The sequence below is a fragment of the Ruegeria sp. HKCCA4812 genome (assembly GCF_013034245.1).
Classification (GTDB): domain Bacteria; phylum Pseudomonadota; class Alphaproteobacteria; order Rhodobacterales; family Rhodobacteraceae; genus Ruegeria.
The window spans coordinates 115343-225267 of the sequence record NZ_WQFQ01000002.1 but is presented as its reverse complement, the minus strand read 5'-3'; the positions used below and the strand labels follow the sequence as shown (position 1 = coordinate 225267).

The 109925-nt window shown below is 56.4% G+C and carries 127 protein-coding genes and 1 tRNA gene (2 of these 128 running past the window's edge); 77 read left to right on the top strand and 51 right to left on the bottom strand.

The genetic code is table 11. From position 1 onward, the window contains the following. From GOW04_RS08520 to GOW04_RS08505, 4 genes are all read right to left on the bottom strand, one after another. Positions 1-214 carry the 5' portion of an alpha-glucosidase/alpha-galactosidase gene (locus GOW04_RS08520; RefSeq protein ID WP_171232226.1) on the bottom strand. 1127 nt of this gene lie to the left of the window's left edge, so only the first 214 of its 1341 coding nucleotides appear in the window; it begins with the start codon at positions 212-214; the stop codon falls past the left edge of the window. Continuing rightward, positions 211-1059 (bottom strand): carbohydrate ABC transporter permease, encoded by an 849-nt coding sequence (locus GOW04_RS08515; protein ID WP_170345350.1) that lies wholly within the window; start codon positions 1057-1059, stop codon positions 211-213. Before GOW04_RS08515 ends, GOW04_RS08520 begins: the two co-directional genes overlap by 4 nt. A gap of 1 nt (position 1060) precedes the next feature. After that, on the bottom strand, positions 1061-1987 hold the full coding sequence (locus GOW04_RS08510; protein WP_171119269.1) for a carbohydrate ABC transporter permease: 927 nt from the start codon (positions 1985-1987) through the stop codon (positions 1061-1063). 92 nt (positions 1988-2079) lie between these two features. Beyond that, positions 2080-3339, bottom strand: coding sequence for an ABC transporter substrate-binding protein (locus tag GOW04_RS08505; protein WP_152460266.1), 1260 nt, complete (start codon positions 3337-3339; stop codon positions 2080-2082). A 141-nt stretch (positions 3340-3480) separates the two neighbouring features. Here GOW04_RS08505 and GOW04_RS08500 point away from each other — a divergent pair, with 141 nt between their 5' ends. From GOW04_RS08500 to GOW04_RS08490, 3 genes are all read left to right on the top strand, one after another. Continuing rightward, positions 3481-4287: an IclR family transcriptional regulator gene (locus GOW04_RS08500; RefSeq protein WP_171232225.1), complete on the top strand. Its 807-nt coding sequence runs from the start codon at positions 3481-3483 to the stop codon at positions 4285-4287. After that, positions 4284-5342: an ABC transporter ATP-binding protein gene (locus GOW04_RS08495; RefSeq protein WP_171232224.1), complete on the top strand. Its 1059-nt coding sequence runs from the start codon at positions 4284-4286 to the stop codon at positions 5340-5342. The genes GOW04_RS08500 and GOW04_RS08495 overlap by 4 nt, the downstream gene beginning before the upstream one ends. A gap of 318 nt (positions 5343-5660) precedes the next feature. Beyond that, positions 5661-7874, top strand: a complete 2214-nt coding sequence (locus GOW04_RS08490; RefSeq protein WP_171232223.1) for an NADP-dependent isocitrate dehydrogenase — start codon at positions 5661-5663, stop codon at positions 7872-7874. A gap of 578 nt (positions 7875-8452) precedes the next feature. Here the strand turns inward: GOW04_RS08490 and GOW04_RS08485 are convergent. The 13 genes from GOW04_RS08485 to GOW04_RS08425 form a co-directional block, all read right to left on the bottom strand. Beyond that, positions 8453-9508, bottom strand: coding sequence for a glycosyltransferase family 2 protein (locus tag GOW04_RS08485; RefSeq protein ID WP_254430098.1), 1056 nt, complete (start codon positions 9506-9508; stop codon positions 8453-8455). Positions 9509-9681: 173 nt separating this feature from the next. Further along, positions 9682-10791, bottom strand: a complete 1110-nt coding sequence (locus tag GOW04_RS08480) for a LysM peptidoglycan-binding domain-containing protein (RefSeq protein WP_152460270.1) — start codon at positions 10789-10791, stop codon at positions 9682-9684. Positions 10792-10835: 44 nt separating this feature from the next. Then, on the bottom strand, positions 10836-12098 hold the full coding sequence (locus GOW04_RS08475; RefSeq protein WP_171232222.1) for a transporter substrate-binding domain-containing protein: 1263 nt from the start codon (positions 12096-12098) through the stop codon (positions 10836-10838). A gap of 21 nt (positions 12099-12119) precedes the next feature. Continuing rightward, positions 12120-12902 (bottom strand): PP2C family serine/threonine-protein phosphatase, encoded by a 783-nt coding sequence (locus tag GOW04_RS08470; protein WP_171232221.1) that lies wholly within the window; start codon positions 12900-12902, stop codon positions 12120-12122. 3 nt (positions 12903-12905) lie between these two features. Then, a complete protein-coding gene (locus GOW04_RS08465; protein WP_171232220.1) occupies positions 12906-13943 on the bottom strand; it encodes an FHA domain-containing protein in 1038 nt (345 codons plus the stop codon). Positions 13944-14144: 201 nt separating this feature from the next. After that, a complete protein-coding gene (locus tag GOW04_RS08460) occupies positions 14145-16331 on the bottom strand; it encodes a serine/threonine-protein kinase (protein ID WP_171232219.1) in 2187 nt (728 codons plus the stop codon). Between the two features lie 341 nt (positions 16332-16672). Beyond that, positions 16673-17959, bottom strand: coding sequence for a dynamin family protein (locus tag GOW04_RS08455; protein ID WP_171232218.1), 1287 nt, complete (start codon positions 17957-17959; stop codon positions 16673-16675). Further along, positions 17956-19998 (bottom strand): dynamin family protein, encoded by a 2043-nt coding sequence (locus tag GOW04_RS08450; protein ID WP_171232217.1) that lies wholly within the window; start codon positions 19996-19998, stop codon positions 17956-17958. Before GOW04_RS08450 ends, GOW04_RS08455 begins: the two co-directional genes overlap by 4 nt. Before the next feature lie 68 nt (positions 19999-20066). Next, on the bottom strand, positions 20067-20939 hold the full coding sequence (locus GOW04_RS08445; RefSeq protein ID WP_171232216.1) for a hypothetical protein: 873 nt from the start codon (positions 20937-20939) through the stop codon (positions 20067-20069). A gap of 23 nt (positions 20940-20962) precedes the next feature. Next, positions 20963-21364, bottom strand: a complete 402-nt coding sequence (locus GOW04_RS08440) for a hypothetical protein (RefSeq protein WP_152460278.1) — start codon at positions 21362-21364, stop codon at positions 20963-20965. A 52-nt stretch (positions 21365-21416) separates the two neighbouring features. Next, positions 21417-23168: a dynamin family protein gene (locus tag GOW04_RS08435; RefSeq protein WP_171232215.1), complete on the bottom strand. Its 1752-nt coding sequence runs from the start codon at positions 23166-23168 to the stop codon at positions 21417-21419. Between the two features lie 8 nt (positions 23169-23176). Beyond that, positions 23177-25189: a dynamin family protein gene (locus tag GOW04_RS08430; protein WP_171232214.1), complete on the bottom strand. Its 2013-nt coding sequence runs from the start codon at positions 25187-25189 to the stop codon at positions 23177-23179. 2 nt (positions 25190-25191) lie between these two features. Continuing rightward, entirely contained in the window at positions 25192-25785 is a 594-nt protein-coding gene (locus GOW04_RS08425; protein ID WP_253284262.1) for a hypothetical protein, read from the bottom strand. Between the two features lie 661 nt (positions 25786-26446). Here GOW04_RS08425 and GOW04_RS08420 point away from each other — a divergent pair. Further along, positions 26447-26531 (top strand) — tRNA-Leu (locus tag GOW04_RS08420). 107 nt (positions 26532-26638) lie between these two features. Here the strand turns inward: GOW04_RS08420 and xerC are convergent. From xerC to GOW04_RS08320, 20 genes are all read right to left on the bottom strand, one after another. Continuing rightward, positions 26639-27640 (bottom strand): tyrosine recombinase XerC, encoded by a 1002-nt coding sequence (gene xerC / locus GOW04_RS08415; protein WP_171232213.1) that lies wholly within the window; start codon positions 27638-27640, stop codon positions 26639-26641. Continuing rightward, positions 27634-27840, bottom strand: a complete 207-nt coding sequence (locus GOW04_RS08410; RefSeq protein WP_171232212.1) for a hypothetical protein — start codon at positions 27838-27840, stop codon at positions 27634-27636. Before GOW04_RS08410 ends, xerC begins: the two co-directional genes overlap by 7 nt. After that, positions 27837-28199, bottom strand: a complete 363-nt coding sequence (locus GOW04_RS08405) for a hypothetical protein (RefSeq protein WP_171232211.1) — start codon at positions 28197-28199, stop codon at positions 27837-27839. The genes GOW04_RS08410 and GOW04_RS08405 overlap by 4 nt, the downstream gene beginning before the upstream one ends. A gap of 139 nt (positions 28200-28338) precedes the next feature. Then, positions 28339-29070 (bottom strand): Lar family restriction alleviation protein, encoded by a 732-nt coding sequence (locus GOW04_RS08400; protein ID WP_171232210.1) that lies wholly within the window; start codon positions 29068-29070, stop codon positions 28339-28341. Next, the gene (locus GOW04_RS08395; RefSeq protein WP_171232209.1) at positions 29063-29386 is read right to left on the bottom strand and encodes a hypothetical protein; all 324 of its coding nucleotides are present in this window, start codon (positions 29384-29386) and stop codon (positions 29063-29065) included. The genes GOW04_RS08400 and GOW04_RS08395 overlap by 8 nt, the downstream gene beginning before the upstream one ends. Before the next feature lies 1 nt (position 29387). Further along, positions 29388-29849 (bottom strand): hypothetical protein, encoded by a 462-nt coding sequence (locus GOW04_RS08390; protein WP_171232208.1) that lies wholly within the window; start codon positions 29847-29849, stop codon positions 29388-29390. Between the two features lie 99 nt (positions 29850-29948). Continuing rightward, positions 29949-30266 (bottom strand): nuclease domain-containing protein, encoded by a 318-nt coding sequence (locus tag GOW04_RS08385; RefSeq protein ID WP_171232207.1) that lies wholly within the window; start codon positions 30264-30266, stop codon positions 29949-29951. Further along, entirely contained in the window at positions 30263-30619 is a 357-nt protein-coding gene (locus GOW04_RS08380; RefSeq protein ID WP_171232206.1) for a hypothetical protein, read from the bottom strand. The genes GOW04_RS08385 and GOW04_RS08380 overlap by 4 nt, the downstream gene beginning before the upstream one ends. Beyond that, a complete protein-coding gene (locus GOW04_RS08375) occupies positions 30616-30954 on the bottom strand; it encodes a hypothetical protein (protein WP_171232205.1) in 339 nt (112 codons plus the stop codon). The genes GOW04_RS08380 and GOW04_RS08375 overlap by 4 nt, the downstream gene beginning before the upstream one ends. Before the next feature lie 160 nt (positions 30955-31114). Next, positions 31115-31546: a single-stranded DNA-binding protein gene (gene ssb / locus GOW04_RS08370; protein ID WP_171232204.1), complete on the bottom strand. Its 432-nt coding sequence runs from the start codon at positions 31544-31546 to the stop codon at positions 31115-31117. 1 nt (position 31547) lies between these two features. Then, positions 31548-32162 carry a lambda exonuclease family protein gene (locus tag GOW04_RS08365; RefSeq protein ID WP_171232203.1) on the bottom strand — a complete coding sequence of 205 codons (615 nt, stop codon included), beginning with the start codon at positions 32160-32162 and terminating at the stop codon, positions 31548-31550. Continuing rightward, positions 32155-32769 (bottom strand): ERF family protein, encoded by a 615-nt coding sequence (locus GOW04_RS08360; RefSeq protein ID WP_171232202.1) that lies wholly within the window; start codon positions 32767-32769, stop codon positions 32155-32157. Before GOW04_RS08360 ends, GOW04_RS08365 begins: the two co-directional genes overlap by 8 nt. A gap of 156 nt (positions 32770-32925) precedes the next feature. Then, a complete protein-coding gene (locus GOW04_RS08355) occupies positions 32926-33243 on the bottom strand; it encodes a hypothetical protein (protein WP_171232201.1) in 318 nt (105 codons plus the stop codon). Further along, complete coding sequence (locus GOW04_RS08350; protein ID WP_171232200.1) at positions 33240-33662, bottom strand: hypothetical protein; 423 nt, start codon at positions 33660-33662, stop codon at positions 33240-33242. The genes GOW04_RS08355 and GOW04_RS08350 overlap by 4 nt, the downstream gene beginning before the upstream one ends. Next, positions 33655-33846 (bottom strand): hypothetical protein, encoded by a 192-nt coding sequence (locus GOW04_RS08345; protein ID WP_171232199.1) that lies wholly within the window; start codon positions 33844-33846, stop codon positions 33655-33657. Before GOW04_RS08345 ends, GOW04_RS08350 begins: the two co-directional genes overlap by 8 nt. After that, positions 33843-34922, bottom strand: coding sequence for a hypothetical protein (locus tag GOW04_RS08340; RefSeq protein ID WP_171232198.1), 1080 nt, complete (start codon positions 34920-34922; stop codon positions 33843-33845). The genes GOW04_RS08345 and GOW04_RS08340 overlap by 4 nt, the downstream gene beginning before the upstream one ends. Further along, entirely contained in the window at positions 34919-35074 is a 156-nt protein-coding gene (locus GOW04_RS08335) for a hypothetical protein (RefSeq protein ID WP_171232197.1), read from the bottom strand. Before GOW04_RS08335 ends, GOW04_RS08340 begins: the two co-directional genes overlap by 4 nt. After that, on the bottom strand, positions 35071-35208 hold the full coding sequence (locus GOW04_RS08330; protein WP_171232196.1) for a hypothetical protein: 138 nt from the start codon (positions 35206-35208) through the stop codon (positions 35071-35073). The genes GOW04_RS08335 and GOW04_RS08330 overlap by 4 nt, the downstream gene beginning before the upstream one ends. 2 nt (positions 35209-35210) lie before the next feature. Then, positions 35211-35492, bottom strand: a complete 282-nt coding sequence (locus GOW04_RS08325; RefSeq protein ID WP_171232195.1) for a hypothetical protein — start codon at positions 35490-35492, stop codon at positions 35211-35213. Further along, positions 35489-35833 carry a hypothetical protein gene (locus GOW04_RS08320; protein WP_171232194.1) on the bottom strand — a complete coding sequence of 115 codons (345 nt, stop codon included), beginning with the start codon at positions 35831-35833 and terminating at the stop codon, positions 35489-35491. The genes GOW04_RS08325 and GOW04_RS08320 overlap by 4 nt, the downstream gene beginning before the upstream one ends. 271 nt (positions 35834-36104) lie before the next feature. On the opposite strand from GOW04_RS08320, the gene GOW04_RS08315 reads away from it, so the two are divergent. After that, positions 36105-36599, top strand: a complete 495-nt coding sequence (locus tag GOW04_RS08315; RefSeq protein ID WP_171232193.1) for a hypothetical protein — start codon at positions 36105-36107, stop codon at positions 36597-36599. Positions 36600-36768: 169 nt separating this feature from the next. Here the strand turns inward: GOW04_RS08315 and GOW04_RS08310 are convergent, their stop codons facing one another. Beyond that, positions 36769-37182, bottom strand: coding sequence for a helix-turn-helix transcriptional regulator (locus GOW04_RS08310; protein ID WP_171232192.1), 414 nt, complete (start codon positions 37180-37182; stop codon positions 36769-36771). Between the two features lie 297 nt (positions 37183-37479). Between GOW04_RS08310 and GOW04_RS08305 the strand changes: the two genes are divergently transcribed. The 46 genes from GOW04_RS08305 to GOW04_RS08080 all read left to right on the top strand — a co-directional run bounded on the left by GOW04_RS08305 (position 37480) and on the right by GOW04_RS08080 (position 66965). Next, entirely contained in the window at positions 37480-38031 is a 552-nt protein-coding gene (locus GOW04_RS08305; protein ID WP_171232191.1) for a class I SAM-dependent methyltransferase, read from the top strand. Continuing rightward, complete coding sequence (locus GOW04_RS08300; protein ID WP_171232190.1) at positions 38031-38468, top strand: hypothetical protein; 438 nt, start codon at positions 38031-38033, stop codon at positions 38466-38468. Before GOW04_RS08305 ends, GOW04_RS08300 begins: the two co-directional genes overlap by 1 nt. A 41-nt stretch (positions 38469-38509) precedes the next feature. After that, on the top strand, positions 38510-38734 hold the full coding sequence (locus tag GOW04_RS22210; protein WP_171232189.1) for an HNH endonuclease: 225 nt from the start codon (positions 38510-38512) through the stop codon (positions 38732-38734). After that, the gene (locus tag GOW04_RS21765; RefSeq protein ID WP_174830312.1) at positions 38731-39492 is read left to right on the top strand and encodes a hypothetical protein; all 762 of its coding nucleotides are present in this window, start codon (positions 38731-38733) and stop codon (positions 39490-39492) included. Before GOW04_RS22210 ends, GOW04_RS21765 begins: the two co-directional genes overlap by 4 nt. Continuing rightward, positions 39410-39838, top strand: a complete 429-nt coding sequence (locus GOW04_RS08285; RefSeq protein WP_171232188.1) for a hypothetical protein — start codon at positions 39410-39412, stop codon at positions 39836-39838. Before GOW04_RS21765 ends, GOW04_RS08285 begins: the two co-directional genes overlap by 83 nt. Beyond that, on the top strand, positions 39835-40185 hold the full coding sequence (locus GOW04_RS08280; RefSeq protein ID WP_171232187.1) for a hypothetical protein: 351 nt from the start codon (positions 39835-39837) through the stop codon (positions 40183-40185). Before GOW04_RS08285 ends, GOW04_RS08280 begins: the two co-directional genes overlap by 4 nt. After that, a complete protein-coding gene (locus GOW04_RS08275) occupies positions 40185-40766 on the top strand; it encodes a helix-turn-helix domain-containing protein (RefSeq protein WP_171232186.1) in 582 nt (193 codons plus the stop codon). The genes GOW04_RS08280 and GOW04_RS08275 overlap by 1 nt, the downstream gene beginning before the upstream one ends. After that, the gene (locus tag GOW04_RS08270; protein WP_217356905.1) at positions 40763-41416 is read left to right on the top strand and encodes a hypothetical protein; all 654 of its coding nucleotides are present in this window, start codon (positions 40763-40765) and stop codon (positions 41414-41416) included. Before GOW04_RS08275 ends, GOW04_RS08270 begins: the two co-directional genes overlap by 4 nt. Before the next feature lies 1 nt (position 41417). After that, positions 41418-41621 carry a hypothetical protein gene (locus GOW04_RS08265; RefSeq protein ID WP_171232185.1) on the top strand — a complete coding sequence of 68 codons (204 nt, stop codon included), beginning with the start codon at positions 41418-41420 and terminating at the stop codon, positions 41619-41621. A gap of 202 nt (positions 41622-41823) precedes the next feature. Continuing rightward, positions 41824-42075, top strand: coding sequence for a hypothetical protein (locus GOW04_RS08260; protein WP_171232184.1), 252 nt, complete (start codon positions 41824-41826; stop codon positions 42073-42075). Position 42076: 1 nt separating this feature from the next. Beyond that, on the top strand, positions 42077-42919 hold the full coding sequence (locus GOW04_RS08255; RefSeq protein ID WP_171232183.1) for a phosphoadenosine phosphosulfate reductase family protein: 843 nt from the start codon (positions 42077-42079) through the stop codon (positions 42917-42919). Then, positions 42916-43230, top strand: a complete 315-nt coding sequence (locus GOW04_RS08250; protein ID WP_171232182.1) for a hypothetical protein — start codon at positions 42916-42918, stop codon at positions 43228-43230. Before GOW04_RS08255 ends, GOW04_RS08250 begins: the two co-directional genes overlap by 4 nt. Position 43231: 1 nt before the next feature. Then, positions 43232-43780: a hypothetical protein gene (locus GOW04_RS08245; RefSeq protein ID WP_171232181.1), complete on the top strand. Its 549-nt coding sequence runs from the start codon at positions 43232-43234 to the stop codon at positions 43778-43780. A gap of 411 nt (positions 43781-44191) precedes the next feature. Further along, a complete protein-coding gene (locus GOW04_RS08240; RefSeq protein WP_171232180.1) occupies positions 44192-44344 on the top strand; it encodes a hypothetical protein in 153 nt (50 codons plus the stop codon). After that, positions 44341-44550 carry a hypothetical protein gene (locus GOW04_RS08235; RefSeq protein WP_171232179.1) on the top strand — a complete coding sequence of 70 codons (210 nt, stop codon included), beginning with the start codon at positions 44341-44343 and terminating at the stop codon, positions 44548-44550. The genes GOW04_RS08240 and GOW04_RS08235 overlap by 4 nt, the downstream gene beginning before the upstream one ends. Positions 44551-44582: 32 nt before the next feature. Beyond that, positions 44583-44879 (top strand): hypothetical protein, encoded by a 297-nt coding sequence (locus GOW04_RS08230; protein ID WP_171232178.1) that lies wholly within the window; start codon positions 44583-44585, stop codon positions 44877-44879. A 190-nt stretch (positions 44880-45069) separates the two neighbouring features. Continuing rightward, on the top strand, positions 45070-46353 hold the full coding sequence (locus GOW04_RS08225) for a phage terminase large subunit (protein ID WP_171232177.1): 1284 nt from the start codon (positions 45070-45072) through the stop codon (positions 46351-46353). Between the two features lies 1 nt (position 46354). Further along, positions 46355-48451 (top strand): hypothetical protein, encoded by a 2097-nt coding sequence (locus GOW04_RS08220; RefSeq protein ID WP_171232176.1) that lies wholly within the window; start codon positions 46355-46357, stop codon positions 48449-48451. Beyond that, positions 48448-48663 (top strand): hypothetical protein, encoded by a 216-nt coding sequence (locus GOW04_RS08215; protein ID WP_171232175.1) that lies wholly within the window; start codon positions 48448-48450, stop codon positions 48661-48663. The genes GOW04_RS08220 and GOW04_RS08215 overlap by 4 nt, the downstream gene beginning before the upstream one ends. After that, positions 48650-49621: a hypothetical protein gene (locus GOW04_RS08210; RefSeq protein ID WP_171232174.1), complete on the top strand. Its 972-nt coding sequence runs from the start codon at positions 48650-48652 to the stop codon at positions 49619-49621. Before GOW04_RS08215 ends, GOW04_RS08210 begins: the two co-directional genes overlap by 14 nt. A 27-nt stretch (positions 49622-49648) precedes the next feature. Then, on the top strand, positions 49649-50593 hold the full coding sequence (locus GOW04_RS08205) for a DUF5309 family protein (protein WP_171232173.1): 945 nt from the start codon (positions 49649-49651) through the stop codon (positions 50591-50593). 223 nt (positions 50594-50816) lie between these two features. Next, on the top strand, positions 50817-51098 hold the full coding sequence (locus tag GOW04_RS08200; RefSeq protein WP_171232172.1) for a hypothetical protein: 282 nt from the start codon (positions 50817-50819) through the stop codon (positions 51096-51098). Further along, positions 51098-51685 carry a hypothetical protein gene (locus GOW04_RS08195; RefSeq protein ID WP_171232171.1) on the top strand — a complete coding sequence of 196 codons (588 nt, stop codon included), beginning with the start codon at positions 51098-51100 and terminating at the stop codon, positions 51683-51685. Before GOW04_RS08200 ends, GOW04_RS08195 begins: the two co-directional genes overlap by 1 nt. Beyond that, complete coding sequence (locus GOW04_RS08190) at positions 51682-53145, top strand: hypothetical protein (RefSeq protein ID WP_171232170.1); 1464 nt, start codon at positions 51682-51684, stop codon at positions 53143-53145. Before GOW04_RS08195 ends, GOW04_RS08190 begins: the two co-directional genes overlap by 4 nt. Continuing rightward, positions 53145-53534, top strand: a complete 390-nt coding sequence (locus GOW04_RS08185) for a hypothetical protein (RefSeq protein ID WP_171232169.1) — start codon at positions 53145-53147, stop codon at positions 53532-53534. The genes GOW04_RS08190 and GOW04_RS08185 overlap by 1 nt, the downstream gene beginning before the upstream one ends. Next, positions 53531-53926, top strand: coding sequence for a hypothetical protein (locus tag GOW04_RS08180; RefSeq protein WP_171232168.1), 396 nt, complete (start codon positions 53531-53533; stop codon positions 53924-53926). The genes GOW04_RS08185 and GOW04_RS08180 overlap by 4 nt, the downstream gene beginning before the upstream one ends. 137 nt (positions 53927-54063) lie before the next feature. Continuing rightward, positions 54064-54834, top strand: coding sequence for a tail fiber domain-containing protein (locus GOW04_RS08175; protein ID WP_171232167.1), 771 nt, complete (start codon positions 54064-54066; stop codon positions 54832-54834). Position 54835: 1 nt separating this feature from the next. Beyond that, positions 54836-56083 (top strand): hypothetical protein, encoded by a 1248-nt coding sequence (locus GOW04_RS08170; protein WP_171232166.1) that lies wholly within the window; start codon positions 54836-54838, stop codon positions 56081-56083. After that, positions 56073-57626, top strand: a complete 1554-nt coding sequence (locus tag GOW04_RS08165; protein ID WP_171232165.1) for a hypothetical protein — start codon at positions 56073-56075, stop codon at positions 57624-57626. Before GOW04_RS08170 ends, GOW04_RS08165 begins: the two co-directional genes overlap by 11 nt. 196 nt (positions 57627-57822) lie before the next feature. Then, positions 57823-58500: a D-alanyl-D-alanine carboxypeptidase family protein gene (locus GOW04_RS08160; protein ID WP_171232164.1), complete on the top strand. Its 678-nt coding sequence runs from the start codon at positions 57823-57825 to the stop codon at positions 58498-58500. Beyond that, complete coding sequence (locus GOW04_RS08155) at positions 58501-59121, top strand: hypothetical protein (protein ID WP_171232163.1); 621 nt, start codon at positions 58501-58503, stop codon at positions 59119-59121. Positions 59122-59155: 34 nt separating this feature from the next. After that, a complete protein-coding gene (locus GOW04_RS08150; RefSeq protein ID WP_171232162.1) occupies positions 59156-59476 on the top strand; it encodes a hypothetical protein in 321 nt (106 codons plus the stop codon). Continuing rightward, on the top strand, positions 59466-59894 hold the full coding sequence (locus GOW04_RS08145) for a hypothetical protein (protein WP_171232161.1): 429 nt from the start codon (positions 59466-59468) through the stop codon (positions 59892-59894). Before GOW04_RS08150 ends, GOW04_RS08145 begins: the two co-directional genes overlap by 11 nt. Then, positions 59891-60151, top strand: coding sequence for a hypothetical protein (locus GOW04_RS08140; RefSeq protein WP_171232160.1), 261 nt, complete (start codon positions 59891-59893; stop codon positions 60149-60151). The genes GOW04_RS08145 and GOW04_RS08140 overlap by 4 nt, the downstream gene beginning before the upstream one ends. Next, on the top strand, positions 60151-60552 hold the full coding sequence (locus GOW04_RS08135) for a hypothetical protein (RefSeq protein WP_171232159.1): 402 nt from the start codon (positions 60151-60153) through the stop codon (positions 60550-60552). Before GOW04_RS08140 ends, GOW04_RS08135 begins: the two co-directional genes overlap by 1 nt. A 2-nt stretch (positions 60553-60554) precedes the next feature. Next, positions 60555-61133, top strand: a complete 579-nt coding sequence (locus tag GOW04_RS08130; RefSeq protein WP_217356903.1) for a glycoside hydrolase family 19 protein — start codon at positions 60555-60557, stop codon at positions 61131-61133. Beyond that, positions 61130-61315 (top strand): hypothetical protein, encoded by a 186-nt coding sequence (locus tag GOW04_RS08125; RefSeq protein WP_171232157.1) that lies wholly within the window; start codon positions 61130-61132, stop codon positions 61313-61315. Before GOW04_RS08130 ends, GOW04_RS08125 begins: the two co-directional genes overlap by 4 nt. Beyond that, positions 61312-61539 (top strand): hypothetical protein, encoded by a 228-nt coding sequence (locus tag GOW04_RS08120; protein WP_171232156.1) that lies wholly within the window; start codon positions 61312-61314, stop codon positions 61537-61539. The genes GOW04_RS08125 and GOW04_RS08120 overlap by 4 nt, the downstream gene beginning before the upstream one ends. A 368-nt stretch (positions 61540-61907) precedes the next feature. Next, entirely contained in the window at positions 61908-62255 is a 348-nt protein-coding gene (locus GOW04_RS08115; protein WP_171232155.1) for a hypothetical protein, read from the top strand. A 3-nt stretch (positions 62256-62258) separates the two neighbouring features. Continuing rightward, positions 62259-63368, top strand: coding sequence for a hypothetical protein (locus GOW04_RS08110; RefSeq protein ID WP_171232154.1), 1110 nt, complete (start codon positions 62259-62261; stop codon positions 63366-63368). Continuing rightward, a complete protein-coding gene (locus tag GOW04_RS08105) occupies positions 63365-63535 on the top strand; it encodes a hypothetical protein (protein ID WP_171232153.1) in 171 nt (56 codons plus the stop codon). The genes GOW04_RS08110 and GOW04_RS08105 overlap by 4 nt, the downstream gene beginning before the upstream one ends. 14 nt (positions 63536-63549) lie before the next feature. Beyond that, a complete protein-coding gene (locus GOW04_RS08100) occupies positions 63550-63909 on the top strand; it encodes a hypothetical protein (protein WP_217356902.1) in 360 nt (119 codons plus the stop codon). 11 nt (positions 63910-63920) lie between these two features. Continuing rightward, positions 63921-64892 (top strand): hypothetical protein, encoded by a 972-nt coding sequence (locus tag GOW04_RS08095; RefSeq protein ID WP_171232151.1) that lies wholly within the window; start codon positions 63921-63923, stop codon positions 64890-64892. Beyond that, positions 64889-65365, top strand: a complete 477-nt coding sequence (locus GOW04_RS08090; RefSeq protein ID WP_171232150.1) for a hypothetical protein — start codon at positions 64889-64891, stop codon at positions 65363-65365. Before GOW04_RS08095 ends, GOW04_RS08090 begins: the two co-directional genes overlap by 4 nt. A gap of 13 nt (positions 65366-65378) precedes the next feature. Next, on the top strand, positions 65379-65651 hold the full coding sequence (locus GOW04_RS08085) for a hypothetical protein (RefSeq protein ID WP_171232149.1): 273 nt from the start codon (positions 65379-65381) through the stop codon (positions 65649-65651). A gap of 12 nt (positions 65652-65663) precedes the next feature. Continuing rightward, complete coding sequence (locus GOW04_RS08080) at positions 65664-66965, top strand: hypothetical protein (protein ID WP_171232148.1); 1302 nt, start codon at positions 65664-65666, stop codon at positions 66963-66965. A gap of 43 nt (positions 66966-67008) precedes the next feature. On the opposite strand, the gene GOW04_RS08075 is transcribed toward GOW04_RS08080, so the two are convergent. The 4 genes from GOW04_RS08075 to GOW04_RS08060 form a co-directional block, all read right to left on the bottom strand. Next, entirely contained in the window at positions 67009-67248 is a 240-nt protein-coding gene (locus tag GOW04_RS08075; protein ID WP_171232147.1) for a hypothetical protein, read from the bottom strand. Between the two features lie 618 nt (positions 67249-67866). Further along, entirely contained in the window at positions 67867-69045 is a 1179-nt protein-coding gene (locus GOW04_RS08070) for an acyl-CoA dehydrogenase family protein (protein WP_171232146.1), read from the bottom strand. A 193-nt stretch (positions 69046-69238) separates the two neighbouring features. Then, positions 69239-70258 carry an AraC family transcriptional regulator gene (locus GOW04_RS08065; RefSeq protein ID WP_171232464.1) on the bottom strand — a complete coding sequence of 340 codons (1020 nt, stop codon included), beginning with the start codon at positions 70256-70258 and terminating at the stop codon, positions 69239-69241. 16 nt (positions 70259-70274) lie between these two features. Then, the gene (locus tag GOW04_RS08060) at positions 70275-70631 is read right to left on the bottom strand and encodes a hypothetical protein (RefSeq protein WP_171232145.1); all 357 of its coding nucleotides are present in this window, start codon (positions 70629-70631) and stop codon (positions 70275-70277) included. Positions 70632-70655: 24 nt separating this feature from the next. Between GOW04_RS08060 and GOW04_RS08055 the strand changes: the two genes are divergently transcribed. From GOW04_RS08055 to GOW04_RS08030, 6 genes are read left to right on the top strand one after another with little or no spacing between them, the layout of a single operon-like run. Further along, a complete protein-coding gene (locus tag GOW04_RS08055; RefSeq protein WP_171232144.1) occupies positions 70656-71969 on the top strand; it encodes an amidohydrolase family protein in 1314 nt (437 codons plus the stop codon). A gap of 27 nt (positions 71970-71996) precedes the next feature. Then, entirely contained in the window at positions 71997-72980 is a 984-nt protein-coding gene (locus tag GOW04_RS08050; protein ID WP_171232143.1) for a BMP family protein, read from the top strand. A gap of 16 nt (positions 72981-72996) precedes the next feature. Further along, the gene (locus GOW04_RS08045) at positions 72997-74355 is read left to right on the top strand and encodes an amidase (protein ID WP_171232142.1); all 1359 of its coding nucleotides are present in this window, start codon (positions 72997-72999) and stop codon (positions 74353-74355) included. After that, positions 74352-75872, top strand: a complete 1521-nt coding sequence (locus GOW04_RS08040) for an ABC transporter ATP-binding protein (protein WP_171232141.1) — start codon at positions 74352-74354, stop codon at positions 75870-75872. The genes GOW04_RS08045 and GOW04_RS08040 overlap by 4 nt, the downstream gene beginning before the upstream one ends. Next, positions 75862-76905, top strand: a complete 1044-nt coding sequence (locus tag GOW04_RS08035; protein WP_171232140.1) for an ABC transporter permease — start codon at positions 75862-75864, stop codon at positions 76903-76905. Before GOW04_RS08040 ends, GOW04_RS08035 begins: the two co-directional genes overlap by 11 nt. Beyond that, positions 76902-77843, top strand: coding sequence for an ABC transporter permease (locus tag GOW04_RS08030; protein WP_171119292.1), 942 nt, complete (start codon positions 76902-76904; stop codon positions 77841-77843). The genes GOW04_RS08035 and GOW04_RS08030 overlap by 4 nt, the downstream gene beginning before the upstream one ends. A gap of 256 nt (positions 77844-78099) precedes the next feature. On the opposite strand, the gene GOW04_RS21760 is transcribed toward GOW04_RS08030, so the two are convergent. The 4 genes from GOW04_RS21760 to GOW04_RS08010 form a co-directional block, all read right to left on the bottom strand. Beyond that, on the bottom strand, positions 78100-78930 hold the full coding sequence (locus tag GOW04_RS21760; protein WP_174830310.1) for a hypothetical protein: 831 nt from the start codon (positions 78928-78930) through the stop codon (positions 78100-78102). 155 nt (positions 78931-79085) lie between these two features. Next, positions 79086-79976, bottom strand: coding sequence for a cation diffusion facilitator family transporter (locus tag GOW04_RS08020; RefSeq protein WP_174830308.1), 891 nt, complete (start codon positions 79974-79976; stop codon positions 79086-79088). A gap of 164 nt (positions 79977-80140) precedes the next feature. Further along, complete coding sequence (locus GOW04_RS08015) at positions 80141-81049, bottom strand: cytochrome c (protein WP_171232139.1); 909 nt, start codon at positions 81047-81049, stop codon at positions 80141-80143. 13 nt (positions 81050-81062) lie between these two features. After that, a complete protein-coding gene (locus GOW04_RS08010) occupies positions 81063-81530 on the bottom strand; it encodes a cytochrome c (RefSeq protein WP_171232138.1) in 468 nt (155 codons plus the stop codon). A gap of 86 nt (positions 81531-81616) precedes the next feature. On the opposite strand from GOW04_RS08010, the gene GOW04_RS08005 reads away from it, so the two are divergent. The 3 genes from GOW04_RS08005 (at position 81617) to GOW04_RS07995 (ending at position 84758) form a co-directional block, all read left to right on the top strand. Further along, positions 81617-82462, top strand: coding sequence for a LysR family transcriptional regulator (locus GOW04_RS08005; RefSeq protein ID WP_171232137.1), 846 nt, complete (start codon positions 81617-81619; stop codon positions 82460-82462). 188 nt (positions 82463-82650) lie between these two features. After that, the gene (locus GOW04_RS08000; protein WP_171232136.1) at positions 82651-84114 is read left to right on the top strand and encodes a sensor histidine kinase; all 1464 of its coding nucleotides are present in this window, start codon (positions 82651-82653) and stop codon (positions 84112-84114) included. After that, complete coding sequence (locus GOW04_RS07995; RefSeq protein WP_171232135.1) at positions 84111-84758, top strand: response regulator transcription factor; 648 nt, start codon at positions 84111-84113, stop codon at positions 84756-84758. The genes GOW04_RS08000 and GOW04_RS07995 overlap by 4 nt, the downstream gene beginning before the upstream one ends. 237 nt (positions 84759-84995) lie before the next feature. Here the strand turns inward: GOW04_RS07995 and GOW04_RS07990 are convergent, their stop codons facing one another. Continuing rightward, positions 84996-85919 (bottom strand): LysR family transcriptional regulator, encoded by a 924-nt coding sequence (locus GOW04_RS07990; protein ID WP_171232134.1) that lies wholly within the window; start codon positions 85917-85919, stop codon positions 84996-84998. A gap of 117 nt (positions 85920-86036) precedes the next feature. On the opposite strand from GOW04_RS07990, the gene GOW04_RS07985 reads away from it, so the two are divergent. From GOW04_RS07985 to GOW04_RS21780, 4 genes are read left to right on the top strand one after another with little or no spacing between them, the layout of a single operon-like run. Further along, positions 86037-86663 (top strand): pyridoxamine 5'-phosphate oxidase family protein, encoded by a 627-nt coding sequence (locus GOW04_RS07985; protein ID WP_171232133.1) that lies wholly within the window; start codon positions 86037-86039, stop codon positions 86661-86663. Between the two features lie 59 nt (positions 86664-86722). Further along, positions 86723-87703 (top strand): alpha/beta fold hydrolase, encoded by a 981-nt coding sequence (locus GOW04_RS07980; protein ID WP_171232132.1) that lies wholly within the window; start codon positions 86723-86725, stop codon positions 87701-87703. 55 nt (positions 87704-87758) lie between these two features. After that, positions 87759-88079, top strand: a complete 321-nt coding sequence (locus GOW04_RS21785) for a PhzF family phenazine biosynthesis protein (RefSeq protein ID WP_217356900.1) — start codon at positions 87759-87761, stop codon at positions 88077-88079. A 40-nt stretch (positions 88080-88119) separates the two neighbouring features. Next, on the top strand, positions 88120-88668 hold the full coding sequence (locus tag GOW04_RS21780) for a PhzF family phenazine biosynthesis protein (protein ID WP_217356898.1): 549 nt from the start codon (positions 88120-88122) through the stop codon (positions 88666-88668). 176 nt (positions 88669-88844) lie between these two features. On the opposite strand, the gene GOW04_RS07970 is transcribed toward GOW04_RS21780, so the two are convergent. Next, the gene (locus tag GOW04_RS07970; protein WP_171232131.1) at positions 88845-90065 is read right to left on the bottom strand and encodes an adenylate/guanylate cyclase domain-containing protein; all 1221 of its coding nucleotides are present in this window, start codon (positions 90063-90065) and stop codon (positions 88845-88847) included. Positions 90066-90414: 349 nt separating this feature from the next. On the opposite strand from GOW04_RS07970, the gene GOW04_RS07965 reads away from it, so the two are divergent. From GOW04_RS07965 to GOW04_RS07920, 10 genes are all read left to right on the top strand, one after another. Continuing rightward, positions 90415-91440: a LacI family DNA-binding transcriptional regulator gene (locus GOW04_RS07965; RefSeq protein WP_171232130.1), complete on the top strand. Its 1026-nt coding sequence runs from the start codon at positions 90415-90417 to the stop codon at positions 91438-91440. A 95-nt stretch (positions 91441-91535) separates the two neighbouring features. Further along, entirely contained in the window at positions 91536-92840 is a 1305-nt protein-coding gene (locus tag GOW04_RS07960) for a sugar ABC transporter substrate-binding protein (RefSeq protein WP_171232129.1), read from the top strand. 110 nt (positions 92841-92950) lie between these two features. Further along, positions 92951-93817, top strand: a complete 867-nt coding sequence (locus tag GOW04_RS07955) for a carbohydrate ABC transporter permease (RefSeq protein ID WP_152460300.1) — start codon at positions 92951-92953, stop codon at positions 93815-93817. A 12-nt stretch (positions 93818-93829) separates the two neighbouring features. Next, positions 93830-94660: a carbohydrate ABC transporter permease gene (locus tag GOW04_RS07950; protein WP_152460301.1), complete on the top strand. Its 831-nt coding sequence runs from the start codon at positions 93830-93832 to the stop codon at positions 94658-94660. A gap of 12 nt (positions 94661-94672) precedes the next feature. Further along, complete coding sequence (locus GOW04_RS07945; protein ID WP_152460302.1) at positions 94673-95677, top strand: ABC transporter ATP-binding protein; 1005 nt, start codon at positions 94673-94675, stop codon at positions 95675-95677. After that, positions 95674-96447, top strand: a complete 774-nt coding sequence (locus GOW04_RS07940) for an L-iditol 2-dehydrogenase (RefSeq protein WP_171232128.1) — start codon at positions 95674-95676, stop codon at positions 96445-96447. Before GOW04_RS07945 ends, GOW04_RS07940 begins: the two co-directional genes overlap by 4 nt. Continuing rightward, positions 96447-97952 (top strand): mannitol dehydrogenase family protein, encoded by a 1506-nt coding sequence (locus GOW04_RS07935; protein ID WP_171232127.1) that lies wholly within the window; start codon positions 96447-96449, stop codon positions 97950-97952. Before GOW04_RS07940 ends, GOW04_RS07935 begins: the two co-directional genes overlap by 1 nt. A gap of 472 nt (positions 97953-98424) precedes the next feature. Beyond that, entirely contained in the window at positions 98425-101025 is a 2601-nt protein-coding gene (locus tag GOW04_RS07930; protein WP_171232126.1) for a M10 family metallopeptidase C-terminal domain-containing protein, read from the top strand. Positions 101026-101770: 745 nt separating this feature from the next. Then, positions 101771-103510 carry a type I secretion system permease/ATPase gene (locus GOW04_RS07925; protein WP_371809250.1) on the top strand — a complete coding sequence of 580 codons (1740 nt, stop codon included), beginning with the start codon at positions 101771-101773 and terminating at the stop codon, positions 103508-103510. Further along, a complete protein-coding gene (locus tag GOW04_RS07920) occupies positions 103510-104826 on the top strand; it encodes an HlyD family type I secretion periplasmic adaptor subunit (RefSeq protein ID WP_152460306.1) in 1317 nt (438 codons plus the stop codon). Before GOW04_RS07925 ends, GOW04_RS07920 begins: the two co-directional genes overlap by 1 nt. An 11-nt stretch (positions 104827-104837) precedes the next feature. Here the strand turns inward: GOW04_RS07920 and GOW04_RS07915 are convergent, their stop codons facing one another. From GOW04_RS07915 to GOW04_RS07905, 3 genes are read right to left on the bottom strand one after another with little or no spacing between them, the layout of a single operon-like run. After that, a complete protein-coding gene (locus tag GOW04_RS07915; protein WP_171232125.1) occupies positions 104838-105845 on the bottom strand; it encodes an ABC transporter substrate-binding protein in 1008 nt (335 codons plus the stop codon). After that, a complete protein-coding gene (locus GOW04_RS07910; RefSeq protein WP_170345421.1) occupies positions 105824-107191 on the bottom strand; it encodes a sensor histidine kinase in 1368 nt (455 codons plus the stop codon). The genes GOW04_RS07915 and GOW04_RS07910 overlap by 22 nt, the downstream gene beginning before the upstream one ends. Further along, positions 107181-107849, bottom strand: a complete 669-nt coding sequence (locus GOW04_RS07905; protein ID WP_171232124.1) for a response regulator transcription factor — start codon at positions 107847-107849, stop codon at positions 107181-107183. Before GOW04_RS07905 ends, GOW04_RS07910 begins: the two co-directional genes overlap by 11 nt. Positions 107850-107956: 107 nt before the next feature. Here GOW04_RS07905 and GOW04_RS07900 point away from each other — a divergent pair, with 107 nt between their 5' ends. The 3 genes from GOW04_RS07900 to GOW04_RS07890 all read left to right on the top strand — a co-directional run. Continuing rightward, the gene (locus GOW04_RS07900) at positions 107957-108940 is read left to right on the top strand and encodes a tripartite tricarboxylate transporter substrate binding protein (protein WP_171232123.1); all 984 of its coding nucleotides are present in this window, start codon (positions 107957-107959) and stop codon (positions 108938-108940) included. 66 nt (positions 108941-109006) lie between these two features. Further along, positions 109007-109489: a tripartite tricarboxylate transporter TctB family protein gene (locus GOW04_RS07895; RefSeq protein ID WP_152460311.1), complete on the top strand. Its 483-nt coding sequence runs from the start codon at positions 109007-109009 to the stop codon at positions 109487-109489. 1 nt (position 109490) lies between these two features. Further along, on the top strand, positions 109491-109925 hold the beginning of the coding sequence (locus tag GOW04_RS07890; RefSeq protein WP_171232122.1) for a tripartite tricarboxylate transporter permease. Its footprint extends 1077 nt past the window's final position; only the first 435 of its 1512 coding nucleotides appear in the window; it begins with the start codon at positions 109491-109493; its stop codon lies off the right edge, out of view.

Genomic DNA, 109925 nt, shown 5'->3' with positions numbered 1-109925 from the left:
CCGCGCGGCGGTCGGTATGGGTCGAGACTGTCGCCCCGGCCCCGACCGAGCGGATCATGGAGCGCGCAACTGCTTCGCTTTCCGCAAGGCGCTGGGGGTCGATATCCATAAGCGCAAAGTGACTGTCGGCCAGCGCAGGGGTTAACAGAGCATCCCCAACGATGTTCTGCATGAAAATTGTGGACCCGGCACCGATAAAGGTAATTTTGGTCATTTCACAGCTCCGAGGGTCAAACCCGCAATGAAGTGTTTCTGCATCAGGAAGAACATGGCCACCGGTGGCAGAGCCGCCACGATGGAGCCCGCGCTCATCAATTGATAAGCGGCGCGGAATTGTGCGTTGAAACTGGTGATTCCGGCGGTTACAGGCTGGCTTTCCGCGCCTTGCGTCAGGACGACGGCCCAGAAATAGTCGTTCCAGATGAAGGTGAAGATCAGCACGCTGAGCGCGGCGATCGCGGGCTTCATCAGCGGCAGGACCACGTACCAGAAGATGCGCCATTCGCTGATACCCTCGACCCGTGCGGCCTCGATCAGTTCAAAGGGCAGGGCGCGGATGAAGTTGCGCATGAACAGGGTGCAGAACCCGGTCTGAAATGCGATGTGGAACAGGACCAGCCCGGTCTTGGTGTTGTAGAGCCCAAGTTGCAGGGTCAGGTCGCGCACCGGCACCATCAGGATCTGGAAGGGCACGAAATTCCCGGCCACGAACATGAAAAATATCCAGAGGTTCGACTTGAACTTGTAGATGCCAAGCGCGAAGCCGGTCATGCAACTGAGGGCCACCGCTCCGATCACGGTAGGGACGGTGATCATAAATGAATTCAGCAGGTATCGCGGCATGTCCGAATTGAAGAACACTTGACCATAGTTGAAGGCGCCTTCAAAGCTGGACGGCATCCCCCAGTAATTCGCGTTGGTGAAGTCAGCAGCAGGTTTTACCGAGAAAAGAGCAACCGCCAGCAGGGGACCCAGCCACAACAGAAGGGCCAATGGAAGCATGGCTTGATACGTGATCTGCGCCGCGCGGGGTTGTTTTTCGATGGGTTTGGGAAACATCTTAGCGCCCCTTCTCTTCACGGTACATCGACCACAGGAAGTAGGCGATGAAGCACAACATGATCAGGAATAGGATCACGGCGATGGCCGCGCCATAACCCATGCGGAAGCCATATTCGGACAGCGCGACCTCGAACATGTAATAGGCCAGCACGCGGGAGGATCCGAAAGGTCCGCCTTGTGTCATGATTGAGATCAGGTCGAAAGACCGTAATGCGCCGATGATGGTCACGACAAACGCGATAAAGGTTGCGGGCCGCAATTGTGGAATGATGATGTGCCAAAGCATCTTCCAACCCTTGGCCCCGTCCAGGCGTCCTGCTTCGATCTGTTCCGGGTCTACAGCGTTCAGGCCGGTCAGGTACAGGATCATGCAATAGGCGGTTTGTGGCCAGAGGCCGGCGAAGATGATGCCATAGGTCACGAAACGCTCATCGCCCAACACGTTTACCGGGCCGAGGCCGAAGAAGCCGAGGAATTCGTTCAGCAACCCGAAGGTCGGATCGTAGAACCAGGTGAACACCAGCCCCACCACGACCTGAGAAATCACGAAAGGAAAGAAAAACAGGGACTTATACAGGCGGATGCCCCAAACGGTCTGATTCAGGAACAGGGCGATGAACAAACCTGCCGGAATCGCAGCCAGGTAAAGGATCAGCCAGATCAAGTTGTTTTTCATCGAGATGTAGAAAGCATCCCGATCCACCCACTCCCAATAAAGGTCTTCGTAGTTACGAAAGCCAACGTATTCGGCAGCGCCCAGGCCGTCCCACTCGTAAAGAGACAGGTTGAAGGACTGGAATACCGGGATAATCACATAGACCAAAAAGAACAGCATCCCGGGGGCCAGAAACAGCCAGGGTGCGATGCGTTGTTGGTTGCGATGGAACCAGCTTTCCTGTTCTGAGGCGTCGGCAGCAACTGTCATGGGAAACTCGGGTCTGTTGGAGCAAGGCGGGTCGGAACCCGCCCTACGATTCAAAGGAGCGTGGGCCGGGCTTTGGCCCGACCCTTGCCTAGTCAGTTATCGTAAATACGCTCGCGCGCGCGTTCGAGCTTGGCCAGTATCCGGTCCAAGTTGTCGGGTTTGACCATGAATTCCTGGAAACCTTCCATGGACACTTTGGCCATTTCCGCAGGCGCGTCGCGGTCCCAGAACTGGGCTACCCCACCGGGGCTGTTGGACGAAAGCATTTCAAAGCCCTGTTGCAGGAACTTGTCGTCATCCACGGCGGATTGCGCGTTGACCGGCAATTGGCCGAGATTTGCGCCGTTGTTGATTTCGGTCTGTTCATCAGCAGAGACCACGAAACGCAGGAATTCGCGCGCAGCTTCCTTGTTCGAAGCATTGGCCGGGATGTGGAACGTGTCGGTCGGGGCGTCTTCGGCCAGCTCAACATCGGGATTGATCGCGACGAACTGGTAGAAATCCAGCTGGTCATCCGTCAGGCCCGCATCGCGCAACGGTGCCACTGCGAAGTTGCCCATCAGATAGGCTGCTGCCTCACCATTGACCATGAAGGGCAGGGCTTCCTGCCAGCTATACGTCTGGTGATTGTCGATGAAGGCGCCCATGTCGATCAACTGTTTCCAGTTGGCGAAAGTCTGTTTTACCCGGTCATCTTCCCAGCTGACTTCGCCGTTGGCGAGTTGCTGGTGGAAGTCGAAACCATTGGTCCGCATGTTCAGATAATCAAACCAGCCACCGGCGGTCCAAAGGAACTTGGTGCCAATAGTATAGCAGGCCCGTCCGGAATCGACGATTTTCTGGCAGTTGGACAGTTCTTCTTCCCAAGTGGTCGGCTCGCTCAGGCCTAGCTCGTCAAAGATGTCTTTGCGATAGTAGACACCCCACTGATAGTAGGTATAGGGCACGCCCCATTGCTTGCCGTCGATTGTCAACGCGCCCTTGGTCGAAGCGAGGTTGTCTGCGATCTCGGGCTCGGCCCATAAATCTGAAACATCCTCGAACAGACCCGCCTCGACATATGGCTTCATACGGTTGGCCGCGTACCACGTAGCCACATCCGGGGTGTCGGCCGTCAGGAAGTTCCGGATCTGTGTTTTATAGGCTTCGCGGTCGATGACGGTTGTTTCGATTTCCAACCCCGGATGCTGTGCCCCAAACCGTTCGATCATCGCCTCCATCGTCGCGCGTGGCGCCGGGTTCGATGTGTCCAGAAAAATCCGCAGATCTCCGGTGAGTTCCGCAGCAGCTGGCGCTGCCATCGCGACACCAAGCGCCAGCGCAGCCGTCGTGCGCTTGAAAGTTGAATACATGGTTTCCTCCCTGTTGGTCTCCTGCAAAGTTCCAAATAATGAAACTTTGTTTTATATATTGAAAACTACACATCGACTCGGTTACTGTTGTCAAGACCCTCGTGAGGATGGCGAGGGATAATCGGAGGAGAATGATGGCCCGTGTCAGGTGACGGAACTATAGGCAAAGCATGTGATGTGCTGGATCACGTGGCATCGTTCGAGCGCCCCGTGCGATTCGCTGAACTTTTGGAAAACAGCGATTTTCCAAAGGCTACCCTGTATCGATTTCTGCAATCCCTGACCAACCAAGGAATGCTGTCTTATGACCGCGACAGGCAGACCTATGCGCCCGGGATGCGGTTGGTTCGGTTGGCCCATGCGGCATGGACGCAAAGCTCACTGGCTCCGATAGCGCGGCCTTTTCTGGATGCCCTCAGCCGAGAAACCGGTGAAACGGTGCATCTGGCGCAACTTGATTCCAGTCAGGTTCTTTACGTCGACAAACGCAACGCCGCACAACCAATCGAGATGTACTCTCAGGCTGGAAAAGTTGGACCGGCCTACTGCACGGGGGTCGGCAAGGCGATGCTGGCATTCTTGGACGAAGATGCTTTGAACAAGGCGGTGTCGCAGCAAAGCTATCACCGATTTACCGACAAAACGCTGACATCCGAAAAGATGTTGCGGACTGATCTTGACAGAATTCGCAGCCGGGGATTTGCCATCGATGATGAAGAGCACGAGCCGGGCATCATTTGCATCGCCTGCCCAGTTCTGACGTCAAACGGTCGGATGCTTGGCGCGATTTCGATAACCGGGTCCACCGAACGTATGGATTTCGATCAACTCGAAGCCTGGGTGCCGCGCCTGCGGCGTGTGGCCGAACAAATTGGAGCCGAGGCACAAGCCTGGCGGTTTCCCGAAACAGGCCAAAGTTCCAAAAACGACAGGATGCTGATGACATGACAGGTGTAACTCTGAATCGGGCAATCAAACGGTATGGTCAGACACAGGTCATTCATGGGATCGATCTGCAAATCGAAGATGGAGAGTTCTGCGTTTTTGTAGGGCCTTCAGGGTGCGGAAAATCCACGTTATTGCGGATGATTGCAGGGCTGGAAGAAACCTCGGAAGGTGAGATTCACATTGGATCGCGCGAGGTGACACATATGGATCCAGCCAAGCGCGGCGTGGCGATGGTGTTTCAGACTTATGCGCTTTACCCGCACATGTCAGTGGCCGAAAACATGGGATTTGGCCTGCGCATGAATGGTGTCCCAAAAGCCGAGATCGACCAGAAGGTTCAGGAGGCTTCGAGCATTCTGAAACTTGATCCCTATCTCAAGCGCAAACCCAAGGCCCTGTCCGGGGGGCAACGGCAAAGGGTTGCGATCGGGCGGGCGATTGTACGCGGGCCCGAGGTTTTTCTGTTTGACGAACCCCTGTCCAACCTGGACGCTGAATTGCGTGTCGAGATGCGCGTCGAAATCGCGCGTCTGCATCAGGAAATCGGTGCAACGATGATCTATGTGACCCATGATCAGGTCGAAGCCATGACGATGGCCGACAAGATTGTGGTGCTGCGCGATGGCAGGATCGAACAGGTCGGCGCCCCGATGGATCTGTACCGTGATCCTGACAACCGGTTTGTTGCAGGTTTTATCGGTTCGCCCGCGATGAACTTTCTTGATTGCGATTATGCCGACGGCCATGTCACCCATCCCGCTTTGGGCCAGCCATTGCCGGTCTCGGCAACCGTTCCTGCCGTAACGGACAAGGTGACATTGGGGATGCGCCCTGAACATATTCATATCGACCGGTCTGCGGACACCTGCACCGTGGATCTGACCGAAGCGCTTGGGGGTGTCTCCTACTCGTATTTGCTGACGCCAAATGGCGACAAACTGATTGTCGAAGAGAGGGATGACCAGCGCAGCAAAACCGGCGACCGGATTGGCATATCCATTCAACCTGACCGTGCCATGGTATTTGATCCCGAGACAGGGCAGAGATTTCGGTAATCCTTGGCCGCAACCCGAAAAACTTTGTGGGACAAGCCGTACAGTTTCATGGAAAACACTTGGCGTGACCTGAAGGGGAACGCCAGAGACAGGTGGGTGAAACGTTGAGCTGATGACGTCAAAAGCCATCCACGCCCAGCCCGTGGCAAAACGCGCGGGCACAGATCATTGATTCCCAGCGCAACGTGATTTAAGGGAGGCCCTGTCAAAACAGAGTCACCCAGGGGCGGTATCGTGATCGCGCCCCTCCCGCGCCACGCTGAAGTGGCTTCAACTCTTGGATCGCACGCCCCGAAAGGCTTAAAAAGGTAAAAGAATATGGCAGATAAATCGAACTTCGACATATTGTATACCATTGTAGACGAAGCGCCCGAACTGGCCAGCGCCTCGTTCCTGCCCATCATTCGCAAGTTCGCTTCGGCTGCTGGCGTCAGCGTGGGCACCAAGGACATTTCACTGGCCGGGCGCATTCTGGCAGCCTTCCCCGAGAACCTGACGGATGAGCAGCGTGTTTCGGACGATCTGGCGGCATTGGGTGAGCTGGTAAAGACCCCGGACGCCAATGTGATCAAGCTGCCGAACATCTCGGCATCGGTTCCGCAACTGGTTGCCGCCATCGAAGAGTTGCAGTCGCAAGGCTATAATATCCCGGCCTATCCCGAAGATCCTTCGACCGACGAAGAAAAGGCGATCCGTGCGCGTTATGATGCCATCAAAGGCTCGGCCGTGAACCCGGTTCTGCGTGAAGGTAACAGTGACCGCCGTGCGGCGCGGGCTGTCAAAAACTATGCCCGCAACAACCCGCATTCCATGGGCGAATGGACCTCGGACAGCAAAACCAAAGTCTCGTCCATGTCGGGCAACGATTTTTACGCCAATGAGAAATCGGCCACCATCACCGCTGCCCAGGCAGGCGATGCAAGGATCGAGTTTGTCGGCAAAGACGGCAGCGTGACCGTTCTGAAAGACGGCTGGCCGCTGGCCGAGGGCACTGTCGCAGATGCGACCTTCATGTCCGTCAAGGCGCTGTCGGCCTTCCTCGCTGACGCCATCGAGGACACCAAGAAAGACGGCACCATGTTCTCGCTGCATATGAAGGCGACGATGATGAAGGTCAGCGACCCGATCATCTTCGGTTATGCAGTCAAGGCGTGGCTGGCCCCGGTGTTCGAGAAATTCGGAGCCGAGCTGGACACTCTGGGCGTGAACCCGAACTCAGGCCTAGGCGACCTGTTGGAGCGGGTTCAGGGCAATGCCGAAATCGTCGCTGCAATCGACGCGATCAAGGGCGACCGCCCGTCCATGTACATGGTGGACAGCGACAAAGGTATCACCAACCTGCACGTCCCGTCGGACGTGATCATCGACGCCTCGATGCCCGCCGTGATCCGCGCGGGCGGCAAGGGTTGGGATGAGACCGGCGCCAAGGGTGATACTAATTGCGTCATCCCCGACCGGTGCTATGCAACTGTTTATGATGAAAGCATCAAGTTCTTCAAAGCCAATGGTGCATTGAATCCGGCCACTGCCGGTGCGGTCGCAAACGTTGGTCTCATGGCGCAGAAAGCCGAGGAATACGGCAGCCACCCGACCACCTTCGAGGCACCCGCCGACGGCACAATGCGCATCGTTCTGGCCAACGGCGAGACCCTGCATTCGCACGAGGTCGAGAAGGGTGACATCTGGCGGGCCTGCACCGTCAAGAAGGCGCCGATCGAGAACTGGATCCAACTGGCGATGGACCGTCAGCGCCTGACCGGATCCGAGGCGATCTTCTGGCTGGATGCGAACCGCGCCCATGACGCCGAGCTGATCAAATACGTGGAACCGGCGCTCAAGGCTGCGGGCGTGGCTGACAAGTTCCAGATCATGGCCCCGCGCGAGGCAACCCGCCAGACGCTGGAAACCATCACCGCCGGAAAGGACAGCATCGCCATCACCGGCAACGTGCTGCGTGACTATCTGACCGACCTGTTCCCGATCCTTGAACTGGGCACCTCGGCCAAGATGCTGTCGATCGTCAAGCTTATGAATGGCGGCGGCCTGTTCGAAACCGGGGCAGGGGGCTCGGCACCGAAACACGTGCAGCAATTGGTCGAGGAAAATCACCTGCGCTGGGATTCGATGGGCGAATTCTGCGCGCTTGGGGAATCCCTGAACTTCCTGGCCGACGCCAAAGGAAACGCGAAGGCAGGTGTTCTTGGCGCTGCGGCAGAGGCCGCAACTCAGGGCATTCTAGACAACAACCGGTCGCCAAGTCGAAAAGTCGGCGAACCGGACAACCGCGACAGCCACTACTGGTTCGCGCGCTACTGGGCCGAAGCCTTGGCAGCCCAATCTGACGATGCCGATCTGGCGGCTGAAATGGCACCACTTGCAAAAGAGCTGGCAGACAAAGAAGAGCAGATCTTGTCGGAGCTGGCCGCAGTCCAAGGACCGTCGGTGGATTTGGGCGGATACTATCACACTGACCCGGCCAAAACCGCCGCTGTGATGCGCCCCAGCGCTACGCTGAACGCAATCATCGGCTGATCGCCGTCGAACAGGCGGGCGAGTTTCGTCCGACATCAAAACACGAAGGGACCGCCTTTGCGCGGTCCTTTTCATGGAACGCGGGATTGCCAAAAGACCCGCCCCGAAGCTTGCGCCTGACGATCTGTAGCTTGCTGTGGCTACGCCGTTAAAACCAACCTTGTCAGGTTCTATGAACGACTTGCGCAATGTGTGCCCGGTAAACACCTGGGCATCAGTTTGGATTTCAGCGCGTGGCCGTCCGGACGCAGGCGCAAGTTTCGATCGCTTTCCTGAAACTGCGAACAGGGCGGTCAGCAAGGATCGAAAGATCCTGATTTTTGGAAAAAATTTAAGATTTACGGGATTCCCCCAATAGCGCCGGTTTTCAGTCCGCGTTAGGTATTTGGGGACAAAGAATTTCACTGGTGAGGCCTTAGGGCTATATCACTCACTCAGAAAAATGGCCAGCATTTGGGGTGCTGGCCATTTGCGTATCTGGTTCACCAAATCCTTGAACAAACCAGCGTGTTCAGACGCTTACGCGCGAACAGGCCGTTCATTTGCCTAGCATTGAACTGGGGGGGGGGTGGTTCTGATCAGCCAAATCGACGGGTTTGAGCCTCGACAAGCGATGGCTTGATTTGGTCAACGCCTGACGCAGCTACACCTTTGTGCTGCAAATATGACAGACGACGTGCTTCCCTCCGGGCAAGAGCCAGAGATTCCAATATCAAAGCGCAGACGATGGACAGCATTGTCGCAACAAAACCGGATACTGCGACGACGACAGACGGAATTCTATCGACAAGCCCAGTTTCCAAGAATTCCCGGAATACGGATACAAACACAAAGAGCGAAGGCAAAAACATAAACACGGCCAATGACAGGAAAAACGCAATGGGCTTTTCATCCTTGATCAGCAAGCCGATCATTTTGAGAATCCGCCACCCGTCGGAAAATGTCGCTAGCTTGGAGTTCGAATCTGGCAGGCGTGACGAGTATCTTGTTTGAACCTCACCGATTGGCATGCGCATCTGCATAGCATGAACTGTCAGCTCTGTTTCAATCTCGAACCCGTTTGATACTGCGGGGAAGCTTTTGACAAAGCGTCTGCTGAAAACGCGGTAACCCGAAAGCAGGTCGTTGATTTTGCTGTTGAAGAAGAATTTCACAAGCCAACTGAACAACGCGTTGCCAAATTTGTGGCCCCGCCGATAGGCTTCGGTTTCTTCATTCACCCGGGCGCCGTTGACCATATCCAGATTCTGCGAAACGAGCAGGTCGATCAATTCCGGCGCCGCCGCGCTGTCATAGGTCGCATCCCCGTCAGCCATAACGTAGACATCCGCATCAACGTCGGCAAACATTCGACGGACCACGTTGCCTTTGCCCTGGTATGTTTCGGAATAGACTAGGGCGCCTGCCTCAAGCGCGACCTTGACGGAGTCGTCGGTGGAATTGTTGTCATATACGTAAATCGTTGCGTCGGGCAGGGCCGCACGGAATTGCCGAACGGTTTCACCTATGGCAACGGCCTCGTTGTAGCAGGGCAAGATCACTGCAACGTCCAAATCCGATCTGGTCGCGGACGACGGTGAGCTATTCTGAATATTGAAGGCGCCCTGTATCATATGAAAATCACGCTCTTTCATTGGCATCAATTGAATGATGATCGTGCTTGGGGTTAGAAGGTGCTGCGCATTTGAGGCTGTTATGAAGCAGATAAGAGGCCAAAATTTGTCATTCTGAAAAACCTCGTGTTTAACGCTGACAAAAAAGGGGCCGATTGAAGAACCGGCCCCAAAGTTTCAGCTGAACCGAGGGATCAGTTCGACGCTGCCATCAGTTTTTCGTTGTGCTCGCGCAGCGTGTCGGAGACGATCGCATACCATTCCCCGGTTTCGCGCATCTCGTTCAGGCCTTTGTTCAACATCGCCAGGTATTGCTTGCCGAACGGATTGCTGCGGTGGCTGATAAAGCGCAGCGAGGAAAGCGAGGTCACGTACGGGTTCTCAACCAGGTCGTTCTGGTTCAGTCCCATTTCAACCATTGTGTCCGAGAACAGCTGAACTTCAAAGGTTGCAACATCTGCGGTGCCGGTCAGGACCGCGTCAAGGCATTCGCGTGCGGTGATCGGCTGCATCAGCGTAATGGTTTCACCATTGTGCAGACCTTCCTGTTCCAGATCATGGATGAACCAGCCATCCATACGGCAGATGGTGGCGCCCTTCAGTTCTTCAAAGGTTGTCGCATTCGCATACTGGCTTTCCGGAATGGTGTAGAACCCGACGACAATGTCATAGACCGGAACAGATGAATCGAACTGTGTGCAGCGCACCTCGGTTTCCCAGGACCATTCGTAAGTGCGGTTGGTGCAATCTGGCATGTTCCACGCCATAGACACGTCAAAGGCGCCAAGAGGCAGAAGAGTTTCCAGGTGCGAGTTCCAGTCATCCACGAAGCTTACGGAATAGTCGCGCGCGTTGCCGCCGCGCTGCAAAGCCGTGGTGCCCAGACGGGTGATTGCTCCGCCACCGTTCAGCGATTCATCTGCGAAAGGTGCCCAGCCATTGCCGGTCACCAGCTTGATCGGCGGCTGGTAGACGCTCGAACGTTTGACGCTGGCTGCACGTTGTTCTTCAGCTGCGATGATTTCCTGCGCGCTCTGACCATTGGGCAGGCTGCCGTCTTCACAGGGAAGGGCCAGAACCAGACCTGGCTCCAGAGCGTTGGGGTTGGTGATTTCGTTCCGGTTCGCGTTGAAGATCGGCTGATAGTTCGACGTGCCATAAGCTGCGATTGCAATGGTCGCCATGGTGTCGCCGTCTTGGACGGTATAGTTGGTACAAGCTTCCTGCGCCGCAGCGGCGCCCGCACTCAGAGCAGTGATCGCGGTTGCTGAAAGCGCTACCTTCTTTATCTTCTCGTTAAACATGTCCACTTCCTCCAGACTTTAGTTTGTCAGGCCAGATCGGGGCCTTATCCATTTTCCATTTGATGACGCAGGGCGGTTGACACGATGTCGCGCCATTCGCCCGATTGCTGCATGATTGCCAGACCCTGATTCAGCGTCTCAAGGATCGCTTCCCCATCAGGATTATCTTTGTGGGTCATGACGTTAAGCGACTTGATGGCCGCAAGGTTGGGGTTTTCGATAATCCGGTGCTTGTACCCAAGCCGATCTATTGCCTCGGCTGCCAGATGTGCTTCGATGGCAACGATATCTGCGGTGCCTTCCATCAGAGAGTGAAAGCAATCATCCGGTGACGTTGGGCGCAGAAGTTTGATGACCGGTTCGTACAGGCTTACCGCGTCCATGTGAGACAGGGACCAACCTTCCGGCCGGCAAATCGTTGCACCGGCAAAGTCGGCATAGGTCAATGTCTCCTCATAGCCGGAACCTTCCCGGGCGAAGAACGTATCCACAACCTCGTAGAACGGGTTTGAGAAATTGTAGGTCTCGCACCGGTTGCGATCATCTTCCGACAGCGCAACGGCCTCTTCGCAATTGGGGCGCGACCAGGGGAAGGTGGCGTCAAATGCAAGCGTCGGCATCAACAGGTCCAGATGGGATGACCAGTCATTGACGAACTGAATCTTGTAGGCCTGTTCGGGAGCGGCACGAAACATCGCTGTCTCAACCAGATGGGTATAGAGCCCCCGATTGGGCAGAGATTCATCGGTGAACGGAGCGTAGTTCCCACCGGTGATCAACAGCAATTGACGATCCCGAATCTCGGGCCGTTCACCCGTTCCGGCATTCCGGATCAAAGCGGCAGCTTCGGCGCGGGCGGCTTCGATCTCTTCTTTGGCAGCAGCCCGTGCTGCAACGACCGCCTCTTCACTTGCTTTCTTTGCCTCGGCTTCCGCTGCGGCAACACGTGCTTCTGCTTCGGCCACAGCTTTTTCAGCGCGTTCTTCTGCGGCTTTTACCAGCTCAGCCGCCATTTCCGCAGCCAGCCGCTCTGCCTCGGTGTCAGCCAGCACCGGAGCGCGCCCGACATCTTCCAGACAGGGCAGTTCCAGAACGTCGCCGACGCGGATAATATTGGGGTTGGAACCGATAACATCCCGGTTCGCGTCGAAAATGATGCGAAAGTCTTCCGTCGCATACACTTCGATTGCCAATTCCCGTAAGCTATCGCCGCGTTGAATTTCATAACTTGAACACGCCTCTTGCGCAGATGCTGCACCCGTGGCGGCAGCAAGGGCAAGGCTTGATATAAGTAAGTGCTTTTTCATGGGTCCTGTTGCTTTGCCTGTTTAGGTTCTTGTAAGTTTCGCCACTGCGATAGAAAGATTGTCCTGATCCGGGTCACCCTTGGCCTGCACGGCCCTCAGCAATGCTTCGGCAATGTCTTGTGCCAGCCCCTGTTGATGATCCCGCAGAATGGCCTGAATTTCGGCGTCGCTGATATACTGCAAGCCATCACTTCCAAGGATCAGGACATCGGCGGGCGACACGATCAATGGATCTTCCGGGCAGTCCACTTTGGGAATGGCCCCGCCCGTAACTACGGACGTCAATTGATTGCGGTCCATTTCCCGGGCCACCGCTTCGGTGATCTCGCCAGAAGCCACTTTCGACGCAATCACGGGTGCCATCGAGTGGTCTTCGTTGACCTGCGTCAACGCTCCATCTCGAAACAGGTAAAGAGGGCTGTCGCCGATCGAAATCCAGAACACACGCCGCCCCAGAAGAAGGACACCCAACATGGTCGATCCCATGTTGAACCCTTGGCCCCGGGCCTCGGTGTAGTTGGCGATCGCGGCATTGGCTTGCATGGCGGCCAACGGAAGCGCATCTATCGCGGATCCTTCGTTCAGTGTTTCTGCCTCAAGTTCTGCGTCCAGCGCGTCGCGCCATGCGGCCACAATCATTTCTGAAGCTATTTCACCCGCCTCATGGCCACCCATACCGTCCGCAATCACAACATAACCCGCGTCCGACGCGTCAAACATGCGGGCCGCAATCGCGTCTTCCTGCGTTTCCCGCTGACCCTGGTTCAGGATCAGCGCAACATCATATGCCGGAGTTGCCAGCATCAATCAGGAATCCCGCCAATCAAAGCCGTCGTCACAGAAGGCCATGAACCGGATCGAGGTTTCGCTGATGCGGATCAGGTCTCCGCTGGACAGGGCCACGGTACTGAGAACAGGTTTGCCATTTAGACGTACAAGATTGGCCTTGCCGCCATGGCCCAAGTAACACTTCCGGTCTTCGGGGTCATAGGCGATGACTGCATGGTTCGAGCGCGAAATGCCGGTATCGCCAAAATCCAACTGAATGGCCTGGTCATCGTTGCGTCCGATTTGCATCAGGCCTTCGGTGAGCGTAATGCTTGAACCTCGTCCCGGACCGGCTGTTACTACCAGCCAGCCCACCGGGAATGTCTCTTGCGCCGCTTCTGCTTTCGCTACGGGTTCGGAGGATTCGATCAAGTCCTGAACATGCGTATCGGCGCGCTCAAATCCCAGAAATGTCGTCTTGACCCGTGAACGGCGATCCTCGACCGGGGCGGGGGCTGGTGCAACCTGCTCAATCACCGGCTCAGGGGTCTCTTCGACCTGCTTCGTTTCTAGGGCCGGAGCTTCGGCAACCTCAACCTCGCCGACTTCTGGCTCGGTAGGTTCGGACACGACCTCTGCCGTTGCTTCCTCTGGCGAAGTCTCGGCGGGTGTTTCCGCCACATGCAGGGTGACAACCTGCTCGACCTCAACCAGTTCTTCGACATGCTCTTCCACCAGAACGTTTTTCGGAGCGTCGTCCTCTTCCAAGTTGTCTTCTTCCGAACTGTCTTCGGCGAAGATCGACACCTCGGGGTCGGTCACTGCCTCCGGCTCGGCCTCGTCGAACTCGGGCATCTTTTCTTCGGGGATCAGTTCATCCGTTTCCTCATAGGATTCGGATGTCATGTTTCCACCGGCCAATGCGGCGCGCAGTGCGTTGAAATCCGCAATGGGTTCCTGCTTTTCTTCTTCGCTTACGGCGCCGTCTACTGCGGCCGGTTTCTCGGCAACGTCTTCTTCTTTGGATTTGCCGGCACCTTCGAGAAGCCGGCTCAGAGGGCTTTTGTATTTGAACATGGTGTCGACACCTTCAAGTTAGTGACGCAGATAAGCCGCGTCGTAAGCTGCTACTGTTCCCTGCACGTCAGCGCAGAGCCACTCAATGGATACCCATGGGAACTGGTACATTCTGCGGCGGGCCGGTTCCCGCCAGGGTGGCAAACCTTGATACCACCCTCAGCAAACACACACTGGCAGATCACTTTTGAACCGGTCAGATTACTCCTGTGCAAGCTGCATGATTGCGGCCGTCTCGGCCCCATTGCGCAACACTGTCAGATTTGCCTCGGGCTGCTCGCTTGAAACGAGTGCGGCCAGCATCTCATCAAGGCTTTCCGAGCCGTCAAATGTGATGCCGGAATGGCTTTCATTCAGCAGGACATCGTCTTTTTGCAGGCTTCCTGCCGCGTCAGCCGGAACTGCGTTCACCGTGGTTTGCCATCCGCTATTGCCTTCGGCGCTAACGGTAAAGGTGTAACCATTTTCCAAACCAACGGATCGTATGGCGGGAAGGGCCAACAGACCATTTTGCGCCCGGGTCTGACCCAGCGGGCGATAGCGGGCAGCAACCCTTGTGTACCCATCGGCGTCAACCTTCAGGTTATCCAGAACCTGCGCCGCAAAAGGAACATCCTGACGGACTGGGCTGCCATTCAGGGTATAGATGACAGCGCCACGCTGTACCCAATCGCCGATCACGCTCATGTCCTGATTGGCGTCCACCCCCGTAACTGCAATGGTGGCTCCGGTCGAGCCGCGGCGGCGGGATGTCTGGAAGGGGATATCGACATCCCAATGCGCAAACGCCACCTGCTGTTCCGCCGGAACACCGGCGTTGGCAATTGCATCAGTTGCAGGTGTCTCGATCTCAGACACTGCTGTAATATCAGTCGCTTCTTCCGACTGTGCCGGAACTTCGGAACGTTCAGTGTCTGCGGAGGCTGTTTCTGTGGCAGCTGGCTCCGCAGGTACTGGTTGTGCCTGCTCGACAGGCTCTTCCGGCTTGGGTTCGGGTGCGATGGCCACTTCGGGTTCGGGATCGGTGGCCTCTGTGACAGAAGGATCTGTAACGAGCGCCTCTGTCTCGGCGGATTGTATGTCTGCCGCGGGCTGCGCGACCGGTGTTTCTGCCTGGTCTTCCGTCTTGTCGCCGGACATCGCAAAGAAACCACCCGCGGCCAACGCAACTGCAACAACAGCCGCGCCTGCAATCAGCTTGCCGCTGCCGCCGGACCCGCTCTGAACCACTGTATCGACAGCGACCGGGGTTTCCTCTTTCTTAGAGATTTTGGTAAGATCGACATCTTTTTTGTCTTCGTTGCCAAGAACGATGTCCGAGTTTCCGGCCAGCAGGGCCGTAACTACGGCTTCGGCGTTCTCGCTTTCGGCCTTGATCCGGGCCTTTTCTTCCTCTTTATCTTTGCGATCCATTCCGACAATCACGGACACGGGCCGATAGGCGAATGTGTCGAACATGACGCCGGGGCCGCGGAACATGCGCAACCAATCCAATGCAGATTGAAGACGATCCGTGGCGTGAACTTCCATCGCCTTGTCAATCGCCTCAAGGAACCCGTCTGGGTATCCTTCGAAACGACCGGTCAATGGCGTGTAGGGGTCATCCTGCCCGTTGTTGAACGCGTTCAGGCGGCTCTGGCCGTCGATGGGGCGTTCACCGCTGATCGCGTGATAAAGCGTGGCGGCCAGAACATATAGGTCGCTGCTGGGCCCTTGATCCGCGCCCCGCACATAGAATTCGTGCGGAGAGTATCCATCCTTGATGACGCGCAGGGTCAGCAATGCTGCCGATTTGTTCGCCGCTTGCTCGCGTGCGGCGCCAAAATCGATCAGGACGGGGTCTCCGTTCTCATCAATCAGAATGTTGTCTGGCGAAATGTCCCGATGCAACATGCCGCTCTGGTGAATGAAAGAAACCGCGGACAACATTTTTTCGGTGACCTGAACGATGAAATCAGGGCCGCCGTTATTTTCCGGATTTTCCACGTAATCCAGCAGGTCGCACCCACGGATGAGGTCCATTGCGATATATGCGGTGTCATTGTCTTCGAACACCTGATGCACATCTACGATATTGGGATGTACCAGACGCGCATGATTGCGTGCCTCCTGAATAAAGAGGTCAATGATCGAGCGCAGGTCGTCCTTGAAGGAAGGGTCGTTTGGTTCGACCAGATCACCGTTGCGGCGGCACAGCGCTCCGGGGAAGCACTCTTTGATCACGACGTCGCGCTCCAGGCTGTCGCGCGCCAGGTAAGTGATCCCAAATCCGCCGTTGCTGAGATAGCGGAGGATTTCATACTGCCCGCGCAACAGCTTTGCGCCTGGCTGCAATCCTTCAATTTTCGGTTCGTCGTGCGTCGCGCCGACAGCCTGGTTGTGGCTCATTTCAATCCGCCCGTTCTATTCATTTTGCGGCTTAGAAAAACCGGGCCGACAGCCCACGAACTCACAACCAAAAACAACCGCAGGACACTTGAGAACGGTTAGACGTTTCAAATTTGACTTTATTGGGGCCGCCTGATGGCTTCACTATGGATCGTTTTTCGCATGATGGCTTATGTTGTGCCTAGCGGTGCCTATGAGGCAATATATAGACAATGAATATGGGCTGATTGAAAACTTAAACCCGAAATCAAGCGTGTTGGTCCACGAATTCGAAACAATAAAGGGCCGATTCCTCGGCCCTTCGAATCGCTGCAATGCAGCTCAATCTTGACGGGAAAGCGTCAGGTTCCGGTTTTCGGTTGCGCCGCTGCGACCGTGCTTCCAGCCCAGGCAAGGTTGTCGCCCAGCTGCGCCAGAATGCTGATTGCGTCCTTCAATGGTGCGTCCCCGCTTTCGAATTGCAGCAACAAAAGCAAATCTGTCGCCTTTTCAAATTCTGCGGGAATCCAATCAGCTTCGGGGTCGATTTCGCCACCTTGTTCCAGCCGCTCCGCAAAATCTTCGACGATCTCCTGACAGCTGTTCAGAAACGCGGCCGGTTCGATGTCAGAGGTTTCACGTAGATCTTCATAGATGCTTGCTATTGCGGCCAGCCAGTCCTCGAGAATGGGATTGTTCAACGGGGGCAGGGCAGACCCAAGCGATGACTGCATCGATGTGGTGTCATTCGAAACAGGCTCTGGCTCTGCGCCCTTCACCGCCTCAAGATAGGGCAGGATGTCCTGCTGCAAAGCTTTCCGCGCAGCCTCGAGATCGCCGCGGCGCCGGTCGGATGCCGCTTCCAGCACGTGTTCCGCAAGGTTCTGCCCGCCGCAGGTTTCCCAAAGCGCAAAGTCGGGCTCGGGCTCTTGCGCCATGGCACGCACGGCGACCGGCGTACCAATTGGGACAACGGCGCGGAACATTCCTTCTTTTTCTTTGTTCAGGCGCGCAAGGACGCGGTCCAGGGCACCCTGCACCGGTGGCAGATCAGCATGTGTTACGGCCAGCAGGCTGTTGGCCCGAAGTTCCGGGGGCACCTGAGACCACAAGTGGCGCTCGGTCTCGCGCCAGGCATTGGTTCCATTTGTGCACCAGATGGCACAATCGACGAAGTTCAGCAGATCCAAAGTCGGCTTGTAGGTATCATCCAGAGCACCCGAGCCCGGAAGATCAAACAGTGATATTTCCTTGAGGGCCGGAGTATTGATGCCGACCGATATGAAATCGGGCTCCTCCTCGGCCGCTTTTTCCAGCACTATGCCGGAATAGGTCTTTGGTTCCCTGTTCCACCAACCGACAGTCGTTTCGGGCGCATCCGCGTAGGCGACGATCACCAGCGGCAATTTCAGATGCTGCGGGCCAGTTGGCAGAATGTCCGCGCCAGCCAGCATGTTCGCCAGACTTGACTTGCCTGCGCCGAATTCCCCGGCGAAACCGATATTGACCGCGTTTGACAGACGTTCAGCGTGGGACAGAGCCCGCGCACGCATATCCTCCAACGCCTCGTCAGGCGTCAGGTTTTCAGTTGCGGTCAGGAAGCGCTCCAGTTGGCGTACTTCCTTTTCAGTTCCGGGAAATTCAATCATTCCGCAGCCTCTGCTTGTCTTTCATCCGCATCGGGTGTTCCAAAAACCGTCTCCAGCTCAGCTGCAATGCGACGCGCTTTGTCGAATGCACCTTGCGCTTCCGCTTGGGCGTTCAGTTCTCCTGAGTTGGACCGGTGTTCAAGATGACCGGCCAGAAGGGCCATATAGTGGTCCAGAACCGTATTCAGCCGTTCCAACAGATCGTCGCGGGTCGTGTCGATCAGGTCATCCCCGATCAGCTCGAACTCCTGCACGATCAGCCGTTCTGCACGCGCCACAACGCTATTGCGCGAGATCAGACGCGACAGCCAGTTTACACGCAATTCAACGGTAATGCCACGGGTCAGGGCGGTGGTGTCAGGCCGGAACCAACGTACAGCACTGGTGGTCATGCGATTGTCGACCGGTTCTTGCCATCCCGGCAATGCCCGCAAGGCGGCATTGCAATGCATGTCGATCGCGTAAAGCTCGCTGAGCATGCGCTGCCGAACAACTTGCGACGCCCCCTGTACCAGTTCACGCATACGCTCGCGCAATGGCGTAAAATTGAGCTCGGTCTCTCCGCCTTTTGCCAGCAGAGGCGACTGGCCGTCCGGCCCGCGCACAACGATAGCCACCGATTCCGAGACAGTGTCATCCATGACCCCGCGCAGATTCGACAGGACATCATCCATGTCACGCGTGATCTCCTGCGTTTTTTCAGCAATCAGCTTGCGTAGGTCGCCAAGTGTCTTGTCGCTTTCATCGGCGTTTCGAACATCCGAGCCGTCTTCATCTTGCAGCGCCCGCAAACGAACCTGAGAGCGCTCAAGCTCCCCGCGTGCGAAGCTGTCGAGATGTTGCCAGGCCATCCGCAACTGTTCGTTGATCGGTCCGTCCGTCAAAGCCTGAGTGACATGACGACGCAGATCGGGCAGGCCCGACGCGATCATTGCGGCAAAGCGCAGAACCGCTTCGCGGCTGATCGGTCCCGGGCCTTGTTTGATCTCGGCCACACCGTTGAGGTATTGCTGCATCTGTTCCGGGTGAGCGCGCAGCCATGCCAGCACGTGGTCGTGGTTCACTCCGGTTTCATCGCCGGTCAGAGCATAATGCGCCCATTGCGCACTGCCCATGAGGACATCGATGTTCGAGTTGCCGAGCGCCTTTTCCAACCCGTCCAGTACATCCAGACGAACCTTGGCCGCGTCTTCGGCGCCGCCGCCCAATTCGTCCACACGGTTGATGAAGACGACGATCTGCCCAAGTTCCAGCGCTTGCATCAACCGGAACAATTTCAGATCCGCGCGCGACAATGCCTGATGCGCGGACAGAACCACCACAAAGAAATCGGATTCCTTCAGATACTGTCGTGAAATTTCTTCGCGGATCAGCAGGGGATCATTCACGCCGGGCGTGTCGGTGACCGTCAGCGGAAACGGAAAATGGCCCAGGTCAAAATAGACCTCGGCCTTGCGGGTGATGTCGCTGTAAAGCCCGCGATCACTGCCCGGATCCAAAGCCCCGTCTTCGGACGGATCATCCCCGGCACAGACATATCTGGCGAGGTCATCTGACGTCAGTTCGTCCAGATCGTGCTGTTGGCCCAGCAGTTGTTCATAGCTGTCACCCAGACGTCGACGCGCCCGGACCTTCATGGCCTCGACCTGTTCTTCGATCATCTCGCGCTTATAGCTGTCCTCGTCATCGGGAAACATGTTGCGCAGTTCTTCACCTTCGGCGATCAGCGATTGCCATTGGTAATTGTCGAAGAAATGGAATTCGGCACCTTGCGTCCGGCCGGACGGATGGCCGAAATGCATATCGGTGATAACAGTTGTCCAGGGGTTTACATCCGAAGGCAAGTACTCTGCCTGACCGGTGAAGCCGTTGATCAGACGCGATTTTCCAGCCTTGATTTGCCCGACAAACGCAATTGACGGTTTCAGATTGCTAAGATCACCAATGATGCGCGAAATGAACTGGCGCGTTTCATCATTGGTTGCCCCGTTCATTTCTTCTGCTATGCGAATAAGTTCGCGGCGATGTGTTTCACTCATTACTCATTACCCTGGTTACAATAAAAAACAGATTGAAGTAGTCGAAAATTTGAATTCAACGGAGGCAATCATTTTTCGGCCTCCTGCAAAGAGGTCCACAGGTTGACGACCGCCCCCAGTTTGCGGGCTTCGTGGATGGCGACCGCGATCTGACCACCGTCACTCAAAACGGCCAGACCGGCCCCTTTCCCGCCCGATGGCCGCATGACAATCAGTTGCGGGTCTTCACTCTCTTGCTGAGAGTCGCCATCCCAGCCGGCAAGATCAGCCACAAAACGGGCCAGCGTGTCCTGGTCGGGATGCATCGGCTCAGATGGCTTGCAAACGCCTTCCAAAAGAGGTGCGGCTTCGTCCGAACTTTCCACAAAAACACGACCCGAGGCGAAGCGGCTTGACGCTTCAAAAAAACGTTGGGCAAATGTTTCCGCTGCATCGGGTGTTGCCTCGGCGGGCAGAGAGTCATCAACAGGTTTCTCAGCACTCGGGACGACGGAAACAATTGGCTCGGACGGAAGCTCGATGGCGGCGCAGGCTTTCTCGATTTCGCTGAAGGTGATACCTACCTCATCCACTTCAAGCGCTGTGTCCGGTCTGCCCGACGTCAACTCAAGCGGGGCAGGCGAGGCCGAGATCTCCGACACCAATCCAGCCAGCTTCTCGATCAGTTCGGCGCGTGATTCCGTTTCAAAGTCCGGAACCTCACCTGACGGTACCTTGAAGACATCGGTGATCCGGGAGCTGTTCACCTCGATTGCCAGACAATCCCCGTTTGCGGCGGTGAATTCCAACCGGCGCGGCAATACTGTGCCACGGATTGCCCGCAATACCGCAGAACGGCGCGCGGCCGCTGTTTCTCCTGCGATCCTCACGGTCGGAGACAGCCGTGCGACCGAGGTCCGCCTGATATCTTCAAGCAGGTCGAGAATGTCCGTGTCCATCATGCCGTGACCCCCTCTGGTCCCGTTCAAACCGCAGCCGCAACCGGCCCCAGACTGAGATGTGATTTGGTAAGCGCCAGTCCGACATTCGCACTGTTGCGGCAGATATAGCAGACCACATGATCAGGATATTCCTTGGTCCGCAGAAAGATGTTTAGCCTGTCCTTGGAAAAAACGGCGACTTCCCCAAAGCCAGCGCTTTCTTCGTCTGCACTGCCAGCCTGACGCAAGAGCGCTTCAAAGGCTGCAACCCCGCGCCCCTGAAACAGATTGGCCACAGCCACCGCCAAAACATCCAACGAATCCGCGCAGTCGGGATCTGAAACAGAACTGCCCAAAAGCATCCCTGTCTCCATGTCGATATACCCGGCTGCTATACAGTCGGGTATCGTTTCCATGGCGGAGTTCAGTGCGGTTTGAATAGACATCTAATCCATTGTTTTCATTTATGAGTTTCTCACTAGCTCGATTCGGATACCCTTACAACACATGCCATTCAGCGCCGCTATTTTCTTTGGCTTTCGGAATGGATCGAAGTGCCTCTTTGGTTTGCCTTTCGTTGTGTTCAATGGCGATCTGATCAAACTCGGCCAGAAAGGCCTTGAATACATTCTTCAGCCCTTCTGCATCTTGCGGCAGGTCTTCATTTCTCGAAACCTCCTGCCACATATCCGACGCGCTGAGAGGCGATCCGACCGCAACTTCGGGCAGGCCACTCAGCATGGCAACGCTTCTTTCAACTGCGTCAACCTGTTCGGTGGTGGCCGCTTCGATCAAACCGCTGGTTTCGGGTTCCGGCTCATACTCATCCGCAGTGTTGCCGGTTTGCGCGGCCATCAATGCCGTAATCGAGGATACAGAAACTTCTATGCCGCGATCTTCAGCCAAATCGGCCTGCTCGGATTCCTCTTCTTCGCCATCCGGCACGATCTGGGTCTCTTGCATCGAAGTGTTCAGCGAGGCAAGCACATCATCGGAATTGTCAACAGCCGCAAGAGGCGCGGGGCTGATTTCAGCATCATCCAGAGCGCCCGTGTCGTCATCCAATGCGTCCTCCAGATCGGCGTCAACGGACAGCTCGAATTCGTCTTCGTCATCCTCAAGGCCCGCGACATTCGTCAATTCCAGCGGGTCGTTCGAGGTGTCCTTGAAAAAGGAACGCAGATCATCGCTTGTGTCGGGTTCAACGGGCAGCGGAACCGGCTCTGCCGTCATCTCTGCGCGCAGCCGTTCAGCCTCTTCCGCATCGATCCGAACCCGCTCGGCCTCATCCGAGCGCCGCTCGACCCGGGCAGGTCGTACCGGGAAGCTGGTTACAACTGTTTCGCCTACAGCGTTCGATTGCCCGGCGGCCTCCAATGGGTTCACCAACCTCAAGGGTGCGGCTTCGTCTCTGGCTGTCGGCTCGTCTGATGAACGGGCAGGGCGCAAAGGTTTGACTTTGGGTGCGTCGGCCTGGCTCTTGTCGATCTGGTATCGAGCCAGCTGATCGGCACGGTTGTCCATAATCTGTTCTGTGATCTCCAGGAAACTGTCGATCATCTTGCCTCCGCCGCTGCGCGACCACATCTCGGCATCGCCTGTCTTGTCCCGGGCAGTGATTGCGTCGCGGGCCGAGAACAGAATGGACCGATTGAACAGGTGACCAGCTTCGCGGTTAACGCGGCGCAGTACTTTTTGACGGTCTTTGAGGCTCAGGGCATCTGCCCGCGTCACCAAAAGCAAAGAGTTGTGTTGCAACCTCTCGGGTAGGGAAACCCATGTCGCGCGTTCGGTTTCGCGCCAGGCTTGTGTCGCGTGGGTACACCACAAAACGCCGTTTGCCTGACCCACCGCGCGTTGCCACACATCCGTCGAGATCTTGGGGTCCGAAATGCCGGGTGTGTCGATCAGGTCGACAGCCTCCAGAATATCGGCCTCAAGGAAGATGCGGATGAACTGTGCGTCATTGACGCCAACGGTTTCAAGCTGATCCAGCTCGATCAGTTCAGTGCTTCCGTCATGGCGTTTTATATAGGGCGCTTGATTGCCCCAGCTAAACCAGACCGGTGGCAACTGGGTTGCCGTCACCTGCGTCGGCAAGGTCTGCGTTCGCAGCAAAAAGTTCATCAACGTGGATTTACCGGCGCTGAACTCGCCCATCAGGGCGAAAACCGGTTTGCGACGGGACCACTGCTCGATGCGTTCCCATGCCTTCGGAGAAACAAAGCGTGTTTGTGTATCTTTTGCCATTTTTCTACTTATGCCGCTTCGTTGCTTAGATCTTTCAGTATGTCACCCAGAATCTCGTCCTTGGATTTCTGTGGCTGCAAGCCCGCCATCGCCGCCGCAGTCTGACCCGGGTTCTTGTCGGCAGAAGACGAGATGCTCAGCAGGGTTTCCTTCTGCTCGCGCAGGAAATCCGTCAGGATCGCGCGGACGTTTTCCAGAACCGCCGCGATCTGGTTTTCCTCGATATCCTTGGTGATCGAGTTTGCCTCGGACGCGATCAGCCGCGTGTAATCCGCCGCATATGCCTCAAACCCCTTTCGGCGTTGCCACCAACGTCGCCACCAGGTGCTTTGCAAGTCCAGTGCGATCGTCCGGCCGATGCCGAGAGGCGGCGGAACACGGGGAACAATGGGCGCTTCGATGCTGAATTCGCCCAGATGGTTGCCGAGTATCTTATGATAAAGCGCTTCGACGTCCGCAGCAGCGGTTGCGTACAACGCCCCTGCATCCTTTCGCATGGCGCGGGCGAAACTGAAATAGGCAGCCTTTTGCAACGTCCGCAAACCCGCGGGATCGTATTGCCACGTGCCTTGTTCGCCATTTTTTTCAAGATGCGCGATCAGAGAGTCCGTTGCGCGTTTGACGAAATTGTCCTCGGCTGACTTCAGACGCTCCAACACTTTGTCGCGCAGCGCATTTGTCAACTCGGCGGCTTTCTTTTCGTATTCGGCTGACACCGTGTTTATCGCCTCTTCGGGCGACACGCCGTCAAGATCCCGTGCAACGCCTTCGCCTTCGGACAGATTCTTGGCAACCGCAGTCGCGCGGATCTGACTGGCAATGTTACGCGCCCGATGGCGGACGCGGTCCATCAGGCGCGCTCCGGCACCGTCTGCAATGCGCTCATTTATGGCCAGCAGCAGATCGGGCAGACCGGACAGCGCCCAGATTTTGTCGAGCGAGGCCGCCTGATCACCGAAACCGGCGGCCAGGTAGAACGTATTCAAGGCCTGGCGCGACTCTTCTGTCAGAATATCCGGGTTCCCTGTCAACGCCGCTTCGGCCCATAATGCGCTGCCAAAAACGACGCTGGTATTTGTGTCGATATTGTTCTGTTTCAGCGTGTCCTGAATGCGGTCACGGATCTCTGGAACCTGGTTCACAGGATCGGACAGCTCGTCGATCCGGTTGACGAACAGGATGATCTGCCGGTTCTCGAACTGCGCGATAATGCGCATCAGGGCCATGTCCATTGTCGTCAGGGCCTGGCTTGCCGCCAACACCACAACGCAGACTTCGGATCCGCGCAGGCTGCGCAGAGTGATTTGTTCACGCACCATGAACGTATCGTTCACACCCGGCGTGTCGCACAGTTTCAGCGCGATGGGGTATTGCGGAATGTCCATATACAGCTCGGCTGATTTGGTAACATCAGCAAACCGGCCCGTTTTGGGGTCAATATCGGGATCGTCTTCATCGCCCAGGCAAACATAACGCTGAATCAGTTCCTCATCGAAATGATCATACTGATGGCTTTGACCTAGGATCAGGTCGAAATGTTTGCCAAGACGTTCCTCTGACTTGGCCTTCATCTCACCGATCTGGCGGCGGATGTCTTCCATCTCGTCATCAGCGCCGGCGCGATTGGCCAATTCGCCAAGACGACCGCCACCGACCATCAGGTTGTCCCATTCTTCCTGCTCGAAAAACGTGAACTTGGCCTTTGTATCACCGGGTGGGCGCGTGTTGATGTTCAGGGTCGTAACCACCGACGTCCACGGGTTGACGTCTGACGGAAGCAGGCCGGGGTGCCCGGCAAGAATATTGACGATCGAGGATTTTCCGGCCTTGACCTGGCCCACCATCGTGACGCTGGCGGTAAAGTTCTCCATCCGGGTCTTGAGCGTCGCCAGCCGTGCCGAGGAGCGCGCATCAGCCACCTCAGTCAGTTGATCAATCTGAGCCGTCAGTGAAGCCATGGTTGCCGTCATCGGTGCCAGTGCTTCGTTGCCCACAGACAAAAGGTGATCGTTGCGCGCCATACTTAACCTCCGGTTCCCGTTGCAGCAATTTGGGGCGCATGCGCAACACGCCCTGCCGGAACGCTTGTCAGAGTGTCGATCCGCGCGATCAGGTCCAATGCATTGCCCAGTATTTCGGCCTCGGCCCGAGGTGAAATGGTCTCGTACGATTTGGAATCGGCCAGAACTTCGATCGAGCTGAAGCGGTCGCCGTTCTCGAGGCATGCAACGCGGCGCCCGGTCGGGAAACCTTCGGATTTTGCTGCGGGTAACGGCATGCGGGCGTTCGCAAGCAGATAATGTTCACCCGAATGCGTTCGAAGGGAAATGCCAAAGCCTGTGGTCGGGTGGTCGCGATTCAGAGTCTTGAGCTCACCAAGGAAACTCTCACGAGCGAAGAAGACAGCTTCTTGCTCGGCGGCAGCGGAGGGATTCAAATCGGTCACAGCAGAAAGCCTTGTATTGGAGTTGAGCAAAAAAACTCGTACCGGCGCCAAAGTGGCAAAAAGACTCATTAACTCCTGATAAACAACAAGTACCTTCAAGGCGGTGTTATTTTGGCGCGAATAAGATTTTTTAGCGGTTGAATTGTGGCGGCAATGTGGTCGATCTCTCATAAGAATGCCTCAACCGATGCGAGTATTTCGATGCGGCAGATCAGACCGAGAAACGTCCGGCAAGCTTGGATGCAGGCATAATAGGCGCAGCCAAATGAGGCAAAGGCGACGTCTTCACAGGTGCATTCGAGTGATTTGGAGGTCGAAAATCTTTTAGCTTCATACTTCTGAATAAAAACAAATATTTATGTTTTGTTGCTTTACTGAAAACACCGGATCTGGAGGATGGAACCAAATGCCCAGGCAGTTCCAGCAGCACAGTCTGAGGCAGTTTTGCGGGTCAGACTGCATCAACTCTGGCCCGTTGTGCCTTGATTCTCCACTAAGTCTGGCGGCACAAGTTCCGACTTGAAGTGTTGGCGTCTATTCAACGTTAGCGCGTTTTTTGACGACTTGATTGTACCAGGCGTCAACATGTGAACCAAAAGCCGTAAAGCAGCTTCATATAGGTACTCTCAAACCAGTTGAAGGTGGGAGTCAGATGCCTCTGGTTTCGCAGCCGTTGCGTTGCTTGCGGTATCAACCAGGCCGAAAACAGGTTGCAGTTTTCAACCAGGCAGCCCGGCAAGTCACAAACTTTGTATTCCTCGAATTTTCCCTCTCGCACTCCGATGCAAGCTTTGTTATTGACCGCTTCATTCCAGCGCAAACGCGCTTGGTTGCGGGTGTGGCGAAATTGGTAGACGCACCAGATTTAGGTTCTGGCGCCGCAAGGCGTGGGGGTTCAAGTCCCTCCACCCGCACCATACTGATTTTAAAAGGAAATATCAAGGTATCGCTTTCTGATGTGCCGTGCATGATTTCTCGGTTTCCCACTTTGTTTCCCAGATTCACGTTCTGGCCTTGTTCTGTTCTAGGACTTCTTCCGACGATCCTGAGCCCGCTTCGATAGCTGCTTTTGGTTCGCCTGATTCCGATACTTTCTGACCATTTCTAGCGTCTTGTGTCCGGTGACGGCCTGAATCTCGCTGTCACTACACCCAGCCTCTGCCAACGCCACAGCGGCGTTATATCTCCACCCGTGGATGACATAACCTAACGCACCCACCTGTTCTCTTACGTCCATAACTCGCTGCTGAATGGTTCTCTTGGCCACGCCTTGCGTCAGGTTCTTCGCCATCATGAACTTACCCTTGCGGGGCAGTTGTTCCAGATAGGCCCGCAGAAAGTCAGGGCAGGCCACCCAGAGTCGTTGATCGGTTTTGTCTTGCACTACAGCGATATAATCGCCGTCATAGTGCCCCCATTCCATGCGGATCACATCACCGACCCGTTGGCCTGTTCCAGTGCAAAGCATGAATGCGGTCAATTCCCATTCCAAACTATGCTTGCGGCAGTATGCTTCGAAGGCTCTTAGCTTGCCTTCGGGCCACGGCTCATACTCCCCACCCGTCAGCTTCTTCACGCCGCTGGCGGGGTTGGACGTGATCCATTCAAGGTCGATTGCATGGCGGGAAAGTATGGATAGCATTTCCACCATGGAATTGGCCTTGCGCCATGTGTCGGCGTATTTGTCACGTGCGGCGATTACGCCCTTTCGGCGCAGCTTTGTAAAATCAGCCTTACCGTTCTTCTCACGGATCAATTCAAGTGTTCGGCGGTACTCCTTCTGCGTACCGGGCTTTTTGGTTCGGAACTCCGGTGTCTGATAATAACTCTGGATCAAGGCGTCGAATGTTGTCTTTGTCGCCTTCTTGTGGTTGCCGGATCTGATAGCCCAATACTCGGTGTCGAACTCTTGGCTGTCTGGATCGTTTGGCAGTCTTTGGTAAGTCTCGCCGCGCCGAAAATAGTAGTACGTCCGCCCTCTGACGGTCTTGGTTGTCACATATTTTCGGGTCAGTTTCTTTACCATGTGATTTCTTCATCATCCATTTTCGTGCCGTTTAGAATGGCGTCCAGCTCTGCAACGCTCCACCGTTCAACGCCGGGGGCGATTGGCTTTGGCCTCGGCAGAGACCCTGATTCAACCAAGTTCTGGAACCTCTCCAAGCTCATATCCATCAACTTAGCTGCGTTTTTCTCGCCCACAGCTATTGGCGTAAGGCGTGTCATCCTTTGCCCTCCAGTGCTGCGCGGGCTTTGGTTAGCGCACCAAACCTTATTCCGCATGAGGTTCCCGGCTTCATTAGTCCCGGATAATCCTTGTCAAAAACGCTCGCCGCCTCTGCAAACGGCCCCAAAGCCCCCTCCAACTCCGCAATACGTGCCTGGGCGGCTTCTAGGGCGTCATCTGAAGCGTGGTAGTATTTCACCGAAGCGCCATACCCATCAGACTCTGGCATGGCTGTAAACGCGTCGGCCAAGCGATCTGCGTATAGTTTGGCATCTTCGGCGGTATCGAAAGCGAACGCCTCCAAGCTGACAATCCAATAGTCATCTTCTCGCTCTGGCGCTGTGGTCTCATTGGTCATGGGGTGGGGTCCTCTTTTGGGGTAGCAATGGCGAGCGCATCACGGACCTTCTCAACTCCGACCTCCTCGATAAGGACGCTCATCAAGCCAATGAGCCAATACTCTATGTGGCACTTTTCCCTAATGTACGCAGCCAACATCACTCATCCCCCGCTAGAGAACGCAGGGCTTCGTCGTGTTCGCGCTTCAATATAGGCAGCGCGCCCAAACATTCCTCAACTGACCTGCGAGAGAGAAACAGTCCGTCAGAACCATACAAGTGGAACAGACCTTCGTCGCCTTTTTGGATTTGGTATTCGACGACAACGTTTCCGGTAAGGTCCGCTTCCTTCACGCTCTGCTGTTCCGTGGCCAACGGGTGGCGAAGTGTCGGGTTACACGTTGGGCAATTCTCTGCCATTTCAGCAGTCATGTGTATGCAGGTTCCAGCCATAGGGTCGCTCGGCTGTTCCGTGGCGGGCTGTGTGCCGGGGGCGGCTTGTGATGGTTTCCAAGCAAACGGCTTTACCTCTATTTCCCTAAACTCATATTGGCGTTGGTCCGCTGGCCCTCCACGATAAAAAACAGCGGGCGCAAAATACTTGTCCTTGTGTCGAATGGCTGGGCCAGTGGTTGGATCGTCGGTGTCGCCCCACGCCACATCATGAAAGTTGACATCTGTCGGTCCCTTCGGCGCGCTATCCATATCCCGCCATCCGGCCTCTGGTGCGGGGGTGCGTGTGTTCCAGGCGTATACCGCTTCTTCAATGGTACTACACTCAGGTCCGTTTGCATCACAGCCCTCGCAGTACACAAATGGCCGTTCCGCACTCATCTGCTTTATGCCTTTGCCGCCACAAAACGGGCACGGCTCTATGCGTGTGTCAGTCATTGCTTTGCTCCTTTAGGGCTTGGATGTGTTCGGCAGCGCTGTCCGCGTAGATGATGTCTCGCTGGCGGCACTTCGCTATTGCCTCATCCAGCCCCTGAAGGCGTCCTTGTTCACGTTTCAGGTTGGATATTTTCAACGTGTCTCTGACCTGTTGTTCCAACTCTTCCACACGGGCTGAGAGGGCGCGGAGCATGTCGGCGGTCTGTTCCATGACCTTTACGTCATGGTCAGTAACTTTAAGCCCGGCTGAAATTGCGATTTCTGTCAAATCCTCTTTGATAAGACGCTCAACCGCTTCTTTACTGATATCAGTCATATCACCACCCCCAGCCGCCAAAGACGCCGACGGCGGTCTCATTGCCGTCCGTGCTGATCATCAGGCCCAGGTCGGCACTGCCAATGCTGCGGGAATAGCCGATGGTTCCGACTGTCTCGCCGTCATAGAGCGCCAGCCCCCCGCCGATGTAGTTGTCCCGCGACAGGTCCATTTGCAGGACGGACTGGCCCAGAGCGATGTTCGCAGTATTCGCGGCCCGTGCTGCTTGTGCCCGTGCCTCTGCCAGCCCATTGCGGACGCTCTGCAAGCCCGCGCGGTTTTCAGCAATGCCGGTTTCATACGGCTCGTATAGCGACGGGTGCAGCGGCTTCGGATCGGGCCGCTCTGACTCACCACAGATCCCGTCAACGATACAAAGCTCCTGCTCGTGCGTGATTTCAGCCGCCAAAGGTGCGGCCAGCGTTGCAATAAATGCTGAGCAAGATAGCAGGTTGCGAACCATTGTTGTACTCCCGATCAATGTGTTAGGTGTTTCTGTGACTAACATATGTTAAATAAATTAGCATTACAAGGCGTAATGCCGCTTAAGATGGAACTGGCGTTAGGGCGTCAGTGTTCCGAAATGCGCGTAGACAGCGCATTGAGTGCGCCAAATGGCCCCGTATAGATCCGCCAGCGAAACCTTATGCTCGTTTGCGTGACAGCCAGCGCACCCGTGGTATCCCCAGAAATCATGAGGCTTTTGCGCTGTTCCGGTCCCGGTTTTCCGGCGGGAATGACAGAGGTTCGTTGTCGCCCAATTCCAGTTGCACCAATCAGATTTCATCTGGCATTCTTTGCCCATGGCGAACTTGCGCAGGTCGTCGGAAACGAACATTTCGACCTTTTGGCCGAGAGGTGGTTTACCCATGAGGCTCATGCCGCAAGCCTCCTGTATTCGTTCCCTTTCCCACGCTCCATAGACAGGCGCTCATACCAAAACTTCACCCTCGGCGGTTGGGTAAAAGCGTAGATAAAAGGCGCTCCGAAATAGTAGTTAGAGGCTTTTCTGATGGTCGCCCCTGACGCTATGGCCGTATCAACGATTAGGACCTTGCTGCCCCGCATTCTCTTGAACGGAATGAACGGAATACCCAGAAAATGACTGGCATAAACCGAGGCAATCGCCCCCGATCTGCCCGGCCCGGTTACAAAGTCCGCGCCAGTAAACCCGCGCAGCGCGTCACAAAGCTTTGCTTCAAACTCATCTGCTTCCACGATGCGAATACTCATGGCGCTCTCCTCAGATTGGCGTTCAGAGACCGGAACAGTTCGATCAGCGTCTCTGCAGCCTTTCGGGTTCCCATTGCTCTCTCGTGAGCCACTACGGCGGCAATGTGCTTATTCACGGCGTCCAGGTGGTACTCAGACGCTTTTGCGGCCTGTCTGCGCGCTTCGGCGCTCCCCTCTGCCAGATCAAATTCTATGGCCTCGGCCCGCTTCACCATGTATTCGGCGCGGTCCCTCTCGCCCTTGAGTTCGGCAATCACTGCGGCGTTCTCGACAAGCCATTCTGCTGCCGCTTGCGCGCGCTCGGCTGTGATTGGGCCTTTGATTTCGAAGGTCATTTCCAGCACTCCCGTAGTTGGGCGTATTTCGCGTCGTATTCGGCCTGTAGTTCGTCAGACCAACGCCCCTCCCCCACTGCCCAACTGCGTAGGGCATAGAGGACAGCAGTCGAAGTCTCGGAAGCTATCTTGCGGGAGAGGGCGGAGGTCTGCGGGTTCATTAGAACGGGATCTCGTCGTCGTGGACGCCGCCAGACGCCGGGGCCGGTGACTGGTCATAGCCGCCCTGATTGTCGCTCTGCTTGCCATCCAGCAGCGTTAACTCACTCTTGAACGGGCGCAGCACAACCTCTGTGCTGTAGCGGTCTTGGCCGCTCTGGTCCTGCCACTTGCGGGTCTCAAGCTGGCCTTCGATGTAGACCTTGGACCCTTTGCGCAGGTACTGCTCGGCAATGCGGGCCAGAGGCTCGGAGAAGATGGCAACGTTGTGCCATTCCGTGCGTTCTTTGCGTTCACCTGTGTTTTTGTCCTTCCAAGTTTCAGACGTGGCGACATTCAGGTTGCAGACCTTGCCGCCGTTTTGGAATGTGCGGGTTTCCGGGTTGCGACCCAGATTACCTACGAGAATGACCTTGTTTACTGAGCCAGCCATTTTATGCGGCCTCCTTAGAAATTTTATCGAGGGTTTCGGTTGTCTGATCGACGCTGGCGAGAAAACGTGTCACCGCCTCGGTGATTTCCTCGGCAAGCTCTGCGTCCCTATCCACCCGCGCGATGAATAGTTGGAGTTCAGGCGGGAACGATGGGCAGAACGAAACAAAGTCGCACCATTCCCGCCCCGTGCAGACCATCTGCCACTGCATTTGCAGCAGGTACTTCCGGTCGATGCTTTTGCCCATCAGCGTCTTGATGTGGGTCGCGGGCTGTGGGCACTTGATTTCAACCAGGCCATCAGACCCGATAATGCCATCCGGGCTTGCCCCTGACATTTCAATCGTTGGGTGCGGGATGAACCCGACCTCCTCGACATCGTTGCCGCTCGTCAGTTCATACATCGCCCGCGCCCGTGGTTCGGTGTCTGTGCCGTGCTGCATTGCAGCGCTGGTGAACGTCTCTGTCGGTTGCCCGGTCAGGCGTTCACAAACAAGCTGCGCCTGATAGTTCTGGAAACCTGCCGTTGTCGGCTTCATCATCACGTCAGCGATGCGCGAAGCTGTAACTTTGCCGAGACGATCCGCGAACCACTCTGCTGTTCCTTGTTCAGACATTCTCGGCCTCCTGCGCCTTCTTGGCCTGAATGGTTGTGTCCAGCTTCTTTACGGCGCTTCCGAACTTTTCAGCCGGAAATTGCTGCAAGTCGCCGCACCCGTAGGCGCGGCAAAGCTTGTCCTCTGCTACTCCAGCCGCTTCGGCTAGGTCGCGCAGCCTGATGAACTGAGCTGGGCTGACGGTTGCCTGTGCCTTCGGTGCAGCCTTAGCGGCAGCGTTCCCATCGTCATCCTCCGGCGCAATCCCGGCCATCGTCATCAGCCCATATCGGCGGGCGTATGTGACTGCCGATCCATATCCCTGCATGTCGTTCTTTTGCAGAATCAGTGGTACTTCACACTCCAAGGTGTCGCCGGATTCACTGTGAATGAGGATAGTCTTCACATAGCGACCGTGATCCCCTTCACCAGTGGGCTGAATAACAGCAATGCCGTGCTTGTTCAGGGCTGGCATACAGGCGTCCATGACATTGCCAAGGTCGGCATATTTGCTGCGGAAATGGGGGTTGTCCGACTGTTTCAGCGCCTTCCCCATTTCCATTTGGGCAGCAACCAGCGCAGCGGAAATCCCTTTGTGGCTGGCTTTAATACTCTCTTGCTTTGACATATCTCGCCTCCTTTCAGGGCTGCGTAATCTGGTTGACCCCAGCAGGCACGGTCGGGAGGAAACCCGCGCTGCTGGGGCCTGTCTCACCCGGTACGGTGGCGGGTGAAATCAGGGATAGGCACAGGAATATTGCCGCGAAAAATCCGAAATCAGCGGTCATAGCCCCACCATCCATTCGAAAAACTCCCGATACATGGCGTCGGCCACCAGCAGCGTGAACACGCATGTCCCGGCTGCGATGAGCATCAGCCATACAGGCGGCAATGCCCCGGCAAAGCGGTCCCGTCGGATCTGCGGCGCGTTCATGCGCTCAAACGCCTGCGGGATTGTATGGAGAGGGTGCCCCGCACGGTGGGGAGAATAGGGGGCACCCTCAGACGCGCTGCCCAGGCACTGGTTAACAACCGAACAACACTCGGTAACATTGGGCTGCGCGTATTCTGACTGGTTTGGGGATGAGGTGATGTAGGTCATGACTCACCCCGCGCTAGAGAACGCAGGGCGGTCTCAAATGAGTGAACCTCAATATGATCCCAATCCCCGGTCATGCTGTGGGCCAAGCGCACCACGGCCTCGACGTCAACCCGCGCCGCTTCCTTCACGCTCGGCTGTTCCGTGGCTGGTTCTGGTGCGGGGGTGAGGGCGGATAGGATGCGGCGTTCGTAATCGGCTTGGGCGACGGCTTTGGCTTCTTCCACAGAGTCGCACGGAATGCTTTTCAAGCCGCCACCCTTCGGAAATTGGATAAGGCAATAGTGCTGTCCCGGAACAACACCGGCTTCATAGAGCAACCGCCCGTCCATATCCCGCGCCGTATCGCGCAGGTGTTGACCATTAATTGTCGTCGGCAGCCACTCCAAAGGCTTCACGGCAATCCCGCGTTTCTCAGTCATTGATCCGCTCCACAGTAATCACGTCGCCGTTCTCGTTCGTGAACGTGCCAGACACAGGGGCACCATCCGCCATGGGCAGAATGAGCTTGTGCGTGTCTTGCTTGTCCGGGGTGGTGGCGGGGGCGTTGTCGAAATACTCGAACGATCCGTCATAGCCGCCGTAAAGGGTGATTGTGCGGGTCATGACGAGACCTCGACAAGCTTGCCGCCCTTGGCCTCGTACCACGTGTCGGGTTTCAATCCGTCCTTGCCGATGCAACCTGTAGCGAATCCGCAGCAGTCACCGTTTTCGTCATATTCAGCGACGGACAACCAGGTCCCATCCTGGCCTCGCACCTTTGCGTTGTATCCCGCACTTGCTACGACGGACTTTTGCCCAGATACGTCAATCTGTGCGTAGTTACCGCTGGACCCGATCTTTGCGTAGTAACCGCTGGACCCGATCTGTGCGGAGTAACCGCTGGACCCGATCTGTGCGTAGTTACCGCTGGACCCGATCTGTGCGTAGTAACCGCTGGACCCGATCTGTGCGTAGTAACCGCTGGACCCGATCTGTGCGGAGTTACCGCTGGACCCGATCTGTGCGTAGTTACCGCTGGACCCGATCTTTGCGGAGTAACCGCTGGACCCGATCTGTGCGGAGTTACCGCTGGACCCGATCTGTGCGGAGTTACCGCTGGACCCGATCTGTGCGTAGTTACCGCTGGACCCGATCTTTGCGTAGTAACCGCTGGACCCGATCTGTGCGTAGTTACCGCTGGACCCGATCTTTGCGGAGTTACCGCTGGACCCGATCTGTGCGGAGTTACCGCTGGACCCGATCTGTGCGGAGTTACCGCTGGACCCGATCTGTGCGGAGTAACCGCTGGACCCGATCTGTGCGGAGTAACCGCTGGACCCGATCTGTGCGTAGTTACCGCTGTCTTCATTCTTGCCCTTAGCGGCTGAAACAATCCAATCGACGCATTTTTTGACGAACTCCCCAGCACTAAGTTCAGCCTTAATGGTGATTTTCCCGGCGGCAATCTTGCTGTCACCACTGCTTTTTTTGTCCGTATCGCCCTCAAGGGAAACCATGGCGTACTTCACGTCACACGGGCCATAATACGACCACACGTCCATGGGATTTTCGCAGGCGTGGAACCCTGACCCACATATACGCACATCCCCGTCGTGTTCGTAGGTTTTGCCAACTTCGAACTGAAAGTCGCGGCAGGTCCAATCTGAGTTAAACCCTTTGTAAGCAGTGATTTTGCTCATCGAATAATCTCCCCACGGCGAAAGGACTGGATCAGACGCCCCGTCCAGAGCTTGCCGTTGCACTTGATGGTTGCAGTGTTGTGTAGGGGCTGGCTTGCTACGAGCTGGCCCTGAATGACGATGTGCGGGCTGATCTGGATGCAGCGGATCATGACTCGGCCTCATCACTACGATCTTCGCCTTTGGATTCAGTGGCTACTTCCCGACGGTCTTTGAGGCTTTTCAGGCGCTGCTTCATTGCCTCTTGGCGGCGTTCTTCAATACCTGGAGTGGTGAAGGGAACCATTATTAATCTCCAACTTCGTACACGTATGAGCCGCCGTAGCGACGACCACTGGACAATGACTTCCGGCGAATGGTGATTTTCCCTGCCGACAGTGCCGCGTCGATCTGCGCTTCGACAAACTCATCGGGTGTTGCCCGCAACCATTTCTTGATCTGGGTGGCGGTTACCGGGCTTTTGCGAGGGCCGCGAACGCCGCGAACAAAGCGGACGATCTCACACTGACAGGCAACCGCGCCATTCTTGCACCTAGGGTCAGCGAAGTTCACAACGTGTGCCGTTCTCATGACTGCGCCTCCTTCCGCTCGTCGTAACGGTCGTCGGAGCCGTAGCCGAGGGCCTGCATTTCGTATTCTTCAATGCGATAGATTGCGCTCCATCCAATCAGGCGGCTTGCTGCCTCACGGTCGCGGTACGTCTTGTCGCCCTCGGGTTCCTCGATAGCGATCCCGGCGACCTCCATACCGTCGTCATACTTGTTGGCTTTGAGAAATGCGGTTGCGGTCTCGCCGCGCTCGTTCTCTGGATCGGTTTCTTCCAACCAGATATCGGTAATGTCGATAATACGGTCGCAGACGGCCCAATCGGGAGCTGCCTTCTGACCTGCAATGATGCGTTCGTAAAACATGGTATCAATCTCCCGTTGATGATCCTAGAATATGTTAGGATCGCCATCAGTGTCAACAACAAATGATAAAAAATTTATCACCACGGGTTAACATATGCCAAGGAGAGCCATGCGACGGGCGAATACCAGCCATGCCACACGTTAGCGTTATTATGTCTTGATCGTTTGGTCAAAAAGCGCATTTAGGGCGTGCAAAAACGCAAAAACCCAAAGGAGATAAGGGGAAATCCCCCCCCCCGCAAGTATCAGGAAAACAAGGACTAAATGCCGCATGACGAAGGAACAACTGACTGATAGCGAAACTGTCGTTCTCAGGATGCAGTTTCGCACAATGATCCTGTTCCAGTATTTAAGCTGGGACTCATACTATAGGCGGATCGGGCAGGTACTGCTGGGGTTCGCGCCTGGGACCGGAACCACTATCCACGGGATAAGCCGAGTTACCAGGATTCCGAGAAAAACCGTGAGGCGAAAGCTGGCCGCGATGATTGAGAATGACCTTGTTCAGAAAAACGAAGAAGGCCACTACTCCCACACAGAATTTGGCAGATCCATGCATATAAGGACATGGCGCGATATTATGGCTGTGGCGCGGGGTGAGCAAACGGGGCTGAGCAAAAGCGTCCTGACGGATCTGCGCAACATGCCCACATTCACCGGATACGACTACCCGTTTCTTGCGAACGTCGCATTCGACAATAACGCGAACATGGACATTGAGCCTAGGACAAAAATACCCAGAAACTCAATACCGTCTGTGACTTAACATGGGGGGCATCGCGCCCCCCCTTTTGCTTGACGCACAACTTTTAGGCGCATCTAAAGATGATGTTAATAGATTTTTGTAATATGAGGGGCTTGATGGAACGTGAAGAAATACTGATTGACGGCGCGAGACGCACCGGCATGACAATCGACTTTTTACACGATTTAACTCACAATCTTTCGCGCCAAGCCTTGCGCAAGGTCATTGGCAATGCGTCGTCGATCCCCTCATACAGGAAGTCGAGCGACAACCCGTATTTCTTCCGCAGGGCCAATGCGCCGTCCAGCGAAAGCCGATGATTCCCAGCTTCCCAGAGTGAATATGTGGTGCGTTTGACGCCGATTGCCTCAGCGTAATCCGCCTGAATCATTCCCTCTACGTCCTCACGGTGCCAGCGCAACCGCCGCGCTATGGGAAGAAATGGTTTGCTATCTTTCGGAGTCATGGCGCGGATTGTCTTTGCTTTCCGCACCAGAGGCAACGACGGCTTGTTAGCTTTTGCTGTGTTAGACTTATTGACAAGTGATGGATAATTTAGCATTGTGCGTTTATGGCTAGACGCACCACCAAGCAAATCGTTCATCATATCACCAATACAATAGGGTCCGACGCAATTTGCGCCGGGCTCCAGGTTAGCCCGTCATCTGTCCGTTATGCGCGGCACAAGGGGAAGTTCTCCGCTTGTTGGTACAGCGGCCTTTCCGAAATGTGTGCCGAGGCAGGAATTACCTGCCCGAAAAGCGCTTTTACTTTCCGTCCCCGTGTCAAAAACGTGGGGAATGGTAGCGGCAAAAACAAGGGCCGGGTAAGAAAATCCGTACCAAATCGCCGATCCAAGGCGAGTAAGCCCGCCCCACTCAACCGCGTTGAGGCCGGGTAAATGGGCAAGCGATCCGATTTCGAGCGCATCCCGCGCGACTTCTATCCGACGCCACGTGAAGCGGTGGTGCCGCTGGTGCCGCACTTGCCGAGCTTATGTTCTTATTGGGAGCCCTGCGCGGGTGATGGCGCTTTAATAAAGGCAATCAACGAGCAGACACGCGGCGATGTGGAGTGCGTGGCTTGCTCTGACATTGAGCCGCGCGGCCTAACGTCTTGGATGCAGAAGGTTGACGCGCTCAAGGCCGGGGCGGTTGCTGTAGAGTTTGTTGGTGCAGACTACATCATCACCAACCCGCCGTGGGATCGGAAAATCCTGCACCCGATGATCGAGCATTTCTCAGCAATGCGCCCTACATGGCTGCTGTTCGATGCCGATTGGATGCACACCAAGCAATCCGCGCCATTCATGCCATGGCTGCGTAAGGTCGTTTCTGTTGGTCGGGTGAAATGGATCCCTGACAGCAAGTACACAGGCAAGGATAACTGCTGCTGGTATCTGTTTGACCAACACGCAGAAGGCCCAACCGAATTTGTAGGGCGGGCTGCGTAATGGGAAGCCTCAGCCGTACAAAAGGGGCCGCTTATGAGCGTGAGGTAGCCAAAGAGCTATTCGACCTCACAGGCATCACCTTCGCCCGCAACCTGCGCCAATACCAGCAGGCCGGGAATGATGACCTGATCCCAGATGATCCGGCTTTCCCATTCTCACCAGAACTCAAGCGCCGCGCCAAGGCATACACCTGCGCCGACGAGTGGAAGCAGCAGGCCACAAAAGCCGCAGAGAAGCAGGGGAAGCTGCCAGCGGTTATCTGGCGGGGCGACCACATGAAAAGCCGCGTGAGCGTTCCTATGCGGGCTTTCTGCGCGGCCTTTCCAGCGGATCAGTGGGTTGACCTCAGCCTAGAGGGCTTTGCGCTCCTGGCTCGGGAAATCATGGCAGGCGCAGCACTCACGGAAACTATCGAGCATAGAGGAGAAGTGGGGTGAGTCGACGGCAGTCAATTAGTTGGCGTGTGCGTGGTCTAGTGATGGCCCGACACTTCCTTGGCGGGAAATTTATTTGCCATTGGTGCTGTGAACGCCTCTCTCACAAGGAAGTGGTGATCGACCACTTTGAGCCGATTGCGTTAGGTGGCAGCGATGACCCAGAAAACCTAGTGGTCTCTTGTGCGCGCTGCAATGGGTGGAAATCTGACAGAACGCCACAAGAAGCAGAGGGCGTTATCAACGCGCGATTGGAGGCCGTTAAATGAGCGGCACCGTCAACATATCCCGCGACATTTGGCACGACGCCGCCTTTAAGCCTGAACCTTTCACCGAGCGTGAAGCCTGGATCTGGCTTGTTATGGAAGCCCGGTACAAACCGGGTGAGCGCCGGGTAGGCAATGTGGTAGCGCACCTAGACAGAGGCCAGCTTGCTGCTTCCGTGCGCTTCATGGCTGAGGCGTGGGGATGGACGAAATCCCGTGTCGATAGGTTTCTAAAGCGGTTAGAAAATCGGGACATGATCGGGACAGACAGCGGGACAGGTCTGAACATCATAACCGTTTGTAAATATGATGAATATCAAGCTCCGTTAGTAAAAGCGGGACAGCCTAAAAGTCAAAAGCGGGACAGCAGTGGGACAGCAGCGGGACAGCAGCGGGACAAACCTAATAAAGGGGTAATAAAGGGGAAAGAAGGGAATGACTCTTTTGATGAGTTTTGGTCCATCGTTCCTCGCAAAGTCGCCAAAGGTGACGCCCGAAAGGCCTATGCCCGTGCGCTGAAAAAAACCGACAGCGCCACTCTCTTCTCAGCAATGAAAGCTTACGCAGCAACGCGAGTGGGGCAGGACGAAAGATACACCAAGCATCCCGCAAGCTGGCTCAATGCTGAGCAATGGGAAGACGCTCAGCCACAACTTACCCCGATCAATGGAGGCAACAATGAATCTCCCAACAGCACAGACCGGCTTCAACGCGTTATCACCGCAGCAGCAACAGGAACATCGGGCAAAGATTGGGGTTAGGGCGCAGGCCATTCTAGGCCAGTTCTGGCACGACGCCGACACCCCTGACGCCGTTAAGGCCATCGAGATCGAGGGCTGGATGGACGTTCTGGAAAACTGCTCGCATTCCGAGATCCGCGATGCATGGCGCGACTACCAGATTGACAGCAAGAACCGCACATCGCGGGGGCGGCTGGCAAAGCCGGATGCCGGAGCATTGCGGGCGATAATCCTCCGTAAACGACCAAAGCCGCAAGTGGTCAAGGCCCCTGAGCCGGAACCCGAGCCGCGCGTCACGAAAGAGCAGGCGGCGAAAATTCTTGAGGAGGCCGGTTTCAAGCCCCGCAAGTTTGGGGGTGCGTCATGAACGCTATGGAGAAACTGGCGGCGCAAGAATGCGCAGCGGCGAAACGTCTGTGGGAGTTCGGCGGCAGTGACCGTTACCCGGCTTCTTTGCCGGTACGCCCGCGCCCTAAGCCTGCGCCAAAGCTGGAGCCCGTCGTCAGCATCACCGAGGAAATCCCAGCTGGAATGCCTGCCTTCGATGAGGCTCTGGAACACGTGAACTGGTGTCGAATGCAGGGCATGTCACCGCAGGACGTGTGCCGCTCCATTAACTCATCGCACCTCGCGGATAGCTGGGGCGGCGCAGTCGCAATCCTCGAACGGTACATCGTGAAGATGCGCAAGAACGAAAATCGGAAGCAAGGCTAATGACCGCATACAACCACGCAGAATTCAGCATTGAGAACAGCAAGCGGGTTCCCCTCACCGATGAGGAACGCCGTTTGATTGACGAGGAAGTGGCCGCTGGCAGGGTCCAGAAAATCCCGACAGGCAAATCCGCTCTGGACGAAGAATATATCTGGGGAAAGACAGCGCGGGGATATGAAGGCCTTGTTCGGAAAAACCCACTGACGCGCGCCGAGGCCCTGGCGAAGTTCAAGAAACGTTTGGGCAGCAGCGTCAGGATTGACGCGAGAGTGGCTGAGCGCCGCGCCGAGGTTCTGCGCCTGACACGCGAGGGCTTTACCGCTCAAGTGATTGCCGACTTCCTCGGATGCAGCAGCGCGGCTGTCAAAAAAGACCGGAAGTATTGGCAGGATAACAATGAACTCCCGAAGCTATCCAGCTCGGGCGGGTTGAGCCAGGACGACATTCAGCAGCGCCGCGCAAAGGTTTTAGAGATGATCAAGGCGGGCATGTCTCACAGCCAAATTGCGGCTCATCTCGGCGTCGGGAAGGGCGCGGTTGCCAACGACCGCGCCGTTTTGAGGGCGGAGGGCAAGCTGTGACACTCAAACAGCAAATTGCAGCCCTGTTCGTCCAGACAGGCGGAAGTTACTACAACCTCCCCGGCGTGGAAGCTTGGGATGAAGACAGGGACGCCAGAATGTATGGGGGGCCGCATCCTGTAGTCGCCCACCCCCCGTGCCAGAGATGGGGGAAGATGTGGAAGGGGCAGCCCGGCAACATCAAGCGCGGTAAGGTCGAGCGCAAAGGTGACGACAAGGGCTGCTTCAAGTCGGCGCTGTTCGATGTTCGCGCATACGGCGGGGTCCTTGAGCATCCTTGGGGGAGTCATGCCTGGGCGCATTTCGGGCTGAACAAGCCGCCGCGCTCAGGGGGATGGGTCAAAGCAGACGCCTACGGGTGGACATGCTGTGTTGAGCAGGGGCGATACGGGCACTACTGCCCAAAGCCTACCCTTCTATATGCCGTTCAGGTCGATCCTCTCCCGGATCTTCGTTGGGGTGTGACCAAGGTGAGGGACGAGGACTTCCCCCCGGAAGCGGTGGCCAAACACGGTATCGAGTATTGCCGGAAGGCTGGGCTCATGGCGTTCAAGGGCGGTGGGAAAGACAGCACGGCCCGGATCGCAACCCCGCCAGAGTTCAGGGACCTGCTGGTCTCAATGGCCCGGTCAGTGAAGCGGGGGGCCTGACATGACACTCAAACAGCTAAAGGCCCAGATATTCGCCCTATGCACTCAGAACGATACACAGGCCGCAACCATCAAGCGCCAGTGGATGGAGATATCCAACCTATCGAAAGAGCGGGACTACTGGCGCCGAGAGGCCGAGAGACAGGCCAACAGGAAACCAACGCGGGAAGAAATCCACGAGGAAATATTCGGAGGGCATGAGTGATGCTTGAGGCAATTTGGATCGCAACAATAGTTGTCGTTACTTGGGTATTTGTAATCTATGCCGCAATGGTTGCCATGGATCGATTGCGTTGGTGGGCTGATGCCGGACTCGCGGCGATAATTCCAATGGCCGCCGTTGCAGTCCCAGTAGCCACTTTTGTGGCGGGCTGTGTTTTGTGGCTATTCATTTGAGGGGCGCAGTGATGGACCGGATCACAATCACCGACCACGCCCTAGAGCGCTTTCAGCAGCGCTTCGGCGTCAAGTGCAGCCGGGAGGGCCTCGCCTCTGTTCTCTGGTCCTATCCCATCGTCCGGCTGGGCGTGGAAATGGCCGAGAAAAAGCCGATTGAGGACAGGTTCACCGAATGGCGGGCAAAGATCCGCAACGAAAACATACAGGCCGTATTCCGCCGCAACGCGGTTGTGACGGTCTATCCGATTAGGGGGCAGTGATATGGGTAATGAACAGTTGAAACCCTACACCCTTCCGCAAGGCAACGTGCAGATTTGCTTTAGTGGGGGGCGTACTTCGGCTTACATGCTGCATCAAGTCTTAGAGGCCAACGGTGGCTTGCCTGATCGTGCTAAGGTGATTTTCGCCAACACAGGCCGAGAAATGCCCGAGACGTTGGATTTTGTGCAAGAGGTTTCTGACCGGTGGTCCGTTCCTATTGTTTGGGTTGAGGACGCAAAGCGCGGCAGCGGCCAATTGTTTGATGTGGTTTCACACAATTCAGCCAGCCGCAACGGCGAGCCTTTCGCACGGCTAATTGAGCGAAAGAAGGCTTGCCCTGACCAGTCAAAACGCTTCTGCACTGAAAACCTAAAACTCTTGCCCGCAAGACGGTTTCTGATGACGCAAGGATGGACGAATTGGACAAATGCTTTGGGCATCAGGGCTGACGAGACGCAGAGGGTTAAGCCCTCGCCCGATAAGCGGGTTGTGCGGTGGTTCCCATTGGCTGACGCGGGCGTTTCGAAGCGTGATGTTTTGGCATGGTGGGGGCGACAGGATTTTGATCTGTGTGTCCCTGATGGATTGGGGAATTGCGATGGGTGCTTCCTTAAATCAGAAGCGACCCTTGCGGCATTGGCGCGTGATCATCCAGACCGGCACCAATGGTGGGTTGATATGGAAAACAAAGCCTCTGCGCTCACGGCTAACCCAAATGGGGCGAGGTTCCGAGACCAGTATACCCGCGCCGAGTTGGGAAGATTTGTAGAGCGGCAAGGCGACTGGATTTTCGAAACCGAAGGCGCGCTTTGCCAAGCGGGTCATGGGGAGTGCACAGGATGACTGATTGCAAAACCTTAACCTATCGCATTTGGATTGGCGGCAACTATGACGACGCCGTGAGGACTGTTCGCGAGTTCTGCCAAGAAGGCGCTTGCTTCGCAGTCCAGCCCGCCGATTTTGTCTACACAGGCGGGATGGAGTCTGGGGTTTGCGTGACCTTGATTAATTATCCGCGCTTCCCAAAGGAGGCGGCAGAGCTGGAGGTTTTTGCCGGTCGGCTGGCAGACCTACTCAAGGCACGGCTTTTTCAAGATAGCTACAGCATAGAAGGCCCCGAGCGCACTGTTTGGGTCACAACAAGGGGGCAGTGATATGGGATTCAACGCAGCAACCCAGATCGACGGTCGTCTCAGAAACCACGACTGGCGGCGCACCATTGCAGAGGGCGTAGAGCTGGCAAAGGGCCAGATCCGCTCTGACGTAACCATGGATGAAACCCACGTCATGTGGGCGCTTCTGTGCGAGGCTGCCGAGGTATCAAAGATTGCCTATAGCGGGCCGCCCAGAACAGGAATGCCGAGCAAGTCGGCCTTGCCCGAGGCCCCGGACGACGTGACCCAATGGCAGCGCATTTCGGCCTATCTGCGCGGTGAAGTCGAGGAACTGCCGGAAATAGAGGCGCGCGCCCCGCGCCCATCAGCGGAACAGGTCACGCGCTCAGAGATTATCCTGGAGGTTTGGCACCGTTTCTGCATCAACCGATTTGGTGAGCGGTCGAAGATGAAAAAGGCGGTGTACCTGAAAGCCTGCGGGATGCCTGACCGCAAGGTGAGGACTGTAACCGGCATGACCAAGCAGCGCATCCACTCGGCAAAGAAAGAGGCAATGCAAGATATGTGGGAAATTATCAGGAAGTATTGACTATGCGACTAAATTTGCTATGATGCTTGGCATAATCAGATGAAGTATGCGCGATTTTAGAGTTTCGCGTTATTATCATCACAACGGGATGGCTCGCCTAAAAGCAGGTGGGCCATTTTGAATCCGCCCTTTGGTGGTGTGTTGTGGTTCGTAACTGTTCGAGCCAACTTGCAAGGCGGCACACCTCCTGAGCGCGGCGCAGAGACCGGACGACCAGCCGGTATAGATCACAAAGCCGAGACAAATAGCGCACTCGGTCACGCGCTCAACAAACCAAAAAACTGTTGAACACGCCGGAGTTGATCACCGGCACGAACCCGCCCCGCCTCTCAACGATGCGCCTCTGGGCGGGTCACTAGTACGCTGCGCCAGCCCAGCGGAAACAGGCTGGCAACCAACCTTCCCGAGGACATGATGGACCCAGACGAAGAAGCCCCGCTGTTCTTTGAATTCGAGGTTGATGAAGAGGGGTACACGCTCTGCACAAACATGACAGACGAGCAGGTTGTGGAAATGTTGGTAGAGCAGTTCATACAGCGCAACACGCAGGGGATGGTTCATTGACCCCCACTAACGAGGACTACGCAATCGCCGCTTTTTGCGAGGCAGCGACCAACGGCGTGTCTCATGAAATCATGTGGGCCGCAGTTACCTGCGCACTGGGGGAAGAAACCCGTCGGGTAAACAGCGTCCTACTCGACGCAAACGTAAACGCAGCAATCCAGGCCGGTGAATGGTTGGACCGGGTAGTGGAAACAAACACAAGCTAGAGGCAGGCAACCGGCAACGGACCTGAAAGGCTATGGCTGATAAAAAAACGGACAAAAACAAAATCGGGGCAGGAAAGGCAGGGCCCGGACGCCCCAAGGGCTCACGGAACAAAACCACGGCGCTTATCAAGGACGCCATTATCCAAGCCGCAACAAACGCAGGCAGTGAATACGGCAAGGATGGCATGGTCAGCTATCTGACAGAGCAGGCGCACAAGAACCCCGGCCCGTTCATGGGGCTGCTTGGTAAGGTTTTGCCCGTTCAGTTGGCGGACGCCGACGGTGAGAAGCTGACAATCACCTTGGCACCGGAAACCAAGAAACTTTGACCCTGTATGAAATACGCGCTCGGGACGCGGGGCAACTATCGCTGTGGTTCAATGGGCAGTCTGATCGACACCCGCACGGCTCGTCCGCTTCCCGGTGGATCATACCGTACCAATGGAACAGACGGATCAATGATCCTGAGTGGGGTTGGTGGCTTTGACATTCAAGCTCAACCCCGGCCAGCGTCGGGCAATGGACACAGTCCTTACCAAGGGGTTCCGTTACAATCTCCTGTATGGTGGCTCACGCTCTGGCAAGTCTGCACTGCTGGTTAGCTGCGTTCAAGACAGGGCGTTGCTAGCGCCGGAGTCACGGCACCTAATTGTTCGTAAGGAAATGTCAGCGGCCCGCGTGTCTATCGCAATGGACACGTTCCCGAAGATGTGGCGCTTGAGATACCCGGACATCCCGCCGCCCACGTTTCACAAGCTGGACGGTGTTTGGGAGTTCCCGAACGGTTCAGAGATATGGCTTGGCGGTCTGAACGACGACAAGGCCGTTGAGAAGATGCTTGGCCGGGAATACGCCACGATACACGGGGAAGAAATCAGCGAGTGGCCCTATCACTGGTTTACGCTGCTACGCTCCCGCCTCGCGCAGGTAGTGGACACTCTTGAGGGTGAGCCGCTTTCTCAGCGCTTCTACGGCACACTGAACCCAACAACGCGGATGCACTGGACCTATCGCCTGTGGCGCGAAGGGATAGACCCGCAAGACGAAGTGCCAATTGACCGCAGCCAATACGCCTATTGCGTGGTCAACCCGTATGACAACCAAGCCAACCTGTCAGGGGATTACCTGGCGGACTTGGAGGCGCTGCCAGAGCGGCAGAAAAAGCGCTTCCTGCTGGGTGAGTACGTCGCTGACGACGAGAACGCTCTGTGGCGTCGTGAGTTCATTCACCGTTCGGTATTGCAGGACGATGGCGACTGGCCGGTCCAGATGCAGCGGATCGTCATCGCGATTGACCCGGCTGTGTCGAATGAGGCGGGTTCGGATGAAACCGGCATCATCGCGGCTGGTCTCGGCAAGGATGGCAACGCGTACATCCTTGCGGATGAAAGCGGCAAGTATCGCCCGGAGGAATGGGCGCGCAGGGCTATCAGCCTTTATCACAGCCTGAATGCGGATCGGATCGTTGCCGAGGTGAACCAAGGCGGTGACATGGTGGAGTCCACGATACGCGCACAGGCCGCAGACGTGCCGTACAAGGCGGTTAGAGCAACAAAGGGCAAGGTTGTAAGGGCCGAGCCTGTAGCGGCGCTGTACGAGCGCGGCAAGGTGTTCCATATCGGGCAATATCCCGAACTTGAAGATCAAATGTGTTCGGTCACAACCGGGTTTGACAAGAAGGTCTCTGGCTGGTCGCCAGATAGGGTTGATGCTCTGGTTTGGGCGTTAACTGACCTGTTCCCGAGCCTGACGCGCAAACAGCACACAGGGCCTATCCCGGTCCCCAAGTTTTCGATGGTGTAAGATGGCAGAAATCAAATCGACTATCTCGCGCCTGATTCAGGACGCGACCAGTACAGATGTGGAGGAAATCCGCTCTGACTTGATGGATCGCTACCTTGGCGAGAAGTACGGCGACGAGAAGACGGGCAAGTCACAGTTCATCTCAACCGACATATCGGACGCAATTGAGGCTATTCTACCTGATATCATGGATGTGTTTACGTCAGCGGAAGACATCCTTGAGTTTGACCCAATAGGGGCGGAGGACGAGGAAGCGGCCAAGCAGGAGACCAAGGTTGTCTCTCACCTGTTCTGGCAAAAGAACCGGGGCTTTGAGAACCTGTATGTCTGGTTCAAAGAGGCGCTGATTGCGCAGAACTCCTATGTCCAGTTCGGGTGGGAAGACAAAGAACGGGTCTCCATCGAGGATTACGAGGGCCTGACCGAGGACGAGCTGTTTGCAATCGCATCGCAGCTTGACGTGGACGACTACGAGATCCTTGACCAGAGCGTGGACGAAGAAACCGGGCGGATCAACGTTAAGATCCGCTGTGTCAAGAAGTCAAAGCAGTACGTCATCGAGGCATTCCCGCAAGAGGAATTTTTCAAAACGCCACGCTGGAACAAGGTTGGCCTCGACGGTGTTCCGTGCTGCGGGCGTCACCGCAAGCTGACACGCGGCGAACTTGAGGCGATGGGCTTTTCCAAGGAAAGCATTGACCGCGCCTTCAACGACGAAGACGAGATTCAGGGACAGTCGCGCAACGACACGCAGGACCACTTCGAAGGCGAGGCCAGCGAGGGTAGCGACACAACCAAGACGGTTCGCGTCTATCAGGCGTATCTGTGGGCGGACCAGAACGGCGACGGGATCAACGAACTGTTGCAGGTATGGGCCTGCGGCGATGGTTCCGAAGTCATGGAGTGGGAAGACGGTAGCGAGGCTATCGAGGAAGTCTCGGGCCTGCCTTTCGCAGCCCTGACGCCGTTTATCATGCCGCACCGCCACGTCGGGCGCTCAATGGCTGAGCTTCTGGACGATATTCAGCAAGTCAAGACCGTCCTGATGCGGACGACGCTCGATAACGTCTACGCCACGCAATACGGGCGTCCTGTTGTTGACCCGGGCAAGGCGACAGAAGACACATTTAGCGACATTGCCAACCCCGCACACGGCGCGCCGATCCGGTACGAGGGGGATGTTCTGAACTACTACGTCCCGCCATCGGTTGCGGGAACAACCTTGCCACTGATCGAGGCGTTTGACGGGGTAAAGGAGCAGCGCGCAGGTGCAACCCGGTACAATCAGGGGCTTGACGCCGAGTCTCTGAACAAAACGGCAACGGGCATTCAACAAATCATGAACGCCGCGCAGAAGAAGACCAAGCTGATTGCGCGCACCTTCGCAGAAACCGGCTTGCGTGACCTGTTCTTGGGCATCCATCGCGACCTGCGGTCGGGTCCGATGAAGGAAATCGCCATGAAGCTGAGCGGCGAGTGGGTCTCGGTCAACCCACGCACATGGAAAGACCGCACTGACATGACGGTGAACGTCGGCATGGGCCGAGGGGATCGCGACGAAAAGCGCGCGTTCTACACCCTGATTGGCCAGGTGCAGGAAAAGCTGATGATGGGCAAATCCCGCATGGTGGACGAGTCCAAAATCTACGCCACTGCCGAGCGCATGGCCGAGACATTCGGTATCGAGTCCGTCGAGCCGTTCCTGCATGATCCGCGCCGCCTGCCCCCGCAACAGGAGCAGCAACAACCGGATCCGGCGCTATTGGTCGCGCAGGCGCAAATACAGAACCTGCATCAGGAGACGGCCAACCGTGCAGCCAAAGACCAAGCCGAGATTGCCCTCAAGCGTGAAGAACTCGCTCTCAAGCGTGAAGAACTGGCAATCAAGCAAGCAGAGGTCCGAAACAAGGGCCTCAAAACTGCGGCAGATGTTCAGAAGGATGCACAAAGGCTGGAGTTGGACCGTGACAAAGCGGTGAATGAAGACGATTTCAAGCGCGACAAGCTGGCTATGGACGCAGTGACCGGCGCTTTGGACCGTGAAGCGCAGGCTTTCATCAGCACCCCGGCAATTCCTCACGATGAGGTCGGGGAATGAGAGCCAAGCGCATTGAGCAAATCCTAAAGGATCAAGATTTTCAGTCAGTCGTCTCTGCCTTCAGGAGCCAACTGACGAAAAAGGTCATGTCTGCGGCAACCTCACAAGAGGACCGTGAGAAGGCATTGGACCTATATCACGCCGTTGATTTAGTCATGAAAGGGCTGATTAGCGCGGCACAAAATCTAGAGGAATCTGATGACAATGGATGAGAACCTGAGCCAGGCAATCTCAGTCGAAGATGCAGCAAGTCTGATGTTCGAGGAACCTGAAAAGGCCACCCCCGAAGCGGACGACGTGACCGATGAGGTCGAAACGGACGAAGAGTCCGGCACCGAGGAACTGGAAGCGGATGAAACGGAAGCCGATGAAGGCCAAGCCGAGGACGACGCAGAAGGCGACGAGGAAACCGATGAAGCCGAAGATGAGGACACCGTCGAAGATGATGACGATCCTGTCTTTGAGATTGAAACGGTAAACGGGAAACAAGAGGTCTCTCTTTCGGATCTGACTGCGGGCTACATGCGCCAGTCTGACTACACGAAAAAGACCATGGAACTGGCTGAACAGCGCAAGACGTTCGAAAGCCAGACACAAGAGGTTTCCCAGATCAAACAGCAGCTTTCCGAAGCTCTGGAATATTGGGCGGTTCCTATGGAACAGGAGCCGAATTGGGCAGAAATTGCACAGGAGCGCACGCCGCAAGAGGTGTTTGCACTCCAGCAAGAATGGACCGAGCGTCAAAAGCGCAAGGAACAGGCAACACAGCACTACCAGGCATTGCAGGCGCAGGAGCGTCAGCGGGTTCAGGCCGAAGAAACGGAAAAGCTTTTCGGAGTTTTCCCCGAATGGCGTGACCCGGCTGTATTCCAGCAGGCAGCGCAAAAGGTGGTTGAGGTGGGTGGCAACTACGGATTCACGCCGGAAGAAATGGCGAGTGTCGTGGACCACCGGATGATCCGAGTCCTTGAGGACGCGCGGAAGTATCGGGAAATTCAATCGGTCAAGCCGAAGGTCACGAAGAAGGTGGCCAAGGCGGCGAAGAAGATGAAACCCGGCTCAAAACCCGACAAAGCAGAGCAGGCGAAGGCGGCACGTCAGAAGCAATTGGACCGCCTGAAACAATCTGGCAGCGTTGATGACGCTGTAAACCTCCTACTTGGAGGCTGAGCGGTCCTGTAATTAGGACTTAGTAAGATGGCACAGCCAACCAACACCTTCGACTCCTACGACTACTCCAACAGTATTCGCGAGGATCTCTCCAACATCATCACCAACGTTGACCCTGATGAAACGCCGCTTTACAGCAAATCGGCCAAGGGCAAGGCGACTTCGACCAACACTGAATGGTTGACTGACGCGCTGCGTGCATCGGCGAACAACGCGCACATTGAAGGTGATGACACTGTAGCGGAAGCGCGCACCGCGCAAACCCGCGTCGGCAACTACACGCAGATCTTCAAAAACGCCGTTGTCATCCCTGACACCGACGAAGGCTTGGACAACGCCGGTAAAGGCCGCGCGATGGCCTATGAAGTGATGAAGGTCGCCAAGGAGCAGAAGCTCGACATCGAGCGCGCCCTGTTCCTGAACAATGCGAAAGTTGCGGGCAACTCGACCACTGCGCGTGAACTTGGCGGTCTGCCGACATGGCTGACAACCAACATCAGCGAAGGCTCTGGAGCCACCTCGGCAACCGGCGCAGGCGCTGCTGCACGTACAGGCGGCACCGCGCGCGCCCTGACCCAGACCATCTTTGACGGTGTGATGGAAAGCGTGTGGAACAGCGGTGGCAAGCCCGACACTGTTTATCTGCCTTCGTCGCAGATGAACGTCGTTCTGGGCTTCACTGGTTCGAACAACCAGCGCGCAACCATCGACGCCAGCAAAACCAAGGTCGTGAACGTCACCGACGTTTACATGACGCCTTGGGGCACCGTTGAGTTCAAAATGGACCGTGAAATGGGTACGGATCAGATGTTCGTCGTTCAGTCGGACATGATCGAAATCCCCCATTTGCGCGGCATGAAGAACGTGGCCCTGGCAAAAACCGGCGACAACGAGAAGCGTCAAGTGACCTGCGAACTGACATTGAAGGTCCGCAACGAAAAAGCACTCGGCGGCATTTACGACCTGTCGTAAGCCAAACGGGGCGTCCCTACGGGGGCGCTCCATCTAGTCGCGCCGAATTCGCGCCAATCGCGCCGCTATCCGCTAATAAGCGAGGCCACCCCCATGAAAGTTGAAGTTCTAGTCTCGTCCATCCGTGGCGAGGAAAACCGGCTGTATCAGCGCGGTATTCAAGACATGCCGAAATCTGACTTTGACGCGATCAAGGCACATAGACCAGAGGCCGTGAAAAAGCATGAAACTAGCCGAAAAAAACCTCCTGCAAGACGGAAAGCTAATCCGGCAAAGGACGTTTGACCCAACCCCGCAGATTGAACAGGCCAAGGCTCTGAGCAGCGCCGGGGTTGATGGATTTTCCGAGAATAAATTGGTCGCTCGCATCCCTAATTGGTTGATTCACGAGTGGCTGAAAGAAGCTGGCGTGTCGCATGACGACCCCGCCGCACAAGACGTTCTGCGCAAGAAGCTGTTGAGCGGTGATGCAGATGCATTTCGTGTCTGGAAAGGTACGTTCTGATGAATTTTGGCGAGCTGAAAGCGGCATTATTGGCAGAGATTGGACGCGCTCCGTCTGACGTTGTGTATCAGCTTGTGACCGCCGACATAAACCGCGAGCTGCGTATCTCGGAGATGGTTGAGACCACCACATTAACCGAGGCAGCGTCTATCACGCTCCCTACGGGCTTTCTGGGGGTTGTTCGGGCCTATCTGGACACAGACCCTCGCATCGCGCTTACCCCCACCACAGGGCAGGCTCTGGACCGTATGCACTACAACGGGAACACCGCCAGAGAGTATGCGATTGAAGACGGGGTGATGTATCTCAACCCCGTGCCGACCACATCGGAGACAATCCACCTGACTTATTACAAGCGGGTTGCGGATCTGTCAGCCGACACGGACACAAACGACATTCTGACCAACCACCCCGCAATCTACATCTACGGTGCCCTGACGCACCATGCGGCATTGAAGCAGGACGCGCAGAAGGCCGCGCTTTGGAAAGCGGCTTATGACATCGCCATTGATGGCGCGATGAAGAACGACACCAAGATCAAGAATGCAGGGGCACCGCTTAAAGTGGCGGTTGGGACCGCGCCGTGATTGCCGAGTATCAATTCGGCTCATGGCTGCCGGACCAAAGCGACTACAAGAACCCCGGCCTTGAGGAATGCAAGAACGCCATTCCTTCACCTCGCGGCTATCATCCCGCATTGGGGTTGCAGGCCACGGGAGACACAATCTCCGGCGAGGTGCTGGGCGCGAAGGAATATGAGCGGGCAGACGGAACAAGCTGCATCGCAGTTGCCACCACCTCGGACTTATACACGGTCATTGGCGGCACGGTAACGGCGGCGGGGCTTGGCTTCTCGCTTACAACCCTGTCACGGTTCAACTTCGAGCCTTTCGGGCCTTCGATGTACGCGACCTGCAAAGAACAGGGCACATATCGCCTCGCGGATATGGAATCTGACGTTTCGTTTACGTCGGCAGTTCCCCCGAGGGCGAACGCGATGGGCCGTGTCGGTGATTTCCTGATGGTCGGGAACATTGTCGATATTGACGCATCAGACCAGCATTACAAGCTGCGTTGGTCGCCATACAACAACCCGCAGGGGTCATGGACGCCAGACATAGCAACCCAGACGGGCGGCGTTGATCTGGATCGGGGGCAGGGCCAGATTGTTGCCATATCGGGCGGCGATTACGGGCTTGTCTTCCAGCAATACGGGATTTCGCGGCTCACGTATTCCGGTGGCGGGTCCGTCTTTGCAAAAGAGAACTTCGAAAAGAACCGGGGTTGCGCCGCACCTCTTAGCGTCGTTCGTGTCGGGCAATACACCTATTTCCTGAGCCATGACGGGTTCTCAGTCACCAATGGTGCAACGGTTGAGACAATCAGCAGGGGTCGCATTTGGAGCTGGTTCACTGAAAACGTCAACAACGCTCAAATTCATCTTGTGAATGGCGCTGTAGACTGGCCGAACCGCTGTGTGGTTTGGACCTTCCCGAGCCTTGGCGGCATCACGCGCGACAAGCAACTCTACTACAATTGGGAAACCAAAGACTGGTCATATGTAGAACGTCAGGTTGATTTCTTTGTAGCGGCCAAGCGTGAAGACATGACGCTTGAAGAAGTGGCAGCGGTCTATCCTGATTTGGACGCAATGACCATTAGCTTAGACTCAACGGCGTTCAAGGCGTCGGGCCGCGCTCTATCCTGCTTTTCCGGGGGTGAGCTGCACACTGTTGATGGGTCCACCTTGGCTGCGTGTTTCGACAGCGGGGATATTCAACCGGCGACGGGCCGACGCACGTTCATCGATGCGGTCACACCTCTGATTAAAGAAGACACAATGACGGTCAAGGCCGCCGTTGGCACTCGGGAGATGATGACAACAACGCCAATTTACACGGCCCCAGCAGCGCAAGGTCCTCTAGGATACTGCCCCGTTGTCGCTGATGGCCGGTATTCCCGCATCAGGATCACGACAGATGCGGGGACGATCTGGGACGATGCTTACGGCTTTCAGGTCAACTATCAACCTGGCGGGGTCTACTGATGGAATTACAGTTTAGACAGGCCCCAAGTGAATTAGCGGCGGTTCAAACCCGCGCGGTTCCGATATCTCACCTGAACGTGACCGCAACCGCGATAGGGTCGGCCCAAACGTTGTTCAGTGTGCGCGAAAACGTGACGCTGGAAATCAAGCGCCTTTCGGTTGTCAATACGACCGGAACGGCGGCAACGCTGTCGCTCTACAGTGTTCCTAGTGGAGGTTCTGCGGGCGTCTCAAACGCGGAACTGGTTGGGTACAGCGTACCGGCGAATACTGCTGTTGATCTGACTGACATTATCGGGGGCCTATATGCCCCGCTAACAACCTTAGAGGTTTTCTCCGGCACAAGTGGCGCTCTGACCGTGCATGGATGGGGCGAAGAAATCCTATGATGATGGTTCCGGTTCCCGCGCATGAGCTGGACAACTGGTTGCCTCATATCGCGTGGCATCTCGGCAGCTTTTGCGAAAACGGGCTTTATGAGCCGGAAGACTTCATTGCGGACATTCGAGACCGCAAGCGGCAACTCTGGATCGCTTGGAACGGGATGGTCAAGGCTGTTTGCCTGACTGCGATAGCCGAGGATCGGCAGAAATCCTGCCTTGTTACCCATTGTGCGGGATCCGGGTTCCGGGATTGGGCTCATATGATCGAAGGGATTGCCAATTGGGCGCGGGCGGAAGGGTGCCAGCGTCTTGAGGCCACAACGCGCCCCGGTTGGGAGAAGGCGCTCAAAAAATTCGGGCTGACGAAAAGTCACGTCGTATTGGAAAAGAGGCTATAATGGGCGGAAGTTCAAAGACCACAACACAGAGGGCAGACCCCTACGGCCCGTCGCAACCAATGATCAATCAGGGTCTGAGCGATGCGCAAAGCCTGTATAACAGGGGCGGTATGCGGATCGACCCGTATGCAGGGCAGATGGTTGCGGGGTTTGATCCGCTTAGAACGCAGGCAATCCAAACCGCGCAGGAATCCGTTGGTAAAAACTTGGAGTCGGCTGATGTTGCGCGCGGCTCCCTCACCGCTATGCTTGGGCAGGGTGCGTTAGAGTCGGCGAAACAGAACGTCATTGAAGGCTTGATGCCCTCGATCAACGCCACATTCGCACATTCCGGCATGACCGGATCCGACCTGCATCAGCAAAACCTGACAAAAGGCCTTTCGACGGGCCTGGCACAGCTTGAGGACAACGCCCTTAACCGGCGGCTGAGCGCGGCCAATGCACTGCAAGGGCTCGGGCAGTTCACCAACAATCAATCCGGCTTCTTGGATCAGTTGGGCACGGGGCGGCAGCAACACGCGCAAGATGAAATCAACGCCGACATGTTGAGGGACCAGCAGACAAAAAGCGCTGATCTTGATGCATTGCGCAACTATCTATCGCTCACATCCGGCGTTGGGAGTGCGTTCGGGGTTCAAACCGCAACACAGAGCGGCGGTAATTCTGGCCTTCTTGGTATTCTTGGCCTTGGTCTGCAAGCGGCACCGCTGCTTTCTGACCGGCGCGTTAAGGAAGATATCAAGCGCGTTGGCGCAATGGACGATGGGACGCCTGTTTATACGTACCGCTACAAGGGCGGGAACACCTATCACATGGGCGTTATGGCAGATGAAGTGGAAGACAAGCACCCCGACGCGGTTGTGACGCTTCCAAGCGGCATTCAGGCCGTGCATTACGGGAGCCTTTGATATGGCTGGCCTTTTCGGAGACATGAAGCCGAAGACAGCAAACCTGCTACAGGGTTTGGGTCTTGGAATTACGCAGCTTGCAGCCGGTCGCGCGCCTGACTTGTCGCCCATCTATGCGCAAGTGCAACAGCAAGAGCAGCAACAAGCAATGCAGGAGGCTATCGGCCCCGCGCTTGAAAGCATGGACCCGAAAATGCGCCGCGTTCTGGCCGCAATGCCCCCGCATCTGGCGTCTCAGTACATCATGAAGTTGATGCAGCCCCAGACACCGGCAAAAGGCGTCGTTATCAACGGACGACTGGTCAACCCGATGACGGGCGACGTGATTGCGGATTATTCGGATCAGGGCGCGCAGGGTTGGGAAGTCATCCCCAAAGAAGAAGCCGCTGCGATGGGCCTTGACGCCACGAAGACGTGGCAGCGTGGCGTTTCCGGTGCGAACACTGGTAAAATCTCTCAAGTCGGCGGCGGCGGCGTTACCGTCAATATGGGGGATAATGGCGTTGATTTTGGGGATCCTGGCCCCGGCTTGGTGTGGCAGCGAGGCCAAAACGGTGAGATACTGACTGATGAGCGCGGCGCGCCTATTGCCATCCCATATCAAGGGGGGCCGGTGTGGCAGAAACAGCAAGCGGCAGCACAAGAAGCTGATGTTGCGGCTGAGCAGGCCGAAATTGCCGAACGCACCAAGGAAACCGCGAACAGCATTGTTCTTGATGAAATCAGCATTGCTAAAGACCTGATCGCGGGAGAAAGTACATTCTCACCCGCGACCGGCATTACCGGGGGATTAGCGTCAAACATTGATAGCACCCGCGCGGGTGCCTTGAAGAACCGATTGACCACGATAAAAGCGAACATCGGCTTTGACAAACTTCAAGCCATGCGTGACGCTTCACCAACAGGCGGTGCCTTGGGTCAGGTTTCAGAGTTTGAAAACAGGTTGCTGCAAGCTGTCTTTGGTAGCCTTGAGCAGTCGCAGAAGGCCGAAGATATCCTTTACAACCTCGACCGGCTTGAGAGTATCTACAACCGCGTTGTCAATGAGGGCATCCCAGAGAATGAGGCCCGCGAACTGACCCGGCAGATTGAAATGGAAGGCTTCACGCAGAAAGAAGAAGGGGCAACAAGCCTCGATTTCAGTAAGATGAGCGCCGACGAACTGGCCAGTGTAAACATTGAAAATTTGAGTGTTGAGCAGCAAGAAGCAATGTTGCGCAGGTTTGAGGAACTCGAAAATGGCCAATGACCTTAAGGCCAAGCTAATCAAGCGCCAGCTTGAAGCCCGTCAAAAGGCTTTGCGCGCGAAAAAACCAGAGGCGGATATGTCGTTCTGGGGCCGGGTTAAGGACAACGTTATCGGTGTTGATGATGGCGTTATGTCCACTGGCGAAAAGATTGGCACGTTCCTGAATAAAGGCGGCGAGTCTCTGACGTTGGGAGTCGTCGGGGACGAGGCGTCAGCAGCCGTTGAGAGCCTTATTCCCGGCGTCGATTATGAGACACGGCGCGACCACTACCGAGAACAAGAACGCGCTCTAGAGGAAAGCAACCCCGGCGCGGCCCTCACCGCTGAAGTAGGGGGCGGCATTCTCGGCGCGCTTCTCCCAGGCGGGGCGATTGGCAGTCTTGCTAAAGGTGGGTTGCTGTTACGTGGCGGCGCGTCGGCGGCGGCTGGGGCCGGTATGGGTGGGGTCTATGGCTTCACTGAAGGGGAGGGCGATAATCGCCTGGCTTCGCTTCGTGATGGGCTTCTGTGGGGCGCTGGGGTTGGGGCTGCGACTCCCGTCATCGGGTCTGCTGTTCGGGGTGTCGTGAATAAGTTCATCCAGCGAACGCCGAAGAAACAGGCGCTAGCGGCGGCGAAGACAGCGGCAGAACAGCGCGCTTCCTCCGGCGCACAATACCGGGCCTTTGAAAACGCAGATGCACAAATCGGTCCAGAGGCCATGGAGCGCCTGACATCTCAGGTCGCAAAGCGCATTGATGACGCCGGGGCACCAAAAATCCCCGGCCCACTTGGGCTCAAGCCGAAATCTGGCCGTGACATCAATAAGACCCTTGGGTTGATGGTCAAAGAGGCCAGCGAAGGCCAAGCAGCGGCTGGTCCTGGGCGATACGGCATCCCGCTACGGGCTATAGAAGACGTTCGCAAACAAGCTGGCGTTCTTGGTCGGGAAGTTGACAATGCGTTCCGTCCAACGCAGGGCGCGAACATCGCAAAACAAGCAGTGAATGAGATTGACCAATTTATCGATAGCCTGAGACCTGAAGACATGGTTGCGGGGGATGTTAAGGCCGCGACAACTGCACTCAAGAAGGCGCGGTCAATGTGGAAGTCGGCTGTAAAGACCCAAATGCTCGAAAACGCCTCTGATGAGGCTGACAACTACCTCAGTGGGACCGCAAGCGGGCTTCGCAACCAGATCAAATCGCTTCTGCGGAAAAACAAGAAAATGAAACTCTTCACGAAGGCAGAGGAAGACGCACTGCGCAAAGTCATTGGCAATACAGCCGTTGGGCGCACCGTGCGGTTGCTGGGCGATGGTCTGGGCGCAAAAATCGCGACATTCGGCGGCGGCGCAGCGGGCGGTATTCTCGGCGCGGCTGTTGGCCGTGGCGCTAGTGAAATTGCCGCAAATGTTGGCGACAGCATGGCATCACGACAGATGGATATTGCCAAAGCGCTTATCTCGCAAGGCGCGCTTCAGAACCTTCCTCAACTCCCCGCAGCAACCCAGAACACTATTGAAGGCTTACTGCGTCGAGGTGGGGTGGCGCTGAGCCAGTAACATATAGCGTAATCAGCATCCCCGCTATCGGGAGCAAGAAGCCTGCATAAGCAAGCCAGTGGGCTTGCTCGTCATGCTTGTGAAACTGCCAGCATGACCAAAAGAATATACCGGAAACAACGTTTCCAATGAAAACCGCAAACGCAAAATCAATAACACTCATGCGGCCAATATAAACACCAAAGAGGCAAATTCAATGAATTACAACTGGTCGCCGTATGCGGTGGGCGGTGCTGCCGCTCGTCCTGACAGTTTCACCGGATTGAACCCGGCTTTTGCCTCTGGTGTTTACGATATGGTCAGGGCCGCGCATGACGCCGGGGTGCCTTTGCAGATCACGTCTGCATACCGATCACCAGAGTTGCAGGGACAACTTTATGACGCGGCAGTCAAAAAATACGGTTCGCCAGAAGCGGCGCGCAAATGGGTCGCGCCTCCCGGTAAATCTCAGCACAACTACGGGACTGCTGTAGATTTTGCCATTGACGGCAGCTTGATCCGTGACGCGAACTCACCTGCCGCGAAGTGGATCGCACAAAACGCCTCGAAATATGGGCTTTCCGTTCCGATGGAATGGGAGCCCTGGCAAGTGGAAATGGCAGGCGCGCGAGGCGGCAACCAGAGGATGACGTTTGGCGGGCAGCAAGCGGAGACTTCCGGCATTCTGCCCCCGTCACCTGATCAACTCGACATGGGTACGCCCGAGCAGACCAACTTTGGGATCCTCGCCAATATCGGCAAGGAGATAACCCAAGCCAGTCAACCACAAGAACAGCCGGTTCAATTTGCCCCACGACCGCAAGCGCAGATCCAACCTGCGCAGCGCGATCCAATGGCCGCTTACCTGCAATTCATTCAATCGATGGGTGTCTAAATGGCGATTACTGACTATGACTCAAACGCGGCCAACAATACGGCAATAAATGGCGTCAACATTGCCGAAGGTTGCTCCCCAGCCGGGATAAACAACGCCATTCGGGAAGTGATGGCGGATCTGGCAGGTGTCATTGATCTGATCTATCCGGTTGGCTCAACGATTATGTCCACCAGCTCTGCAAACCCTGGGCTGCGGTTTCCCGGCACCACATGGGCACAAGTCGCAGAAGGCCGCGCCATCGTTGGTGTAGGCGATAACGGCGAAAGCACATGGGCTGAAGGAGACCAGCGCGGTTCCGAAACACACACCCTGACAGTGGCTGAAACCCCGGCTCATACGCACGCCTATTCCGGCATAACCAGCACAGGCGGGGCGCACAGCCACATTGAGGGCGGCGGCGCAGGCATCAACGGCGGACGGTATAGTTTCGTCGACACCGGAGTCCCCAATAGCAACACTCAATTCGCGGGCAGTGTTGATGGTCGTGGTTCGCTCACCTCTACCGCTGGGTCACACGCTCATACGTATTCTGGGACAACAACAAGCATTGGCTCGGGTGGCGCTCACAACAACATTCAGCCTTCCGAGGCGTTCTATGTCTGGGAAAGAACGGCGTGACAATCAGCGAGAATAGCGAACGGGGCGAGGTGTAATGATCGGCCTTCTTCGCTCCCCATCGGCTTATGAGAAAGAGCCGGGGAAATACCTTCTAAACCAAATCGGACATACATACTTAGTTGGCTTCGCTCCGGTGTTCGTATGTGGCTGGCAGGCAATTCCGTTTATCGCAATGGCCTATGCTTTTTGGGAGTTTCTGCAACTCTGCTGGTTTGACGCCAAACTAAGTGACTGCCTTGAGGATCTGGGGCACGTGATGACTGGCGCGTTTGTCGCCATGTTCCCGGCTGCTGCTATCCCGCATTTGGTTTTGGTTGCCGCCGGGGTCCAATGGCGGCGCGAGAATGCTGGATGACATTTACAGAGATTGGCAGCTAGGGACCGAGTTCGACCGCTGCCGATATGTCTACGCGGTCACGATGTTCGGATTCTGCGGGATCGCCCTGAGCTTCACGGTGACAATCGCCCGAGGGGGCAACCCGGTAACGCCTGAGCTTTATGGGCCTGCGGTCTACGCAATCCCGGCTTTATTCTGGTCACTGACACAGGCCGCAACCTGCCTGATTGCAGCGATTGGCTGCGTCATGGGGGGCAGGGGTGGCGCGCTTATCGCATTGCTTGGCTCAGCCCCGGCATTGCTGCTTTTTACGTTGCTCTGGGTTCTCGCGCTTGAGGCCGAGCAAGGGACGCTGGTTATCGCGGGCTGCCGCACTCTCTGCGTCCCACTGACAAGTTTGGTGTTGATCGCATCTTTTAGGCGGGGGACGCAATGAACGAGAAGAACCCTTTAGAGTTCCGGGGGAAGGGATTTTCTCAGGAAGATTTCACCCCGGAGGAGCGCGCGCAGATGCGAGAGCGGCACCACTTCTTTGATCGCCACTTCATGCACCCTGACGAGTTCCTTAAGAATACCGGCCTTTCGTGGTTCTCCCGAATTGCGCAAGGCTTCCCCGCATTCGTCAAGATGTTCGCCACAATCTCGGTGATTGGCGGTGGCTACATCATGGCTAAACAATTGGGGCTTTTCTGATGAATTTTGGTCCTTCTCTCGTCGGCGGATTAACCGCAGGGGTGATGCTGATCGGCGTCAACTATGTGATGCCTGAACCTGCATTCATCTCCATAAGGGAACTGTCCTATTCCGGGGGGTACGTAACGCTAGACCGCGCCATTCGCCCGCCTGATGTAATCGCTGATTTTCAGGTTGTTGTGACCTCGGAAGAAACAGGCTTTACGGTGTGCCACGGGACCGGCTGGGCTGAGTTCGAGACAGACGAAAGCCGCCGGAAGGTGTTCACGCTGGATGACTATGTGGGTGATCCTGGCTGCCTGTCCCGGCTAGATGGCAGTTACACCATTTACACCACATGGGCACCGAGAGACGGACGCAGGCCGGTCCAGAATATAACCCATTTCAACACGGACGACTGAACATGGATTTAGATCGCGGTGACACGCGCCTCATTATCGATGAGTGCGCGAAAGAAGGGCTATTGCGCAATCAGGCTGCATACGTGCTGGCAACGACGCGCTGGGAAACGGCGCACACGATGAAGCCGGTTCGAGAGGCATACTGGCTAAGCGAGGAATGGCGCAGGCGCAACTTGCGGTATTATCCCTATTATGGGCGTGGATACGTGCAGCTTACTTGGCGCGGCAACTACGTCCACGCCGGTTCAGTGTTTGGCCGCGACCTCGCGAGAAATCCAGACGCGGTGATGGAACCAGAGTTAGCCACCAAGATATTGGTCAGAGGCTCTAAAGAGGGCTGGTTTACCGGCAGGAAACTGTCCGACTACATCAACTCTGAGAAAACAGATTGGAAGGGCGCGCGGCGCGTTATCAACGGCACAGACAAGGCTGCGCAAATCGCGGAACTTGCGGCCAAGTATGACGCTGCCCTTGCTGCCGAAGGATACGGCAAGAAGACCTCCACCAACATATTCGAAACGATCATCGGGCTTATCCAGAGCCTGCTCTCAGCAATCACAAAACGGGATTCCAAAAAATGAACTATGCACCCATTGCCCGTATCATCCTGCGTTACATCATCGGCGGCGTTATCGTTGGCTCGCAAGCCGCTGGTGACACCCTCGCAGCAGATCCAGACCTTGTAACCGCAATCGCGGCGGCTGTCGGCGCTGGCGTTGAGTTGGCGTATGCCATGGCCAAGCGGAACGGCTGGTCGTTGTGACTTGGTTCCTGACGACCCGCATCGGACGCTTGCTGAGCGCCGCCGTGGTGGGGGTAATTGCATTCCTGACATTCGGGGCCGTGAAGAAGAAGCAAGGCCGCGCAGAGGCCCGCGCAGAGGCGCAGGAGGATGACTATGAAAACGCCGCTGATATTCGCGACCGCGTTGGCCGCAACCTTGATGACCGCCTGCGGGAATATGATGACCGAGGCTTCCGCGACTGAGCAGGAACTATGTATCCAGTGGGGGGAGAGCCTTGCGACACGTTCTAGACTGGATACGGAACAGACCAAGGCCGAAATTCAGGAAGGCTACGCGCGTTTTGCTCTGGCTTGCCCAGCCTTTGACTACTTGGTGCCGAAATAAATACGAGCCAACCGTTCACGATCACTGGATCGGGCTGGCGGCGCTTGTCGGATACCACGCGCTAATTTTCATAGCAGGTGCGGTGATCTTCTAACGCTAAATCATGTGGAAGCATGCGGTTAAGTTGGCATATTTAGTTGACAATTGCTAACTAATTTAACAATATGCAGGGAGTACCGGACAGGCTTGCACCGGGAAAAGCGGGCCCAACCGAAAGGTTACGGACATGAAATCTCTAGCAGCAGCATTAGCCCTTATCACAGCAACCCCTGTTTTCGCAGAGGCTTCGAATGAACAAAATACAGTGTTGTTCAAAAACGGGTTCAAGATAACAGTTCTTTCTAAGCCGGTTTGTGAAAGCGCCGAGAAGTACAACACAAATTGGGACGTATTTCGGCAGAAAAAGGGCCTTGGCAGGCAGTTGCACCGGGGAGCTGTGCAAACAAAATTCGGCGCAGTCGATTCAGTGACCTACCTCATCAAAGGTGGCGAAGAAACGGTTACGTTCGGTTACGTTCCCGGCAATGGGGACGTGTGCCTTCTGGCCTTTGCCGAGCCATCGCCCGACGCTTAATTCATGACCCCGGCACAAAGAGAGGCCCTAGAAGCCTACGAGCAGCACGGCAGTCAGCGTAAAGCGGCTGCCGCACTCGGGATTAGCAAGAATGCGCTACAAGATCGCTTAGTAAGGGCCAAGCAGTGGCTGGACGCCCCAGAAGGGCAGAAGGCGGCAATCGAGGTTAGCGGCCTCGATATCGGCGCAGCTAAGCACGGCTGGCGTGTCATCCAGCACAAAGACGGGTCGCGTGACTCGGTATTCTGGAAGGCGGACGCGCAAGAACAAGAAGACATGATCGAGCGCATCAAGGCCGCGTTCGAAGACTTGCCAGCAGCAGAGCCAATCCCCGCCCCGGCGCATAAGGCAAAGGACCTCCTGACCCTGTACCTGACCGCAGACGTGCATATCGGCATGTTGGCATGGGGGCCAGAGACCGGCGAGGACTACGACACCAAGAAGGCCACGCAACGGCTGATCAACTGGCTCGGTCAGGCTGTAGAGGCATCGGCCCCGTCTGAAACCGCAATCATCCTAGATGTGGGCGATTTGACCCACGCGGACGACCACAAGAACCAGACACCAGCTTCTAAGCATGTTTTGGATGTGGATTCACGGCACTACCGCACCATAGACGTGACAATCTCCACGCTTGTGACAGCGGTTAAGCTGGCGCTCAAGAAGCACAAGAATGTGATTCTTCGCATCCTTCCCGGCAACCACAACCCGGAAAGCTATGTCGCGATCATGTTCGCGCTCTATGAGCATTTCCGCAATGAACCCCGCGTGACGGTCGAAAAGCAGCCGGGGAAATACTTCACCTATCAGTTCGGCAAAAACATGATCTGCGCCCACCACGGCGACGGTGTGAAGGCAGAACGGCTGGTGAACTTCCTGGCCGATACATACGCCCCGATGTGGGGCCAGACGCAATACCGCTTTCTATGGACCGGGCACCTGCACCACCACAAGAGCGCGGACATAGGCGGGATGCAGTGGGAGCAACTACGCGCCCTCACGGCCAAGGATGCATACGCGGTCGGTCACGCATACTGCGCCCGCGCCCAATTGCAGGCCGTGACGTACCACAAGGAAAAGGGCGAGGTTGGCAGAGTGAAGGTCACGGCATGACGCGAAGAATAACGGTTAAATCAGTTGGAACTGTCAAGGTCCACGAGGGCGAGCTTCGGGTTTACCGCGACCACAACCTGATAGCCGCAGTGGAACTGACCGACCCGATGCGGTTGCAGCTCATAGCCGAGCTTACAGACGAACTTCGGTATCCATCCCAAGGGTAAACAGGGAATAAATCATGAGACTGAGTATCGGCCTCGGGCTTTCCACGCTACGCGGCACAGCAGCAATAATCACAGCAACAGCGCCTCCTACAATGGGGGCGCTTTCTGATTCAGACACCCCCGCAGATGGATACGTGGCGGGGTCTTACACGTCCACAGAGGGCACAATCTCAAGCGCGGTTCCGACCTACTACGTGAACGGCGCTGTGCAGCCGGGGACCTACGACCTGCAAGCGGGTGACGCTGTTTTTGCGCGGGTTCTGGTCACTGACAGCGTGGGTAACACGCGAACCTACACAACCAACACAAGCACGGTTCCGGGTGGGGCCGTTGGCGCGTTTTCTTCGGCGTTCTCTAGCGCCTTTGCAGTCTAGGAGGCAGACACATGGCAGTTCAAAGCAGGGCAGCGCTGAAAGCCGATAAAAACACAGCTTTTGCTGACAACACATCGGGCGACATTTCAGCGGCAGATTTGCGGGGGGAGTTCGACGACGTAATCGATAGCGTTTACATCCCCGGCGATGATAACACCGGCGACACGCAGCTCATGACAGCGGCGGAAAAGTCCAAGTTGGCAGGGGTTGCGACGGGCGCTACAGCGAACACGGGTGCCCTTGCGGATCTGGATACAGTGGGAACGGCTCAAATCGACAACAATGCCGTTACCATTGCCAAAATAAGCGCAACCGGAACCGCAAGTGCTTCAACGTACCTGCGGGGCGATGGGTCTTGGGCTACGGTCCCCGGCGCGAGTGGCGGTGATGCTTGGAGTGATCCGGTTGACAGCAACATTACTTTTGACGCCGACGGGACGCGCGATATCGGCACTGACGCTGTAAGAGCGGGGCACATCTACGCCGACAATCTTACAGTCACCAATGCTGTAAGCGTTGCCTCATACACGGGGCTTTTGGGGCTAAACGGCAGCACGTCGATCGACGTTAACACAAGGGCATTGCTCGAAGCGCGCCTGTCAGATGTTACGGAGCTTGTGGAAACAACTGACACACAAACCCTGACGAACAAGACCCTTACCGCGCCTGTCATAACCTCGCCCGAAGTTTCCTACACGTCGGACAACGACGGAACGCAATCGTCAGGCACCTACACGCCTGCGGTTTCTGGCAGCAACATCAAGCGCATTGTGAACGGCGGCGCATTCACCCTAGGGGTGCCGAGCGGCGAAGGGACATTCGCGGTTCAGGTAACGAACAACGCAAGCGCCGGAACAATCACCACGTCTGGGTTCACCGTGGTTAAAGGCGACACCCTCACAACAACTGATGGCGACGACTTCATGCTGTTTATCACAGTCGTGAACAGCTTCTCCGTCCTGAACGTGGTGGCGCTGCAATGATGCTTCTGTATACGCCATATATCGCGGGGCCGGTGGGAAACCCTGAACTTTTGGTCGATCCGGGGTTTGATGATGCCTCAAAGTGGTCGCCACCCGGCGGCGTTACCATAACCAGCAGTCAGGCGCAGTGGCGCACAGCGGGTTCGTTCTCGACATTCTGGACGGGATCGGGCGCTGCCAACTTAGCAACGTTGAATGGGGGTAGCGCTATTGGGGCCGCAACCGACTATGAATGGGCGGTGACTGTCGAAAACTTTACCGGCGGCGGCAACTACCAATGTCAGGTGACGTTCTACGACGCCAGTTTTGCCGCGATCAATACCCCTAGTAACAACCTCAACATCAACGGGACCGGCACATTCACCACAACGCTGACCGCGCCTTCCAATGCGGCTTATGCGGCATGGAGGGCCAAGCCGTTCAGCGCGGATTATGTAATGGATTGGTCCGACGCCAGCCTGAAAGCGGCTTAATATGGAGACCCTTATGCACGGAAATCTCATTCGCAAAGACAACCCCTCAGACCGATCAGTTACCTACGGGTACAAGGTGCCAGAGCCGGGTCAGGAATATGATGCGTTCACGCGACTAGTGGACAGTCGTGACGACTGGCACATGATGGAAAGGGGCGCGCTCAACATCGCCAATTGCGTGGTGGTCGAACCCGGTGATTGGGCCGTGCTTTGTTCCGACGGAATGTACACGCTCATTACCGACGACGTGGTCACTGCCCTATTCACAATCGAAGCCCAGCAATAAAGGCGGCTTGATATGGTAACGGTCAACAATGATTCCGAACTGACGACCCAGCTTAACGCGGCCACAGGCGGTGAGGTCATTGAACTGGCGGCGGGCGTGAATTTCGGGCGCTACAACACGCCCGGTAGCAAGACCTACACAACGCCAGTCACCATCCAATCCTTGGACAACCAGAACAAGGGGTCGTTTGAAAAGCTCCAGGTGAACTCCGGCAACGTGATCCTGAAAGACTTCAATATCAATTACGTCTACCGGAGCGGGGACTTTACCTTTACCCCCGCGCTTCTGACGTTCAATTCGCCGAACGTCACGGTTGACGGGCTTCGGATCGTCGGGAACCAGACGGACGGGGGAGGCCTGATAACTGGGTGGGCCGCTGACTTTCAGGGCCTTGGGACCCCCAGCGACAATCTAACTGTTCGGAATACCTATGTTGAGGGGTTCGACAATGGGTTCCGCATCCTGATCGCCAATAACGTGACCTTTGAAAACATTGAAATGGAGGCCTTAGCGGCGGATGGGATTGACCCGACCGGGGTTAAAACCATGACGATGCGTAAGATTTACGCCCACGACTGGCAAACTCCACGACCGGGCGCGCATATCGATTTCATTCAGTTATTGCGCCACGCCAACACGGGCGGCTGCGAAGACATCCTTATTGACCAGTGCATCTGCGACCAAGGGAACGGGTATTTTCAGCAAGGTGTTTGGGGCGGGATTGACGGGTTTGATGTAAGCAACTCGTTCAACAGGCATAAGCGGGTAACTATTCAAGACACCATCTTGATCACTGGCCACTCAAACGGCATTGGCGTTTCCGGTTGTGATGATTTGGTTATGCGGCGTCTCATGATGCTACCGGGACCATTCGCGAACCGCGACACTATCACGGGCGGTATTCCGGTTATGAATGTAAGCGCAAGCAATGGGCCAGTTACAATTGAGGACAGCATTTACCCCGGCGATGCTGGCGGGTTCCCGTCTGGCTCGACCTTCACCAACAACTACATCCGCACCCGTGCTGACATTGGCGGGTCAGAGATCCTGGCCCCGAACGTGGGCGACGTGAACGGGTTCAATGATTACCAAATTGCCAGCGGCGCGCTTGAGAGCGGCGGCAGGCAGGCAGGCCCCAGAATTGCGCAAAGAGTCGGCGGATGGGTAGACGCGGGCATTGCCCCACACGCAGTATATCAAGCACTGCCAGCAGGCTTTCAGGGGTCTTCCCCGCCGCCGGCATCTAACTCCGCTATCATGTTGCCCGGTGGTCAGCCCCTGATAGTTGGGGGCCAAATCATTTCGGTGTCTTGATCTGGCTGACCCTAGGGGCTTTCGTTGCGCGCAGCAGAAGCCCTTATTTGTCGTTTCTAACAGTTTTCGCTAGATGATGGATATCGGCCAAACCCTTCTGCAAGCATTCTGTCGGGTCATCATTTTCATCACCACCCACTACAACGTCGATTTCCCTCAGGGGGATTTTGGCGACCGGGTCGCCATTCCCTAGGCAAATGACGATAACCGCGCCGTCATAGTCTATAGATAGCCACGCCTCTAAGTCTGCACTTGTCTCAAACTCAACATTGAATGTTACCATTATCGTCTCTCCACTGCTCTAACTGCTGTTTCCCGGTTTCCGTTTTCGTTCACGCTATGTCTAGGGAAATTTCCCAGCCAAGTTTTTGATTTCTAACAATCCGCGCAAAATTTAGGTTCTGGCGCCGCAAGGCGTGGGGGTTCAAGTCCCTCCACCCGCACCAAATGAATTTACCATAATCATCATTATGCGTACTGTGAATGCGCCCGTCTTCAGAGATTGTGGACACCTTCAAGCCCTTCGTTTTCCAAACATATCAGTGGACCCAATTGACTGGGGTACTGCAATGCCCAATGGAGCATACCTGCTTTGGCAGATCTCGGGTTCGTCAGATTGCAATGTTCCGCAGCCGCGATTGGCTTGTTTCGGGCTCGATTGAGTGGTCGGGATTATTGATGTTCTCGACCCCCGTGCCCCTGCCCTTTGCTGGTCACCGTCCCACATGTCAGTGCCGTCAGAAAGCAAAGCTTCATACGCTTTGCGCGACCTTGTTCATGGCGAGTTAGCACCACGGTCAACCATTCAGGCAACCGGCCGCAATAATGCGGCCGGCCTTTTGATCTTGCTGATGTCTGCGCAGAATCTCAGATTGGCGCCGATCGAACCGGTGCGGGACGTTCAGTCGGTCTCGCCAAAACCTTTCGGTACCGGCAGATCAGGCAGAGTTGTCGCACGCTTTTGCAAGGCTCGCCCGATGACCACACGGCTGATTTCCGTCGTCCCGTCCACGATCCGCAGCATTTGCGCAAGGCGGGACAAACGATCTAGGCCGTAGGGTTGCAACAGCCCCGCACCACCCAGGACCTGCGCACAGGTGTTAGCGGCCTTCACGGCGGCATCGGGCACGAACCTTTTTGCATGGGCGGCCATCAAGGGGCCTTCGGGCGTGCCAAGGGATTCTGCCGCCTTTCGGTAGAGAAGCTTTGAGGCTTCAAGGTCGGTTGCAACCTCGCCCAGCATCCACTGAATCCCGTCCAGATCAAGGCTCCTGCCGCCAAACATCTTGCGGTTCTTGGAATAGGACAACGCCGTATCCAGCGCGGATTGCATCAATCCACAACATCCTGAGGCAATCGAAACACGGGCAATGTCGATGGCCATGAGCGCGCCCTGAAGACCCTGACCAATGGGCAGGATGATGTTGGTTTCATCGACCACGACCTTGTCCATGTACATTTCGGCCAAGGGCAGGAAGTTGTAGGACGGGGTATCGTAAAGCGGCCCAAAACTGAGGCCCGGTGCGTCGGCGGGAATGGCGATCATCGCCATGTCCTTGTGGCCGGGTGCGTCGCTGGTCTTGACCACAGTGAAATAGATATCCGCCTCGGTCGCGAGGCTGACCCATGCCTTCGCGCCGCTGATCGTCCATGTGCCGTCGCCATTGACCACGGCGCGCGAATACATGTTTGTTGCGTCCGATCCGGATTGTGGTTCGGTCAGTGCAAAGTTCGCCAGCTTGCGTCCAGATGTCAGGTCCCGCGCCCACTTTTCCTTGAAGGCATCCGTGCCATAGCCGCAGCCCGCGAAGGTACAGATGTTATGCATCGACAGCGCAAAAGCATATGCGCCATCGCCCTGTCCCAGTTGTTCATAAACCTGTATGCCTTCTGCCAGCGGCAAGGCCTGCCCGCCAAACTCTTCGGGGGCGTAGAGCCCCGTCAGACCAGCGGCCCCGGCCTTGTCCGAAGCATCGCGCGGCCACTTCTTCGCGGCGTTCCAGGCATCCACATTGGGCAGGATCACCTGCTCGGCGTGGTCGCGTGCGGCTTGGAGTATGGTGTCGAGTTTGTCTGACATTGGTGGATCCTTTCACGACGGTCATTCTCAGATGGCGCCACAACCGGGAAGCCATGGATGAGTGGGATGATATTTTTTGAGGGCAAAACTTCCGATAAGAACGTTTTTCTACAGCAAGATATGGCGATCCTGCCCGCTGGGGACCATCTCGTGCAATGACAGATCATTGTCCAAAAGTGACAAATCGGGCGCCCTACATTTGCACCCTGCGGTATGAGCTGGGGGTGCTTCCGGTCCAGCGCTGAAAGGCCCGGTGGAAATTGGCCGCCGACGAAAATCCGACATCATGTGCGATGGCTTCAAGGCTTTTGCGCCCCGCCTGAAGATCACGGATAGCGATATCACGCCGCAGGGCATCCTTGATGGCCTGAAACGATGTACCATCCGCATGCAGCCTGCGGATCAGGGTGCGGGGGGTCATGTGCATCGCGGATGCCGTCTGGGTCAGGGTTGCCGCGTCCCATCCCGATTGGACCAGATAGGTGCGCACCCGCAGCGATTGGGTGTGCTCTCGCGAACTGGTGAAGATCCAGTCTCGGGGCGCGTTGTGCAAAAACCTGTCAAGGTCATTTGTGCTGCGCGCCTGCACTGGACCCAGCGCATTCGGATCGAACGAAATCGCGGTGGCACCTCGGCCGAACCGTAGTGGTGCTGGAAAGATGACCGCGTAGTCCTGATCAAAGTCGGGGCGCTCAAACACGAAATCGACAGCCTTGACCGGAACTTCGTGCCCCGCCAGCCAAGACATGAGCCCGTGGGCAAGTTTGAGTATCAGCATGTGCCCGAACCGCTGAACCTGGGCCGCGCCCCGTGGCTTCAGCGTAAGCACCAACATGTTGTCGGCGTCATCCAGAGCAAACTGGTAGTCATCCAGCAACAAGTTCCAGAAGGTCGAAAAGCGGTAAAGTGCCGATGAAAGAGACGTGGCTTCCCGGACTGTCGTCAAAAGATGTTGCAGAGCTCTCGGCCGGATCGGGCGGCTCCAAAGCCCCATCATCTCATCACCGGTCTCAACTGCGGCAAGTTGATAGAGACATACGATTTGATCCAGCGTGACGCGGCCATGAGGGAGACGCGTATCCGCGACCAAACCCGACCGGCCGAGAAGCGATGCCATCTGCGCCTCGGGGCATAGCGTGCGCAATGCCGTCAGCCAGTCATCGATAAACTGGCTGGAAACCGTGGAAAGGATCGTTGGTGCGACATTGGTCATGACGTGCAAGGAGGTATCACCAATTCCGGTCGAGATGAAACACGGCGCGTGCAGATGGCGGATTGTCAATGTCTTCACCACACAACGCTCTGGTTGAGCTTATTTCAGTGGGCTGGCGCCCCTGTTCGCCGCACCGGTCATCGAATATCGCTGTGCGCCGGCGGGCCAGAGCTTTTGTTTGCGTCAGCAAGCAATCTTGCGGATGAACTGGGCACTCTTTTGGCTCGGGCCGCCAGTGCCCCAAATCCCGGGCAGTAGACGGCCAAAATTTAATCAGTCGGGCTTTGATAATGAGCAGCTGAGAGGCTGAAACAGGCACCAATTCCAGAACACTGTAAAAATAAATAGCAATTTTTTTGAATACTTTTACCATGTGGTCAAATTAGGGGGCGGATGAATGTTTGACATCATCATCAGAAAGGCCAGCTTGCCGGATGGCCGCGAACCGTTGGATATTGCGATCAAGGGCGACCGTGTTGCGGAAATTGCCGCTGACATCATGGGTGAGGCGCGCGAAGAAATCGATGCAACGGGCCGCCTGGTTTCACCTCCGTTCGTCGACCCGCACTTCCATATGGACGCCACGCTGAGCCTCGGGTCGCCACGTATGAATGTTTCGGGCACGCTTTTGGAGGGCATCGCGCTTTGGGGAGAACTGAAGCCCCTTCTGACGCCCGAAGCGGTGATTGAGCGGGCCATGCGATATTGCGATCTGGCCGTGTCGCAGGGATTGCTGGCCATCCGTTCGCATGTGGATGTTTCGTCAACTCCGTTGGTGGGTGTCGAAGCTTTGCTGGAAGTGCGCAAGCAGGTTGCCCCCTATATTGACCTGCAATTGGTGGCATTCCCGCAAGATGGACTGTACCGCGCGGAAAATGCAGAGAAAAATCTGATCCGGGCGCTCGATATGGGGGTCGATGTGGTGGGCGGCATCCCGCATTTTGAACGCACGATGTCGGAAGGCGCCCGATCGGTCACGAGGCTGGCCGAGATTGCCGCAGATCGCGACCTGATGCTGGACCTGCACTGTGATGAAAGCGACGATCCGATGTCGCGCCATGTGGAAACCCTCGCCTATGAGACCACGCGCCTCGGGCTCGGGGGTCGTGTGACTGCAAGCCACGTCACCGCGATGCATTCATACGACAATTACTATGCCTCGAAGCTTGTTCCGCTGATCGCGGAAAGCGGCATGAACGTCGTGCCGAACCCGCTTATCAATATCACGCTGCAAGGCCGCTCGGACACTTATCCGCGCCGCCGTGGCCTGACACGCGTACCAGAATTGCGTGCAGCAGGTGTAAACGTTTCCTTCGGGCAGGATTGCACCATGGATCCATGGTATTCTCTTGGGTCCGCCGACATGCTGGAAGTGGCCCATATGGGCGTGCATGCGGTGCCGATGACATCCCGCGAAGCGATGGAATGGGCTTTCACATCCGTTACCCAGAACGGTGCCAAGACCATGGGTCTGCCCGACCCGACAATTCGCAAAGGCGGCCCAGCCAACATGGTTGTGCTGCAAGCGCGTGACCCGATTGAAGCGGTCCGCATGAAAGCCACACGTCTTGCCGTCATCAAACACGGCAAGGTGCTGGCGCGCACCGAACCAAGACTGGCCGCGCTTTCCCTGCCCGGCCGCCCCTCGACCCTGGATCCCGCGGATTACGCGCCCAGGCCCAATATTCAGGAAGACCAAGAACAAAAATAATTGCCACCAACAGAAGAGGATACTCCGATGAAACTCACCACTACACGTCGTCAACTGATGGTCGGCGCCGCGGCCACGCTGGCCCTGCCGGCTTATATCCGCCGCGCCAATGCACAATCTGCGATCCGCGTCGCTGGCGTGCATATGTCTCCGGTCGAAAATGCATGGAACAGCCGGATCCACGTGGCGATGCAGGAAGCCGCCGAGGCTGGTCTGATCGAATATGAGTTTTCAGAGGGTGTGGCTCCGACCGACTATCCCCGTGCGATGCGCGAATACGCCGAAGGCGGCGCGCAAATCATTTGGGGCGAGTCTTACGCGGTGGAACGCGAAGCACGCGAAGTGGCTGGTGATTACCCCGATACCGCGTTTTTGATGGGGTCCTCCGGCGGGCCGGAGGGCGACAATTTTGGTGTCTTCGGCACCCGCAACCACGAGGCGGCCTATCTGGCCGGAATGCTTGCCGGCCAAATGTCGGAAAGCAACGTTTTTGGTTCCGTCGGCGGTTATCCGATCCCCGAGGTGAACCTCCTGATCAATGCTTTCCGGATGGGCGTTAGTGAAGTGAACCCTGACGCCACTTTCCTTAACGGTTTCATCGGAGCATGGTTTGATCCGGCTCGCGCGCAGGAAGCCGCGATTGCCCAGATCGACGCGGGCGCGGACATCCTGTTTGGTGAACGCATTGGCACCGCAGATGCCGCTCAGGCGCGCGGCGTGAAGGCCATCGGTTCACTGATAGATTATACGCCGCGCTATCCCGGCACGGTCTTTGCCAACGCGATATGGAACTATGGGCCAACCATCGAAGCCATCGTGGCGGATGTTCAGGCCGGCAATCCCACCGGGCGCAATTATACCGAATATTCCTTCATGGCTCATGGCGGCAATGAGCTGATCTATGTCGCCGACGAAGTGCCTGCCGACGCCATCCCTGCGATGGAGGCCAAACAGGCCGCGATCCAATCCGGCGAATGGGACGTTCCGATCGACGAAAGCGAGCCCTCCTGATCCCGGGGGTTTTGACGTGACCGATGCCACGGCTCTTGCAGCTGCCGTTTCGGCAGGGCAGATCACTGCCACCGACGCGATGGAAGCAAGCCTTTCCGCCTGCCACGCGCAGGCGGATCTGGGCGCCGTGGTGTTTCTGGACGAAGACATGGCCCGCGCCGGCGCGAGGGCGGCAGATGCAGCGCCATCTGATCGACGCGGGCCCTTTCACGGGGTTCCGTTCCTGGTCAAAGACCTCGGCGGTTCCGCCAAGGGACTGCCCGCTGCTGCCGGGTCTGCGGCAATCCGCACGCAAGGGCGAAAATCCGAAACTGACAGCTGCCTGTTGCAGGATTTGCGCCAGACCGGCCTGATCCCTTTTGGCGTGTCGGCAACACCGCCATTCGGCCTTTCTCTGACATGCGAACCAGATGGCATGGCTGCGGCCCGCAATCCGTGGAATCCCGCGTTGACGCCCGGTGGCTCATCTGGCGGCGCCGCGGCTGCGGTTGCAGGCGGCATCGTCGCCATTGCTCATGCCACGGACGCGGCCGGATCCATCAGAGTACCTGCCGCGTGCTGCGGCTTGACCGGGCTCAAGCCGTCACGTGGTGCGGTGCCCGGAGGCCCTGATTTTACCAATCACCTGATGGGGATAGCGTCAGAACTGGTTCTGGCACGGTCCGTTCGCGATGTGGAAACCGCCTTTCAAGCCGTAGCCCAGCCCATGGCCCCGGTATATCCGGCGGACCGCCCCCGCATTGCATTGGCACTGCCTGAGCGTTGCGGAACTGACCAGTGCAAAGCCGCCAAGGATGCGGCTGACACTCTGCGCGATGCAGGCTGCGAGGTGTATGACATTTGTACCCCGGACGAGATGGGGGCCGAGGCTCATGCAATTGCACGCACGATACTGGCTGTTTCGCTGGCCGAGTGGCTCATTGCACTCAGGATATCTGATGACCAGGTTCCACCGCTTGCCGCCGCCATGGCTGCCGAGGGCCGTGCCACATCTGCCACCGCGCTTTTTGCGGCCACACGGCAGCTTGCTCGTCTGACATATCGTGCTCGCAAGATTTTCAGTTCTGTCGATGCTGTCCTGATGCCGGTCCTATCGTCTGCACCGCCCGTTATTGGCAGTTTGGATCTGTCTGGCGGCTCCGCAGATGAACACATGGCGCGGCTGGAGGCCTTTGCCCCGAACGCAGCGCTTGCCAATGTTGCAGGCTTGCCGGCTTTGGCATTGCCTTTTGGCATGGCAAATGGCCTGCCAATCGGTGTGCAACTGATGGGACCACCCGGCTCGGATGTCGGGCTGCTGAAACTTGGCGCTCTGATCGAGGCGCGTGCGCCCGAACTTACCTTTCCGTCTCCAATCGCAGGCCTGCCCACATGAACAAGGTTCTGGAACTTCACGGCATAACAAAGCGTTTTGGAACGCTTACCGCCAATGATGATGTGACACTGTCATTGGCCCAGGGTGAAATCCTAGCATTGTTGGGTGAAAATGGCGCAGGTAAAACGACGCTGATGAACATCCTGTTCGGCCATTATGCAGCCGACGAAGGCTTTGTCAGTGTGTTTGGCAAAGCGTTGCCTCCGGGTCTGCCCCGCGCAGCGATCGAGGTAGGTGTGGGCATGGTCCACCAGCACTTTACGCTTGCGGGCAACCTCACGGTTCTTGAAAACGTCATGCTTGGTTCAGAACCCCTGACACGCGCACGGTCCGCACGTGGCGAGGCGCGTGCAAAGTTGTTGAAGATCGCGGATCGGTTTGGTCTGCCCGTGAATCCCGACGACAGGATCAAGTCCCTTTCCGTGGGTGAGCGTCAACGCGTCGAAATTCTGAAAGCGCTGTACCGAGACGCGCGCATACTGATCCTGGATGAACCCACGGCCGTTCTGGCCCGGCCCGAGGCAATGCGCCTGTTTGAGACGCTGCGCGACATGACGAAAGAGGGTCTGTCGCTTATCTTCATCAGTCACAAACTGCATGAGGTCATGGCGGCCTCTGACCGTGTTGCCGTTCTTCGTGGCGGTAGGTTGGTCGCGGAACGCAGGACCCCTGAAACCACCCCCGGAGAGTTGGCGGAACTGATGGTTGGCCGCAAGGTGGAACGACCCGTTCGTCAAGACCACGAGATTGGCGCGCCGGTTCTGGTCGCAAACGATGTGCGCGTGGAAGAAGACGGTGAATTGCGGCTGGATGACGTGTCATTCACCGTCCATGCAGGCGAGATCCTTGGTATCGTCGGCGTATCAGGCAATGGTCAGGCCTCGCTTGGCGGGCTGTTGTCTGGATTGATCCACCCTAACGCCGGGCAGTTGACACTGCTGAACAAGGATATCGGCCATCTGGGCCCGCGTGGCATGATCCAGGCTGGCGCTGGCAGGGTACCGGAAGACCGCCATGCAGAAGGTGTCGTAGGTGAATTGAGCCTGTGGGAAAATGCAGTTCTTGAACGTCTGCGCACACCAGAGTTTTCGCGCCGAGGCTTTGTCCGACAACGCGCCGCCCGAGAATACACCGCAGGGCTTATCGAACGATTTGATATCCGAGGGGCCAGTCCCGACACGCGCACACGGCTGCTGTCTGGCGGCAACATGCAAAAGCTGATCCTGGGGCGAGTTCTGACCAACGGACCGCGTTTCGTGCTCGCCAACCAGCCGACGCGGGGCCTTGATGAAGGGGCAATTGCCGCAGTTCATGCCGAGCTTCTGGCCACACGGGCCGAGGGTGCTGCGATCCTGCTTATTTCAGAAGAACTTGAAGAAGCCGTAGCTCTTTCAGACCGAATACAGGCGATCGTTAAGGGTCGATTGTCGAAACCGATATCCGCTGATGAGGCTGACCCGCAACGCCTTGGCCTGATGATGGCAGGTGTCTGGAAGGAAGATGATGATGCGGCTTGAACGACGCACATATGTACCGCTGTATCTTGTGGTCATTGCGCCGCTGGCCGCGATCTTTACCGCGTTGTTATTGGCTGCGGGTTTAATCGCAGCGGCAGGTGTGAACCCATTGACTGCCTATGGTGAAATGCTGACCGGCGCCCTTGGGTCACGCCTTTCGATCACCGAGATGCTGACCCGCGCCACGCCGCTGATATTTACCGGGCTTGCCGCGGCCGTCGCCTTTCGGGCCCGTCTTTGGAACATCGGCGGCGAGGGGCAGTTCTTTGTCGGCGCACTGATTACCGCCTGGATCGGGCATTCTCTCGGGGTTCCCGGGTGGATCGGTATACCGATTTTGATGCTGGCGGGCATGGCGGCGGGTGCGGCCCTGTTGGCGGGCCCCGCTTATTTGCGCCTGCGTTTCGGGGTGGATGAGGTGGTGTCGACCCTGCTGCTCAACTTCATTGTGATCCTTTTCGTCGGCCTCATGATCGAGGGTCCGATGCGCGATCCGATGGCCTTTGGCTGGCCTTCCTCAGTGCCCGTGGGCGGAGAGTACCGCCTGCCGGATCTTATTCCCCGCACGCGCCTTCATATCGGGTTGCTTTTTGCCATCGCGGCAGCAGGTGTTGTTTGGCTGATCCTGGCCCGCACGGTTTTTGGGGCTGAAACACGCGCCGCAGGCTTGAACGCCGGTGCCGCCGCCTTTGCCGGAATTTCCCTTCCCAAAACGATCATGGGTGTGGCCCTGCTTTCAGGCGCTTTGGCAGGCCTGGCAGGTTCCGTCGAAGTCATGGGCGTCACAGCCGGGGTCACCACGACCATGAGCCCCGGATTCGGCTATGCCGGCATCGTCGTCGCAATGCTGGCCGCATTGCATCCGGCGGGTGTGGTCGCCGCCGCGGTTTTCGTCGCCACCGTCTTTGTCGGGGCCGACGCCATGAGCCGCGCAACCGGCGTTCCCAGCTTCATTGCCGACGTGATCGTGGCGCTCTGCCTGCTCACCATGATCGTAGCCCTTCTTTTCACAACGTACCGGGTGCGCCGATGAGTGATGCAATTGATCTGCTGCTGAACACCAGCCTCTGGGCGTCCGTGCTGCGCATTGCAACGCCGCTTATTTTCGGAGTCCTCGGCGCGTTGCTGTGTGAACGTTCGGGGGTTCTCAATCTGGGGATCGAGGGGATCATGACCATGGGCGCGATGAGCGGTTGGCTTGCCGTCTACATGGGCGCGCCTTTGCTGGTTGGCCTGATGATCGCGGCACTTTGCGGCGCAATGTTGGGATTGCTGCACGCCATGCTAACGGTCCCGCTTGGATTGTCGCAACATGTCTCGGGGCTTGGCATCACGCTGTTTGCATCCGCGCTGGCCTACTACCTTTACCGGTTGCTTGTCGAAGTGGGCGATCTGCCCCCGACGATAGAACCTTTCCAGCCACTCGATGTTCCGGGTGTTTCCGATATCCCCATTCTGGGTCCGATCCTGTTTTCCCAGGCTCTGCCGACCTACCTCGCTCTGTTTGCGGTGGCTGTGATGGCCTACGTCCTTGCCCGGACACCGCTGGGGCTGGCCATTCGCATGACTGGTGAAAACCCGCACGCGGTTGAGGCACAGGGGCTGAACCCCATTCGCATTCGCATTGGTGCAGTGGTTGTCGGATCAGCGTTGATGGCAGTGGGTGGCGCGTTCCTGACGACAACGGCGTTCAACAGTTTCTTCCCGGGCATGGTTCAAGGACGCGGCTGGATCTGCATCGCGCTGGTTGTGTTCGCAAGTTGGCGACCGGGCAAAGCATTGATCGGTGCCGTGCTGTTTGCTTTTTTCGATGCATACCAGCTGCGGCTGCAAACGGCGATTGAAGGCGTGCCATATCAACTCTTCCTGATGGCGCCCTATGTGCTTTCCATCGTCGCGCTCGTTCTCGTCGCCCGCAGGGCCGAGGTGCCTGCCGCGCTGATGGCGCCCTATCGGCGCGGTGAACGCTAGGATCAGGGTTCACAATCAGTGGATGGCTGGTCGCTGCAAGCGAGAAAGGGGCAGGACATACATGACACATCGCTCATGTCGGTTTGCGGAATTGGTGCCCGTGCCTTTCGTGTTGGGCGGAATATTGCGTCAACACCTTGGGCAAGAAGCCAATGATCGCAATGCAGTACGCCAATAACCGCTGGCAAAGCCGATAAGAAAAGGCGGCCTCTGACGATGAAAAGTCGCCTTTTGTCTTTCGTCCTGACGTAGTTGCCTAGTTGCCTGCCGACTGCAATCTCCGACGGTCAGCGGCGGTTGCATTTCTCTCAACGACAGTCCGATTGTATGGGTCTTTCAACTCATAACGGCCAAACTCGATCTCTTCTTTCCAGCCATTGGCATAGTTTACTTCGATATTGTTGCCTTGGCGTTCGATTTTTGTGGGTCGACTTCCAGCAGTGCCGCCTTGCCCTGAAGAGCGCACGTTGTCGATGGAGATACCATTAGCCAATGACCGGAGCCTTGAGACATCGGCGCCTGTCGCCAGCCGTTCTTCCACAGTGCGGTTCTGAGCATTCTTTCTTTCATACCGACCGTTTTCGATTTCTTCCTTGGTTCCATCGGCATAGCGCACTTCGATGCCGTTGGCGTTCGTCTCAACCTTCGTTATGCCGGCCGAGCGCGATGATCCGCCGCCTGACCGGGATTGATCCTTTTTGCCGCTGCCTCGATTTGAACGCTTCGAGTCATCATCGTCATCGTCATCGTCATCGTCTTCGCGACCACCTTTGCCGGATCCGGAATTGTCGTCCCGATCGTCGTCCCGATCATCGTCGCGGTCATCGTCCCTGTCGTCGTCGCGATCACCACCGCGACCACCGTTGCCCGACCCCGAGTTGTCGTCCCGTTCGCCGCCACGATCATCCCCCCGGTCATCATCGCCACCATCTCCATCTTTTCCGCTGCCGCTTTTGGCAAAGGCATAGGCTGGTTCAAGGTGCAGGCGACCTTCCGTGTCAAACTTCGGCACGTAAGGCGTTGCGGCAATCAACGAAGCCAGTGCTGCTGTGCTGAGAAGCTGGCCCAGTTCTCCTTGAAGTTTCATTTTTCGCCTCCAGTTCTATTCGACCCAATTCATGGTGCCGGTGACAGATTATCCGGGGCTTTGCGTCCCGACATCGGGCTTAGGTCTGATGAATTGCAGGCCGAACGTCCCATCCATGACCACGACTTGCGTCGTATTCGATTGCACCGAGTGGTTTAAGGAACCTGGCTGGGTTTTGCTCCGTTGCCCTTCAGTTCGTCATCGGGTTCGAGATGAATGAAAAAGACAGAACCCGGATAAAGACGTTCCAATGCGTGTTCGATTTCATTGCAGATGTCATGGGCCGCGTTGACCGACATCGCGCCGTCCACAACGAGGTGAAACTCGACGAAGATGACATTCGCGGATCTACGCCCCTTGAGGTCGTGATATTCCAGCGCAGCACCTAGGTTGCTTTCAATGGTGCTGGAAACAACCTGCAAGTCATGGTCAGAAAGGCTTACATCCATCAGCCCGTCAACGGACGCACGAATGACTTTCCAACCTTCCCACAGGATGTTCAGCGCGACCAGGATTGCTAGGATCGGGTCAAGGATCAGCCAGCCGGTGACAAGTGCAAGTATGAGCCCCGCGATGACACCCGCTGACGTCATGACGTCTGTAAAAATGTGCCGCGAGCTTGCCTCCAATGCAGGTGAACCCTCACGCCTGCCGATTTTGAGTAACAAGTAGGCCCATGCGCCATTCACGCCCGTTGCAATGACATTGACGGCGATTCCAAGAAAAGGCGCATCCTCAAGATGCGGATTGGGAAGTGCCAGCACGGCCTCTCTGATGATCAAGAACGCCGCCAACACAATCAATGCACCTTCGACGACGGCGGAAAGATACTCGGCTTTCTTGTGACCAAAGGGGTGGTTTTCATCAGGGGGCTTGTTTGCAACCCGAACCGCAAAATAAGCCAGCAGGGCCGCCAAGACATTGACGGTGGATTCCATCGCGTCCGACAACAACGCCACCGAACCTGTCAGCCACCAGGCCAGCAGCTTCAGGGCCAGTACCGCCAGGGATATCGGAATGGACCAAAGAGCGATTTTTTGTGTCATTTGGCCACGACCCTCAATCAATACTGAACAGAAACGCGGGCGTGTGCTGCGCTCCGTTGACCAGAACGTAAAACAGGAGTTTGGCGAAAAGGGAATAGGCCTTGCGGCTTCGTGCTGACTGCTGGCAAGGACATCTGGCATCGGCCGCATGGCGCCAAAGAGGGTTACTCTGACGGCGAGCCTGTCGGTGACGCGGGCACGGCCTTGAGATAGGCCGCAATCGCCAGACGGTCGTCATCCGTAAGGCGGGATGTGTTTTCGATGACTTCCACCATCTCACCACCCGCGCTGTCATAGTCCGGCGTGAAGCCGGATTTCAGATACTCGGCAATATCAGCCTCGGACCAATCCAGTTGGGCAGAAGTCAGCCCGGGGATGCGTCCCTTTCCGCCGGGGTTTGGTGCACCTGTCAGCCAGAGATCGCGTTTCAGGCCCCCTAGCCCGTTACGCGGCGTGTGGCATTCTGCGCAATGTCCCAACGCCTCTACCAGGTATCGGCCTTGAATTTGCTGGTCAGTCAGATCGCCTTCCACAACCCAGCCCGGTTTCAGATACAACAGCTTCCACCCGCCCAGCCCGCGTCGAATGTTGAAGGGAAAGCCAACCTCGTGCGCTGCGCTTTGGGTTGGAACCGCCGGCAGAGTGCCGAGGAAGGCATGCAGCGAAACAACGTCCTCGGCTGACATGTTGGCGTAGGAAGTATAGGGAAACGCGGGAAAATAGTGCTGCCCTTCGGGCCCGGTCCCGTGAAGCAGAGCATTGGCCAGATCCAATGCGGACCACGATCCGATGCCGGCAACCGGATCACTGGATATGTTCGGGGCTATGAACGTGCCGAAATCCGACGCAAACCGACGTCTGCCAGCGAGTACCAGCTTTTCCTCGCCCGTTGCGTCCGGTGCAGAATGGCAGGACGCGCATCCAGCCGCGTAAAACACTGCCTCACCTCGACTGAGATCCGGAACAACCCCGTTCAGTTGTGTCTGGTCAACTGTTTTCGGACGGGTCAGCGCCAAACCGACCAGCCCGACCAGTACAGCGATACCAGCGGCGAAAATGAAAAAACGCCGCATGGCTAGCGCTCCTTTAGTCTTTCGGCGCCCTGTAAGCTTTGTGACATGCCGAGCACGATCCGCCCAGATCACCCATCGCCGCCTTCAGGGCATCGACATCCTGGCCTGCCGCCGCTTGCATCGCAACCGCGGCTTCAGCCATGGCCTGACCTTTTGCGCTTACATCCGGGAAGTTCTCCCAGATGGCTGGCAAGGCTCGGGTGGACGGGTCGGACGCATTGTCGGATCCGGCAGGCCACATCGCAGATTGATCGATCTGCGTCAGAACAACCAGGTTATTTGCGGCCCGTGTTGCTGCCTCGGCATCATATTCAACCTCTCCCTTGGCCATGCCGCCCAATGTGCCAAGATTGAAGGCATAGAGCTGCATGATTGAGGTCCGAGCCTTCACCGCAGGATTTTCGCTTTCATGGGCGATGGCTGATCCAATGATGGCTATCGACAACAAACCTGCCGCAACGGCCGGGATTTTCTTGATCATTGTGCGTCTCCCTGTTCAATGCGTCGAATATTAGCCTGAACACTTTTTCTTGTAATTGTTTGTTATTCGTCGTTCCTTGTTAATTTATGCACAATCAAAACTGGGATGATCTGCGATACGCGCTGGCCGTAAGGAAACACGGATCACTGAATGCGGCTGCCGGGGCGCTGGGTGTCACTCATGCAACGGTGCTGCGCAGAGTCGCCGCGCTAGAAGAACGTTTTGGATGCGTGATCTTTCAAAAACACCCGTCAGGGTACACCGCCCTGCCCGAGGCCAGAGCCATTCTTTCGGCGATGGAAAGCGTTGAAGACGCCGTACTTTCCGTAGAGCGGGCAATTGTGGGGGCAAACCGGTCCCCTGCGGGTCAGGTCCGCATTGCGTCCACGGACAGCCTTTGTCAGCTTGTTTTGCCTCAAATTCTGACTGAGATATCGCGGCTCTACCCCGACTTGGAACTGACTTTGTTAAGCGGCAACAGCCATCATGATCTGTCGAGGTTGACCGCGGACATCGCCGTGCGACCCTCGATCAAACTTGAAGAAGGGCTTGTCAGCGAACGTGCAGGAACCCTGTCATTCGGCGTTTTTGACGACGGTTCCCCAAACCGAAAATGGATGAGGCTTGATGGGGCGTTGAGTCGCTCGCTTCCCGCCAAATGGCTGGCCGAACATGTCAGCGCCGATGAAATGACCAACGGGGCAGACAGCTTTTTGGTGCTTCAGCAGATGGCGGCCTCCGGGGCGGGCAAAGCGTTTCTGCCCTCGTTTATTGGGAATGCGGATCCTCGGCTTCATCGGTCGTCAGAAATTGATCCCGGAATAGATGTTCCGCTCTGGGTGGCGACTCTGGACGAGATAGCGCGCACTCCCAGATTTGCCATTGTGCAAAGAGCTTTGGTTGAACGCCTGTCCATTGCTCTGCCGGGGTGACAAAATAATACTCGCCCGTAGGTGTGGCTCCTCCGAGGACGGCTTTGGGCCGATGCGCTGGTCGTCTGTACGGAGTTTTGAGCGAACTCCGTGTACCTCCTGCAAGGCCACGCGTGCCTTCTGTCCGCCGCCTGCGCGATTGCGCGATCAAGGGGTCGACATGATCCAAATTCTGAAACCGAACGCTGATGAGTTCAGACCAAGGTCGGTGGTGCGGTCAGGGATTGTCGTTCATAGTTGAACACGAAATGAGACCCGAGATTTCCGATCTGTCAGTTCGCAATTGGTCATTGTCGCGAGTTTTCCTTGCGGCCTGCATTGTCGTGATGGGAACGGCCACCGCGATAGTTGGCGTATGGGTGTCAAATCGGATCGAGAATGCAGTTGTGCAAAATTCTGCCAATTCCGCAGCGCTGTATATGGAGAGCATCGTATCCCCTCTCAGCCAGGAACTTGCATACGGGGATCGTCTTTCCGATCAAGCGAGGCGGGCGCTGGACGAAATATTCATGACCCAGCCAATGCGGGACCGCATTGTGTCCTTCAAGTTTTGGAAACAAGGCGGCGTGATCGCGCACGCATCGGATCCAACCATCATTGGACGCCGCTTCGACCCGACTGATGATCTGAGCCGAGCCTGGAGCGGAGAGATTTCGGGTTCTTTCGAAGATCTCGACCATGCTGAAAGCGCCGCAGAAGCAGCACTTGGGATCCCGCTACTTGAAGTGTACAGCCCGATCCGAGAACTCTGGTCAGGAGATATCATTGCAGTTGCAGAGTTTTACGAGAAAGCTGAACAGCTGGAAGTTGATATGGCCAGAGCCCGCCGGACAAGCTGGCTGGTCGTCGGGTCAGCATTTACAGCAAGTACAATCGTGCTGTTTTCCATCGTGGCAATCGGTGACAACACCATTCGACGTCAGGGGCGCCTGTTGGAGCGGCGTCTGAAAGAGAGTGAGCAGATGGCAGAGCAGAACGCCAGGCTGCGGTCGCGCGTGGTCGAAGCGTCGGAACGATATGCCACGCAAACAGACCGGTTTCTGAAGAAGCTTGGTTCCGAGCTTCACGACGGTCCCGCTCAATATCTGTCCCTCGCGGCCCTCAGGTTGGAGGCGGCATTCTCGGACAGGCCTGAAAAGCCTGCGGAGGCCGAGGAGATTCAACAGTCTTTGCAGAAGTCCTTGGCCGAAATTCGAGCGTTGTCGCGGGGGTTGTCCGCTCCGGACATCGACAATCTGGCGCTGATTGATGTGGTGAAAAGAGCGATAGAAGATCACTCGGAACACAGCCCGTTGCGGCCGGATATTTCACTTCAGGGAAGCCAGACGATCGAGTTGTCCGTGTCCGACAAGCTGTGTGTTTTCCGGGTCCTTCAGGAAACGCTTTCCAACGCCGCCAGGTATGCTCCGAATTCTCGATGCACCGTCATTTGCGAGGCGCATAACGATCGGGTCGTCATTCATGTCAACGATGACGGGCCCGGATTTGACCCCTCGGACGGAAAAGTACTACGTGACGATGGAGGCCAGGGGCTTTTGGGTTTGCGAGATCGGGTTGAGAGTATCGGCGGCAGGTTCGAAGTCAGGTCAAGCCCTGGCAAAGGCACCTCTGTCACAATGACACTATTTCCCAGAAAGATGAGCACGTCATGACAACATCTGTCGTAATAGCGGATGATCACCCGATTTTCAGGGACGGTTTGCACCGGACATTGGACGAAGCCGATGGGTTCGAAGTTCTCGCTGCCGGCTCGAGCGCGGATGAGGCAATTTCACTTGTCGGCATTCATCAACCTGACATCGCCATCCTCGATCTTTCGATGCCCGGAGGCGGCATAAATGCGACGCGAAAAATCGCGGCCATGGCAAATCCGCCATTCATCGCGATATTGACGGTCTCGGAAAACAACAGTGACGTTGCGGATGCTTTGGAAGCAGGGGCAATCGGCTACATCGTCAAAGGTGTGACAGCCAGCGAACTGACGGCCTCACTGCGCAGCATCGCCGCAGGTGAAGGTTTCGTGTCGCCCGGGCTGGCCTCGCGCGTGCTGCTTCAGATCAACAGAGAGGCGGAAGCTTGCAAAGACAGTGATGTTCTGGATGATCTCACGCATCGCGAGGAAGAAATACTTAGACGTGTGGCGAAGGGGATGAGCAATCGGGAGATCGCAGATCAACTGGATCTTCAGGAAAAAACCGTAAAGCACTATATGACGGCAATCCTGTCCAAGCTCCACGCCCGAAACCGGGTCGAAGCCGCGCTGATCGCGCACGATGCTTGGGGCAAGACCGACTAAACCATGGGTCAAACGTGATTGCATGCTCAATGCTGGCCCTATCGCTTCGAAAAGCGTGTGCACCCGGGATCTGAGATTTCAGTTTCGTGCCGGCAAGTCCGGTTGGTGGCAAGCTTTGTTGCACATGTTCGCCCTTGCGCTGTACCACCTCAAAGCGCATGCCCAAAGTGATCTGTCGGTCAGGGCCCTGGCGACACTGGCCGCGACCGGATGGCGTGGTTCGGCGGATCTTTTGGCCTAACTCACAGGCCTGTGTTGGAATCCATCCAAATAGGGGTCGGATTTGAGACGCTTGGCCGCAAAATCGACAAAGGCGCGCACTTTTGCAGACACGGTGCGGCCCTCTTGATGCACGAGATGGATGGGGATCTCGGGTGGTTCATACGAATTCAGAACGGTCCTGAGCCGCCCGTCCGCAACGTGGGGTGCAACCTGATAGGATAAAAGCCGCCCGATGCCATGCCCTTGCAGGGCCAGCTCGATCACCGCGTCATTGGTGTTCATGCTGATGCGCGGGTTCACGCGCTTTGTCACGACCGTTTCGCTTTTTTGAAAATGCCATTGGGCCGAGGCGTGCAGGGCGGTCGAGTTTATGATCGCGTGATTGGCCAGGTCGTCGGGTGTGTCTGGTTCGCCGCGCGCATCGAGATATGCCGGAGCGGCAAACACGACCTGCCTCACCGCACCGCATCTCAAGGCCATCAGGCTTGAGTCTGCAAGGTTTCCGATCCTGATGCCGACGTCGAGGCCCTCATCCACCAGATTGACCACGCGGTCCACATAGAGAGTGCGCGCAGAGAGCTTTGGATGCAGTTCCAGAAATTCACCCAGAATCGGAGTGACGAACATACGGCCGAACAACACCGATGCGGTCACGCTGAGTTCCCCGGTCGGTTCGGCATAGGATCCGACGGCGGCACGCTCTGCCTCCTCGAGATCCATCAAAATGCGTCTGGCATCTTCAAAAAACCTTCGCCCGCTGTCCGTCAGCATGACTGATCGCGTGGTGCGCACAAAAAGACGAAGCCCCAGGCTGTCCTCCAGCATGGAGACCAGTCGGGTTACCGTTGGTGGCGACATATTGAGGTGGCGCGCTGCGGCAGCAAAGCCATTCAGCTCGGCCACCTTCACAAAAACGCTCAGTGCGTGAAATCTATCCAAACAACTATTCCATATTTTGGAATAATATATTGCCAAATAGGGATATTCTGCAACACCCAAGCTTTGACTAGCTTCACCTCAACCCCAGGGCTCTGCCCGGCTGAGATGGAGAATTCAATGACACGCCCATTTGCAGAAATCAGTTTTACGCCTTCCGTACGTGCAACACAGGCCAAGAACGGATCGGCTGAAGGCTATGCAAAATTTCTGGCCGGCGCTGTTCAGGAAGACCTCATCAGCCCGGTCGAAGCCAGCTTCATCGCACAAAGGGACGGCTTCTATCAGGCGACCGTCTCTGAAACCGGCTGGCCTTATGTTCAATTCCGCGGCGGACCGGCAGGCTTTCTGAAAGTGCTGGATGAACGGACGCTGGCCTACGCAGATTTTCGCGGCAACCGGCAATATCTGAGCGCAGGTAACCTGCTGAACAACGACCGCATTTCTCTGATCCTGATGGACTATCCCAACCGGAGACGCCTCAAGATCTGGGGCCGGGCGAAACTTGTTGATGGCGCAGATGATCCGGCCCTGATGCAACGTTTGCATGACCCGAATTACAGGGGCCGCCCGGAGCGGGCCATTGTGATCAAGCTTGAAGCGATGGACTGGAACTGCCCGCAGCACATCCCCCAACGCCTGACCCTGGAAGAGTTTGAAGAGCACATGGCGCCGCTTCGCGATGAACTGGCGGAACTGAAAGCTCAAAACGCAGAGCACAACGAAAAGCTCGGCCATAAACGCTGACCGATGCTGAACCCTGCGCGTTCAGACGCGCGCCCAAAACGCCAAGAAAGGAAATACCCATGTCGCGCAATCTGAAATCCATCCTGAGCGCCAGTCTTCTCGCGCTTACTATCGCGGTGCCATTAACTCCGGCCCCCGCAATCGCCAATGAGACTGGCATTGAAGCCACCCAAGCGGTCAATTTCCGCGCCGAAAAAATCGGCGAGGTCAATATCGCCTATCGCGAGGCCGGAGACCCGAACAGGCCAACCGTTCTGTTGCTTCATGGCTTTCCGACCTCGTCACATATGTTCCGCAACCTTATCCCCGAGCTGGCCAAGCACTTTCACGTTATTGCGCCCGATTTCCCCGGATTTGGGGCGTCGGACATGCCGCAAGCTGAAGATTTCGAGTATTCCTTTGCGAATATCGCCGAAATCATGACCTCCCTGCTGGATCGGAAGGGTGTCGATCAATACGCGGTCTATCTGATGGACTATGGTGCCCCGGTTGGATTCCGGATGTTTGCCGAACAGCCCGAACGGGTCACCGGCTTCGTCATTCTGAACGGCAATGCGTATGAGGAAGGGCTGCGCGAATTCTGGGACCCGATCAAAGCCTATTGGGCCGATCCCTCGAAAGAGAATGGCGACCAGCTTCGTGGGTTTCTTTCTCTGGATGCGACCAAGTGGCAGTTCACCCACGGTGTACAAAGGCCGGAACTGATCAACCCGGACAACTATTGGCACGTCCAATACCTGCTTGATCGCGAAGGCAATCAGGAGGTGCAACTTGAACTTTTCCTGGACTACGGCACCAACGTTACCGAGTACCCGAAATGGCAGGCGTTGTTTCGTGAGCATCAACCACCTGCGCTGCTGATGTGGGGTAAGAATGATCATATCTTTCCGGCCGAAGGCGCCCTGCCCTATCAACGCGACCTGAAGAATCTTGAGTTTCATCTGCTTGATACCGGACACTTCGCGCTGGAGGAATATGGGCCTGAAATTGCGGAACGGATGACCGCATTCCTGAATCGCATCACCGCCACCGGCAACTGATGCGCAACTGGCCGCGCCTCGATCAAGGGCGCGGCCTCATGTTTGGAGACGATCAATGAACACGCAAGCAAACACTGCCAAGGAAGTCACGGTTGAAATCGTGCACAGGTTTGTCGACGGTGGCACCGGAGGAAATCCCGCAGGCGTCGTTCTGGACGCTGATGATCTGAGCGCGCAAGATATGCAAACCGTGGCGGCAAGAGTTGGATTGTCCGAGACGGCGTTTGTCTCGCGATCCGAGACGGAAGGCTTCAAGCTGGATTTCTTCACACCGAACCGGCGCATCGCTCATTGCGGTCATGCACAATCGCCGCCTTCTCTCACCTTGATGCGCTTGGCCGGATCCCCAAGCCGATACGTCAAAGGAAACTATTGATGGCCCCAGGCGCATACTCACGAAAGACGGCGCCGCCTATATGGAACAATTGGCCCCACGCTATTCAGGTGCTCAGGAATGGATCGAAAAGGGCGTGAAACTCGACGATGTGCTGAGCTCTCTCGAGGTCGACAAAACTGACCTGGATCAGAGGTTTGCTCCGGTTTTGGTCAATACCGGCAACAGCTTCATCGTCGTTGGTCTTTCGGATGCGGCGGGCCTTGCCAAAATCAGACCAGATTTGGCCAAAATCAAGCAAATCAGCGAGCAACTGGATCTGATTGGCTATTATGTATTAACGAAAGACCCTTCAATCACCAGCCGGGACGCCACAACCCGTATGTTCGCACCCAGATACGCGATAGATGAAGAAGCCGCCACGGGGATGGCAGCCGGGCCACTTGCATGCATGTTGCATGATTTCGGCGGCACGTCTCAGCGATCATTTGAAATCGAACAAGGGGTGTTTATGAACCCGGCAAGCCCTAGCCTGATAAAGGTCGAACTTGACATCGAGAATGGTGCGATCACGGGCCTCATGGCGGGTGGTTACGGAAAAGCCATGACCTCGGCCCGGATTGCTTTGTGACGCGAAAAGGCCAGGTGTGTCCGCAGCATCAGCTTCGGATGCGCCCAGGTCCTTGAACTCGAATACGTTTCGTCCAAGGGTCCTGCGACGGCACCTTAATCAGCGCAGTGCGCCGCCTCGTCGCCCGTAGCCCAAATCGAATTCGGCATTGCGGGCAACGTAGAAGCTTGCGGTTCTTAATCCATGTTGTCCGGATCAATGTGGCGATCCGGCATGGGGATGGCTTGATGCTCCTTTTCGACGAGAGAGTACAACTCGATGGATCCGGCAAGCCCTCGAACTTCGTGAAACCCGCAAGCAGAGAACAGGTCAGGCGACGCAGCGGCAACGGCTGGCGTCACCAGAACTCTGTGGCCCAGGGATTTCGTCAACCCCTCGATACGGCTTGCGAGGTTGACTGCCCTACCCAGAACAGTGAAATCCAGCCTGCCAGGGCTGCCGATATTGCCATAGCTGACCTGTCCGACATTGATCCCGATGCCTATATCCAACGGCGGCTTCCGAGCCTCTTCGCGGCGATGGTTGAGTGCGGCCAAACCGGTCAATACGCTTTGAGCGGCCCGTGCTGCCCTTTTGCATTGGTCGTTCAAATCTTGCTGTCTCGCGACGGTGAATATCGACAGAATGCCGTCTCCCATAAACTTGAGAATGTCGCCGCCATTCTCTTCGACAGACTGCACGACCAGATCAAAATATCCACTCAGCATGTCGAAAACGTCCTCTTCGGATGCCCTGTCCGAAAGAGCGGTGAAACCGCGCAGGTCAGAGAACATGACAACTGCGTCAAGGGTCGTGCGTTCCCCTCGCTTGATCCTCCCGTTCCACACAGCATCAGAGGGCCCATCGCCAAGATAGGTTCTCAGAAGACCTTTGGACGACTTGCGCATCGTGACCGGTTCCAGAGCTGAGGACAAAGCGGGCAATGCATCCTCAATCATTTTCAGATGCCGGGGCGAGAAGCCTTCTGGCGACCGGGTGACAAAAGTGCAGCCGTGCAGCGATCCGTCTCCGTAATATAGCAGCGTGGCATAGTAATCGGTGCCACCCAGCTCAGCGAAATCAAGATATGATGAGTGCTCGGTCTTGGGGTCCAATTGCCGCAGACTTTTGTGAAGTGGCTTCCGGTGTTCAAGAATGTATTCGAATGAACTGCCGACATACCCATCCGTCAGCATGGTCTCATGTGTTACGTCATAGCTTTCGGTGCCATCCGGTGTCCAGACGATCCCCCATGCGATGAGCAGCGGATTGGCGAAACGCTGACCGATATTGACCCGCCAGAGCGGCACACCCGCCTCGATCAGAGACGAACAGAAATATGACACCACTTTTTCCGGGTCATTCGAACGACGCCCCTCGGCAATCATCCAATTGGTCAGTTCCGCAATAGCATCCATTGTTTAAAACCAATCGCTTGGACAAGATCTTCAAGACCCCAGGCGGAGTGTTCGATCATATTAGTCTAGCCTTTTTCTTACCCCGTCCAAGCCTGCTGTTCGGTCCACAGTTATCGGCCGTAAGCGCCGGCCAAGCCACACGCGGACCTTCCTGGATACGTTTTGCGAGCCTTGTCATCAATTTGAATGAATCTTGCAAAAAGGCCGGCGTCACTCTCGAAATCCTTTTGAACGCCTTGTCGCGCGCTGGTTGCACGAGGCCGCTCTGGCTATTGATTTATTAGCGCGCGCAAAGAATATGTAAATCTATGATAAGTTCACGACGAACAAAACCAGCAGGCAGACTGGCATGACCAAGATAAAGAATATGGAAGAGTTTGCAGCGCTCAGCGGCATCTCGCGCCCCACGGTATCCAAATACTTTCACGATCCCGACAGCGTTCGCCCCACGACGCGGGCCCGAATCGAAGAGGCGTTGGAACGGTTCGACTATCGCCCCAACATTTACGCGGTGAACCAGAACCGGAAGCTTACCAAGAATATCGGTATCGTCGTACCGTATCTGGCCGATCCGTTCTTTGCTGAAATCGCACGCTATCTGGAACAAAGCTGTATCGCGGCCGGATACCGTCCGTTCCTGTTCAGCTCTCATGGTGAACAAAAGCTGGAAAACGAAATTCTGGACGGTCTGCAATCCATGAAGCCGGCAGGGGTACTATTGGCGCCTCTCGGACGCGTTTCGGACAGATCAGCAATAGAGAAATTCTGCGCCAATGTTCCAACGATCTTGTTTGACAGTAATCTCGATGGTTTGGGGGCTGCATTCGTCGGTTCTGATAACTTCAGTTTTGTTTCGCAAACCGTCGAATACATGACCCGCACTGGTGAACCGCCTTCGTTTTTTGAAATGCGCACACCTGCGAACCCAAACGCCAACAAGCGAAGGAAAGCCTATATCAAAGTGATGGAGCGTCTCGGACTCGAGCCGCATATAATCAAAGTTGAAGGCAAAGGCTGGGCGTTTGAAGAAATCGGCCAAAGAGGGGCGCTGAAAGTTCTGGAAGAACGCGGTTTGCGAACCGACTCGGTTCTGTGCAGCAATGATCGACTGGCCATTGGCTTTCTTGCAGCTTGCTACAAACATGGGATTCGCGTCGGTCGTGATGACAGTTGCGCGCTGCGCGTGGCCTCAAATGATGACCATCCCTTCGCGCAGTTCACTTGCCCATCCCTTACAACGGCGGCTCATGACTATGACAATGTTGCCGGTCGCAGCGTCGAAACCCTGTTTCAACTCATTGAAAGTGGGGGGAAATTCCAGACGCGATCTGAGACGTTGTTTCCCGCAAGACTGGTTTTGAGGGATTCTGCGTAACCCACAACTTTTAACGCGCGTAAAGTTTTTATTGACGCCGCGACAATTTACACACTACTTTCTGTGTACGGCATCCAAGCTCAGGGAGGACAAGGATGTATTTGAAGAACGCACTTCGTGCGGCGACGGCATTAACCTTTGTCGCAACGGCCGCGGCCCATGCAGAAACGATCACGATCGCAACCGTCAATAATGGCGACATGATTCGGATGCAGGGCTATACCGACAACTTTACCGAGGCGACTGGTATCGACGTGGAATGGGTGACGCTGGAGGAGAACGTCTTGCGTCAGCGTGTTACCACCGACATCACCACCAAGGGCGGTCAGTTCGATATCATGACCATCGGCATGTACGAAACGCCGATCTGGGGCGCGAATGGCTGGTTGGTTCCTTTGGATGGACTGTCAGAGGAATATGATGTCGGCGATCTGCTTCCTGCGATGGCGGGTGGCCTGAGCCATGAGGGCACGCTGTATGCGGCACCGTTCTATGGCGAAAGCTCGATGATCATGTACCGCACCGACCTGATGGAAAAGGCCGGGATGGAGATGCCTGAGGCGCCGACATGGCAGTTTATCCGCGAGGCGGCGGCTGCGATGACGGACCGCGACAACGACATCAACGGCATCTGCCTGCGCGGCAAGGCCGGTTGGGGTGAGGGCGGTGCCTTTATCACTGTGACCGCGAATTCCTTTGGTGCGCGATGGTTTGATGAAGACTGGAAACCTCAGTTTGATCAGCCCGAATGGAAAGAGGCGCTGACCTTTTTTGTCGACATGATGGATGAATCCGGCCCTGCCGGTTACGCGACCAACGGCTTCAATGAAAACCTGTCGCTGTTCCAGCAGGGCAAGTGCGGGATGTGGATCGACGCCACTGTTGCGGCGTCCTTCGTGACAAATCCGGATGATTCAACTGTCGCGGACAAGGTCGGGTTTGCACTGGCACCAAATTCGGAAGGCGTCGACAAGCGCGCCAACTGGCTGTGGGCCTGGGCACTGGCCATTCCGGCGGGAACCCAGAAAGAGGATGCAGCCAAGCAGTTCATCGAATGGGCGACCTCGAAGGACTACATCGAACTGGTGGCGGAAAACGAAGGTTGGGCCAATGTCCCTCCGGGCGCGCGTACCTCGCTTTATGAGAACGCGAACTACAAGGACATTCCGTTCGCCAAGATGACGCTCGAGTCGATCCTGTTGGCCGACCCGCAGAACTGCTGTGCCAAGCCAACACCCTATACTGGTATCCAGTTCGTTGCGATCCCGGAATTCGCGGGCATTGCCACACAGGTCAGTCAGGAATTCTCGGCGGTTTATGCCGGACAGCAGACTGTAGATGAAGCGCTTGAAAAGGCGCAGGCCTTTACGGCTGAAGAAATGGAAGCCGCAGGGTACTGAGGCATTCCTCCCAGTAGGGGACAGGTGATCTGTCCCCTGCTCTCTTCCACTTCCACAACTCGCGTTTTTCTCGCAGGCTGAGTTACGCCTGAACAGAGAGGGTTTGCGTAATGGCTACTCAACACTCCCGATCCGTTGCTCGCCTGATGATGGCACCCGCAGTGGTCCTGCTGCTTGGCTGGATGCTCGTGCCATTGACGATGACGCTGTACTTTTCCTTCAAAAAATACCTTCCTCTGCGCGGGGGTGATCTGGGCTGGGTCGGGTTCGACAACTATGTCCGCTTTGTCTCGTCCAGTACATTCTGGCCCGCGGTGCAGGCAACATTGGTCATTGTTGGCGGTGTTCTGATCATAACCGTCATTCTCGGAATTCTGCTTGCCATGCTGCTGGATCAGCCGATGTGGGGGCAAGGCATTGTCCGAATCCTTGTCATCGCGCCGTTCTTCGTCATGCCCACCGTGTCTGCGCTGGTGTGGAAGAACATGTTTATGGACCCGGTCAATGGTTTGCTGGCCCATCTGTGGCGTTTTTTCGGGGCCGAGCCGATCTCGTGGTTGTCCGAGGCGTCGATGACCTCGATCATCATGATCGTTTCGTGGCAATGGCTGCCCTTTGCAACGCTGATCCTGCTAACCGCCATTCAGTCGCTGGACAGCGAGCAACTGGAAGCAGCCGAGATGGATGGTGCACCGCCGTTGAAGCGCTTTTATCACATCATTCTGCCGCATCTGGGCCGTGCGATCACCATTGTGATCCTGATCCAAACAATCTTTCTTTTGTCGATTTTCGCCGAGATCTTCGTGACCACCGGCGGCGCTTTCGGCACCCGTACACTCACCTACCTGATCTTCCAGCGCGTGTTGGAAAGCCAGAATGTCGGCCTTGGATCAGCCGGAGGTGTCTACGCAATCATCCTTGCCAATATAGTTGCGATCTTCCTGATGCGCATCGTCGGCAAGAACCTGGACGCGTGAGGAGGAAAACCCATGGCCCGCGCTGTCACATCCCGACGCAAATCGCTGAACACCGCCCTTGCTTGGGCCGTGGGACTGCTGATTTTCTTCCCGATCCTCTGGACGATCCTGACCAGCTTCAAAACCGAAGCGCAGGCCATTGCCAGCCCTCCGTTGTTCCTGAACTTTGACTGGACGCTGGAAAACTACGCCATCGTGCAGGAACGCTCGGACTATATGCGTTTCCTGTGGAATTCGGTGATCATCGCCGGTGGATCAACCATGCTGGGCGTGATCATCGCCGTGCCCGCCGCTTGGGCAATGGCGTTTGTTCCGTCCAAACGAACCAAGGACATCCTGCTGTGGATGCTGTCCACCAAGATGTTGCCAGCCGTAGGTGTGTTGTACCCGATCTACTTGCTGTTCATCCAACTGGGCCTTCTGGATACGCGCGGAGGGTTGGTCGTGGTGCTGATGCTGATCAACCTGCCGATCATCGTCTGGATGCTTTACACTTATTTCCGCGAAATTCCGGGTGAAATTCTGGAAGCCGCGCGGATGGATGGGGCGACGCTGAAAGAGGAAATCCTCTATGTTCTAACCCCCATGGCCATTCCCGGCATCGCTTCGACCGTCCTGCTGAACTTTATCCTTGCGTGGAACGAGGCGTTCTGGACCCTCAATCTGACCGCTGTTGACGCGGCACCGCTCACGGCCTTCATCGCCAGCTATTCCAGCCCCGAGGGCCTGTTCTTTGCCAAGCTCAGCGCGGCCTCGACCATGGCAATTGCACCGATCCTGATCCTTGGCTGGTTCAGCCAGAAACAACTTGTCCGCGGCCTGACCTTCGGCGCTGTGAAATAAGGAGCATTCCTCATGGGACGCATACAACTCAAGTCCGTGACCAAAAGCTTCGGCGACGTTCAGGTCATCCCTCCGCTGGACCTGACCATTGAAGATGGCGAGTTCACCGTTTTCGTCGGCCCTTCGGGCTGCGGAAAATCCACGCTGCTGCGCCTGATCGCAGGGCTGGAAGACATCACCAGTGGCCACATAGAAATCGATGGAGCAGACGCAACAGACGTGCCGCCCGCCAAACGGGGGCTGGCAATGGTCTTCCAGTCTTATGCGCTTTACCCGCATATGACCGTGCGCAAGAACATCGCATTTCCGCTGCGCATGGCGAAACTGGATCAGGCTGAAATCGACAAGCGGGTTGAGGGCGCGGCCAGTGTCCTGAACCTCACCGATTACCTGGATCGCCGCCCGGGCCAGTTGTCCGGTGGTCAACGCCAGCGCGTCGCCATTGGTCGGGCTATCGTTCGTGAACCGGCCGCGTTCCTGTTCGATGAACCGCTTTCAAACCTCGACGCAGCTTTGCGGGTGGGCATGCGGTTGGAGATCAGCGAGCTACATGAACGCCTCGCGACAACGATGATCTACGTCACCCACGATCAGGTCGAAGCCATGACAATGGCGGACAAGATCGTTGTGCTCCAAGCTGGCGTGATCGAACAGGTTGGCAGCCCGCTGGAACTGTACCGAACGCCACGCAACCTGTTTGTTGCGGGGTTTATTGGCTCGCCCAAGATGAACTTCATCGAAGGGCCCGAAGCGGCAAAGCACGGCGCGCAAACGATCGGCATTCGACCGGAACACATCGCGGTGTCGGACTCCGAAGGAGAATGGTCCGGGCGCGTCAGCGTCTCTGAACATCTTGGTTCGGACACGTTTTTCCACGTCCACGACACCGGACTGGCCGAGACAATCACTGTTCGTGCCGATGGCGAGGTTGGTTTCCGCCATGGGGATCGCATTCATCTGACCCCACGCGCCGATGTGATCCACAGATTTGACGCAGACGGTCTGCGGATCGAATGAAACGTCTGACGGGCAAAACCGCCCTGATTACAGGGGCTGCGCGGGGCATTGGATTGGCATTTGCCAAGGCCTATGTGGCAGAGGGCGCGCGGGTCGCAGTCGCCGACATCGACATCCAGCGCGCGCAGGACGCGGTCGCTGAAATTGGCGCGGTGGCTTTCGCTGTCGAAATGGACGTGACCGACCAGCAGAGCATCGATCAGGCCATAGCCAAAACCGCGGCGCAATTCGGCCCAATCGACATTCTGATCAACAACGCGGCCATCTTCAGCGCCGCACCATTCGTCGAGATCGAGCGCGCCGACTACAATCGGGTGTTTGACATCAACGTCGCGGGCGCGCTGTTTACGATGCAGGCCGTCGCCAAACATATGATCGAGCACGGAACCAAAGGCCGAATTATCAATATGGCCTCGCAGGCCGGGCGAAGGGGTGAACCTTTGGTCGCTGTCTACTGCGCCAGCAAGGCGGCGATCATATCCCTGACCCAATCAGCGGGGCTGAACCTGATTTCTCATGGGATCAATGTAAACGCGATTGCCCCCGGTGTCGTCGATGGCGAACACTGGGATGGCGTGGACGCCTTTTTTGCAAAACACGAAGGCAAGCCCCTTGGCCAGAAGAAGCGCGAAGTGGCGGCAGCTGTTCCATATGGCCGCATGGGGCGCGCGGAAGACCTGACGGGCATGGCGGTTTTTCTGGCCTCTGACGAGGCCAAATATATCGTCGCGCAGACTTACAATGTCGACGGCGGAAATTGGATGAGCTGATGGACCCTGTGGCGAACGCAAAAACCCCTGCACGGCTGCGGCAAGAGAGCCTTTCCAAGCTGCCAACCACCGTGAAGACTCCGATGTATGAACGTACGGATCTGACGCCGGGCATCGTTCATATAGGATTGGGTAACTTCCATCGTGCGCATCAGGCCTGGTATATCCATCAGCTCATGCAGCAGGGGTTGGCCTATGACTGGGCAATCGTCGGAGCGGGTGTGCGAAGCTTTGACGCCGTCATGCGAGAACGATTGCTGGCGCAGGATTGCCTCACAACGCTGATCGAGTTGGGGCCAAACGGAATGTCCGCTGAGGTGATTGGTCCGATGATCGACTACCTGCCGATCGAAGAAAACAACGCTGCCCTCATCCACGCGATGGCCGACCCGGCCACCCGGATCGTTTCGCTGACTGTTACCGAAGGAGGGTATTTTCTGGAGGCCAACAGCGGCGCATTCGATTCCGATCACGCAGATATCCGTCATGACGCAGAAAACCCCAATCAGCCCCGTACGGCCTTTGGCGCAATGGTTGCGGCACTCAGACGACGGCGCGCCGAGGGGTTGACCCCGTTCACGGCGCTCAGCTGCGACAATCTTCAGGGCAACGGAACGATTTTGCGAAACTGTGTTGTGGGATTGGCGCGCATGTTCGACCCGGAACTGGCCGACTGGATCGACAGGCATGGCGCGTTTCCGAACTCGATGGTGGATTGCATCGTACCAGCGACCACCGACCAATTGGTATCGCAATGCCGCGCCCTTGGCGTCGATGACAGAGCGCCCGTCTCGCATGAGAACTTTCGCCAATGGGTCATCGAGGATGCCTTCTGCGCCGGGCGCCCGCCCCTCGAAAACGTCGGCGCAATACTGACTAACAACGTCCATGGTTACGAGACCATGAAATTGCGCATTTTGAACGGAGGTCATCAACTGTTGGCGAATGTCGGAGAAATACTGAGTGTTCCGACGATTGCCGACTGCATGAAGGACCCGGACATCGTGGCGTTTTTTCGAAAAGTGCAGGTCGAAGAAATCCTTCCGCATGTCGAAGCGGTTCCCGAAACCACTGCAAGTGAGTACCTTGAGTTGATCGAAAGCCGATTTGCAAACACGGCGATTCACGACACCTCACGCAGGGTTGCATTCGACGGATCGGCAAGACATCCCGGATTTTTGCTGCCGTCGCTGCGTGATGCTCTCGCATCAGGGTCTTCCGCAAACGGGCTCGCTCTCGCCGAGGCGTTCTGGTGCCGGATGTGCGCGGGTATTCGTGAGGATGGCTCCGAGATCACCCCCAATGATCCCCAGTGGGAAAGCCTGAACAGCACTGCAAAAGCGTCCAAAGCTGATCCTGAGCTTTGGCTGGAACAGGGTTTCTACAGCGGTGATTTTGGAATCAGCACACAGTTTTCCAACGCCTTTGCCCGCTGGCTGACCCTGATATGGCAGCGTGGCAGCCGGGCCGCCATTGCTGAGTATGTCGCGAGCGGTTCAACGTAACAAATCATTCACGAGGCTCAGTTCGCTCGGTGCCTATGCGGTGCGGTATCTGACCCTTGGAGCTTTGTCTGACATTGACGCAAATAGGGCTTGCAATCTGCCGAAAATGGCATGGATGTCACCCTCGGCGGTTCTGACCGGTTCACCACCTTGGGCAAATCCTCACTACAGAGTCCATGGAATAAGCGAAAGTTTGCCACCGGATCAAAAGCTCCGAGAACGGGTCCAAAAAAATGAAAAATATTGGGCAGAATGCCCAAAACCCTAAGCGGCCGCAGATGCCCGGTTCAGCCAAGGATCGCGGGTTTCTGTTGCACTTTTGCGACGGTTCTGCCGTTGAAAGAAAGTGTCATTTGAAACATGGTGTCACCTGCTGTTTCAAAAGGATTGGTGCATAGTAGTTTGTCATAAAAAGAACAATTTAAGCGTGCATCCGAGTGCAATCAAATCTTCCGAGGTACAGGGCTGAGCAATGGCTACTACGACTATAATACCAAGACCTTCCGCTTCTTCTCCGCTCAGTCCAATACAAGGTTATGTTGCCTACGGTGACGGCAATCCTGCGACCACCACCGTAATTTCTTATCACTTCGAACAATACGCGGGTACACAAGCGTGGACTGCGGAATACAAAGCAGAATTCCGAGCGGCTCTCTCTGCAATTGAAGCAGTCGCAAATGTGACTTTTGTCGAATCCGGCAGCGCTTCTGCCGACTTGGTGGAAGTTATTGCGCCCACAAGCTTTTTTTCAAATCCCAGAACGCTTGGCTACCACTATACGCCATCGCGCAACCCCTCCGAAGGCGCCTTCAACACCGCTTACTGGACTGCCGGAACAAATGGAAACGGCGATCCGGGCGGGTTTTTCTTTACTACGTTGCTCCACGAACTGGGTCACGCGCTAGGGTTGGGTCATCCCCACGACACCGGTTTGGGTACAACCGTGATGAATGGCGTTACATCGCCATTTGACTCTTTCGGGACCGGCAGCCTGAATCAGGGTGTCTACACGGTGATGTCGTATAATGATGGCTGGACCGAAAAGAACGGAATTCTCTCTGTCAACGCGACTTATGGGGGTTCAACGGGTCTTGGCGCTTTGGACATTGCTGCGTTGCAGGCGATGTATGGCGCCAATACCAGCCACAACTCAGCCAACAATACCTACACGCTTCCTTGGGCAAACGTTGGGGGTACCGGCTATCAGTCTATTTGGGATACTGGTGGAAACGATACCATCCAGCATGTCGGCAGTTCGAAGGCGCGGATCGACCTGCGGGCCGCAACACTGGATTATTCCGAGACCGGCGGCGGCGTAGTGTCCTACGCAGAGGGCATAAAGGGCGGCTTTACAATCGCTCATGGCGTTGTGATTGAAAACGCGATCGGCGGGACGGGTGACGATGTGATCGTCGGGAACACCGCTCAGAATGTTCTGAACGGCAACCATGGTCACGACAAAATCTATTCAGTGTCCGATGGAACCAACAACAACACCGTTTATGGCGGTTTGGGGAACGACACCATTTATCTGGCGAACGGTTCCGGCGCAGACCAGGTATTCGGCGGCCAGGGCGACGATTGGGCCATTGTGACCAACAATGCCGGCTCGTTTTCCGGAGGAAGCGGTGCTGACACAGTCCGATTTGTCAGCGCCATCAGCAGCTATCTGTTCATTAAAAACGGCACGAAATACGAATTTATCGATGCCGTTTCACGCATCACCTTTACGGTGGAAGATGATGTCGAAGCCATTCAATTCCTGAATGGATCACAGGCGTATACTCGTTCGAATATCGAAGCTGCCATGCAGCTTTCGGATATCGAGACGACCGGCACCACACTGAAACATGCAAATCAGGGCATTTACGTTCTGGATGCAGGCAGCTCGAACGTGACGCTGGTATTTAATGGTCAGGCTGTTGGTCAAAACACGATCGCCGGCTGGCAGGCCATTCAGGCCGAGGCTTCGGGTGGCGGTTACAAAGTGCTGTGGAAAAACGTGGATGGGACGTACGGGGAATGGACCGTCAATGCCAATGGTCAGTTCCTCAGCAGTAGCAGCATCGGCAACGTGGCTGATGTTGAGACCTTCTATGGCGCTGACCTTAACAATGACGGGCTGACGGGTCATGGAACGATCAGCGTTGAATCCAACGGCGCGACTACGCTGGGGGCGACAACCCAAGGTGAATATCTGATTGGCGGCACCAACAATTTGACATTCAACAACGCCACTGTCGGACCGAACAGCTTCTCCGGCTGGCAGGCCATTCAGGCCGAGGCCTCCGGTGGCGGCTACCGGGTGTTGTGGAAGAACTCGGATGGATCCTACGGTGAATGGACGACGAATGCGGCCGGCGAATTCCAAAGCAGTACAACAATCACCAATGTTGCGGATGTAGAGGTCTTCTATGGTGTAGACCTGAACAATGACGGGCTGACGGGTCATGGAACGATCAGCATTGAATCCAACGGCGCGACTACGCTGGGGGCGACAACCCAAGGTGAATATCTGATTGGCGGCACCACCAAGTTGACATTCAACAACGCCACTGTCGGACCGAACAGCTTCGTGGGCTGGCAGGCCATTCACGCCGAGGCTTCAGGTGGCGGCTACCGGGTATTGTGGAAGAATTCGGACGGAACTTACGGTGAATGGGTCACGGATTCCAATGGTGTATATGTCAGTTCCAACACCGTCCCTGACGTGGTCGCGGTCGAAACTTTCTATGGCTTTGATATCGATGGCAGTGGGACAGTGGGATACGGATTGCCCAAACTCGCTCGGTTTACTGAAGGCGATCAGAAAACGCCGACGGGCGAAGAAGTTTTGGGTGTGTCCGATTGGGATGAAACGGTCGATATTCTAAAGTTCGTCCCTGAACTTGAGGCTCCCGAAGACGTAGAAGACGACTACACACTGGTGAACTTGCATCAGGCTCAGGACGGGGTGCTTAACGTTTCCGAAGACTCATTGGCCGCCGTATTGGGTGGGAACTTAGAGGTCGAGGATGACGAGGCCAGTCCGACACTTACACCCCATTTGGACGAAGACAGCTTTTGGATTTAAAGATCCTTTGGCGCTGGAGGCGGCTCGTTCGGTTAAACTGACGGTGCCGTTTCTGGCGTAGTTCTCTGAGTACGTTTGTGATTTCAATCAGTGTCCCGGCCCTGCAGGCCCGCCTTGTCAGCTCTGTCAAACCTAACAGCAGGGTGAAAGCAAATCGCCAAGGTTTGTGCGTAGCCGTAGCAACATACCCTGCCGCCAGCCAGCCACCACCGGTGTTTCAAGGCAGTTCTGGCAACATCTAAAACCCATAGTGTACCGCGCGAAGTACCGCGATCGATCACGGTGATACTCCAAACATCTTTGCAAGGAGGTATTATTCGTTTGTCCTATTGGCCCTGATAGTTTGTGCGGTCGCGCTGCTGAAATGCGCGAACACGCATCTTGTGTGCAGCCTGAGTAGGCGCTCTTATTTTGATCTCGGGCGCTGACCCAGGCTTTGCAATCAGTCATCACCTGATGCGCATCGTGTGGGCCATCATTGGCGTATCCGTCGCCGACAACCTGACCTTGAGTTGGCCCAGACCTCGGAACTGGTCAGGTGCTTTTGGCCGCGACCGCATAGTTACTGTGCGTCGGAACCACCGAGTTCAAACGTTGAGACAGTCTTTGCGACGTTGGCCAAAAAGTGCCTCTTCCAGCCTGCTGTCTGCGGTTTCTTGCTCAAAAAAACATGTGCAAACTTGGCAATGCTGAACTAACTTTCTAAATGCGGCGATGCCTGTCCGAATGATGTGGATTTTAAACTGTGAAACCTCAACACCGCCTGTCAGCGGCCCCTCGCCATGAATTGCGCAACGTGCGCAATCAGGGCATTGCCTTTCTGGCCTTGGCGTTTTTGTTCAGCATCTTCGTCAACCTGCTCATGCTGACAGGTCCACTGTTCATGCTGCAAGTATATGATCGGGTTCTTGGTTCACGGGCAGTTGAAACTCTGACCGCACTGTTTTTGCTTGTTGCGTTGCTTTATGCGCTGATGGCCATGCTGGACTATGCACGCGGTCGCATCGTTGCCCGCTTTGGAGCGCGGTTCCAGTCGCAGCTGGATGAGCGCGTTTTCGAAGCCACAATGCGCCGGTCTCTGGTGCCTCAGGTGCGATCGGCTCCGGCGACTGCATTGCGGGACCTCGAGACCATTCGCACCTTGTGCTCTTCGCCCGTGTTGCTTGCAGTTATGGATATTCCTTGGACACCTGTCTTCCTGGGGGCAATATTCATTTTTCATCCACTGCTTGGCTGGTTGGCCGTTGCAAGTGGCGTGCTACTTGTGGTGATCGCATTGCTCAACCAGGCCCTGACCAGCCGTAAGGTGGCCGAGGCACAATCCGCGGCGGCTCGGGCGAATGCCTTTTCCGAGCACGCAAGGCAAGCAGCTGAGGTTGTGCGCTCTCAGGGAATGCAGGCGGACGTGACCAGGCGGTGGTTGAACCAACGTTCCGAAGCTTTGCGTCAAAGCATTTCCGCCAGTGATTGGACTGGTAGCTTCACGTCGCTGACGAAATCGCTTCGGCTTTTCCTGCAATCTGCCATGCTGGCTTTGGGCGCGTGGTTGGTACTGCAAAACGAAATGACGCCCGGGGCGATGATTGCGGGCTCGATTCTCTTGGGACGGGCCTTGGCCCCGGTGGAACAGGCTGTCGGCCAATGGAGTTTGGTCGAACGGGCACGCACGGCCTGGAGTTCGTTGAACCGGTTTCTGGACCAGACGCCGCCAGAGGAACAGCGGATTCGTTTGCCGATCCCAAAATCCCAATTGGAAGCCAAATCCCTGACGGTAATCCCTCCGGGTGCCACTGCGCCAACATTGCGGAACGTTAACCTGAAACTGGAACCGGGAAAGGCGCTTGGTGTGATCGGGAAAAGTGGGTCGGGCAAGACGACCCTGGCCAAGGCTCTGCTTGGGCTTTGGAGACCGGCGGCTGGCGAGATCCGGTTGGGCGGGGCCACGTTGGACCAATATGATCCCAACGATCTGGGCAGCCATATCGGATACTTGCCGCAGCAGGTGACCCTGTTCAACGGAACCGTTGCTGAAAATATTGCACGGATGTCGGAAAACCCGGATTCAGAAGCGGTGGTTGCGGCGGCCAAGAAGGCCAAGGCACACGAATTGATTCTGTCATTGGAAAAGGGTTACGGCACCTTTCTTGAAGGCAATGACAGTCAGTTGTCGGGCGGTCAGAAACAGCGCATTGCGCTGGCCCGTGCGCTGTATGGCGACCCGGTCCTTCTTATTTTGGACGAACCGAACTCGGCCCTCGACGCAGATGGCACCGAAGCTTTGAATGCAGCCGTGCGCGGCCTCAAGGAAGCGGGAAAGGCCGCCATCATCATGACGCACCGCCCGCAGGCCATTTCGGAATGTGACGATCTTGCTGTTGTGGAAAAAGGCCAGGTGGTGAGGTTTGGCAGCCGCGACGAGGTTCTGAACGCAATGGTCCAGAATGCGGGCGCGATTAAGCGCAAGCTTAGCCCCGTAGGTGAATAATGGCGAAAAAATCAACCAAGACACCCGTCCCCGTCTGGGGCATCAAAATACCTGCGCTAGTGGGATTTCTTGCCCTTGGCATTCTGGTCGGCGGGTTGGGCCTTTGGGCCGTGAAAACGCGGCTGGCCGGGGCGATTGTATCTTCGGGCGTCATTGAAGTTCAAAGCAACCGTCAGGTCGTTGAACATCCTGACGGCGGCGTGGTCGGCGAGATTTTCGTGCGCGACGGTGATACGGTTGCCTCGGGCGATTTGCTTTTGCGGTTGGATGACACATTTCTGTCTTCAGAACAGACGATTGTAGAATCTCAACTCTTTGATCTGCTGGCCCGCCGCGCCCGGCTGGAGGCCGAGCGGGATGGCCTGACATCCGAAGAATTGGCCACGCGCCTGGCTGAGGTTCAAAAAGAATACGATATCGATCCGGACCTGATTGCAGGGCAACAGAACCTGTTCGATGCCCGGCTGGAAACGCTGTCCAAGCAGGACGAACAACTGCGCAAACAGTTGGTTCAGATAGAAAGCGAGATCGCAGGCACGCAGGCTCAGTTGGTCTCGTTGCGCCGCCAGACAGAGTTGATCGAGGCGGAGTTGAAGGATCAGCAAAGCCTGTTGAGTAGGGGTCTGACACAAAACAGCCGCGTGCTGGCGCTGCAACGCGAAGAAGCCAGTCTGACAGGCGAAATCGGCAAACTGGAAGCGTCCGTTGCGCGCCTCAAGGGACAGATTGCATCAACCGAGATCAAGATTGTCGAACTGACCGCGACCCGGCGGGAAGAAGCGATCACTACTTTGCGGGACGTTCAGGCGCAGGTGGCAGAGCTGTGGGAACGACGTTTGTCCCTGGCGGAACGTCTGGCCAGGCTTGAAATTCGCGCACCTGTCAGCGGTACGGTTTACGGCAGTCAAGTTTTTGCCCTGCAATCGGTCATCCAGCCGGGCGAACCCATGATGTATGTGGTTCCGCAGGACACGCCGCTGTTGGTGGCAGCGCGGGTGGATGCGATCCATGTGGATCAGTTGCATGTCGGGCAATCCGTTGCCCTGCGCTTTCCGGCGTTCAATCAGCGCGAAACGCCCGAACTCGAAGGACAGGTCAACAATGTCTCTGCGGACACGTTCACGGATGAACAGTCCGGTTTCACCTTTTACCGCGCCGAAGTGGTGCTGAATGACGGTGAGATCGACCGGCTCAATGGTCAGGAACTTTTGCCTGGTATGCCGGTTGAGACACTGATCAAGACCGACGAACGCACGCCGTTGTCCTATCTTGTGAAACCGATGGCAGACTACTTCAACCGCGCGTTTCGCGAATGATGCGGACGCGGTTATCGCTGGATGACCGCGTTTTCCCATTCAGCCAGAAAACGGCGGCGTTTCAGCCTGTCCAGAAATGTCATGAGCCCCGGGTCCAGCCCAATCATTTCGCGATCGGTGCCAGTTTCGTGCGGGGCCAAGGGCGGCAAGGTAACGGGGTCGCCTACCCGTTTGGTTTGGTTGGAAATCAGGTGTTTGAGAAAAGACGTGGCGGCGTCCGGTTGCGGGGTGCCATTCAGCACCATGGCCGTGCGCATCATGGTCGTCTGAAAATCCGACGGCAGAATGATTTCCACCGTGTCCTTGCTTCCGGCGCGGGCTTCGGCATAGCTGCCCAGAACGTTGTAAGCCACTGCAATCTTACCTTTGACGAGGTCATCGATCATATCCGCCGAACAACAGTACAGGCGTACGTCCAATCCACCCATCACCTCCATAAGCCGCCAATACGTCTCGGACGCGCGGGCATCCTGCGTTGCGAACAAATATCCCAGACCTGATTGACGGATGTCATAGGTGCCCACACGGCCCCTGAAATCATCGGGACGCAAACGAAGGATTTCGATCAGTTGTTGCCGGGTCTCGGGGATGGGGCCGCCAGCAAAGGCCGCGCGGTTAATCACGATTGTCGCCGGTTCCGATGTGAACGCGAAAAGGCTTTGATGCCATTGCGCCCAGGATGGCAGCGGTATGTCGTCGATGATTCGCCCGAAACCGTCGTTTGCCAGCTTCAGTTGCAGATCCATCGCGCTGGATATGACAACATCGAAGTCTTCCGGCGCGGCGCGGACTATTCGGTCGATATCTGCGGTGCCGGTCACCAGGTATTCAACAGAGATACCGGGGTTTTCTTCAATGAAACCCGCAATCAAGGGTTCGAACAGAAAGGTGTCCGTGCTTGAGATCACGCGTAGATGCGCCTCATTTGCTGAGGCGTTGAAAACCTGCCTTTCCTCCCAGGTTTGGGTGGCAGCAACGACAGGAAGGCTGAAGAAAATCAAAGCGATAAGATAACGCACGCGCCGCCCCCCTGCCGGTTGGTCAATTCCAGTGTGCCACCATGCGCAGAAGCAACGTCCTGAACGATTGTAAGGCCCAATCCGGATCCGATGGTTCCGCTTGCATTCTTCCCGCGCTCGAAACGGCGCGTCAAAGTGTCGATCTCGTTTGGAGGAAACCCCGGCCCACGGTCTTTGACAATTATCTGAATGCGTGGTTCCGAAACAACCTCGATGCGTACGAAACTGTCGGCAGGCGCATATTTCAGTGCGTTGTCGATCATGTTGCGCACAGCGTTCTGAATAAGAATGGGGTCACCAGAGTAGGAAACCTTTGGATCGCCGCTCAGGGAAAGCGACAAGTCCTTCATTTCGGCAATTGGCGTAAGACGCTGCACCAGATCACGGACCAAAGCATTGAGATCAATGTCTTCGCGCTCCAGATGATCGGCGCGGAACGTGATCATCGCATGATCCAGCAATTGCCCCGCCGCGCGCGAGCTTTCATCAATGGCCCGCACCATTGAGCGTAACGCTTCGCGGTTTTCTTCCTTTTCGACCCTCTGCAATGTGGCATCGGCATAAGATCGAACGGTTGCCAAAGGGGTGCGCACCCGGTGGGCCGCCTCGGCGATGAAATCTTCCGATTGGCTCAGTGATTGATCCAGCCGCCCCATCAAAGAGTTCAACGACGCCACCAAAGGAGCCATTTCGCGGGGAACGGGCTTTTTGAACGGGCTCAGGTCCTGCGGGCCGCGTCGGGTGACAGAGGTGGTAAGCCTGTTCAATTGGCCAATCGTCGACGAGGTGGCCCAGAACGACAGCGCAGCGGCAAGAGCAAAGAACCCGATGCCCAAGATCGCCGCGTTGCGTGAAATCTGGTCCAGAGTTTCCGCAAGGGCGTCCTGCGTTTGGCCCAAAGCGACCTCGATGACGGTTTGTTTGTTCAGGCCCACCAGGGTTCGCCGCGCACTGACCTGACGTATGGTTTCACCCCGTATCCGACGGGTTTGAAAGCTCCACTTGCCGTCGAATTGCCCTTTGGCCGGCGGCAGATCTTCATATCCTGACAGAAACGCGCCATCCTGAAAAATCGCGTAAAAAACCCGGTCGTCGGACGGTGTGCTGAGCATGGCGAAGGCTGCATAGGGAATATCAACCTCCAACTGCCCGTCGCGCAAGGCGGCCGCGTCCAGAATCGAGGTGGCTGCCGCCCCCAGGATGTTGTCCTGCCCTTGTTGCGCGACCTGTGCGGCATAGTTGCGAACCGCGATAAACAGAAGAAACGCCAATATCGCGGCACCACCGATCAAAGTCAGGACCAGCCTGTTCCGAAGAGACCCTGAAACATAGGGGTCAGGAGGCATGATCCAACCTGTATCCAAGACCGCGAAGCGTGGTGATCTTCAGGTCCGAAGGTTCAAGATGTTTGCGAAGGCGACCAACGTAAACCTCGATGGCATTGTCCGAGACATCGTCATCATAAGAAAAAAGCCGGTCCGTGAGCTTTTGTTTCGAAAACACCTGTCCCGGCGCACTGATGAACAGTTCCAGAAGACGCAGTTCACGGTTGCGCAAGGAAACAGTCTCATCCCCAACGGTCAGATGACCTGCCAAAGGGTCAAAGATTATTCCGCCCACTTCGATCGTTGTCCTTGCATTCCCGGATTTGCGGCGCAGAACGGCACGGCAGCGGGCCTCAAGTTCAGCATGATCGAAAGGCTTGGTGACGTAATCATCGGCCCCCAGATCCAACGAGCCGATTCGATCCGAGACCTGGCTGCGTGCCGTCAAAACGATCACGGGGGTGTCCAGATGACCAGCGCGATGCCGTTTGAGAAAGTCGCGCCCGTCCCCATCCGGCAACATGATATCCAACAGAATAAGGTCGTATTCCTGAGTTTCGGCAAAGGCCGTCGCATCATCCAATTTAAACGCATGATCAACAACATGGCCGTCTAACCTCATGCGCGAGCAGATGGCGTTCGCCAGATCAAGATTGTCTTCCACAAGAAGGAATTTCATGGGATTTTTGCGATTCTTCGTGCGTGACAGGTTGATGTCAGGTTGATGTGTTTTTGTTCCACCCAATCTGAGCCGCCATGCGGCTGGTTGTCAAATGGGAGGACATCATGACGACATTCACACTGGGCCGTCGCGCCCTGATCGCAGTTGTGGCCGCAATTGGCCTGACAGGGCCGGCCTTGGCTGATGGCCATCAGGTCGTGGACAGCATTCACTTTCTGATTCCCGGTGGTGCCGGTGGCGGTTGGGACGGAACCGCGCGTGGCACGGGCGAAGCGCTGACAAAAGCTGGTCTGGTCGGCACGGCGTCATACGAAAACATGTCCGGCGGCGGTGGCGGCAAAGCCATTGGATATCTGATCGAAAATGCCGACAGCAATCATGGCACGCTGATGGTGAATTCGACGCCGATCGTGATCCGCTCGTTGACCGGTGTATTCCCTCACAACTTCCGCGATCTGACGCTGGTTTCGGGCACTATCGGCGACTATGCCGCGATCGTTGTCGGCAAAGACAGCCCGATCAACTCGATGGCGGATCTGCTTGCCGCTTTTGATGCCGACCCAAGCGGTACTGCGATCGGTGGCGGCTCGGTTCCCGGCGGCATGGACCATCTGGTCGCCGCGATGGTGATGGAAGCAGCGGGCAAGGATGCGCTTGGCGTGAAGTACATCCCCTATGATGCGGGCGGCAAAGCCATGGCGGCCCTGCTGTCGGGTGAGATCGCCGCCCTGTCCACCGGTTTCTCGGAAGCGGTCGATCTGGCAAACGCGGGTGAAGTCAAGATTATCGGCGTGACATCCGAAGAGCGCGTTGACGCGGCTCCTGACGCGATGACGATGAAGGAACAGGGTATTGATACCACCTTCGTGAACTGGCGCGGCTTTTTCGCGGCTCCCGGTCTGCCCGAAGACAAGCTGGCCGCCTACCAGGAAGCGATTGCCAAGATGTATGACACCCCGGAATGGGAAGAGGTTCGGGCACGCAATGGTTGGGTCAACATCCACAACTCGGGCGCTGACTTCCAGACGTTCCTGGAGCAGCAGGAACAGCAGATCGGCGATCTGATGAAAAAGCTGGGCTTCCTCTAAGTCCGTTTTCGGCAGAGCGGGTTTGCCGCTCTGCCTTCCCACGAACAAGAACAAGGAGGGGGTCTCATGGCGCTGGATCGCTGGATCGCACTCATTCTTCTGGGTGTGTGTTTGACATATGGCTATGCGGCTTGGTTCACGATGGACGGCAGCCTGCCCCCTTTCATGCAGAGAAACCCGATCTGGCCCAGCACTTTCCCCAAAGTGCTGTCGGTTCTGGGTGTCGTCACCACCACGATCATTTTGCTGGGCTTTGAAAAGGCGGAACCAAAGGAAGCCGATATCGATTACCGGCGACTGGGGGAATACCACCTTGATCAAGCGCTTATGTTGCTGGCCTTGATGGTGATTTACGCGCTTTGCCTGCGCCCTGTTGGGTTTCTGATCTCGACCTCGGCCTTTCTGATCCTCGGGTCTTTCATTCTGGGTGAGCGCAAATGGCACGTCATGCTACCCGTCGCGCTGATCGCCACAGGCGCGGTCTGGTATCTGGTTCAGGAAGTTCTTGGCATCTACATGCGCCCATTGCCGGGCATTTTCGGAGGCTGACATGCTCGAAGGACTTCTGATCGGTCTGCAAACGGCATTCTCAATTCAAAACCTGCTGATGGTGATCGCAGGGTGCCTGATCGGCACGTTCATCGGCATGCTTCCAGGTCTTGGGCCGATGTCGATCATCGCCATCATGATCCCGGTCGCGATTTCCATGGGCGACCCGTCCGCAGCGCTGATCCTGCTGGCCGGAGTGTATTACGGCGCCATCTTTGGCGGTTCGACATCTTCGATCCTTCTCAACGCGCCGGGGGTCGCGGGCACTGTTGCGTCCAGTTTCGACGGCTATCCGATGGCCCGCCAGGGCAAAGCGGGCAAAGCGTTGACTGTTGCAGCTATTGCAAGTTTTGCCGGCGGTACGATCGGAGCCATTTTGTTGATGGTCTTTGCCCCTGCTCTGTCTTCGGTGGCACTGCTGTTCCACTCGGCCGAG

What these genes read in the sequence shown, in the direction of transcription:
- GOW04_RS08515 (WP_170345350.1), bottom strand. Translation starts at nt 1,059, where the DNA reads ATGTTTCCCAAACCCATCGAAAAACAACCCCGCGCGGCGCAGATCACG.
- GOW04_RS08510 (WP_171119269.1), bottom strand. Translation starts at nt 1,987, where the DNA reads ATGACAGTTGCTGCCGACGCCTCAGAACAGGAAAGCTGGTTCCATCGC.
- GOW04_RS08505 (WP_152460266.1), bottom strand. Translation starts at nt 3,339, where the DNA reads ATGTATTCAACTTTCAAGCGCACGACGGCTGCGCTGGCGCTTGGTGTC.
- GOW04_RS08495 (WP_171232224.1), top strand. Translation starts at nt 4,284, where the DNA reads ATGACAGGTGTAACTCTGAATCGGGCAATCAAACGGTATGGTCAGACA.
- GOW04_RS08490 (WP_171232223.1), top strand. Translation starts at nt 5,661, where the DNA reads ATGGCAGATAAATCGAACTTCGACATATTGTATACCATTGTAGACGAA.
- GOW04_RS08485 (WP_254430098.1), bottom strand. Translation starts at nt 9,508, where the DNA reads ATGAAAGAGCGTGATTTTCATATGATACAGGGCGCCTTCAATATTCAG.
- GOW04_RS08480 (WP_152460270.1), bottom strand. Translation starts at nt 10,791, where the DNA reads ATGTTTAACGAGAAGATAAAGAAGGTAGCGCTTTCAGCAACCGCGATC.
- GOW04_RS08475 (WP_171232222.1), bottom strand. Translation starts at nt 12,098, where the DNA reads ATGAAAAAGCACTTACTTATATCAAGCCTTGCCCTTGCTGCCGCCACG.
- GOW04_RS08470 (WP_171232221.1), bottom strand. Translation starts at nt 12,902, where the DNA reads ATGCTGGCAACTCCGGCATATGATGTTGCGCTGATCCTGAACCAGGGT.
- GOW04_RS08465 (WP_171232220.1), bottom strand. Translation starts at nt 13,943, where the DNA reads ATGTTCAAATACAAAAGCCCTCTGAGCCGGCTTCTCGAAGGTGCCGGC.
- GOW04_RS08460 (WP_171232219.1), bottom strand. Translation starts at nt 16,331, where the DNA reads ATGAGCCACAACCAGGCTGTCGGCGCGACGCACGACGAACCGAAAATT.
- GOW04_RS08455 (WP_171232218.1), bottom strand. Translation starts at nt 17,959, where the DNA reads ATGATTGAATTTCCCGGAACTGAAAAGGAAGTACGCCAACTGGAGCGC.
- GOW04_RS08450 (WP_171232217.1), bottom strand. Translation starts at nt 19,998, where the DNA reads ATGAGTGAAACACATCGCCGCGAACTTATTCGCATAGCAGAAGAAATG.
- GOW04_RS08445 (WP_171232216.1), bottom strand. Translation starts at nt 20,939, where the DNA reads ATGATGGACACGGACATTCTCGACCTGCTTGAAGATATCAGGCGGACC.
- GOW04_RS08440 (WP_152460278.1), bottom strand. Translation starts at nt 21,364, where the DNA reads ATGTCTATTCAAACCGCACTGAACTCCGCCATGGAAACGATACCCGAC.
- GOW04_RS08435 (WP_171232215.1), bottom strand. Translation starts at nt 23,168, where the DNA reads ATGGCAAAAGATACACAAACACGCTTTGTTTCTCCGAAGGCATGGGAA.
- GOW04_RS08430 (WP_171232214.1), bottom strand. Translation starts at nt 25,189, where the DNA reads ATGGCGCGCAACGATCACCTTTTGTCTGTGGGCAACGAAGCACTGGCA.
- GOW04_RS08425 (WP_253284262.1), bottom strand. Translation starts at nt 25,785, where the DNA reads ATGAGAGATCGACCACATTGCCGCCACAATTCAACCGCTAAAAAATCT.
- xerC (WP_171232213.1), bottom strand. Translation starts at nt 27,640, where the DNA reads ATGGTAAAGAAACTGACCCGAAAATATGTGACAACCAAGACCGTCAGA.
- GOW04_RS08410 (WP_171232212.1), bottom strand. Translation starts at nt 27,840, where the DNA reads ATGACACGCCTTACGCCAATAGCTGTGGGCGAGAAAAACGCAGCTAAG.
- GOW04_RS08405 (WP_171232211.1), bottom strand. Translation starts at nt 28,199, where the DNA reads ATGACCAATGAGACCACAGCGCCAGAGCGAGAAGATGACTATTGGATT.
- GOW04_RS08400 (WP_171232210.1), bottom strand. Translation starts at nt 29,070, where the DNA reads ATGACTGACACACGCATAGAGCCGTGCCCGTTTTGTGGCGGCAAAGGC.
- GOW04_RS08395 (WP_171232209.1), bottom strand. Translation starts at nt 29,386, where the DNA reads ATGACTGATATCAGTAAAGAAGCGGTTGAGCGTCTTATCAAAGAGGAT.
- GOW04_RS08390 (WP_171232208.1), bottom strand. Translation starts at nt 29,849, where the DNA reads ATGGTTCGCAACCTGCTATCTTGCTCAGCATTTATTGCAACGCTGGCC.
- GOW04_RS08385 (WP_171232207.1), bottom strand. Translation starts at nt 30,266, where the DNA reads ATGAGCCTCATGGGTAAACCACCTCTCGGCCAAAAGGTCGAAATGTTC.
- GOW04_RS08380 (WP_171232206.1), bottom strand. Translation starts at nt 30,619, where the DNA reads ATGAGTATTCGCATCGTGGAAGCAGATGAGTTTGAAGCAAAGCTTTGT.
- GOW04_RS08375 (WP_171232205.1), bottom strand. Translation starts at nt 30,954, where the DNA reads ATGACCTTCGAAATCAAAGGCCCAATCACAGCCGAGCGCGCGCAAGCG.
- ssb (WP_171232204.1), bottom strand. Translation starts at nt 31,546, where the DNA reads ATGGCTGGCTCAGTAAACAAGGTCATTCTCGTAGGTAATCTGGGTCGC.
- GOW04_RS08365 (WP_171232203.1), bottom strand. Translation starts at nt 32,162, where the DNA reads ATGTCTGAACAAGGAACAGCAGAGTGGTTCGCGGATCGTCTCGGCAAA.
- GOW04_RS08360 (WP_171232202.1), bottom strand. Translation starts at nt 32,769, where the DNA reads ATGTCAAAGCAAGAGAGTATTAAAGCCAGCCACAAAGGGATTTCCGCT.
- GOW04_RS08355 (WP_171232201.1), bottom strand. Translation starts at nt 33,243, where the DNA reads ATGACCTACATCACCTCATCCCCAAACCAGTCAGAATACGCGCAGCCC.
- GOW04_RS08350 (WP_171232200.1), bottom strand. Translation starts at nt 33,662, where the DNA reads ATGACTGAGAAACGCGGGATTGCCGTGAAGCCTTTGGAGTGGCTGCCG.
- GOW04_RS08345 (WP_171232199.1), bottom strand. Translation starts at nt 33,846, where the DNA reads ATGACCCGCACAATCACCCTTTACGGCGGCTATGACGGATCGTTCGAG.
- GOW04_RS08340 (WP_171232198.1), bottom strand. Translation starts at nt 34,922, where the DNA reads ATGAGCAAAATCACTGCTTACAAAGGGTTTAACTCAGATTGGACCTGC.
- GOW04_RS08335 (WP_171232197.1), bottom strand. Translation starts at nt 35,074, where the DNA reads ATGATCCGCTGCATCCAGATCAGCCCGCACATCGTCATTCAGGGCCAG.
- GOW04_RS08330 (WP_171232196.1), bottom strand. Translation starts at nt 35,208, where the DNA reads ATGGTTCCCTTCACCACTCCAGGTATTGAAGAACGCCGCCAAGAGGCA.
- GOW04_RS08325 (WP_171232195.1), bottom strand. Translation starts at nt 35,492, where the DNA reads ATGAGAACGGCACACGTTGTGAACTTCGCTGACCCTAGGTGCAAGAAT.
- GOW04_RS08320 (WP_171232194.1), bottom strand. Translation starts at nt 35,833, where the DNA reads ATGTTTTACGAACGCATCATTGCAGGTCAGAAGGCAGCTCCCGATTGG.
- GOW04_RS08315 (WP_171232193.1), top strand. Translation starts at nt 36,105, where the DNA reads ATGACGAAGGAACAACTGACTGATAGCGAAACTGTCGTTCTCAGGATG.
- GOW04_RS08310 (WP_171232192.1), bottom strand. Translation starts at nt 37,182, where the DNA reads ATGAACGATTTGCTTGGTGGTGCGTCTAGCCATAAACGCACAATGCTA.
- GOW04_RS08305 (WP_171232191.1), top strand. Translation starts at nt 37,480, where the DNA reads ATGGGCAAGCGATCCGATTTCGAGCGCATCCCGCGCGACTTCTATCCG.
- GOW04_RS08300 (WP_171232190.1), top strand. Translation starts at nt 38,031, where the DNA reads ATGGGAAGCCTCAGCCGTACAAAAGGGGCCGCTTATGAGCGTGAGGTA.
- GOW04_RS22210 (WP_171232189.1), top strand. Translation starts at nt 38,510, where the DNA reads ATGGCCCGACACTTCCTTGGCGGGAAATTTATTTGCCATTGGTGCTGT.
- GOW04_RS21765 (WP_174830312.1), top strand. Translation starts at nt 38,731, where the DNA reads ATGAGCGGCACCGTCAACATATCCCGCGACATTTGGCACGACGCCGCC.
- GOW04_RS08285 (WP_171232188.1), top strand. Translation starts at nt 39,410, where the DNA reads ATGAATCTCCCAACAGCACAGACCGGCTTCAACGCGTTATCACCGCAG.
- GOW04_RS08280 (WP_171232187.1), top strand. Translation starts at nt 39,835, where the DNA reads ATGAACGCTATGGAGAAACTGGCGGCGCAAGAATGCGCAGCGGCGAAA.
- GOW04_RS08275 (WP_171232186.1), top strand. Translation starts at nt 40,185, where the DNA reads ATGACCGCATACAACCACGCAGAATTCAGCATTGAGAACAGCAAGCGG.
- GOW04_RS08265 (WP_171232185.1), top strand. Translation starts at nt 41,418, where the DNA reads ATGACACTCAAACAGCTAAAGGCCCAGATATTCGCCCTATGCACTCAG.
- GOW04_RS08260 (WP_171232184.1), top strand. Translation starts at nt 41,824, where the DNA reads ATGGACCGGATCACAATCACCGACCACGCCCTAGAGCGCTTTCAGCAG.
- GOW04_RS08255 (WP_171232183.1), top strand. Translation starts at nt 42,077, where the DNA reads ATGGGTAATGAACAGTTGAAACCCTACACCCTTCCGCAAGGCAACGTG.
- GOW04_RS08250 (WP_171232182.1), top strand. Translation starts at nt 42,916, where the DNA reads ATGACTGATTGCAAAACCTTAACCTATCGCATTTGGATTGGCGGCAAC.
- GOW04_RS08245 (WP_171232181.1), top strand. Translation starts at nt 43,232, where the DNA reads ATGGGATTCAACGCAGCAACCCAGATCGACGGTCGTCTCAGAAACCAC.
- GOW04_RS08240 (WP_171232180.1), top strand. Translation starts at nt 44,192, where the DNA reads ATGATGGACCCAGACGAAGAAGCCCCGCTGTTCTTTGAATTCGAGGTT.
- GOW04_RS08230 (WP_171232178.1), top strand. Translation starts at nt 44,583, where the DNA reads ATGGCTGATAAAAAAACGGACAAAAACAAAATCGGGGCAGGAAAGGCA.
- GOW04_RS08225 (WP_171232177.1), top strand. Translation starts at nt 45,070, where the DNA reads ATGGACACAGTCCTTACCAAGGGGTTCCGTTACAATCTCCTGTATGGT.
- GOW04_RS08220 (WP_171232176.1), top strand. Translation starts at nt 46,355, where the DNA reads ATGGCAGAAATCAAATCGACTATCTCGCGCCTGATTCAGGACGCGACC.
- GOW04_RS08215 (WP_171232175.1), top strand. Translation starts at nt 48,448, where the DNA reads ATGAGAGCCAAGCGCATTGAGCAAATCCTAAAGGATCAAGATTTTCAG.
- GOW04_RS08210 (WP_171232174.1), top strand. Translation starts at nt 48,650, where the DNA reads ATGACAATGGATGAGAACCTGAGCCAGGCAATCTCAGTCGAAGATGCA.
- GOW04_RS08205 (WP_171232173.1), top strand. Translation starts at nt 49,649, where the DNA reads ATGGCACAGCCAACCAACACCTTCGACTCCTACGACTACTCCAACAGT.
- GOW04_RS08200 (WP_171232172.1), top strand. Translation starts at nt 50,817, where the DNA reads ATGAAACTAGCCGAAAAAAACCTCCTGCAAGACGGAAAGCTAATCCGG.
- GOW04_RS08195 (WP_171232171.1), top strand. Translation starts at nt 51,098, where the DNA reads ATGAATTTTGGCGAGCTGAAAGCGGCATTATTGGCAGAGATTGGACGC.
- GOW04_RS08185 (WP_171232169.1), top strand. Translation starts at nt 53,145, where the DNA reads ATGGAATTACAGTTTAGACAGGCCCCAAGTGAATTAGCGGCGGTTCAA.
- GOW04_RS08180 (WP_171232168.1), top strand. Translation starts at nt 53,531, where the DNA reads ATGATGATGGTTCCGGTTCCCGCGCATGAGCTGGACAACTGGTTGCCT.
- GOW04_RS08175 (WP_171232167.1), top strand. Translation starts at nt 54,064, where the DNA reads ATGGTTGCGGGGTTTGATCCGCTTAGAACGCAGGCAATCCAAACCGCG.
- GOW04_RS08170 (WP_171232166.1), top strand. Translation starts at nt 54,836, where the DNA reads ATGGCTGGCCTTTTCGGAGACATGAAGCCGAAGACAGCAAACCTGCTA.
- GOW04_RS08165 (WP_171232165.1), top strand. Translation starts at nt 56,073, where the DNA reads ATGGCCAATGACCTTAAGGCCAAGCTAATCAAGCGCCAGCTTGAAGCC.
- GOW04_RS08160 (WP_171232164.1), top strand. Translation starts at nt 57,823, where the DNA reads ATGAATTACAACTGGTCGCCGTATGCGGTGGGCGGTGCTGCCGCTCGT.
- GOW04_RS08155 (WP_171232163.1), top strand. Translation starts at nt 58,501, where the DNA reads ATGGCGATTACTGACTATGACTCAAACGCGGCCAACAATACGGCAATA.
- GOW04_RS08150 (WP_171232162.1), top strand. Translation starts at nt 59,156, where the DNA reads ATGATCGGCCTTCTTCGCTCCCCATCGGCTTATGAGAAAGAGCCGGGG.
- GOW04_RS08145 (WP_171232161.1), top strand. Translation starts at nt 59,466, where the DNA reads ATGCTGGATGACATTTACAGAGATTGGCAGCTAGGGACCGAGTTCGAC.
- GOW04_RS08140 (WP_171232160.1), top strand. Translation starts at nt 59,891, where the DNA reads ATGAACGAGAAGAACCCTTTAGAGTTCCGGGGGAAGGGATTTTCTCAG.
- GOW04_RS08135 (WP_171232159.1), top strand. Translation starts at nt 60,151, where the DNA reads ATGAATTTTGGTCCTTCTCTCGTCGGCGGATTAACCGCAGGGGTGATG.
- GOW04_RS08130 (WP_217356903.1), top strand. Translation starts at nt 60,555, where the DNA reads ATGGATTTAGATCGCGGTGACACGCGCCTCATTATCGATGAGTGCGCG.
- GOW04_RS08125 (WP_171232157.1), top strand. Translation starts at nt 61,130, where the DNA reads ATGAACTATGCACCCATTGCCCGTATCATCCTGCGTTACATCATCGGC.
- GOW04_RS08115 (WP_171232155.1), top strand. Translation starts at nt 61,908, where the DNA reads ATGAAATCTCTAGCAGCAGCATTAGCCCTTATCACAGCAACCCCTGTT.
- GOW04_RS08110 (WP_171232154.1), top strand. Translation starts at nt 62,259, where the DNA reads ATGACCCCGGCACAAAGAGAGGCCCTAGAAGCCTACGAGCAGCACGGC.
- GOW04_RS08105 (WP_171232153.1), top strand. Translation starts at nt 63,365, where the DNA reads ATGACGCGAAGAATAACGGTTAAATCAGTTGGAACTGTCAAGGTCCAC.
- GOW04_RS08100 (WP_217356902.1), top strand. Translation starts at nt 63,550, where the DNA reads ATGAGACTGAGTATCGGCCTCGGGCTTTCCACGCTACGCGGCACAGCA.
- GOW04_RS08095 (WP_171232151.1), top strand. Translation starts at nt 63,921, where the DNA reads ATGGCAGTTCAAAGCAGGGCAGCGCTGAAAGCCGATAAAAACACAGCT.
- GOW04_RS08090 (WP_171232150.1), top strand. Translation starts at nt 64,889, where the DNA reads ATGATGCTTCTGTATACGCCATATATCGCGGGGCCGGTGGGAAACCCT.
- GOW04_RS08085 (WP_171232149.1), top strand. Translation starts at nt 65,379, where the DNA reads ATGCACGGAAATCTCATTCGCAAAGACAACCCCTCAGACCGATCAGTT.
- GOW04_RS08080 (WP_171232148.1), top strand. Translation starts at nt 65,664, where the DNA reads ATGGTAACGGTCAACAATGATTCCGAACTGACGACCCAGCTTAACGCG.
- GOW04_RS08075 (WP_171232147.1), bottom strand. Translation starts at nt 67,248, where the DNA reads ATGGTAACATTCAATGTTGAGTTTGAGACAAGTGCAGACTTAGAGGCG.
- GOW04_RS08070 (WP_171232146.1), bottom strand. Translation starts at nt 69,045, where the DNA reads ATGTCAGACAAACTCGACACCATACTCCAAGCCGCACGCGACCACGCC.
- GOW04_RS08065 (WP_171232464.1), bottom strand. Translation starts at nt 70,258, where the DNA reads ATGACCAATGTCGCACCAACGATCCTTTCCACGGTTTCCAGCCAGTTT.
- GOW04_RS08060 (WP_171232145.1), bottom strand. Translation starts at nt 70,631, where the DNA reads ATGGTAAAAGTATTCAAAAAAATTGCTATTTATTTTTACAGTGTTCTG.
- GOW04_RS08055 (WP_171232144.1), top strand. Translation starts at nt 70,656, where the DNA reads ATGTTTGACATCATCATCAGAAAGGCCAGCTTGCCGGATGGCCGCGAA.
- GOW04_RS08050 (WP_171232143.1), top strand. Translation starts at nt 71,997, where the DNA reads ATGAAACTCACCACTACACGTCGTCAACTGATGGTCGGCGCCGCGGCC.
- GOW04_RS08040 (WP_171232141.1), top strand. Translation starts at nt 74,352, where the DNA reads ATGAACAAGGTTCTGGAACTTCACGGCATAACAAAGCGTTTTGGAACG.
- GOW04_RS08035 (WP_171232140.1), top strand. Translation starts at nt 75,862, where the DNA reads ATGCGGCTTGAACGACGCACATATGTACCGCTGTATCTTGTGGTCATT.
- GOW04_RS08030 (WP_171119292.1), top strand. Translation starts at nt 76,902, where the DNA reads ATGAGTGATGCAATTGATCTGCTGCTGAACACCAGCCTCTGGGCGTCC.
- GOW04_RS21760 (WP_174830310.1), bottom strand. Translation starts at nt 78,930, where the DNA reads ATGAAACTTCAAGGAGAACTGGGCCAGCTTCTCAGCACAGCAGCACTG.
- GOW04_RS08020 (WP_174830308.1), bottom strand. Translation starts at nt 79,976, where the DNA reads ATGACACAAAAAATCGCTCTTTGGTCCATTCCGATATCCCTGGCGGTA.
- GOW04_RS08015 (WP_171232139.1), bottom strand. Translation starts at nt 81,049, where the DNA reads ATGCGGCGTTTTTTCATTTTCGCCGCTGGTATCGCTGTACTGGTCGGG.
- GOW04_RS08010 (WP_171232138.1), bottom strand. Translation starts at nt 81,530, where the DNA reads ATGATCAAGAAAATCCCGGCCGTTGCGGCAGGTTTGTTGTCGATAGCC.
- GOW04_RS08005 (WP_171232137.1), top strand. Translation starts at nt 81,617, where the DNA reads ATGCACAATCAAAACTGGGATGATCTGCGATACGCGCTGGCCGTAAGG.
- GOW04_RS08000 (WP_171232136.1), top strand. Translation starts at nt 82,651, where the DNA reads ATGAGTTCAGACCAAGGTCGGTGGTGCGGTCAGGGATTGTCGTTCATA.
- GOW04_RS07995 (WP_171232135.1), top strand. Translation starts at nt 84,111, where the DNA reads ATGACAACATCTGTCGTAATAGCGGATGATCACCCGATTTTCAGGGAC.
- GOW04_RS07985 (WP_171232133.1), top strand. Translation starts at nt 86,037, where the DNA reads ATGACACGCCCATTTGCAGAAATCAGTTTTACGCCTTCCGTACGTGCA.
- GOW04_RS07980 (WP_171232132.1), top strand. Translation starts at nt 86,723, where the DNA reads ATGTCGCGCAATCTGAAATCCATCCTGAGCGCCAGTCTTCTCGCGCTT.
- GOW04_RS21785 (WP_217356900.1), top strand. Translation starts at nt 87,759, where the DNA reads ATGAACACGCAAGCAAACACTGCCAAGGAAGTCACGGTTGAAATCGTG.
- GOW04_RS21780 (WP_217356898.1), top strand. Translation starts at nt 88,120, where the DNA reads ATGGAACAATTGGCCCCACGCTATTCAGGTGCTCAGGAATGGATCGAA.
- GOW04_RS07970 (WP_171232131.1), bottom strand. Translation starts at nt 90,065, where the DNA reads ATGGATGCTATTGCGGAACTGACCAATTGGATGATTGCCGAGGGGCGT.
- GOW04_RS07965 (WP_171232130.1), top strand. Translation starts at nt 90,415, where the DNA reads ATGACCAAGATAAAGAATATGGAAGAGTTTGCAGCGCTCAGCGGCATC.
- GOW04_RS07960 (WP_171232129.1), top strand. Translation starts at nt 91,536, where the DNA reads ATGTATTTGAAGAACGCACTTCGTGCGGCGACGGCATTAACCTTTGTC.
- GOW04_RS07955 (WP_152460300.1), top strand. Translation starts at nt 92,951, where the DNA reads ATGGCTACTCAACACTCCCGATCCGTTGCTCGCCTGATGATGGCACCC.
- GOW04_RS07950 (WP_152460301.1), top strand. Translation starts at nt 93,830, where the DNA reads ATGGCCCGCGCTGTCACATCCCGACGCAAATCGCTGAACACCGCCCTT.
- GOW04_RS07945 (WP_152460302.1), top strand. Translation starts at nt 94,673, where the DNA reads ATGGGACGCATACAACTCAAGTCCGTGACCAAAAGCTTCGGCGACGTT.
- GOW04_RS07940 (WP_171232128.1), top strand. Translation starts at nt 95,674, where the DNA reads ATGAAACGTCTGACGGGCAAAACCGCCCTGATTACAGGGGCTGCGCGG.
- GOW04_RS07935 (WP_171232127.1), top strand. Translation starts at nt 96,447, where the DNA reads ATGGACCCTGTGGCGAACGCAAAAACCCCTGCACGGCTGCGGCAAGAG.
- GOW04_RS07930 (WP_171232126.1), top strand. Translation starts at nt 98,425, where the DNA reads ATGGCTACTACGACTATAATACCAAGACCTTCCGCTTCTTCTCCGCTC.
- GOW04_RS07920 (WP_152460306.1), top strand. Translation starts at nt 103,510, where the DNA reads ATGGCGAAAAAATCAACCAAGACACCCGTCCCCGTCTGGGGCATCAAA.
- GOW04_RS07910 (WP_170345421.1), bottom strand. Translation starts at nt 107,191, where the DNA reads ATGCCTCCTGACCCCTATGTTTCAGGGTCTCTTCGGAACAGGCTGGTC.
- GOW04_RS07905 (WP_171232124.1), bottom strand. Translation starts at nt 107,849, where the DNA reads ATGAAATTCCTTCTTGTGGAAGACAATCTTGATCTGGCGAACGCCATC.
- GOW04_RS07900 (WP_171232123.1), top strand. Translation starts at nt 107,957, where the DNA reads ATGACGACATTCACACTGGGCCGTCGCGCCCTGATCGCAGTTGTGGCC.
- GOW04_RS07895 (WP_152460311.1), top strand. Translation starts at nt 109,007, where the DNA reads ATGGCGCTGGATCGCTGGATCGCACTCATTCTTCTGGGTGTGTGTTTG.